The 114,241-nt window shown below is 64.1% G+C and carries 109 protein-coding genes, 1 tRNA gene and 1 pseudogene (2 of these 111 running past the window's edge); 54 read left to right on the top strand and 57 right to left on the bottom strand.

Going from position 1 to position 114,241, the window contains the following annotated elements; all coding sequences use genetic code 11:
- The 3 genes from A6F68_RS05600 to A6F68_RS05590 form a co-directional block, all read left to right on the top strand.
- Positions 1-132, top strand: the 3' end of a protein-coding gene (locus A6F68_RS05600) for a hypothetical protein (RefSeq protein ID WP_198152691.1). The gene continues 441 nt to the left of window position 1, outside the view; 132 of the gene's 573 nt are visible here — the last part of the coding sequence; its start codon lies beyond the left edge, outside the window; it ends in the stop codon at positions 130-132.
- A gap of 191 nt (positions 133-323) precedes the next feature.
- Positions 324-1,484, top strand: a complete 1,161-nt coding sequence (locus A6F68_RS14695) for a DNA cytosine methyltransferase (RefSeq protein WP_335673626.1) — start codon at positions 324-326, stop codon at positions 1,482-1,484.
- 8 nt (positions 1,485-1,492) lie between these two features.
- A complete protein-coding gene (locus A6F68_RS05590; protein WP_067677225.1) occupies positions 1,493-2,542 on the top strand; it encodes a DNA cytosine methyltransferase in 1,050 nt (349 codons plus the stop codon).
- A 5-nt stretch (positions 2,543-2,547) separates the two neighbouring features.
- Here A6F68_RS05590 and A6F68_RS05585 read toward each other — a convergent pair whose 3' ends face one another.
- A complete protein-coding gene (locus A6F68_RS05585; protein WP_067677223.1) occupies positions 2,548-4,005 on the bottom strand; it encodes a restriction endonuclease in 1,458 nt (485 codons plus the stop codon).
- Between the two features lie 93 nt (positions 4,006-4,098).
- On the bottom strand, positions 4,099-4,542 hold the full coding sequence (locus tag A6F68_RS15180) for a hypothetical protein (RefSeq protein WP_198152689.1): 444 nt from the start codon (positions 4,540-4,542) through the stop codon (positions 4,099-4,101).
- A gap of 586 nt (positions 4,543-5,128) precedes the next feature.
- On the opposite strand from A6F68_RS15180, the gene A6F68_RS05575 reads away from it, so the two are divergent.
- From A6F68_RS05575 to A6F68_RS05565, 3 genes are all read left to right on the top strand, one after another.
- Positions 5,129-5,689, top strand: a complete 561-nt coding sequence (locus A6F68_RS05575) for a hypothetical protein (RefSeq protein WP_198152688.1) — start codon at positions 5,129-5,131, stop codon at positions 5,687-5,689.
- A gap of 212 nt (positions 5,690-5,901) precedes the next feature.
- Positions 5,902-6,483 carry a recombinase family protein gene (locus tag A6F68_RS05570; RefSeq protein WP_067682130.1) on the top strand — a complete coding sequence of 194 codons (582 nt, stop codon included), beginning with the start codon at positions 5,902-5,904 and terminating at the stop codon, positions 6,481-6,483.
- 95 nt (positions 6,484-6,578) lie between these two features.
- Entirely contained in the window at positions 6,579-7,931 is a 1,353-nt protein-coding gene (locus tag A6F68_RS05565) for a hypothetical protein (RefSeq protein ID WP_157096667.1), read from the top strand.
- Between the two features lie 182 nt (positions 7,932-8,113).
- Here the strand turns inward: A6F68_RS05565 and A6F68_RS05560 are convergent, their stop codons facing one another.
- From A6F68_RS05560 to A6F68_RS05545, 4 genes are read right to left on the bottom strand one after another with little or no spacing between them, the layout of a single operon-like run.
- A complete protein-coding gene (locus A6F68_RS05560; RefSeq protein ID WP_067677219.1) occupies positions 8,114-10,219 on the bottom strand; it encodes an alpha-galactosidase in 2,106 nt (701 codons plus the stop codon).
- Positions 10,216-10,683, bottom strand: a complete 468-nt coding sequence (locus A6F68_RS05555) for a molybdenum cofactor biosynthesis protein MoaE (RefSeq protein ID WP_067677217.1) — start codon at positions 10,681-10,683, stop codon at positions 10,216-10,218. The genes A6F68_RS05560 and A6F68_RS05555 overlap by 4 nt, the downstream gene beginning before the upstream one ends.
- On the bottom strand, positions 10,680-10,955 hold the full coding sequence (locus A6F68_RS05550; RefSeq protein ID WP_067682127.1) for a MoaD/ThiS family protein: 276 nt from the start codon (positions 10,953-10,955) through the stop codon (positions 10,680-10,682). The genes A6F68_RS05555 and A6F68_RS05550 overlap by 4 nt, the downstream gene beginning before the upstream one ends.
- A complete protein-coding gene (locus tag A6F68_RS05545) occupies positions 10,939-12,846 on the bottom strand; it encodes a beta-galactosidase (RefSeq protein ID WP_084001700.1) in 1,908 nt (635 codons plus the stop codon). Before A6F68_RS05545 ends, A6F68_RS05550 begins: the two co-directional genes overlap by 17 nt.
- A gap of 71 nt (positions 12,847-12,917) precedes the next feature.
- On the opposite strand from A6F68_RS05545, the gene A6F68_RS05540 reads away from it, so the two are divergent.
- Positions 12,918-14,432: an SLC5 family protein gene (locus tag A6F68_RS05540; protein ID WP_067677215.1), complete on the top strand. Its 1,515-nt coding sequence runs from the start codon at positions 12,918-12,920 to the stop codon at positions 14,430-14,432.
- On the opposite strand, the gene A6F68_RS05535 is transcribed toward A6F68_RS05540, so the two are convergent.
- Entirely contained in the window at positions 14,429-14,776 is a 348-nt protein-coding gene (locus A6F68_RS05535) for a DUF6285 domain-containing protein (protein WP_067677212.1), read from the bottom strand. The two genes, A6F68_RS05540 and A6F68_RS05535, sit on opposite strands and share 4 nt — an antisense overlap.
- Positions 14,766-15,842: a phosphotransferase family protein gene (locus A6F68_RS05530; RefSeq protein ID WP_084001699.1), complete on the bottom strand. Its 1,077-nt coding sequence runs from the start codon at positions 15,840-15,842 to the stop codon at positions 14,766-14,768. Before A6F68_RS05530 ends, A6F68_RS05535 begins: the two co-directional genes overlap by 11 nt.
- A 59-nt stretch (positions 15,843-15,901) precedes the next feature.
- Here A6F68_RS05530 and A6F68_RS05525 point away from each other — a divergent pair, with 59 nt between their 5' ends.
- The 3 genes from A6F68_RS05525 to A6F68_RS05515 all read left to right on the top strand — a co-directional run bounded on the left by A6F68_RS05525 (position 15,902) and on the right by A6F68_RS05515 (position 19,990).
- Positions 15,902-17,188: an acyl-CoA dehydrogenase family protein gene (locus A6F68_RS05525; protein WP_067677210.1), complete on the top strand. Its 1,287-nt coding sequence runs from the start codon at positions 15,902-15,904 to the stop codon at positions 17,186-17,188.
- Entirely contained in the window at positions 17,185-19,191 is a 2,007-nt protein-coding gene (locus A6F68_RS05520) for a TonB-dependent receptor (protein ID WP_067677208.1), read from the top strand. Before A6F68_RS05525 ends, A6F68_RS05520 begins: the two co-directional genes overlap by 4 nt.
- Before the next feature lie 76 nt (positions 19,192-19,267).
- Positions 19,268-19,990, top strand: a complete 723-nt coding sequence (locus tag A6F68_RS05515) for a Crp/Fnr family transcriptional regulator (RefSeq protein ID WP_067677206.1) — start codon at positions 19,268-19,270, stop codon at positions 19,988-19,990.
- Between the two features lie 25 nt (positions 19,991-20,015).
- Here A6F68_RS05515 and A6F68_RS05510 read toward each other — a convergent pair whose 3' ends face one another.
- Positions 20,016-20,684: an OmpW/AlkL family protein gene (locus A6F68_RS05510; protein WP_067677204.1), complete on the bottom strand. Its 669-nt coding sequence runs from the start codon at positions 20,682-20,684 to the stop codon at positions 20,016-20,018.
- Positions 20,685-20,778: 94 nt separating this feature from the next.
- Here A6F68_RS05510 and A6F68_RS05505 point away from each other — a divergent pair, with 94 nt between their 5' ends.
- The 10 genes from A6F68_RS05505 (at position 20,779) to hemN (ending at position 30,953) form a co-directional block, all read left to right on the top strand.
- Positions 20,779-21,555 carry a helix-turn-helix domain-containing protein gene (locus A6F68_RS05505; RefSeq protein ID WP_067677202.1) on the top strand — a complete coding sequence of 259 codons (777 nt, stop codon included), beginning with the start codon at positions 20,779-20,781 and terminating at the stop codon, positions 21,553-21,555.
- Positions 21,556-21,632: 77 nt separating this feature from the next.
- Positions 21,633-23,300, top strand: coding sequence for a cytochrome-c oxidase, cbb3-type subunit I (gene ccoN, locus A6F68_RS05500; protein WP_067677200.1), 1,668 nt, complete (start codon positions 21,633-21,635; stop codon positions 23,298-23,300).
- A gap of 13 nt (positions 23,301-23,313) precedes the next feature.
- Positions 23,314-24,078 (top strand): cytochrome-c oxidase, cbb3-type subunit II, encoded by a 765-nt coding sequence (gene ccoO, locus A6F68_RS05495; protein WP_067677198.1) that lies wholly within the window; start codon positions 23,314-23,316, stop codon positions 24,076-24,078.
- The gene (locus A6F68_RS05490; RefSeq protein WP_067677196.1) at positions 24,075-24,239 is read left to right on the top strand and encodes a CcoQ/FixQ family Cbb3-type cytochrome c oxidase assembly chaperone; all 165 of its coding nucleotides are present in this window, start codon (positions 24,075-24,077) and stop codon (positions 24,237-24,239) included. Before ccoO ends, A6F68_RS05490 begins: the two co-directional genes overlap by 4 nt.
- Entirely contained in the window at positions 24,229-25,152 is a 924-nt protein-coding gene (gene ccoP, locus A6F68_RS05485; protein ID WP_067677195.1) for a cytochrome-c oxidase, cbb3-type subunit III, read from the top strand. Before A6F68_RS05490 ends, ccoP begins: the two co-directional genes overlap by 11 nt.
- Complete coding sequence (ccoG, locus tag A6F68_RS05480; protein ID WP_084001697.1) at positions 25,139-26,698, top strand: cytochrome c oxidase accessory protein CcoG; 1,560 nt, start codon at positions 25,139-25,141, stop codon at positions 26,696-26,698. The genes ccoP and ccoG overlap by 14 nt, the downstream gene beginning before the upstream one ends.
- A complete protein-coding gene (locus A6F68_RS05475) occupies positions 26,695-27,129 on the top strand; it encodes a FixH family protein (protein ID WP_067677191.1) in 435 nt (144 codons plus the stop codon). The genes ccoG and A6F68_RS05475 overlap by 4 nt, the downstream gene beginning before the upstream one ends.
- Positions 27,126-29,249: a heavy metal translocating P-type ATPase gene (locus A6F68_RS05470; RefSeq protein ID WP_067677189.1), complete on the top strand. Its 2,124-nt coding sequence runs from the start codon at positions 27,126-27,128 to the stop codon at positions 29,247-29,249. Before A6F68_RS05475 ends, A6F68_RS05470 begins: the two co-directional genes overlap by 4 nt.
- Positions 29,246-29,389 (top strand): cbb3-type cytochrome oxidase assembly protein CcoS, encoded by a 144-nt coding sequence (gene ccoS, locus A6F68_RS05465; RefSeq protein WP_067677187.1) that lies wholly within the window; start codon positions 29,246-29,248, stop codon positions 29,387-29,389. Before A6F68_RS05470 ends, ccoS begins: the two co-directional genes overlap by 4 nt.
- A 244-nt stretch (positions 29,390-29,633) precedes the next feature.
- The gene (hemN, locus tag A6F68_RS05460) at positions 29,634-30,953 is read left to right on the top strand and encodes an oxygen-independent coproporphyrinogen III oxidase (RefSeq protein ID WP_067677185.1); all 1,320 of its coding nucleotides are present in this window, start codon (positions 29,634-29,636) and stop codon (positions 30,951-30,953) included.
- Positions 30,954-30,984: 31 nt separating this feature from the next.
- Here the strand turns inward: hemN and A6F68_RS05455 are convergent, their stop codons facing one another.
- From A6F68_RS05455 to A6F68_RS05435, 5 genes are all read right to left on the bottom strand, one after another.
- Complete coding sequence (locus A6F68_RS05455) at positions 30,985-31,356, bottom strand: tRNA-binding protein (protein WP_067677181.1); 372 nt, start codon at positions 31,354-31,356, stop codon at positions 30,985-30,987.
- A gap of 70 nt (positions 31,357-31,426) precedes the next feature.
- Positions 31,427-32,461 (bottom strand): copper resistance protein B, encoded by a 1,035-nt coding sequence (locus tag A6F68_RS05450; RefSeq protein WP_067677179.1) that lies wholly within the window; start codon positions 32,459-32,461, stop codon positions 31,427-31,429.
- The gene (locus A6F68_RS05445; RefSeq protein ID WP_067677177.1) at positions 32,458-34,233 is read right to left on the bottom strand and encodes a copper resistance system multicopper oxidase; all 1,776 of its coding nucleotides are present in this window, start codon (positions 34,231-34,233) and stop codon (positions 32,458-32,460) included. The genes A6F68_RS05450 and A6F68_RS05445 overlap by 4 nt, the downstream gene beginning before the upstream one ends.
- An 84-nt stretch (positions 34,234-34,317) precedes the next feature.
- A complete protein-coding gene (cueR, locus tag A6F68_RS05440) occupies positions 34,318-34,803 on the bottom strand; it encodes a Cu(I)-responsive transcriptional regulator (protein WP_067677175.1) in 486 nt (161 codons plus the stop codon).
- A 48-nt stretch (positions 34,804-34,851) separates the two neighbouring features.
- Positions 34,852-37,428, bottom strand: coding sequence for a heavy metal translocating P-type ATPase (locus A6F68_RS05435; RefSeq protein ID WP_067677173.1), 2,577 nt, complete (start codon positions 37,426-37,428; stop codon positions 34,852-34,854).
- A gap of 230 nt (positions 37,429-37,658) precedes the next feature.
- Between A6F68_RS05435 and A6F68_RS05430 the strand changes: the two genes are divergently transcribed.
- Positions 37,659-39,704: a hypothetical protein gene (locus tag A6F68_RS05430; protein ID WP_157096665.1), complete on the top strand. Its 2,046-nt coding sequence runs from the start codon at positions 37,659-37,661 to the stop codon at positions 39,702-39,704.
- 247 nt (positions 39,705-39,951) lie between these two features.
- Positions 39,952-40,386: a hypothetical protein gene (locus A6F68_RS05425; RefSeq protein WP_067677169.1), complete on the top strand. Its 435-nt coding sequence runs from the start codon at positions 39,952-39,954 to the stop codon at positions 40,384-40,386.
- Here the strand turns inward: A6F68_RS05425 and A6F68_RS15175 are convergent.
- Positions 40,365-40,526, bottom strand: a complete 162-nt coding sequence (locus tag A6F68_RS15175) for a hypothetical protein (RefSeq protein WP_198152687.1) — start codon at positions 40,524-40,526, stop codon at positions 40,365-40,367. The two genes, A6F68_RS05425 and A6F68_RS15175, sit on opposite strands and share 22 nt — an antisense overlap.
- Before the next feature lie 94 nt (positions 40,527-40,620).
- On the opposite strand from A6F68_RS15175, the gene A6F68_RS05420 reads away from it, so the two are divergent.
- Complete coding sequence (locus tag A6F68_RS05420; protein WP_198152686.1) at positions 40,621-41,649, top strand: MFS transporter; 1,029 nt, start codon at positions 40,621-40,623, stop codon at positions 41,647-41,649.
- Between the two features lie 6 nt (positions 41,650-41,655).
- Positions 41,656-41,859, top strand: a complete 204-nt coding sequence (locus A6F68_RS05415; RefSeq protein WP_067677165.1) for a hypothetical protein — start codon at positions 41,656-41,658, stop codon at positions 41,857-41,859.
- Between the two features lie 22 nt (positions 41,860-41,881).
- On the opposite strand, the gene A6F68_RS05410 is transcribed toward A6F68_RS05415, so the two are convergent.
- Together A6F68_RS05410 and A6F68_RS05405 are read right to left on the bottom strand one after the other, a co-directional pair.
- Entirely contained in the window at positions 41,882-43,366 is a 1,485-nt protein-coding gene (locus A6F68_RS05410) for a sulfatase (RefSeq protein WP_232308204.1), read from the bottom strand.
- Between the two features lie 103 nt (positions 43,367-43,469).
- On the bottom strand, positions 43,470-43,766 hold the full coding sequence (locus tag A6F68_RS05405) for a hypothetical protein (RefSeq protein ID WP_067677161.1): 297 nt from the start codon (positions 43,764-43,766) through the stop codon (positions 43,470-43,472).
- Positions 43,767-44,046: 280 nt separating this feature from the next.
- Between A6F68_RS05405 and A6F68_RS15165 the strand changes: the two genes are divergently transcribed.
- The 3 genes from A6F68_RS15165 (at position 44,047) to A6F68_RS05390 (ending at position 46,710) form a co-directional block, all read left to right on the top strand.
- Positions 44,047-44,235, top strand: coding sequence for a hypothetical protein (locus A6F68_RS15165; RefSeq protein WP_067677159.1), 189 nt, complete (start codon positions 44,047-44,049; stop codon positions 44,233-44,235).
- On the top strand, positions 44,232-45,377 hold the full coding sequence (locus A6F68_RS05395; RefSeq protein ID WP_067677157.1) for a phosphoribosyltransferase-like protein: 1,146 nt from the start codon (positions 44,232-44,234) through the stop codon (positions 45,375-45,377). Before A6F68_RS15165 ends, A6F68_RS05395 begins: the two co-directional genes overlap by 4 nt.
- A 181-nt stretch (positions 45,378-45,558) precedes the next feature.
- Entirely contained in the window at positions 45,559-46,710 is a 1,152-nt protein-coding gene (locus A6F68_RS05390; RefSeq protein ID WP_084001695.1) for a reverse transcriptase family protein, read from the top strand.
- Positions 46,711-47,211: 501 nt separating this feature from the next.
- On the opposite strand, the gene A6F68_RS05380 is transcribed toward A6F68_RS05390, so the two are convergent.
- Complete coding sequence (locus A6F68_RS05380) at positions 47,212-47,706, bottom strand: Ros/MucR family transcriptional regulator (protein WP_418368999.1); 495 nt, start codon at positions 47,704-47,706, stop codon at positions 47,212-47,214.
- A gap of 235 nt (positions 47,707-47,941) precedes the next feature.
- Between A6F68_RS05380 and A6F68_RS14850 the strand changes: the two genes are divergently transcribed.
- The 3 genes from A6F68_RS14850 to A6F68_RS05365 are packed head-to-tail and all read left to right on the top strand — an operon-like array spanning position 47,942 to position 50,435.
- Positions 47,942-48,322 carry a DUF3489 domain-containing protein gene (locus A6F68_RS14850; protein WP_067677153.1) on the top strand — a complete coding sequence of 127 codons (381 nt, stop codon included), beginning with the start codon at positions 47,942-47,944 and terminating at the stop codon, positions 48,320-48,322.
- On the top strand, positions 48,319-48,750 hold the full coding sequence (locus A6F68_RS05370) for a DUF2924 domain-containing protein (RefSeq protein WP_067677151.1): 432 nt from the start codon (positions 48,319-48,321) through the stop codon (positions 48,748-48,750). The genes A6F68_RS14850 and A6F68_RS05370 overlap by 4 nt, the downstream gene beginning before the upstream one ends.
- Positions 48,747-50,435: a recombinase family protein gene (locus tag A6F68_RS05365; RefSeq protein ID WP_067677149.1), complete on the top strand. Its 1,689-nt coding sequence runs from the start codon at positions 48,747-48,749 to the stop codon at positions 50,433-50,435. The genes A6F68_RS05370 and A6F68_RS05365 overlap by 4 nt, the downstream gene beginning before the upstream one ends.
- A gap of 340 nt (positions 50,436-50,775) precedes the next feature.
- On the opposite strand, the gene A6F68_RS05360 is transcribed toward A6F68_RS05365, so the two are convergent.
- Genes A6F68_RS05360 through ligK form a run of 3 tightly spaced genes read right to left on the bottom strand, consistent with a single transcriptional unit; the run spans position 50,776 to position 53,379 of the window.
- Complete coding sequence (locus tag A6F68_RS05360; protein ID WP_067677147.1) at positions 50,776-51,654, bottom strand: amidohydrolase family protein; 879 nt, start codon at positions 51,652-51,654, stop codon at positions 50,776-50,778.
- Entirely contained in the window at positions 51,647-52,708 is a 1,062-nt protein-coding gene (locus A6F68_RS05355; protein ID WP_067677145.1) for a 4-oxalomesaconate tautomerase, read from the bottom strand. Before A6F68_RS05355 ends, A6F68_RS05360 begins: the two co-directional genes overlap by 8 nt.
- On the bottom strand, positions 52,708-53,379 hold the full coding sequence (gene ligK, locus A6F68_RS05350; RefSeq protein WP_067677142.1) for a 4-carboxy-4-hydroxy-2-oxoadipate aldolase/oxaloacetate decarboxylase: 672 nt from the start codon (positions 53,377-53,379) through the stop codon (positions 52,708-52,710). Before ligK ends, A6F68_RS05355 begins: the two co-directional genes overlap by 1 nt.
- Positions 53,380-53,466: 87 nt before the next feature.
- Between ligK and A6F68_RS05345 the strand changes: the two genes are divergently transcribed.
- From A6F68_RS05345 to A6F68_RS05320, 6 genes are all read left to right on the top strand, one after another.
- Positions 53,467-54,624, top strand: coding sequence for a LysR family transcriptional regulator (locus A6F68_RS05345; RefSeq protein WP_232308203.1), 1,158 nt, complete (start codon positions 53,467-53,469; stop codon positions 54,622-54,624).
- A gap of 82 nt (positions 54,625-54,706) precedes the next feature.
- The gene (locus A6F68_RS05340; protein WP_232308202.1) at positions 54,707-55,498 is read left to right on the top strand and encodes an NAD(P)-dependent oxidoreductase; all 792 of its coding nucleotides are present in this window, start codon (positions 54,707-54,709) and stop codon (positions 55,496-55,498) included.
- Positions 55,495-56,520, top strand: coding sequence for an amidohydrolase family protein (locus A6F68_RS05335; protein ID WP_067677139.1), 1,026 nt, complete (start codon positions 55,495-55,497; stop codon positions 56,518-56,520). Before A6F68_RS05340 ends, A6F68_RS05335 begins: the two co-directional genes overlap by 4 nt.
- A complete protein-coding gene (gene ligA / locus A6F68_RS05330; protein WP_067677137.1) occupies positions 56,517-56,918 on the top strand; it encodes a protocatechuate 4,5-dioxygenase subunit alpha in 402 nt (133 codons plus the stop codon). The genes A6F68_RS05335 and ligA overlap by 4 nt, the downstream gene beginning before the upstream one ends.
- Complete coding sequence (locus A6F68_RS05325; protein ID WP_067677135.1) at positions 56,918-57,829, top strand: class III extradiol dioxygenase subunit beta; 912 nt, start codon at positions 56,918-56,920, stop codon at positions 57,827-57,829. The genes ligA and A6F68_RS05325 overlap by 1 nt, the downstream gene beginning before the upstream one ends.
- 18 nt (positions 57,830-57,847) lie before the next feature.
- Positions 57,848-58,810, top strand: coding sequence for a Gfo/Idh/MocA family oxidoreductase (locus A6F68_RS05320; protein WP_067677133.1), 963 nt, complete (start codon positions 57,848-57,850; stop codon positions 58,808-58,810).
- Positions 58,811-58,842: 32 nt separating this feature from the next.
- Here the strand turns inward: A6F68_RS05320 and A6F68_RS05315 are convergent, their stop codons facing one another.
- The 13 genes from A6F68_RS05315 to A6F68_RS05255 form a co-directional block, all read right to left on the bottom strand.
- On the bottom strand, positions 58,843-59,556 hold the full coding sequence (locus A6F68_RS05315) for an alpha/beta fold hydrolase (protein ID WP_198152684.1): 714 nt from the start codon (positions 59,554-59,556) through the stop codon (positions 58,843-58,845).
- Between the two features lie 161 nt (positions 59,557-59,717).
- Entirely contained in the window at positions 59,718-60,611 is an 894-nt protein-coding gene (locus tag A6F68_RS05310) for a beta-keto acid cleavage family enzyme (RefSeq protein WP_067677129.1), read from the bottom strand.
- Entirely contained in the window at positions 60,608-61,255 is a 648-nt protein-coding gene (locus A6F68_RS05305) for a 3-oxoacid CoA-transferase subunit B (RefSeq protein ID WP_067677127.1), read from the bottom strand. Before A6F68_RS05305 ends, A6F68_RS05310 begins: the two co-directional genes overlap by 4 nt.
- Positions 61,255-61,962, bottom strand: a complete 708-nt coding sequence (locus A6F68_RS05300; protein ID WP_067677125.1) for a CoA transferase subunit A — start codon at positions 61,960-61,962, stop codon at positions 61,255-61,257. Before A6F68_RS05300 ends, A6F68_RS05305 begins: the two co-directional genes overlap by 1 nt.
- Positions 61,959-62,762 (bottom strand): dioxygenase family protein, encoded by an 804-nt coding sequence (locus A6F68_RS05295; protein WP_084001691.1) that lies wholly within the window; start codon positions 62,760-62,762, stop codon positions 61,959-61,961. Before A6F68_RS05295 ends, A6F68_RS05300 begins: the two co-directional genes overlap by 4 nt.
- A complete protein-coding gene (locus A6F68_RS05290) occupies positions 62,759-64,219 on the bottom strand; it encodes a sulfatase-like hydrolase/transferase (protein WP_074428282.1) in 1,461 nt (486 codons plus the stop codon). Before A6F68_RS05290 ends, A6F68_RS05295 begins: the two co-directional genes overlap by 4 nt.
- A 35-nt stretch (positions 64,220-64,254) precedes the next feature.
- Positions 64,255-64,884 carry a flavin reductase family protein gene (locus A6F68_RS05285; protein ID WP_067677120.1) on the bottom strand — a complete coding sequence of 210 codons (630 nt, stop codon included), beginning with the start codon at positions 64,882-64,884 and terminating at the stop codon, positions 64,255-64,257.
- Position 64,885: 1 nt separating this feature from the next.
- Positions 64,886-66,259 (bottom strand): MFS transporter, encoded by a 1,374-nt coding sequence (locus A6F68_RS05280; RefSeq protein WP_084001687.1) that lies wholly within the window; start codon positions 66,257-66,259, stop codon positions 64,886-64,888.
- A complete protein-coding gene (locus A6F68_RS05275; RefSeq protein WP_067677118.1) occupies positions 66,256-67,839 on the bottom strand; it encodes a CapA family protein in 1,584 nt (527 codons plus the stop codon). The genes A6F68_RS05280 and A6F68_RS05275 overlap by 4 nt, the downstream gene beginning before the upstream one ends.
- Positions 67,840-67,880: 41 nt before the next feature.
- Positions 67,881-70,463, bottom strand: a complete 2,583-nt coding sequence (locus tag A6F68_RS05270; protein ID WP_067677116.1) for a TonB-dependent receptor — start codon at positions 70,461-70,463, stop codon at positions 67,881-67,883.
- A gap of 112 nt (positions 70,464-70,575) precedes the next feature.
- Positions 70,576-72,789, bottom strand: a complete 2,214-nt coding sequence (locus tag A6F68_RS05265) for a TonB-dependent receptor domain-containing protein (protein ID WP_067677114.1) — start codon at positions 72,787-72,789, stop codon at positions 70,576-70,578.
- A gap of 132 nt (positions 72,790-72,921) precedes the next feature.
- On the bottom strand, positions 72,922-73,515 hold the full coding sequence (locus tag A6F68_RS05260; RefSeq protein WP_157096664.1) for a TonB-dependent receptor plug domain-containing protein: 594 nt from the start codon (positions 73,513-73,515) through the stop codon (positions 72,922-72,924).
- A gap of 312 nt (positions 73,516-73,827) precedes the next feature.
- Positions 73,828-74,589, bottom strand: a complete 762-nt coding sequence (locus tag A6F68_RS05255) for a TetR/AcrR family transcriptional regulator (RefSeq protein WP_067677110.1) — start codon at positions 74,587-74,589, stop codon at positions 73,828-73,830.
- A 141-nt stretch (positions 74,590-74,730) separates the two neighbouring features.
- On the opposite strand from A6F68_RS05255, the gene A6F68_RS15455 reads away from it, so the two are divergent.
- From A6F68_RS15455 to A6F68_RS05225, 7 genes and pseudogenes are all read left to right on the top strand, one after another.
- Positions 74,731-74,847 carry a transposase gene (locus A6F68_RS15455; protein ID WP_084001684.1) on the top strand — a complete coding sequence of 39 codons (117 nt, stop codon included), beginning with the start codon at positions 74,731-74,733 and terminating at the stop codon, positions 74,845-74,847.
- Between the two features lie 304 nt (positions 74,848-75,151).
- Positions 75,152-75,457 (top strand): annotated as a pseudogene (locus tag A6F68_RS15470) (IS3 family transposase); the annotation flags it as partial.
- 1,187 nt (positions 75,458-76,644) lie between these two features.
- Entirely contained in the window at positions 76,645-77,709 is a 1,065-nt protein-coding gene (locus tag A6F68_RS05245) for a helix-turn-helix domain-containing protein (protein WP_198152683.1), read from the top strand.
- A 104-nt stretch (positions 77,710-77,813) separates the two neighbouring features.
- Entirely contained in the window at positions 77,814-80,024 is a 2,211-nt protein-coding gene (locus A6F68_RS05240; protein WP_084001677.1) for a TonB-dependent receptor, read from the top strand.
- The gene (locus A6F68_RS05235) at positions 80,024-80,755 is read left to right on the top strand and encodes an alpha/beta fold hydrolase (protein ID WP_067677104.1); all 732 of its coding nucleotides are present in this window, start codon (positions 80,024-80,026) and stop codon (positions 80,753-80,755) included. Before A6F68_RS05240 ends, A6F68_RS05235 begins: the two co-directional genes overlap by 1 nt.
- 6 nt (positions 80,756-80,761) lie before the next feature.
- Complete coding sequence (locus tag A6F68_RS05230) at positions 80,762-82,198, top strand: amidase (RefSeq protein WP_067677101.1); 1,437 nt, start codon at positions 80,762-80,764, stop codon at positions 82,196-82,198.
- Positions 82,195-83,823, top strand: a complete 1,629-nt coding sequence (locus tag A6F68_RS05225) for an AMP-binding protein (RefSeq protein WP_067682107.1) — start codon at positions 82,195-82,197, stop codon at positions 83,821-83,823. The genes A6F68_RS05230 and A6F68_RS05225 overlap by 4 nt, the downstream gene beginning before the upstream one ends.
- A 188-nt stretch (positions 83,824-84,011) precedes the next feature.
- Here A6F68_RS05225 and A6F68_RS05220 read toward each other — a convergent pair whose 3' ends face one another.
- The 7 genes from A6F68_RS05220 to A6F68_RS05195 all read right to left on the bottom strand — a co-directional run bounded on the left by A6F68_RS05220 (position 84,012) and on the right by A6F68_RS05195 (position 90,656).
- Positions 84,012-85,172: a tyrosine-type recombinase/integrase gene (locus A6F68_RS05220; RefSeq protein ID WP_067677099.1), complete on the bottom strand. Its 1,161-nt coding sequence runs from the start codon at positions 85,170-85,172 to the stop codon at positions 84,012-84,014.
- Positions 85,173-85,188: 16 nt separating this feature from the next.
- On the bottom strand, positions 85,189-85,362 hold the full coding sequence (locus A6F68_RS14670; RefSeq protein WP_074428281.1) for a helix-turn-helix domain-containing protein: 174 nt from the start codon (positions 85,360-85,362) through the stop codon (positions 85,189-85,191).
- An 89-nt stretch (positions 85,363-85,451) separates the two neighbouring features.
- Positions 85,452-85,919: a hypothetical protein gene (locus A6F68_RS05215; RefSeq protein WP_067677097.1), complete on the bottom strand. Its 468-nt coding sequence runs from the start codon at positions 85,917-85,919 to the stop codon at positions 85,452-85,454.
- 105 nt (positions 85,920-86,024) lie between these two features.
- Positions 86,025-86,285, bottom strand: coding sequence for a hypothetical protein (locus A6F68_RS05210; protein ID WP_067677094.1), 261 nt, complete (start codon positions 86,283-86,285; stop codon positions 86,025-86,027).
- A gap of 378 nt (positions 86,286-86,663) precedes the next feature.
- Positions 86,664-88,631 (bottom strand): DNA primase family protein, encoded by a 1,968-nt coding sequence (locus A6F68_RS05205; protein ID WP_157096661.1) that lies wholly within the window; start codon positions 88,629-88,631, stop codon positions 86,664-86,666.
- Positions 88,632-88,756: 125 nt separating this feature from the next.
- Positions 88,757-89,338 carry a hypothetical protein gene (locus A6F68_RS05200; RefSeq protein WP_067677091.1) on the bottom strand — a complete coding sequence of 194 codons (582 nt, stop codon included), beginning with the start codon at positions 89,336-89,338 and terminating at the stop codon, positions 88,757-88,759.
- Between the two features lie 1,228 nt (positions 89,339-90,566).
- Positions 90,567-90,656 (bottom strand) — tRNA-Ser (locus A6F68_RS05195).
- A 157-nt stretch (positions 90,657-90,813) separates the two neighbouring features.
- Between A6F68_RS05195 and hspQ the strand changes: the two genes are divergently transcribed.
- The gene (gene hspQ / locus A6F68_RS05190; protein WP_067677089.1) at positions 90,814-91,194 is read left to right on the top strand and encodes a heat shock protein HspQ; all 381 of its coding nucleotides are present in this window, start codon (positions 90,814-90,816) and stop codon (positions 91,192-91,194) included.
- Here the strand turns inward: hspQ and A6F68_RS05185 are convergent.
- Positions 91,191-92,060: an ABC transporter permease gene (locus tag A6F68_RS05185; protein WP_067677087.1), complete on the bottom strand. Its 870-nt coding sequence runs from the start codon at positions 92,058-92,060 to the stop codon at positions 91,191-91,193. The genes hspQ and A6F68_RS05185 overlap by 4 nt on opposite strands.
- Before the next feature lie 88 nt (positions 92,061-92,148).
- Between A6F68_RS05185 and A6F68_RS05180 the strand changes: the two genes are divergently transcribed.
- The gene (locus A6F68_RS05180) at positions 92,149-92,832 is read left to right on the top strand and encodes a GcrA family cell cycle regulator (protein WP_067677085.1); all 684 of its coding nucleotides are present in this window, start codon (positions 92,149-92,151) and stop codon (positions 92,830-92,832) included.
- A gap of 64 nt (positions 92,833-92,896) precedes the next feature.
- A complete protein-coding gene (locus A6F68_RS05175) occupies positions 92,897-93,418 on the top strand; it encodes a DUF1993 domain-containing protein (protein ID WP_067677082.1) in 522 nt (173 codons plus the stop codon).
- On the opposite strand, the gene A6F68_RS05170 is transcribed toward A6F68_RS05175, so the two are convergent.
- From A6F68_RS05170 to A6F68_RS05135, 8 genes are all read right to left on the bottom strand, one after another.
- Positions 93,415-93,711 carry a protease inhibitor I42 family protein gene (locus A6F68_RS05170; protein WP_067677080.1) on the bottom strand — a complete coding sequence of 99 codons (297 nt, stop codon included), beginning with the start codon at positions 93,709-93,711 and terminating at the stop codon, positions 93,415-93,417. The two genes, A6F68_RS05175 and A6F68_RS05170, sit on opposite strands and share 4 nt — an antisense overlap.
- 28 nt (positions 93,712-93,739) lie before the next feature.
- Positions 93,740-95,428 (bottom strand): DUF8189 domain-containing protein, encoded by a 1,689-nt coding sequence (locus tag A6F68_RS05165; RefSeq protein WP_067677078.1) that lies wholly within the window; start codon positions 95,426-95,428, stop codon positions 93,740-93,742.
- 336 nt (positions 95,429-95,764) lie between these two features.
- Positions 95,765-96,475 carry a spermidine synthase gene (locus tag A6F68_RS05160; protein WP_067677076.1) on the bottom strand — a complete coding sequence of 237 codons (711 nt, stop codon included), beginning with the start codon at positions 96,473-96,475 and terminating at the stop codon, positions 95,765-95,767.
- 81 nt (positions 96,476-96,556) lie between these two features.
- Complete coding sequence (pnp, locus tag A6F68_RS05155) at positions 96,557-98,875, bottom strand: polyribonucleotide nucleotidyltransferase (protein WP_067677074.1); 2,319 nt, start codon at positions 98,873-98,875, stop codon at positions 96,557-96,559.
- Positions 98,876-99,048: 173 nt separating this feature from the next.
- Positions 99,049-99,318 carry a 30S ribosomal protein S15 gene (gene rpsO / locus A6F68_RS05150; protein WP_067677072.1) on the bottom strand — a complete coding sequence of 90 codons (270 nt, stop codon included), beginning with the start codon at positions 99,316-99,318 and terminating at the stop codon, positions 99,049-99,051.
- The gene (gene truB, locus A6F68_RS05145) at positions 99,315-100,268 is read right to left on the bottom strand and encodes a tRNA pseudouridine(55) synthase TruB (RefSeq protein ID WP_067682105.1); all 954 of its coding nucleotides are present in this window, start codon (positions 100,266-100,268) and stop codon (positions 99,315-99,317) included. Before truB ends, rpsO begins: the two co-directional genes overlap by 4 nt.
- Before the next feature lie 40 nt (positions 100,269-100,308).
- Complete coding sequence (locus tag A6F68_RS05140; protein ID WP_067677070.1) at positions 100,309-100,992, bottom strand: site-2 protease family protein; 684 nt, start codon at positions 100,990-100,992, stop codon at positions 100,309-100,311.
- Between the two features lie 8 nt (positions 100,993-101,000).
- Positions 101,001-101,582, bottom strand: coding sequence for a thymidine kinase (locus A6F68_RS05135; protein WP_067677068.1), 582 nt, complete (start codon positions 101,580-101,582; stop codon positions 101,001-101,003).
- A gap of 139 nt (positions 101,583-101,721) precedes the next feature.
- Between A6F68_RS05135 and A6F68_RS05130 the strand changes: the two genes are divergently transcribed.
- A complete protein-coding gene (locus tag A6F68_RS05130; protein WP_067677066.1) occupies positions 101,722-103,329 on the top strand; it encodes an AbgT family transporter in 1,608 nt (535 codons plus the stop codon).
- Between the two features lie 6 nt (positions 103,330-103,335).
- On the opposite strand, the gene rbfA is transcribed toward A6F68_RS05130, so the two are convergent.
- The 7 genes from rbfA to pspF all read right to left on the bottom strand — a co-directional run bounded on the left by rbfA (position 103,336) and on the right by pspF (position 111,535).
- Entirely contained in the window at positions 103,336-103,734 is a 399-nt protein-coding gene (rbfA, locus tag A6F68_RS05125) for a 30S ribosome-binding factor RbfA (protein ID WP_067677064.1), read from the bottom strand.
- Between the two features lie 200 nt (positions 103,735-103,934).
- Positions 103,935-106,445 carry a translation initiation factor IF-2 gene (gene infB, locus A6F68_RS05120; RefSeq protein ID WP_067677062.1) on the bottom strand — a complete coding sequence of 837 codons (2,511 nt, stop codon included), beginning with the start codon at positions 106,443-106,445 and terminating at the stop codon, positions 103,935-103,937.
- Between the two features lie 22 nt (positions 106,446-106,467).
- A complete protein-coding gene (locus A6F68_RS05115) occupies positions 106,468-107,187 on the bottom strand; it encodes a DUF448 domain-containing protein (protein ID WP_067677060.1) in 720 nt (239 codons plus the stop codon).
- Positions 107,168-108,808: a transcription termination factor NusA gene (nusA, locus tag A6F68_RS05110; protein WP_067677058.1), complete on the bottom strand. Its 1,641-nt coding sequence runs from the start codon at positions 108,806-108,808 to the stop codon at positions 107,168-107,170. The genes A6F68_RS05115 and nusA overlap by 20 nt, the downstream gene beginning before the upstream one ends.
- A gap of 6 nt (positions 108,809-108,814) precedes the next feature.
- Positions 108,815-109,384, bottom strand: coding sequence for a ribosome maturation protein RimP (rimP, locus tag A6F68_RS05105; RefSeq protein ID WP_067677056.1), 570 nt, complete (start codon positions 109,382-109,384; stop codon positions 108,815-108,817).
- A gap of 284 nt (positions 109,385-109,668) precedes the next feature.
- Positions 109,669-110,415: a hypothetical protein gene (locus A6F68_RS05100; RefSeq protein WP_067677054.1), complete on the bottom strand. Its 747-nt coding sequence runs from the start codon at positions 110,413-110,415 to the stop codon at positions 109,669-109,671.
- A gap of 100 nt (positions 110,416-110,515) precedes the next feature.
- Positions 110,516-111,535 carry a phage shock protein operon transcriptional activator gene (gene pspF, locus A6F68_RS05095; protein ID WP_067677052.1) on the bottom strand — a complete coding sequence of 340 codons (1,020 nt, stop codon included), beginning with the start codon at positions 111,533-111,535 and terminating at the stop codon, positions 110,516-110,518.
- Between the two features lie 110 nt (positions 111,536-111,645).
- On the opposite strand from pspF, the gene A6F68_RS05090 reads away from it, so the two are divergent.
- The 7 genes in view from A6F68_RS05090 to A6F68_RS05060 are tightly spaced (at most 27 nt apart) and all read left to right on the top strand, a layout consistent with a single transcriptional unit that may run on beyond the window.
- Positions 111,646-111,828, top strand: coding sequence for a hypothetical protein (locus A6F68_RS05090; protein ID WP_067677050.1), 183 nt, complete (start codon positions 111,646-111,648; stop codon positions 111,826-111,828).
- Positions 111,825-112,751, top strand: a complete 927-nt coding sequence (gene pspA / locus A6F68_RS05085; RefSeq protein WP_335673625.1) for a phage shock protein PspA — start codon at positions 111,825-111,827, stop codon at positions 112,749-112,751. The genes A6F68_RS05090 and pspA overlap by 4 nt, the downstream gene beginning before the upstream one ends.
- A gap of 27 nt (positions 112,752-112,778) precedes the next feature.
- Positions 112,779-113,057 carry an envelope stress response membrane protein PspB gene (gene pspB, locus A6F68_RS05080; protein WP_067682103.1) on the top strand — a complete coding sequence of 93 codons (279 nt, stop codon included), beginning with the start codon at positions 112,779-112,781 and terminating at the stop codon, positions 113,055-113,057.
- Positions 113,054-113,431 (top strand): envelope stress response membrane protein PspC, encoded by a 378-nt coding sequence (pspC, locus tag A6F68_RS05075; protein WP_067677048.1) that lies wholly within the window; start codon positions 113,054-113,056, stop codon positions 113,429-113,431. Before pspB ends, pspC begins: the two co-directional genes overlap by 4 nt.
- 27 nt (positions 113,432-113,458) lie before the next feature.
- The gene (locus A6F68_RS05070) at positions 113,459-113,773 is read left to right on the top strand and encodes a hypothetical protein (RefSeq protein ID WP_067677047.1); all 315 of its coding nucleotides are present in this window, start codon (positions 113,459-113,461) and stop codon (positions 113,771-113,773) included.
- A complete protein-coding gene (locus A6F68_RS05065; protein ID WP_067677045.1) occupies positions 113,773-114,102 on the top strand; it encodes a hypothetical protein in 330 nt (109 codons plus the stop codon). Before A6F68_RS05070 ends, A6F68_RS05065 begins: the two co-directional genes overlap by 1 nt.
- Positions 114,099-114,241, top strand: partial view of a hypothetical protein gene (locus A6F68_RS05060; protein WP_067677043.1) — the 5' portion only. 133 nt of this gene lie beyond the right edge of the window; 143 of the gene's 276 nt are visible here — the first part of the coding sequence; the start codon lies at positions 114,099-114,101; the stop codon falls past the right edge of the window. The genes A6F68_RS05065 and A6F68_RS05060 overlap by 4 nt, the downstream gene beginning before the upstream one ends.

Raw genomic sequence — 114,241 nt, 5'->3', positions numbered from 1 at the left:
GTGTCAGTGGAGCAGACCGAGTTCGCCCCTGTACGTCTTAATAGTCTGCGAGCAGATTGGGGTATGAAGCCCCGCTCCGGGCGATCGGGGGGCGCTCCAGCAACTGTGCGGCGAGTTGGGCTGGGAGAGTAGCGCGAAGGCACCACACAGCCCCAGATGCCCTCCAAGGAGATGTGAACCCTTGGGGGACCCAACCCCATCGAAGGTTGCAAAAGTTTGTGGACAGCGGCATGGAACAAATCCCGAACACTTTGCATGAATAGGCATGGTGCATCAGGGTCTCTCTCGGCGCACACATCGCGATCAAAAAAGGGCAGTACGAGATGTATCGAGATCACTCGGCCACCCCGGCCGAAACGATGCAAACCGCCATCAGGTCGAAGAGGCGTGGCTTGCCCGTCATTGACCTATTTGCGGGAGCGGGCGGCTTGAGCGTCGGTGCAGTTGCAGCCGGTTGCAATGTTCGCGCTTCGGTCGAACTCGATGCCATCGCTTGCCGAACCTTGCGGGCAAACGAGGGGTGTCACGGAGAAGTTCTCGAGGCGGACGTATCGCGGCTCACGGGGCCAGATTTACGATCAGCAGGAGGACTGAGCGCCAACGATCCATTGATCATCGTTGGCGGCGCGCCGTGCCAACCTTTTTCTAAGGCCGCCTATTGGACCGAGATTGGGGACGAGTCCCGTTATCGCAGGGCGCGAGCGCAAGGCATTGATATTTCTCGTCCGGCACCTCCGAGCGAGCCGCGCAAGGATGAACGGCGCACTCTCGTCGAAGAGTTCTGGAGGCTAATCTACGAAGCGGATGCCGATGGTTTCGTGTTCGAGAACGTCCCCAGCATCAAGCACCCGCGCAACCGTCCCGTGCTTGACGGCTTCAAGCGGGCCGCGAGCGAAGCAGGATACCTCGTCACCGAACTCACAGCGAACGCGGCTGATTATGGCGTCGCTCAAACAAGGGAGCGCGTCTTCCTGCTTGGCTCTCGTGTTCGGGCGGTTCGCGCCCCTGCTAGGACACATGACCATAAGGGCCTGGACGAAAAGCTCCGGCCAGCGATCACAGCGGGGGAGGCTCTGGAAGGGTTAGACCGACAAGAGTACTTCGAGCCGGAAGAAGTCGTGAAGGGGCGCTGGGCGGATCATCTCGCGACTGTACCCCCCGGCGGGAACTACAAGGCGCACACGGCTTGGGCTGGACACCCTAATCCCAGCTTCGTCACCGAAACGCGCTTCTGGAACTTTCTCTTGAAGCTGTCACCAGATCGGCCCTCATGGACACTGGCTGCTTCGCCGGGTCCTTGGACAGGCCCGTTCCATTGGAGCAGCCGCAGGCTTCGTACTACGGAAATGGCGGCCCTACAGGGCTTCCCGCGCGACTACCGCTTAGAAGGCAGCCGGCGGGATCGTGTGCGTCAGATGGGAAATGCAGTGCCTCCCCCGATGGCCGCTCAAATGGTTCGGGCAGTGCGCGAGGCGGTGGAGTAGTGTCAGTAATGCGAGCAATAAGCCTTTTCAGCGGTTGTGGCGGCTTAGATATCGGCTTGCACCGCGCCGGCTATCGCACGGTTCTCGCAACCGACCTTGAGCCAATATGCTCGCAGACATGGGCCGACAATTTCCCGACAGTGCCGTTCCTCACGAAGCGCATGGGCGACCTTACCCGCCAAGACATTGTCGAAGCACTTGGCGGGAGGCTCCAGAAGATCGACCTGCTCGCTGGAGGTCCGCCATGCCCGCCATTTTCCAAGAGCCGGTTTTATCGGAAGGACAAACCCCGCGCCTTAGACGATCCGAACGGCTGGGAAACGATAAACGGGTTCCTTAATGTCCTCGACTGGGTCCGGCCGCGCTCATTCCTACTGGAGAACGTGAAGGGCCTAACTTACGGCGTTCACTCCGAGGCCTTGGAGGCCATTGTCAGACGCGCCGAAAACTTGGGCTACACTGTCACCGTCGGGGTTCTAAACGCGGCAGATTTCGGTGTACCGCAGATCAGGGAGCGGTGCTTCGTTGTCGGGAGCCTTGATGGCAAAATCGAACTGCCAGTCCCCACACATTCCAAAGACGGTAGACAGGGGACCGATCGGTGGGTCAGCGCCGGAGAAGCTATCTCAGACTTGGACACCGATGAGGCTGCCTGCGATGCAGGACACTTCGCAGGAGGGCGACATCACGACCTTCTTCGGCTCGTTCCGCCGGGCGATAACTACCTTTTCTTCACAGAGAAGCGGGGCCACCCTGATCCAAAGTTCAAATGGCGCAGTCGTTACTGGTCGTTCCTGTTGAAGCTTAGCCCCGATATGCCGTCATGGACCATCCAAGCGCGACGCTCCAACAATATGGGGCCATTCCACTGGAGGAACCGGATATTGAGGATAGAGGAGATCAAGCGGCTTCAAACGTTCCCCGACGACTTTTTACTCGCCGGCACTATCGAGCAGCAGTGGCGTCAGATCGGCAACGCGGTACCGCCACTGCTTGCGCAGTTGGTTGCAGAGGCGATCTCTAGACCCGCGCAGGTTCGCCTCAAAACGGCTGCTTGACTGCGTCAGTCGGGTGTCTGGATTTGAGTTCGCTTCAAGTGCAACACGCCCACTGCGGCTTTGTTCAGAGCGTCCAATAAACCAGCACCGCGTGATAATTTGTACGCTTTGAGCATGGCGCCATCGATAAGCACACACTGCAATGCGGATGATCGTGCAATTCCGGCGGCAAATTGTTGGACGACCTTTCCGACCCTCCCAGTCGTTACCAGCACAACAACGTGGGCATTGAGCACCAGGGCCATCCCCACTTCCTTGGCGATTTGATCGACATCCAGCGCCTTGGTCGGTGTGTTCTTGCACTGGAACAACCATCGACTGAAATGGGCATTCGTACTCTCGGCGATCAGATCAACCTCTGCGCCATTGGTCTTGGACGATCTCACTCGAAATCCGACTGGTATCAGACCCAAGTCCGCGATGATGTTGAGGGCCAGCAACTCCAGCGCTTTGCCTTTTATCCCCTTATCCGATGATTTTAGATCGCTGAAAATGCGATCGAGCGGGGTGGCAAGAAGCCGCCGAAGATCAGCCGGCACGCTTCCAAGCTCCTCCACCGGTAGCTTGATAGAGATATCAATTAGCTGCTTGAGCGGCTGAACATCTCCCGAGTCACCACCTCGACCAGTCCCTGTGCCACGGGTGTCAAGCCAGCCCCCGATCTTCAATGGCGTGATGACCCGATCTCGCAACCTTCCTGTGGGGAAGATGCGCGCACCATAGCGAGCTTCTGCGATCTTCTTGATCTTTCGGACCGGGTGCCAGCCCCCTGCCATCCCTCCGGCGGCTTCCTTCAAAACTTCCAAGAAAACCCGTTGCTCTCTCGGAAGGCCGTGCCACTCAGTGAGGACTGTCGAACTCGCTCCAACGAGGGCAGTTAGCTTTGGCTCGTCAACATTCCAGTCTTTATCTATCACCCCCGACGCTTCTAGCCAAAGCCTCATCTTAGAAGCGTTGCCCTCGTTTTCGTTCACCTGAAATCCGCGCAGCGCCAACTCGTCGCGAATGCTCTCAACCGTCAAATCAAGCCCCCGCGCGCGGAGGGATGCAACGATGTCCAGCAATTCGGAGCCAAAGCAGTTCTCAAGGAGATGCTTCGAGAAAATGTCCGAAGCGTCAGAGGCCGACGGAGCCGATCGGATTGCTTCGCCCACGTCGGTTAAATCAGCCGTGACACGACTGCCGTTCCGCTGAATAAGGCCGCACTGAGCCATCCCGCGAAGTACGTTTGCGGCGCGGTTCTCGACCTGCTTTTGAGCCGCCTTCGACGCGATACGCGGGTATGTCTTGACTATCGACGCAACCGCTTTGCTCTTGTCGCCGTTCGCAGCGGCCACTTCTCTGACTATCCGTTGCACATCGCTGTGTTCGAGCGTCCCCGGCGAGAACTCTACCAAACGTGGCAGTTGTAATTTTGCGACGGGCTGCGTTTCACTCTCGTCGTCTGGGAAGAGATCAAGCACTCCAGACTTCTTCTTAGACAATGGCCACCTCCGGGCTGATTTGTGACGTTTCTAAGCGATCTCTACCCGTCCCAGCTTACTGGAGAGCGGCAGTCAATCCCACGCAACCTCGCAGGCAAGATACTCTCGAATGACCATGCGCACCCGCAGCCCACCATCTTGGGACACAAGAAAGCGGTAGCGTCCTTGCTGCACCTCAAGCCAGCCGCTCCCGAATACGTTCGTACCTTCCATCATCATTCGCATCATCGCGCGGCTGCCGACCTCCGGCCAGGGAACCAACGCGCCGTCGTCACCATGCTCGAAGTGATCGAGTTGCCCAGCAGTCAGGAGCATAATCGGCCGCCACCACACCGAACGTGGCTCGTCTGGACGTGGCTCGTTTAGCTCATGAGCGACGTGACATCTGCCCAGCTTCAACACTACGCTTTTGATGCGCTTCTCGTCGGCTTGATGGAATGTTCGACCGTGACGTTCCGAACGCGCCGATCGAAGATCACTTTGCAAGGATTTCCGCCGTCTCAGGAGCGCGGCCACCTTCGGCCGTTCGATAGCGGAGGGATCGGCGCACCCGGCTAACACGCACTCGATAAGGGCGGCAACGTACGCTTCGTCGGATGAAAAGCTCTGGTTGCAATCTAAGCAGGATGGTGACGTCGGGAGGTCACGAGGGAGAGGATCGTCCAAAAATATCAAAGGCGGCCCGTGATCTCTTGTCTCGTTTGGACCGCCGCAATGCACGCACCAGCCCTTGTTGCGATCATCTCCAAAGTTTTGGACCTTTCGCATGGCGATCACTTCCCTAGGACGACGTAACTCGGCAAGAGATCATGCCTCATCGATACTCGTTCATTCCGCAACAGGACGGTTCATGCCCTCACCCCAGTAAGGGGAAATTAATGGCCCGCTCGCGAGGATCGGCTAACTCGCCAGCGGCCTAGTTCATAAGCTTAAAGCACATCAGCGTGATTGTGTTGCATTGAAACGAAGTTGGTTCGATGCTCTGCGCGTGGATCAAAACTCGCTAATTACGTACGGGGCACTACTCGGCACCATCGCCACTGCGCTCGCAACGTTCGCGCTTTGGTACGTCACGCGGGTACTCGCCAGAGAAACGAGGAGGATGGCGGATGCATCCGCACAGCCACAAGTGGTTGCCACGATTGTTCCTAATATGTGGTCGACGATCCATCTAGACATCGAAGTTAGCAATACAGGGAATGCCACCGCTTTCGACGTTGAAGTGAGTTTCGATCCACCGCTTGAGAATGGAGAAGCTCGAATGGGCGAGACACCTATTCCGTTTCAGCGAATTAGTGTACTCAAGCCGGGCCAATCGCTTAGGAGCTACTTGAGCGATGTTGGCAACTACTTGGACAAGAGTTTTACGGTGTCGGCGAAATGGAAGCTGCACCCAGACGATGTTGAATACCAAACCCTAGGGTACTGGCTCAACATGGGTGACTATAAGGGGGTAAGTTACCTTGGTGCGCGAGACCCACTCACGCAGCTTGCAGACCAGGTCAAGAAGCTACGCGAGGACTGGCGGCGCGTGGCGAGCGGATCATCCAAGCTCAAGGCGGACGTCTACTCCAGTGCTGATCGGGAGCGAGAGCGCGCCGCACTTGAAGAGCGCTGGTCACGCGAGCGAGAGAGTCGGTCCAGCGGCGATGACGTCGCTTAGAGAGTGACCCTCGCGCTCACTTTCTCAGAATGGTGGCTCCTGTTGATGGAACTTCTGGAAGAGGACGCACAGTCCAGAGCATGTGCGGCGGCTCACAACTTGTAGCTTCTGGGGCATGGTATCAGCACGGAGATGCCTGCCCCAAAAGATAGAGATTGCCATTTTGATCCATGCCCCATAAGGTCGGCGTACCTTTTGGGTCAGGAGAAGACATGAGCCGTATCGCCTACTTCCGCGTCTCAACCGGCGGACAGACCATCGAGGCGCAGCGCCACGCCCTCGCGGGTCCATTTGATCGTGAGTTCAGCGACGAGGGGGTCAGCGGCTCAACGGCTGCCGCGTCCCGCCCCGGCTTCGCGAAGCTTCTCTCCTACGTCCGTGAGGGTGACACAGTGTGCGTCTACGCGCTGGACCGGCTGGGCCGCGACGCCTTAGACGTGCAGAGCACCGTGCGGCATTTGATCGAGCAAGGGGTGACCCTCGACGTCTGCGGCCTGGGCGCAATCGGAAGAGGAGTGGGCGAGCTAATCGTCGCGGTTCTCGCCCAGATCGCGGACATGGAACGGCAGCGGATCAAGGAGCGGTGTGAGGCGGGGCGATCAGCAGCGCGCGACGCTCTCGCGAAGACAGGCAAAACGCACCGGGGCAAGATGAGCCTCGGACGACCGTTGGCTGCCGAACCGGCAGTGGTGCGCAAGTGGCGGGAAGAGAACAACGCCACCATCCGCGAGACCATGGCGCAGTTCGGCATCTCGAAGAATACGGTGTCGAGGTATTGCGCAGCATCCACGTAGAGTTAGGGGACCAGCCGCCGCGGATATGCCCCACTCCTCTATAAGGTCCGAGTTCTAGTCCAGATGCCCACAGAAGTAGCAGGGAGCGCCGCCTGATGGACAGGGGTGCAGCCTTACCTCCCGCGCGAGAGAGAAATAGGTACGGAATACGTGCCTTCACAGAAAATCCACCGTCGAGCGCCGAAGCCCTCTTCGACCGCGTCGAGCTTCGCGTGCGCGGCACCATCGAGGTCATGCGTCAGGACGCGATCGACCGCTTCGCGGCGCGGATCGGCCTCGGGGAGGCCCTTCCCCCGATCTTCGGCCCTGCACAGCGGTACCGGGGAAGCTGGATTTCGAAGGCAGCATCCGGGTCCATGTTCTCCGGCAGCGAGATAGCGATCTCGCGGCAGCCCCCCAGCGCCGAGTTCGTGGTGAGGCTCGCGGTCAATCCCATACGGACCCTCGCCCACCTGCTCGACCGCTTCACCTTCGACGAGATCGAAGGCCTCCCTCTCGCGGAGTTCTTTGCTCCAACGGACGATCCGACTTCGGCCCTTCGAACGCTTGACGGGCAGGACAACATGGTTCCCGATTTTCGGGCCTTCGCCGGAAGCGTTCACGAGACCTTCGTGCAACGGGTTGCAACATTCCACCGCGTGTTCGAAGCCAATCTACGAACGCGGCTCATCTTGGAAATGTGCCCGCCGGAGCAGGGCTACGAATACGGTCGGCGCGACGCACAAAGCCCCTACAGCGCGTGGAATGAGGACGCCGAAATGCGCCTCGACTGGGGCGGTCTGACCGTCTCACAAGCCGAGGCCTGCTGGGAGCGCCATGATCCAGATGCTCTTGCGAAGGTTCACGCGCTGGCGGACGGTGTACTTAGCGCCGCGCGCTCGCCCGTCGTACGGACGCACCCGAGGACCATTGGGCCATCCGTCGAGCGAGACCTTGGCGCGCTCTCTGTTCGCATCCCGCTCACGCCGACCGGCCACATAGTCCTCGTGGTCTACGCCAAGGCAGCGGATCGCCTGCGGGTAGAGGTCCGTTATCTCAAAAATCTCCCTGACGTGGTCCGCGAGCATCTACCGCAAGCTCCACGTAGCCTCACAGATTGGTTCGATGCCATCCGATCTGACGCTGCACCTCGCGTTCGCTGGTCGGAACTGCACGGGCTTCTGCGCCCGCCCGAGGACGCGACCATCGAGGCGCTTTCAGAGCTTCTCCAGCACGTGGCTGACGTCACCGACAAGGCGAAGTCTAAGAGGCGAACCATCTTGCAAGGGTTGCTACTGCATGGGGCGATCACGGCGACTAACCGCGACGGCGAAGCCCCTTTCCAGATATTGGAGCGGCTCGCTGATCGCGGCGTGATCGAACATCTTCGGCTAACGGGAAGGGATGCAAAGACTGGTCGCCGGTACCGGCTGACCGATCGGTACAGGGGCTTGGCGGGCAGGATTTGACGCCAAGTGCCCCATTCAGGCGAAATCCGCTGCTACAAAAGGCGCTACAAAACCCCGGCGACTGCCTTTTCTAAGTGATTGATTTTGTTGGCTCACACGCGCGGGGTTGAGTATCCCTCCGTCTCCGCCACGGTACTTGGCTGAATCTCTCGCGCTTTGCTCGGGTCCGCAAATCGAGGCAATCATCCGGCAGCTTCGAGTTGGAAGATCGCCACGCTCTCGGCTCTCTGCGTGGGGATTGGCAGGCCGGCAGACGCCAGCCAGCTACCGGTGAATTCGACCGGCTCGCGTTGCATGCGGGTGAACAGTTCGGCCATCGGGAAGACGTGTCCACGCGGCTCCGCGACCTCCAGCAGCCGAACACGCCATCGCGAAGTCGAAGCTGCGAATGGAAGCTTGAGCGGTTGCGGCCTGCGATCCTGGGCCGGATCGGTCCTGATGCAGAAGAGCAGCTTGTGAACGTCGGTGCCCTGCGCCTGCCAGCGCAGGCTGTCGGGCCCTTCGCCAAGATCGGTACGGTTACCGTGCAGGATATGGCGCCACGCCTTGTAGAACGCGATCCAGCGCGCAAGCTCGGCGCGGTCCTTGTCTTCCAGCGTGTCCGGATCGAGCTCTACCCCGAAGTGCCCCATGCAGGCGACCGCTGCGCGAAATGCCATCGACTGGCTTCGCCCCGTGACATGCGCCGGGCTGGCGCCGACATGCGATCCCATCATCTCGGGCGGCAGGAAGGCCTGGAACCCGCGCTGGATGGAGACCCGGGCGACCGCGTCGATGTTGTCGCTTGTCCAGTACCGGTGGACATAGGGCGCCAATCCGGCGTCGCTGCGCCCACCACCGCCCGCGCAACCCTCGATCTCGACCGCGGGATGCGCTTTGCGGAGGCGCTCCAGCAGGTCGTAGGTGCCAAGCGTCTGCCCCGCCCCGCCGCCAGGAGCATGGTCGCGGTTGTGATCCCATTTGAGGTAGGAAACCGGGGCCTGCGACAGGATGCAGTCCAGCCGTTCGAACAGGTGATCGCGCGCCTCCGCGCGGCGCATGTCGACCACCAGCTGGTTGCGCGCGGTCGGCTGCGGGCGACGGGGTGAAGCCAGGGCCCAGTCGGAATGAGCGCGATAGAGGTCGCTGTCGGGACTGATCATTTCGGGTTCGACCCATAGGCCGAACTCCATGCCCATCGTCTCGACTTCGCGGGCGAGCGGGGCCAGTCCGTCAGGGTAGATTGCCGGGTCCGGTTCCCAGTCTCCCAGCCCCGAGGTGTCGTTGCGACGCCCCTTGAACCAGCCGTCGTCGAGCACGAACCGCTCGATGCCGATGTCCGCGCCGGCCTTCGTCAGCCGGCGAATCCGCGCCGCGTCATGGTTGAAATAGCAAGCTTCCCAACTGTTGAGATGCACCGGGCGCGGCCTCATAGCACCGTCGGGCCATTGCACCATGGCCCGCACGGCCGAGTGCTGCTGCTGCATCGCGCCGTTTCGCCCGCGCGGGGAAATTGCCAGGAAGGCAGGTGGGCTGCGGTGGGTCTCGCCGACGCCGATCACGATTTCTCCCGGCGCCAGCACGGCCTCGGCACCGAGCGTCCAGTATCCCTCGTCGTCCCGTTCGATGGCGATCGCGCTGTCGCCCGACCACGCCAGTTGCAGCGCGAAGGCCAGTCCCGAATGCCAGCTGCAGTCTCCGTCGAGCACGTAGACGCCCGGCGGGCCGCCGTGGCCGGAAATGCCCCGGCGCGACAGTCGCTCCCAGCGATGCTGCGGCATGGCCTCGCTGCATTCGACCAGTTCGGCGTTGTGCCGCCCTCGCCAGGATACGATCTCGCGGGCCGATGCGGGGAGCGGCACCTGAAGGCTGGCGATACGCTCAAGCGCCACCGGAGCCGCGCCGTGATTCGTGATCGAAGCCGTGAAGCGGAAGCAGCCGCCTGCGACAATCTCGATCTCGAGTTCGTGGTCGAGCCCGGCGACCGGGTCCTGCGCGCGGGCGACGATCCGCCGTGCATCACGGGAGACATCGAAGGTGCTCGGGGCGAAGATAAGCGCTTCGCCCGATGGGTCACGGACTTCCAGCATTGGAGGACCGAACCAGCCCAACCCCGCCGGGGGTACCTTCGCCAGGGAAACGTCCCGATCGAGCGAAAACGTGGCCCGGCCGCGCGTTTGCGCCAATGGGGGCAATTCACCGGCATCGACCCGCGCCCCGAGGTGCCGCCACAAGAGTCCGCGTTCCGGGTCCCGTTCGAGCACCAGGCTCGCTTCGTCGGTATGGAGGGCGAGCAGATCGGCAGTCATCTCTCGTCCGTCCAACGGCGCGCATCGGCATGGTCGGCATCGGTGGGTTCGATCCACCTGTCGCCATCCGCGCTTTCCTCGCGCTTCCAGAAAACCGCTTCGGTCTTGAGCCGGTCCATCAGGTAATCCGCCGCTTCGAACGCCGCCCGCCTGTGCGCCGAGGCGGTCGCCACGAAGACGATCGCTTCGCCCGGAAGTATGCGACCGGCCCGGTGGACCACAAGGCACCGTGTCACCTCGAACCGGTCCATGGCAGCCGCGGCAATGTCCTGCATCGAGCGCAGCGTCATGCCGCGATAGCTTTCGAGCACCAGGGCATCGACGCCGTTGCCGTCTTTCGATGTGCCGCGGGCATGCCCGCTGAAGCTGACGACTGCACCTTCACCACGCAAGCCGGCCGTGAACCGGGCGAGCAGGTCTGCCGGCGCGAACGGTTCGCCGGCGAGTTCGACTTCGACCGTCATCCGCCCGACACCGGCGGGAACAGTGCCACCGTGTCGCCCGGCATGACGCGCGCGCCCGGATCGACAACGGCCTCGTTCACGCAGGCCTTGATCCTCCCCGTCGCAAGTTCGGCGGCCAGCGCCGGATAGCAATCCGCCACGCGCGCCATGACGTCAGCGGCGGTACAGCCGGATGCCGGAATGGCGATCAGGACCTCGGAACCCGCGACTCCGGCAAGCTTGCCGCAAAGCTCCACGCAAAGCTGCGCCTCCTGCCTATCCGGGTCGGCCATCGCCATCCTCCACTTGCAGCGAGTTGGAGGGCCGCGCGTTCCATCCTGAGTGGAGGTAGTCCAGATCAAACTGGTATCGCGTCGTCGTGCGGCGGCGGGACCCTTCGGGCAGATGGTGGGCCGGAAGACCGGCGTTGCGCGCGGCGCGCTCGATGACCGTTTCGATGACCGAACCTTCGGGCCAAGTCGCGCAATAGCGTACGCGGCCATGGCGCCAGCACGCCACCCGGCCATCGGCGGCGACAAGCTCCGGCTCGGCGATACCTTCCAGCGTGTCATGCCAGCGGGCGATCGCCCAGGCATTGTCCTCTGCCGGGGTGACGAGACCAGGCCGCAGAGTTTCGCTGAGGACGACCTTGCCCCCCACCAGTTTTTCCAGCGGACCGGGCGCCAGTCCGGGCGGGATCGCGAAATCCGCGTCGCGACTGCCGGTGCGCGGGCCGATGACGACCTGCCCCTCAAATGTCGAAAGCTCGTTTGCAAGCGCGTCCGGAACGATCGGGAGGCACGGCACGACGGTAAGCTCGTAACCGGCCAGCGACGTCCCGGGCGCGATGATGTCGACGTTGAGCCCCAGCCTCCGCAGCGCCGAGTAACAGGCGAATACCGCCCACAAGGCCGAGCAGCCCTCCCCCTGTGGCTGAATCTGGGTGATCCATTCGCTGTCGTAAGAGAAAACCAGGGCGGCGTGCTTCACGGGAGCGCCGATGTCGCCAAGGGCGGCGATCTCGTCTGCGGCCTCGCGCGCCTCGGCCAGGGCCGGCGCCGGCGCGCCGTCGGTGCGCAGGAGGCCCGCGTGCATCTGCTCCTGCGCCTGGGGAAACTGCCGCCAGCGAAAATAGCTGACGAGTTCCGCCCCGTGCGCCATCGCCTCAAGGGTCCAGAGCCTGACCATGCCCGGTGCCGGCGCGGGATTGTGACGCGCCCAGTTGACCGGTCCCGGCTGCTGCTCGAGCACCCACCAGCGTCCGCCCCGTATGCATCCGCGATAGAGGTCGTGATGGAACGCGGCGATGTCGGGATGCCCCGTCCGCGCGTAGCGGCGCTTGTCCTCCTCGGAAAAGCGGAACATCTCGAGGAAGCCGAGCGGGTAGCTGTCCCAGCCGATGGCATCGAGGTCCGCGCCAAGGTCATGGTGATCGTAGCCGGTGTAGAACCCCATCGCGTTGTGAACCACGTCGCGACCCGGCGAGTGTTCGCGGATGATGTCCGCCTGCGCGCGGTTGAAGGTGATGACCTGGTCCGAGGAGAATCGTCGGAATGCTAGCCAGTGCGCCGGATTGGCCTCGGTCACGGTGAGGTTGGGCAGATCGACCTGACCGAACGAGCGATACGCCATCGACCAGAAGACATTGCCCCAGGCGTCGTTCAGCGCCTCGATCGTCCCATATCGTTCGGCCAGCCAGCGCCGGAAGGCGTCGCGCGCGGCGGCGGAAAAGCTCTGGACCGTGTCGTGGCAACCATACTCGTTGTCGGTCTGCCATGCGACGACGGCCGGATGCCCGCCGTATCGCTCCGCCATCGCGCGCACGATCCGCGCGCATTCCTTGCGATAGCCTTCGTGGCTGAAGCAGTAATGTCTGCGCGAGCCGAAGCCGCGCGGACGGCCCTCGCGGTCGAGCGCCACCATGTCTGGCATGCGATCGACGAGCCACTTGGGCGGCGTCGCGGTGGGTGTGCCGAGAATGACTCCGTGGCCCTCTGCAGCCAGCGCCTCGATCGCATCGTCCAGCCACGCCCAGTCGAACCGCCGCGGCGAAGGCTCCAACCGGCTCCAGGCGAATTCACCGATGCGCACCCGGCTGATGCCCGTTTCGGCCATAAGCCGTGCGTCCTCGCCCCAGCGCTCGGGCGGCCAGTGTTCCGGATAATAGCAGACGCCCAGTCTCATGCGCTATTGCACCTATCGTCAATTTCTCCGACGATGCTAGGCGAAAAAGAAACGGGTTGGGAGGAATTCGCATGCTGGATCAGGTGAGCGTTACGGGAAGCGGTGTTCAGGTCGCGGTCGCCGTCGCGCTGACCGTCCTGGTCGCGCTGGCGACCTGGCTCAAAGTCCGCAAGGCCAAGCACGACGGGTCCGAACAGGATGTCTACCTTGCCGGCAAGGGGCTGACCTGGGTCTTCGTCGCCGGATCGATCACGCTGACCAACCTGTCTACCGACCAGCTCGTGGGCATGAACGGCAACCAGATGCTCCTCCTCGCCTGGTGGGAGATCGCCGGGTTCGTAGGCCTGATGGCCTTGGCGTTCGTGTTCGTGCCGCTCTACTATCGCTACAACTGCACCACGGTGACCGAACTGCTCGAGCGGCGCTACGATGGGCGGCAGGTCCGGACGCTGATTTCAGCGCTGTTCATCACGGGCAACGTGCTGATTTATCTACCCGCCGCACTCTATTCGGGCGGGCTGTTCCTCCAGTCGCTTTTCGGGAGCAGTGTGCCGCTGATCGCATTCTCGGTCGGCCTCGCGCTGATCGGCGCGGCCTATACCGTGTTCGGCGGACTGCGCGCGGTCGCGGTCATGGACACCTATTCGGGCATCGGCATCCTGGGCCTGGCGCTCGTCATCGTCTTCCTCGCCCTTGCGGCAGTCGATTTCGACATCGTCAGCGGCGTTCCGGCCGACCGCCTCAGCATGGTCGGCAGCGCCGACAGCCCGATCCCCTTCCACACGCTGTTCACCGGGATGGCGTTCATCCAGATCTTCTACTGGTCGACCAACCAGAACATCACCCAGAAGGCGATGGCGGCGCCCACCGTGCGCGAGGCGCAGAAGGGTGTGTTCGCCGCAGCCGCGATCCGCATCCTGGTCGTGCCGCCGATCGTGGTGATCCCTGGGGTCGTCGCCTACAAGCTGTTCGGCGACATCGGGGATGCCGCCTATGGCCGGCTGGTGGCAGAGGTGTTGCCGACCTGGCTCTCTGGCGCATTCGCAGCAATGGTGGCCGCGGCGGTCATCACGACCTTTTCCGCAGTGCTCAACTCAACCGTCGCACTCTACTCGGTAGATTTCCACGAGCGCTTCGTGGGCAAGGTGCAGAACCACTGGAAGCTGGGTGCGGCGCTGTCCGCAATCGTGACCGTCGTCGCGATCGCGATGGTTCCGGTTTTCATGAATGCCGAGAGCATCATCAACCTTCTGCAGCAGCTGAACGGGCTCTCATCGATGCCGATCCTTTCGGCGTTCATCGCGGGGCTCCTGTTCCGCAACGTATCGGCCAAGGCGGCGGTGTTCGGTGTGCTCTGGGGCGTCGCGCTCTACGGGGCATTCAGCTTCTGGTGGCAGCCGCAGGGCCTGGTCGCGATGCATTACATCGACTTCATGGTGATCACCCTGGTCACCTCGGTGCTGGCCGCGCTGTCGTTCAACCGACTGGTATTGGGGCGCCGGGCCGAGTGGATCGGGCTGGCCTTGTTCAAGGGAGACGCTCCGGTCGCGGAAGGCACCGGAAGGCGAAGCGAGACAGCCGGCTAGCGTTCCGAAAGGGCGCGAAACCCTGGATAAGTGGGCTGGTCGACCTGGAGCTTGCCGATGGTGGTGAGGATCAGGTGTTCCAGAAGAGCGTCCGACGTCGGCATCCCTTCGCGGATGCGGCGTGCGAGCTCGGCATTCAGCGCGGCAAGATCACCGCCGTGTCCGAGGCGATCGGCCAGTCGTTCGCTCTCGGATGCGTCGAGCTCGGGCGCAAGCTCGCGCTCGCGCGCGGCAATGCCCAATGCGTTGGCGATGACCTTTTCGGCGAAGGTTGTCAGATCGCCCGATGCGCGGGCCTTGCGCGCTTCCTCCTCGATCAGCGCGGCGGCGGGATCATCGAGCACGCGCGGCCTCCCACGCGGGATGGTCCGGCGCAAGCATGCGCATCAGGTCGAATTCCGTCTCGGACGCGCGGCGGGCTATCACCGCCCCTTCGACGCTGCGCGCGCCGTCCATGAACGCGCGCGCCGCGCCGGCGCACATCGTGCCCCAGTTCATCGTCTGGAATACCTCCCACCACCGCAGTTCATCGGGATCGACCGGGGCGCCGCCCGCTTCCGCATAACCGGCAAGCAGGTCTTCGCGCGTGCCGAACCCGCCGACCGGCAGGTCGGGCCGCTGGAACCGCCAACTCGGCACGCAGATCCAGGCCAGGTCGTAGGCCGCCAGGCCTAGGTGCGCGAGTTCCCAGTCGAGCACCGCGACAAGGCCCTGCGGCCCGACCACCAGATTGCCCGTCCGGAAATCGCCGTGGAGCAGGACGTGCGGACGATCGTCCGGCACGCGATCGCGCAACCAGCGCAGTGCGAATTCGAACACGGGGCGCGCCTGACCGGTCGTCCGGTGGCGCGCCTCGAGGGAATCGAGCGCCTCGCGCGGGCCTTGCGAGCGCAGGCCGAGCGTTTCGTGCCCCGTTGCAGCGTGCAGCCGCGCCAGCACTTCGCCGCACCGGCGCGCGAGTCCGCGCCGTGCATCCTTCAGTTCCGGCAGCTTGAGCACTCGGGTGCCGACAGTCTCCCCAACGACCCGGGCCATCGCGTAGCCGTCGCCTGCGGGGGAGCTTTCGGGCAGCTCGAACGCGACCGCAGGCACCGGCACCCCCGCTTTTTCCGCCAGCCGGACCAGGGCTGCCTCGGCAGCCACGCTGGTCAGTCCCTGGGTCGATCGCGCCCGACCGGGCGGCTGGCGCCGCAAAACGAGCGGGAGCGCCGAACCGTCCCGCATTGCGAGATCGAACCGCCACATCTCCTTGCTCGCCCCGCCGCCGAGCCGCGCGAGTCCCTCGACCCCTTCGGCCGGGAGGCCGGTGTCCCGAGCCGCAGTCAGGAGGGATTCGGCAAGCGCATGCGTATCGACCGGCGTCAGTCCGGCGCTTCCGAGTGCGGCAGGTGGCGGTTGCTGCGCCGACATCGTCCAACACCTTGCGCAAATCGCCCGCGCGGTCCACCCGTCGCGCCGAGGAGAGCGCAATGGATTTCACCATTCCCCGCGAAATCGAGGACTACTACAGCGAACTCGAGCGCTTTATCGAGGCGGAGATCGAACCGCTCGTGGCGGCCGACGACAACGTGCGCTTCTTCGATCACCGGCGCGAGCATGCGCGCACCGACTGGGATCGCGGCGGGCTTCCTCGGCACGAATGGGAGAACCTGCTGCGCGCCGCGCGCAGGGCGGCCGACAAGGCCGGGCATTGGCGGTTTTCTGCCCCGAAGAAATACGGAGGCAAGGACGGGTCCAACCTTGCCATGGCGGTGATCCGCGATCGCTTCGCCCAGCGCGGACTCGGCCTCCACAACGACCTGCAGAACGAGCATTCGATCGTCGGCAACTTTCCTTTCGTGGCGATGTTCGAGACGTTCGGCACGGAAGCGCAAAAGGAGGAGTTCATCCTCGGCGGTTTCGAGGGGACTCGCCGCGTCGCGTTCGGCCTGACCGAACCGAACCACGGTTCCGACGCGACCTGGATGGAGACGCGCGCGGTCCGCGAAACCCGCGACGGGGTCGAGGGCTGGCGGATCGACGGCGAGAAGATGTGGATCACCGGGATGCACGTCGCGACCCATTGCGCAACTTTCGCGCGCACCAGCGGCGAGCCCGGCGACGCGCGCGGGATCACCTGCTTCCTTGTCCCCAATCCTACGCCCGGCCTCGAGATCGAGGAGTGGATGTGGACCTTCAACATGCCGACCGACCACCCGCGCCTGAGCTTGACGGACGTGTGGGTGCCGGACAGCGCAATTCTCGGCGCCGAAGGGCGCGGCCTCGCCCTGGCGCAGAGCTTCGTTCACCAGAACCGCATCCGGCAGGCCGCATCGAGCCTGGGTGCGGCACAGTTCTGCGTCGAGGAGAGCGTGGCGTATGCCCGCCAGCGCAAGCCGTTCGGCGAGGAACTCGCGCGCAACCAGGCGATCCAGTTTCCGCTCGTCGAACTCGCCACCCAGTGCGAGATGCTGCGGCTGCTGATCTACAAGACCGCGTGGGAAATGGACCGGATGCCGCACGAGGAGATCGAGCGGTCGATTTCCGACAAGGTCAGCATGTGCAATTACTGGGCGAACCGGCTGGTGTGCGAGGCGGCCGACCGCGCGATGCAGGTCCACGGCGGTATCGGCTACTCGCGCCACAAGCCCTTCGAACATATCTACCGCCACCACCGCCGCTACCGCATCACCGAGGGCGCCGAGGAAATCCAGATGCGCAAGGTTGCGGCCTATCTGTTCGGCTATCTCGGCCCCCGAAAAGGGAAATTCGATTGATTTTCAGGCGCCAGCTTACCGTTCTTCCGTTTCTTGCCATCGCTGCTCCCCTCGCCGCACAGGACGCGGACGAGGCGGAGATCGTCGTGACCGGTCAGGGCCTGCCCGATACGCCCGCGACGCCCGCCTATGGCACGCAGGTGATCGATCGCGAGGCGTTGACGACGGTCCCATCCGGCCGGATCGAGGATGCCCTGGCATCGATTGCCGGGTTCCAGCAGTTCCGCCGCTCTGACAGCCGCTCGGCCAACCCGAGCGCTCAGGGCGCAACGCTGCGCGCGCTCGGCGGCAATGCATCGAGCCGTGCGCTCGTCCTGCTCGATGGCGTGCCGCTGTCCGACCCCTTCTTCGGCTATATCCCGTTCAGCGCCATCGCGCCCGAGCGGCTGGCCAGCGCCCGCGTGACGCGCGGCGGCGGCTCGGGTCCGTTTGGCGCGGGCGCGTTGGCAGGCACGATCGAACTCGCGAGCGCGGGCGCCACCACGCTGGGGCCGTTGTCCGGTCAGGCGCTCGCGAACGATCGCGGCGAAAGCGAGACGAGCCTGACGATCGCTCCCCGGCTGGGAGCGGGTTTCGCGGTGCTCTCCGGCCGATGGGACCGGGGCCAGGGCTTCTGGACCACGCCCGCGGCCCAACGCGTGCCTGCCAGCGTGCGTGCCGCATACGATGCATGGTCGGTGGAAGGGCGCGCGGTTGCGCCCCTATCCCCCCGCATCGAGCTTCAGGCGCGGATGAGCGCATGGGACGACCAGCGTACATTGCGCTTTGCGGGCGCCGACAGTTCGACGGAAGGCCAGGACGCCTCGCTTCGGATAGTCGGACGCGGCGATTGGCAGTTCGATGCGCTCGGATACGTTCAGTCGCGCAATTTCACCAATGTCGTCGTCAGCTCGACGCGATTCGTGCCTACGCTGGACCAGCGCAACACGCCTTCGACCGGGATCGGGGGCAAGATCGAGGTGCGTCCGCCTGCAGGACCCGAAACGGTCCTCAGGCTCGGGATCGATTATCGAAGGTCCGACGGCACTCTGTTCGAGAACGCGATATCGACCGTGACGGGCGAGGTTACCGAGAGGCGCACCGCGGGCGGGACCAACAGCAACTTCGGTCTCTTCGCCGAGACAGACCGCAGCATTGGGCCGCTCGTGCTGACCGGCGGGCTACGAGCGGACCGCTTCACGATCCGCGACGGGTTCTACCGGGCTCGCGCCGCGAACGGCGCAACAGTCGCCGACAATGCGTTTCCCGACCGGTCGGGTTGGGATGTCTCGGTGCGAGCGGGCGCGGTCCTTGCGGCGGGCGGCGGGGTGCGGCTGCGCGCGGCAGCCTACACGGGCCTGCGCCTTCCCACGCTTAACGAACTCTATCGCCCCTTCGTGGTGTTCCCGGTGACGACCCAGGCCAACGCCGCCTTGCGGAACGAACGGCTGGAAGGGTTCGAGGCCGGGATGGATTTCGCGCCTTCACCCACCATCGAACTGTCGCTGACCGCGTTCGACAACCAGGTCGAGAACGCGATCGCCAACGTCACCGTTGGCACCAACTTGCGCCAGCGCCAGAACATCGATGCGATCCGCGCACGCGGGATCGAGGCCGGGACGAGGCTTTCGCTCGGGGCCTTCCGCCTGCAGGGCTCGCTTGCCCTGACCGACGCCGAAGCGCGCGGGAGCGGCGCGGCAGCGGCACTCGACGGCAAGCGCCCTGCCCAGACCCCGCGGGTGGCCGGGTCGGCTACGCTTGGCTGGCAGCCCCGCGACGGTTGGATGGTGTCCGCCACGCTCCGCCATGTCGGCGCGCAATTCGAGGACGACCTGGAAACCGACCGGCTTCCCGCGGCGACGACGCTCGACGCCTATGCCGAAATCCCCCTGACCGGCCCGCTGGCGCTTGTCCTGCGCGGCGAGAATCTGACAGACGAGACGATCGTAACCCGCAACCAGGCGGGTTCGATCGACCTCGGGGTCCCGCGCACGGTATGGGCGGGCCTGAAGTGGAGGCTCTAGCCAGCAGGCGGGACATTCCTGCTCATCCCACCGGACCCGGCTTGGCGCGCGCCGTCCCGTCGCCTAGACGCACCGGATGGATAGCACGGAGAGCGAGCCGCCAGTCAATTTCTGCCAGGCTTGCGCGGTGCGCAACCGGGCGATCTGCGCCGATCTTCTTCCCGACGAAATCGATCTTCTCAACCGGATCGGTCGACGCCGGCGGCTGACGGCTGGCGAGCAGCTGCTGTGGGAAGGCGACGACGCGATACTCGTCGCCAACGTCATCGAGGGCGTGATGAAGCTCTCGACCCAGACCGCCGACGGGCGCGAGCAGATTCTCGGTCTCGCCTATCCATCCGACTTTCTGGGTCGCCCGTTCGGGCAGTCGACACCGTACGGGGTGGAAGCGCTCAGCGACGCGCAGGTCTGCGTATTCCAGCGCGCCGATTTCGACCGCTTCGCGCGCGAGCATCCGCGCCTCGAGCACAAATTGCTCGAGCGGACGCTGACCGAGCTCGACCGGACGCGCAAATGGATGCTGCTGCTCGGGCGCATGAACGCCGAACAGAAACTGGCCGCGTTCCTGCTCGAGCTGTCCGAGCGCCTGGCCCCGGCAACCTGCAGCATCGAGGCGGGGCCTTCCGACGAACTCGAATTGCCCCTTTCGCGACAGCAGATCGCCGACGTGTTGGGCCTGACGATCGAGACCGTCAGCCGCCAGTTCAGCCGCATGAAGAGCGAAGGCCTGATCGATCTGCCCTCGCGCCGCGAAGTGGCGATCCTCCAGCGCGAACGGCTGGAGGATCGCGCCGCCTGACCGCAATCCGAAGGGCAGGCGGATATCAGAAGCGCCAGGCGAGGCCTGCGCTCAGCACCCATGGATCAAGCTTGTGCCGGGTCTGAATTACGACCGTCTGTCCGGCGTACCAGCGCGCGGTCGTGTCGATGAAGTAGCGCTTGGCATCGAGCGTGAAGCCGAGCCCGCGATCGTTCACTGCCAGATCGACCCCGGCCTGCAGCGCCAGACCCAGTTCGTCGCTGAGGCTCTGCCTGGTGACACCGAGCGGCACGGTCGCCGCGCCCGGTTTGCTGTCGACCCATAGGAAATACGTCGGCCCTGCGCCGACATAGGGCTTCGCCGCGCCGAGAGGGAAATGGTACTTGAGCGTGACCGTTGCGGGGATGACCTTCGCGTCGGCGACGAGCTCCGCCCCCGGAAGGCCGGTAGTGGCATCGACGTCGTGCTGCGTGAGGCAGCAGATCGTCTCGACCGAGAGCGCATCGTTCAGGAAGTATTCGATCGCAATCGTCGGCACGAGGTTGTCGTTGCTCTTCGTCTGGAGCGTGGCGGGGAGCCCGACCGCATCGGTCTCAACCCGGGTGATCTTGCCGTCGGTGAGCACGGCGGAGCCCAGCACCTTGATCTGAAATGGGCCCTGCGAATCGCTGGCAGAAGCGGGAACGGCGACCGTCGCAAACAGCGCGGCACCGAGGGCGGGTATCATTCTCATGGATGTCTTGTCCGGCGGAGCAGTGGCCGCACCGTGCGACCAAGGCTTTTGCTTCGCGCCGGCTCGCTAGCCGAGCGAACGAAGCCGCTCGTTGATGCAAGTCAACGATTGTCGCGCGCTTCCCCTGCACAAGGGCGGAATGATCCACCACGACTTCGATACCCAAGTGCTGGGCGAGGTGGATCCGCTCGCCCACTTCGAGGAATGTATCCTTCGGTTCGCTCGTTCCCCGGATCTGGCCTGCCGACTTCATGCCATCGCCCGCACCGCGACCGTGAGGCCGGACGAGGTGGCCCCGCTCGACGAGGCCCACGACCAGTTCGCCTTCGTCGACCTCGGCGCTACCAAGCTCGTCGCCCATGCGTCCGCCGGCCGCGAACAAGTCCTGGCCTTTCATTTCGCGGGAGATCTCGTCTGGGTGCCGGCGCGCGCGACCCATCGATATACGCTCTGCCCGCTCATAGAGACGCGCCTCGTTCTGTTCCCTGCGAAGCAATTCATCGAGCTCGTCGGCGGCAGCGCGGCGGTCATGGCAACCCTGCTCGAACGCACGCTGCTGGCGCTCCATCGCTGCAGGGAGAAGTCCATCTCGCTCGGTCGCAAGACCGCGCAGGAGCGGATCGCCGGTTTCCTCGTGGCGATGGCCGAACGCGTCGGCACCGAGGGCAACGCGGGGATCGAAGTCGTCCTGCCCATGTCGCGCCGCGACATCGGCGATAGCCTGGGCCTGACGATCGAAACCGTCAGCCGCCAGTTCAGCGATCTGCGTGCCGAACGGCTGATCGAGACCTCGGGCCGCTCGGTCGTCCGGATCAGGGAGCCGGCGGCACTCGAGGCGCGCGCAGGGCATCTTCGCGTCCCGTCCGACTAATTTTCCAAATTTGCGCTGGATCAAGGATTGGCCGCGCCCCGGTTCATAGACCCGGCGCGAAACGGACGGAGATTTCCATGCAAGCCGAAGCAGCGCTGGGTCGGATCGGCCTGTGGTTCGCGGTCATGCTGCTCGCGATCGTAGCCTATGTGTCCGCGGCCGACAGCGGCTTCGCAGTCCATGCGGCGCTCGTGGGCCTCGTCGCCCTCGCACTCATCGTGGCTTCCGCGGGGCGCTTTGACCCCGTGGGAGGCGCGCGCGGGTTCTTCCGTATGCCCGAGGGCGAAAGCCGGTACGACGACGATCCGATCCGTTGGGCCACTCTGGCGACGCTGTTCTGGGGTCTGGCGGGCCTTCTTGCCGGACTGTTCATCGCCGCCCAGCTCGCCTGGCCGCAGCTCAATTTCGAGCCCTGGTTCAATTTCGGCCGCCTGCGACCGCTCCACACCAGCGCGGTCATCTTCGCCTTTGGCGGCAATGCGCTGATCGCGACGAGTTTCTACGTGGTCCAGCGCACCTGCCGCGCGCGGCTGGCCTTGCCCGGCCTCGCCCGCTTCGTATTCTGGGGCTACCAGATGTTCATCGTGCTGGCGGCGACCGGCTACCTTCTCGGCATCAGCCAGGGCAAGGAATACGCCGAGCCGCAATGGTACGTCGACTGGTGGCTGACGATCGTCTGGGTCGCCTACCTCGCGGTTTTCGTCGGTACGATCCTGAAGCGACACGAACCCCACATCTACGTCGCCAACTGGTTCTTCCTCGCGTTCATCGTCACCGTGGCGCTGCTCCACGTGATCCAGAACCTCGACATGCCGGTGAGCCTGTTCGGTTCGCAGGCCTATCCTCTGTTCGGAGGCGTGCAGGGGGCGCTGGTGCAGTGGTGGTACGGGCACAACGCGGTCGGCTTCTTCCTGACCGCAGGCTTTCTCGCGATGATGTACTACTTCGTGCCGAAGCAGGCCGAGCGGCCGGTCTATTCGTACCGGCTGTCGATCATCCACTTCTGGTCGCTGATCTTCCTCTACATCTGGGCCGGCCCGCACCACCTGCTCTACACCGCTCTGCCCGACTGGGCGCAGACGCTGGGCATGGTCTTCTCGATCATGCTGTGGATGCCGAGCTGGGGCGGCATGATCAACGGGCTGATGACCCTGAACGGCGCGTGGGACAAGGTCCGCACCGATCCGATCATCCGCATGATGGTGATGGCGCTCGCGTTCTACGGAATGAGCACCTTCGAAGGGCCGATGCTCTCGATCAAGTTCTTCAATTCGCTGTCGCACTACACCGACTGGACCATCGGCCACGTGCATTCGGGCGCGCTGGGCTGGAACGGGATGATCACCTTCGCCTGCATGTACTACCTCGTGCCGCGGCTGTGGAAGCGGCAGCGCATGTACAGCCTGCGGATGATCAACTGGCACTTCTGGCTCGCGACACTGGGGATCGTCTTCTACGCCGCGAGCATGTGGGTGGCGGGGATCACCCAAGGGCTGATGTGGCGCGAGTACGGTGCCGACGGCTACCTCGTGAACAGCTTCGTAGACACGGTGGCGGCAATTCACCCGATGTACCTGATGCGGGCATTCGGCGGCCTCCTCTACCTGGCGGGCTTCGCCATCATGCTGTGGAACGTCGCGCAGACGCTGGCGGGCAAGGTCCGGACCGAAGCACCGATGACCGAGACGCCGCACGATCCGGCGGCCGATCGCCCGATCCCGCCCACCGCCGTCCCCGCCGAATAAGGGCAGACCAGACATGAGCACACCCGACGTCGAAGCGACCCTGTCCGGTCACAAGCGGCTCGAACGCAACGTCACTCTGCTGGGGGTGGCGACCCTGATGGTCGTCGCCATCGGCGGCCTGGTCGAGATCGCGCCCTTGTTCTGGATCGACAACACGCTCGAGAAGGTCGAGGGCATGCGCCCCTACACCCCGCTCGAACAGGCCGGTCGCGACATCTATGTGCGCGAAGGGTGCCACACCTGCCACAGCCAGATGATCCGTCCGTTCCGCGACGAGGTAGAGCGCTACGGCCACTACAGTCTCGCCGCGGAAAGCATGTACGACCACCCCTTCCAGTGGGGTTCGAAACGGACCGGGCCGGATCTGGCGCGCGTCGGAGGACGCTATTCGGATGCCTGGCACGTCCAGCATCTGGTCGATCCGCAAAGCGTCGTCCCGGAAAGCATCATGCCGTCCTATGGCTTCCTGGCTAAGGCCGATATCGCGGTCGACGATCCCGCGGCGAACCTGCGCGCGCTGTCGCGTGTTGGCGTCCCTTATACCGACAAGGACATCGCGAGCGCAGCACAGGACCTCCGGGCCCAGGCCGATCCCGAAGCCGATACGGCGGACCTGCTCCAACGCTATCCCAAGGCGCAGGCACGCGATTTCGACGGCGATCCTACGCGCGTGACCGAGATGGATGCGCTGGTCGCGTACCTTCAGATGCTCGGCACGCTGGTCGACGTGAACAGCGCCGCGGCGCAGGAAAAGCTGGCGACGGAGAAGGGCCGGTGAGCGAGTACGACACCCTGCGCCACCTGGCCGACACGGTCGGTCTCGTCGTCATGACGATCGTGTTCGTCGGGCTGTGTGCCTGGCCCTTCCTCCCCGGAAAGAAGCACACGAACGAACGCATGGCGAATTCCATCTTCGAAGGCGACGACAATGGCGAATGAGCGGCCAGACGCGAAAAGGATCGACGAGCCGACCGGGACCGAGTTCGTCGGTCACGAGTGGGACGGGATCGAGGAACTCGATACGCCCATGCCGCGGTGGTGGTTGTGGACGTTCTACCTCACGATCGCCTGGGCGCTCGTCTACGTCGTCCTCTACCCTGCCCTGCCCCTTCTGTCGAAAGGCACCGAAGGCGTACTCGGCTGGACGAGCCGCGGGCAGCTGGCGCAGCAGATGAGCCTTGCCGATCAAGGGAGGCGCTCGGTCGGCGAGGCATTGGCCGCGACCGACATCGCCAAGCTCGAAGGCAAACCGGACCTCCTGCGACAGGCGGTCGCGGGCGGGAAGGCGGCCTTCCGGGTGCACTGCACGCAATGCCACGGCTCCGGCGCCGCGGGCAGCCAGACTCTGGGCTACCCAAATCTCAACGATGACGACTGGCTGTGGGGGGGCGATCTCGCCACCATCGAATACACGATCACCCACGGCATCCGGCAACCCGGCGAGGACAAGCGGCAGGGGGCGATGCCGCCGTTCGAGGGCGTGTTCGACACCGGCCAGCTGACAGCGATCTCCAATCACGTCCTGTCGCTCAGCGGCAAGGCCCGGTCGAACGCGCTCGGCGCCAGCCTATTCGCCGATAACTGCACCGTTTGTCACGGCGCGAACGGAGAGGGTGACCGTACGCAGGGTGCCCCGCGCCTGAACGACGCGATCTGGCTATATGGCGGGACGCGAGAAGACGTGGCGAAGCAGATCCTGCGGCCGCGCATGGGTGCCATGCCGGCGTTCAAGGACAAGCTCGACCCCGTGACGATCAAGATGCTGGCCGCCTACGTCCATTCGCTGGGCGGCGGTGAGGCGACGATAGCGGAGCCCGCCCCACCGGCGGCGAAGGCCGATGGTGAGCAGTGACAAGGACGGCCTGATCGAGGACGGGGTCGCCAAGACCAACGAACCCGTCTCGAGCGCGGTGGCCGACCCGGCTGCGACGACCCGGCGGCACGAACCGCACGAACCACCGCGCGCCCACCTGTCAGACAAGCTCTACGAAGCAAAGGCGACCGTCCACAACCGGCGGATCGATGGGCCCTTCCGTCGCTTCAAGTGGCTCGTGATGGCGGTCACGCTGGCGATCTACTACGGTACTCCGTGGATCCGCTGGGATCGGGGACCCTACGCGCCCGACCAGGCGGTGCTGGTCGATCTGGCGCACCGCCGGTTCTACATGTTCGGCATCGAGATCTGGCCGCAGGAGTTCTACTTCGTTGCCGGGCTCCTCATCATGGCCGGGATCGGGCTGTTCCTGGTGACCAGTGCGGTCGGCCGAGCGTGGTGCGGCTACGCCTGCCCGCAAACGGTGTGGACCGACCTGTTCCAGCATGTCGACCGCTTCGTCGACGGCGACCGCTTCGCCCGACAGAAGCTCGACGCCGCGCCGTGGACCTGGGGCAAGGTGTTCCGACGGGCCTTCAAATGGTCGATCTACCTGTTCATCGGCTTCTGGACCGGCGGCGCATGGATCATGTATTTCGCCGACGCGCCGACCCTGGTGCAGGACTTCTGGCGGGGAGAGGCGGCGCCTGTCGCCTACATCACGGTCGCGATCCTCACGCTGACCACAGTGACGCTCGGCGGCTTCATGCGCGAGCAGGTGTGCATCTACATGTGTCCGTGGCCGCGCATCCAGACGGCGATGATGGACGAAAAGTCGCTGCTGGTGACCTACAAGGACTGGCGCGGGGAGCCGCGCGGCAGCGTGAAGAAAGCGGAGAAGAACCCCGCCCAATTCGGCGATTGCATCGATTGCACGATGTGCGTGCAGGTCTGCCCGACGGGCATCGACATCCGGGAGGGACCGCAGATTGGCTGCATCACCTGCGCGCTGTGCATCGACGCCTGTGACCGGGTAATGGCGGATATCGGCCGACCGCGCGGGCTGATCGACTATGCCACGCTGGAGGACTGCAAGGCGGAAGCCGCCGGCGCGCCACCCCGCTCCGCCTGGAAGGCGTTGCTGCGCCCGCGCACGATCGCCTACACCCTTATCTGGGGTTCGATTGGGCTCGCTATGCTGTTCGCGCTCGGCGTGAGGGACCGCACAGGGCTGTCGGTCGCGCCCGATCGCAACCCGCCCTTCATGCTGCTGAGCGACGGTTCGATCCGCAACGCCTACACCTTGCGCCTGCGGAACATGGCGACCCAGCCGCGGCGAATGACCATCGCCATCGATGGCCTGCCCGGAGCGGCCATGTGGACCGACACCACGAGCCGTACCGACGCCGCGAGGACGCTGGCGGTGACCGTTCCGGCAGACAGCACGGCAACCCTGCGCGCCTATGTCGCCGCACCGCCCGCCTCGGGTGCCAGCGAATTTGCCTTCACCCTCGATGCCCGGGGTCCCGATCCCGAACGGCAACGGACGACCACCCGCTTCGAAGCGCCAGGAGAAAATCGATGATCCGTCCCCTCGATGGTCGCCACGTCAGCGCGATCCTAGTCGCCGGCTTCGCGGTCGTGATCGCGGTCAACCTGACCGCCGCCGTTGCTGCCAAGCGGACGTTCGGCGGGATCGTCGTCGAAAACTCCTATGTCGCCAGCCAGGATTTCAATCGCTGGCTCGCCGAGGCCGAGCGCGAACGGGCACTCGGCTGGAAGGTGACACCGCGCCGCCGCGAAGACGGGCGCATTGCCCTTGAGATGGAGGGCATACCGACGGGTGCCGGGATAACCGCACATGCGCGGCATCCGCTCGGACACTTGCCCGACCGATCGCTGGCGTTCGATCCAGCCGGTATTTCGCGAGAACCGTTGCCCCGGGGTCGCTGGACGCTGCGCTTCACGATCACCGCCGACGGCAAGTCAGCGCGGATGGAAAGCAGCATCCCATGAACGCCCCGCTCGACCATGCCCGGCTTGCCGCAGCGCCCGAGGCAGACAGCCGTTTCAGCGTGCCCGGCATCAAGTGCGCGGGCTGCATCGGCAAGATCGAACGGGAGATGGGTGCGCTTGAGGGCGTGTCCGGTGTCCGGGTCAACCTTTCGGCCAAGCGGGTCGCGGTTCGCCACGATCCCGCTCTGGGCGAGGATGCGCTGATCGCGGCATTAGGCCGCCTCGGGTTCGAGGCACAAACGGTGGCTGAAAGCCCGGTCGCAGAGGACGATCGCGAGGCGCGGTCGCTCATGCGCGCGCTCGCGGTGGCGGGCTTCGGCATGATGAACATCATGCTGCTTTCGGTCAGCGTATGGTCGGGCGCCGAGGGGGCAACGCGCGACCTGTTCCACCTGCTGTCGGCGATGATCGCGCTTCCGGTCATCGCCTATGCCGGACGCCCGTTCTTTGCCAGCGCGGCGCGGGCCCTACGCCACGGCCGCACGAACATGGACGTGCCGATCTCGATCGGCGTCGTTCTGGCGACCGGGCTGAGCCTTTACGAAGCGCTGACCGGAGGCGAGCACGCCTATTTCGACGGCGCGACCATGCTCCTGTTCTTCCTGCTCGCCGGACGCGCGCTCGACGCGTCGATGCGCGGCCGGACGCGAGCCGGGATCGGCGCGCTGCTGTCGCGTATGGGCAAGAGCGCGATGGTCGTGCAGGAGGACGGTTGCACGCGCCGCGTCGCCGCTCGGGATATCGAGCCCGGAAGCTTGATGCTGGTTGCAGCGGGCGAAGCACTCGCTGCCGATGGTGTGGTCGAAAGCGGCGCGAGCGCGGTCGACAACGCGATGCTGACCGGAGAAAGCGCGCCCGAGCCGGTCGGACCCGGCACGCCGGTCCACGCGGGAGCGGTCAACATCACCCAGCCTCTGCGCGTGCGCGTCACCGCGACAGCGCAGGACACGGTGCTGGCCGAGATCGCACGGCTGATGGACGAAGCCGGGCAGTCGCGCAGCCATTACGTCCGCATCGCCGACCGCGCGTCCCGGCTCTACGCCCCGCTGGTGCACACGATCGCGGCGCTGAGTTTCGCCGGATGGATGTGGGCCGGGGCGGGATGGCACGAATCGCTGGTCGTCGCGATCGCCGTGCTCATCATCACCTGCCCTTGCGCGATGGGCCTTGCAGTGCCTGCCGCGCAGGTCGTTGCCGCCGGAGCGCTGATGCGGCGCGGGCTGCTGATCAAGGATGGCAGCGCGCTCGAGCGGCTGGCCGAAGTGGACTGCGCGCTGTTCGACAAGACCGGCACGCTGACGCTGGGTGAGCCCGTGCCCGATCTCCGGGCGCTCGATGCCAGGGCCCGCGCTGTCGCGCTCGCACTTGCGCAACACAGCCGCCATCCCCTGTCGCGCGGGCTCGAAAAGGCACTCGCCGCGTCGGGCGTGGTTCCGGCAGCGCTGACGGCGGTGGTCGAGCATCCGGGTGAAGGGATTTTTGCTTCTTGGTCCGGTGAGCCGGTCGCGCTCCAACGCAGCGGTTCGCCGGCGAACGGGTTGGCGACACAGCTGCTCATCGGCGAAGAGCGCTGGCAGATACCGTTTTCCGACGACTTGCGCGGCGATGCGGCAGCGACGCTTGCCGACCTGTGGCGGCAGGGGATCGAGAGCAGCATCCTATCGGGAGACAGGACAGAGGCGGTCGCTCCTGTCGCCCGCCGACTGGCTCTTTTCGCGCGGGGGCACGCCACGCCGCAGGACAAGCTTGCCGAATTGACGCGCCTCCGGGTCTCGGGTCGCCGCCCGCTGATGGTCGGCGACGGTCTGAACGACGGGCCTGCACTCGCCGCGGCGCATGCGTCCATCGCACCCGGGACCGCCAGCGACATCAGCCAGCAGGCAGCCGACGCGGTCTTCACCGGCAATGGCCTGATGCCGGTCGCGCTCGCGGTGCGCGTCGCGCGGCAGACGATGCGGGTGGTGCGGCAGAACTTCGCCTTTGCCATCGGCTACAACCTGCTCGCTGTGCCGCTGGCGGTGGCCGGGCTCGTCACCCCGCTCGTCGCCGCGGTGGCAATGTCGGTCAGTTCGCTGGTCGTGGTCGCCAATTCGCTGCGCCTTGCAAGGGCAGCGCGGTGAGCGGTCTCGCATTCCTCATCCCGGTCGCGCTGGGCCTTGGCCTGCTTGGCCTTGCCGCGTTCTTCTGGTCGATGCGCGACGGCCAGTACGACGACATGGACGGCGCCGCGAACCGCATCCTGATCGAGGACGACGAATGAGGCTTGCGATCCTCGCCCTTGCCTCCCTTGTACCGGCCATGTTCGGCACCCCTCCCGACCCCAAGCCCGCGACCCTCGTTTCAGGACTGTGCAGCGGGGGTTCCCTAGAGATTCCGCTTCCCGCGCGGGACCCGTTGGAAACGCCTCCGTGCGCCCAGAAGGGCTGTCACGCGGGCTGCTCGCGCAAGCGCGGGTTGATGTAGCGCAAGGACCGGTCGCCCCGGCCACGCCAGAACCCGTCCGCATGTGGCCCTATCATCCCGAACTGCTGGCAACGCCGGTCCCGCGCTACACCAGCTTTCCCACCGCCGCCGAGTTCGGCGACATCGATCCTGCGCTTCATCGCATGGCGATCGAGGACGCGCGCGGGGACATCTCGCTCTACGTCCACATACCGTTCTGCGAGAAGATCTGCTTCTACTGCGGCTGCAATACCGCGGCGGCGGGCCGGCGGCAGCGGCTCGATTCCTACCTTTCGGCGCTCGACCGGGAGGTCGGCACGATCGCTGCACTGCTCCCGCGGGCCGCGCGCGTGCGGCGGGTCTCGTTCGGCGGCGGGAGCCCCAATGCCCTCGATCCCGTGGACTTCATCCGCCTCGTCGACCGGCTGACCGTCGCCTTCCGGCTGACAGACCCGGTCTACTCGATCGAGCTCGATCCCCGGAGCATGACAGTGGACTGGATGCGCGCGATCCGCGCTGTCGGCATCGAGCGCGCGAGCCTCGGCGTGCAAACATTTGCCCATCATTGCCAGGAAGCCATCGGCCGGGTGCAGGGGGCAGGCACCGTCTCGCGCACCGTCGACTGGCTGCGCACAGCGGGCGTTACCTCGCTCAATTTCGATCTCATGTACGGCCTGCCTTACCAGAGCCGGGACGACCTGACCGACACGCTGGAACGCGCCCAATCGCTAGGTGCAGACCGGATCGCGCTGTTCGGTTACGCCCACGTTCCCCACGTCGTACCGCGTCAGCGCGCTATCGACGCGCTTGCCCTGCCCGGCACCGACGAGCGCTTCGCCATGGCAGCGCTCGGCTACGAGCACCTGTGCACACACGGCTATGTCCCTGTCGGCTTCGACCACTTCGCCCGCCCGGGTGGCGATCCGCTTGCCCATGCCGCACTCGACGGGTCCCTGCGCCGCAATTTCCAGGGATTCACCGACGATCAGGCGCCCAACCTCATCGGGCTTGGAGCATCGGCCATAAGCCAGTTCCTCCACCTGCTGGCGCAGAACGAGAAGAACAGCGGGCGCTATCGCATGATCGCCTCGCAAGGGTTGCCGGCCGCCAATCGCGGAATTGCGCGCAGCGAGTCCGAGCGGCAGCGGGGCGAAGTGATCGAGCAACTCCTATGCCGTGGCCGGGCGCGGCTTACCCGCGAACTCGGGGCCGAAGTCGCTGCTCAGCTTTGCCCGTTCACGATCCGCGGCCTCGCGACATTCGAAGGCGATTGGCTATCGGTGACGCCCGACGGTTTGCCGTATGCCCGCACGATCGCCGCGCTGTTCGACCCGTATCGCAAGATACACCAACAGCAGAAAAGGTTCAGTTCGGCGATCTGAGGGTTGTGGCTCTACGCGCGACCGCTGCCTCTCAGAACAGTCGTCCGCCGATGGGAACGTCGCTGTCGGGGGCGAAAAGCACGACGGCGCCGTTCGCATCCGGAAACCCGAGAACGAGCACTTCGCTGAGGAACTTTCCGATCTGTCGCGGGGGGAAATTGACGACCGCCGCCACTAATCGGCCGACCAGCTGCTCGCAATCGTAGTGTTCCGTGATCTGCGCCGACGAGCGCTTGATCCCGACGCCGGGACCAAAGTCCACCGACAGCTTGAACGCCGGCTTCCTCGCCTCTGGAAATGGCTTGGCTTCGACGATTCGGCCGACCCGTATGTCGACACGAAGGAAATCGTCGAAGGCGATTGGAGGGGCGGGCGGCGCATTGCGATCGTGCGTCAGATGCATGAGGTTCCCCCTCTTCGATTGCCTGTCGTTACGAACTTCCGAAACCCGCGTCGGTCGACGCAAGCCTGGTTCAAAACCACGCCCTCAAACCGACCAGGAACTTCCAGCCCGCCGCATCTTCGCCGGCCGCACGGGCGATATCGGCCGTCTCACCGAGTTTCGCTTCGTACTCGACACCGACATACGGGGCGAACTCCCTGACGATCTCGTAGCGCAGGCGCAAACCGGTCTCCAACTTGGTCAGCCCGGCCCCCACCTTACGCTCTGGGATGTCCTGCGCCGAAATCTCCAGCTCTGCGCGCGGCTGCAGGATCAGGCGCTGGGTGATCTTCTGGTCGTACTCGGCCTCGACCCTCGCGGTGAAATCGCCGCGGTCGGACAGGAAGGCCGCGGCATCAAGATGCCACATGTAGGGAGCGAGGCCTTGGACCCCCACGACGAAGTGGCTGCGGGTCTCAGGCTCCACATCCAGCCGCACACCGGTCTGCAGATCGAAGAACGGCCCGATCGCATGACCCCAGAGCGCCTGCAATTCGGCATCCTCGACAGCGCCGCCGAACTCTCCCTCGCCTTCCGACTTGAAGACGAACTTGTCGATGTCGCCGCCGTACCAGCCCTGCACGTCCCAGAGGTATGCATCGTGCCCCTTTGCGACGCGCGCCTCGAGCCGCTCCACCATGATGACGCCGGTCTTCATGTCTCCGTGTGTGGCGTGGTTCCGGGCGCGTGAACGGGCCATGGCCTCTGCCCCGAATATGGCATCGGCAGCATGCTGCGGCCCGGCGAATGCCTCTTGTGGCGGCGGGCCGGCGGGGAGATCGCCGACCTGATGTGACGAATGGTCCATCTTCGAATGATCCATCGTCGAATGGTCCATCTTCGAATGGTCCATCGTCGAATGGTCCATCTTCGAATGGTCCATCTTCGAATGGTCCATCTCCGAATGGTCCATCGTCGAATGGTCCATCGTCGTTTGAACCGTTTGCTGCGCTGAGCTCTCTTCATGCCCGGTATGCCCCGCGTGACCGGAATGGTCCTGCGCGGCGAGAGGGGTTGCGGCCAGCACCAGCGGCGCCGCAAGGATCAGGCCGACCGTGGTCTTCATGCGCCCTCTCCCGCCTTCGGGAAGGGTCGCACAGTCACCGTCTGCATCATCCCGGCATGCATGTGGTAGAGCAGGTGGCAGTGGAAGGCCCAGTCCCCCGGCTCGTTCGCCGTGAGGTCGAAAGTCGCCGTTCCGCCCGGTTGCACCACGACCGTGTGCTTGAGCGGCTGGTTCATCATTCCCGCGCCGTTCACGAGTTCGAAGAAGTGACCGTGCAGGTGGATCGGGTGCGCCATCATGGTGTCGTTCACCAGCTTGACCCGCACCCGTTCATCGAAGGCGAAGCGGATCGGATCGTCGGTTACGGCGGAAAACTTCTTGCCGTCGAACGACCACATGTAACGCTCCATATTGCCGGTCAGGTGGATTTCCAGCTGGCGCGTGGGCATGCGATGCGGATTGGGCCGTTTGGCCTTGAGATCGGTGTAGCGCAGGACCCGGTGGTCGACCTTGTCGAGTCCGAGGCCGGGGAAATCCATCCGGTCGACGGGCATCGGTGAGACCATGTCGAGGCCGGGGCCGACCTTCACGTCCGGCGGCAGTTTAGAGGTGTCGCGCATGGAGTGGTCCATCGAAGCGTGGTCCATCGCCCCTGTCGCCTCGTCGGCACCGTGATCCATGCCAGCGTGGCCGCCATGGCCTCCATCACCGCCGTGGCTGCCGTGACCGCCTTCCATCGAGCCCATGCCCATGTCGGCCATGGTCAGCGTCACCGGCTCGCGCAGGGGCGGCGGGGTCGCGCGGTGGCCCTTGTGCGAAGTGATCGATGCCACGCCCATGCCCGATCGGTCCATCGCTTCCGCGACGAGCGCGTGGCTGCCGGCAGGCGGCGTCACGATGACGTCGTAGGTCTCGGCGGTGCCGATCTGGAACTCGTCGACCTCGAACTCCTCCACGTCCTTTCCGTCGGCAGCAATGACGGTCATCGGCACGCCGGGAATACGGACGTTGAAGAAGGTCATGGCCGACCCGTTGATGACACGCAGCCGGATTCGCTCGCCCGGATTGAACAGATACTCCAGTCCGTCCAGCGGCCCGTGACCATTGATGAGGAACGTATAAGTCGCGCCGGTCACGTCCGAGATGTCGCGCGGATTCATCCGCATCGCGCCCCACATCAGCCGGTCCTTGAGGGGCATGTCCCCCTCGGTCGCAGTCTGCATCTGGTTGTTGTAGTAATGCTCTCCGACCTTGAGCTTCCGTGCGATCTCGTGCGGATGAACCGGCGTGAACTCGCTCAACAGAACGACGAAGTCGCGGTCGTAGCGCGGGTCTGGCGTGGCGCTCTCGATGATGATCGGGCCGTAATGTCCTTCCTGTTCCTGCAGGCCGGAATGGCTGTGCCACCAATAGGTGCCGCTTTGACGGATCGGAAATTCGTAGGTGAACGTCTGCCCCGGCTTGATGCCCGGGAAGCTCACACCCGGCACCCCGTCAAACTGGAACGGTAGCAGCAGGCCATGCCAGTGGATGGAGGTGTCTTCGGCGAGATTGTTGGTCACGTCGATGCGGACCTTCTGCCCTTCACGCAGGCGTACAAGCGGCCCGGGCACCGTCCCATTCACGGCGATTGCATGGCCGCTTCGCCCACCCACCGCGAAATGATGGCTGTCGACTGAAAGGGCGATGCGCTCCCCGCTGACTTCGCCGAAGCCCTGGCGCGCGTGGCTAAGGGATTCGCCGCGCGCCCAAGCGGGCATGGGTACGGATGCCACAGCGGCCAGGCCGAAAGAACCGGCGATCAGGCGGCGGCGGGTCAGGGCAGTCTGCATGGCAATATTCCAACTCGCATTCATTTTGGTGATGCCGTCTCCCGGATTGCGGAAGGCCGGGCATGGATATGTCTCGGAGCGCTATCAGTGCTTCGAACTGCCGGATTGTGCTCCACCGCCGGGGCCCGAACCGATGCCGAACCGCGGCAACTTGCGGTTCCCGGCTTTGCCCTCGGCTGCGTCCTTGTGCGCCAATCCCTCGATGATCGGACATTCCGGTCGCTCGTCGCCATGGCAGTTCCGGGCGAGCGCTTCGAGCGTGCCGATCATTTGCCCAAGCTCGAGCTGCTTCGCCTTCAGACGCTCGACATGACCGAGAGCGAGGGCCTTTACCTCGCTGCTGGCGCGTTCGCGGTCAGACCACAGCGCAAGGAGTTCGCCGATCTGTTCGACGGTAAAGCCAAGGTCCCGGGCGTGCCGGATGAACTGCAGCCGATGCACATCGTCGCGATCGTAGTCGCGGTATCCGCTGTCGCGCCGGGCAGCCTTAGGTATCAGTCCGGTCTGCTCGTAGTAGCGGATCATCTTCGCGCTGACGCCGGACGCCTCGGAAGCCTGTCCAATGTTCATTGCTCTGCTCCTGAAGATTGCATCGTTTCCATCGACATCGGTTCAACATCAGACCTTCAAGGGGGCGTGGACTGGCATATGGGGCCGAGCACCGGTCGCTGAAAGAGCCGGGCCACTTGTAAGGTCCATCACGCTCTTGAAGCGCTTGAGGCGCAGGGCATTCGACAGAACGAAAACGCTCGACAATGCCATGGCGCCGGCCGCGAACACGGGAGAAAGCAGGACACCAGTGGCGGGATAGAGAACGCCCGCGGCCACCGGAATCAGCGCGGCGTTGTAGGCAAACGCCCAGAAGAGGTTTTCCTTGATGTTCCGGATCGTGGCCCGGGACAAGGCGATGGCGTTCACCACACCGCGCAGATCGCCCGACATCAGGACGACATCGGCAGTCTCGATCGCGACGTCGGTTCCCGTCCCAATCGCAATCCCGACATCGGCTTCCGCCAAGGCGGGCGCATCGTTGATGCCATCGCCCACGAATGCTGCGGCGCGACCGTCCTTGCGGAGCGACTTGAGCGCCTCGACCTTGCCTTCGGGCAGCACTTCGGCGACGACCTCGTCGATCCCCAACTGGCGGGCGACAGCCTCCGCTGTAGCCCGGTTGTCGCCGGTGATCATCGCCACCTTGAGGCCCAGCGAATGCAGGGCATCGATGGCGGCCGGGGTTGTCTCGCGTATCGGGTCGGCGACCGCAATGATGGCCGCGAGATGGCCGTCGACTGCTGCATAAAGCGGCGTCTTCCCTTCGCTGCCAAGCCGCCACGCGTCGACGCCCAGCGGTCCGAAGTCGATGCCCAGCTTGGCCATGTACCGGTCTGCTCCCACGTGCACTGTACGGCCGCCGACATCCGCCTTGATGCCGAAACCAGGGGAAGCTTCGAAGTTGTCGGTTGGCGGGATTTGAAGCCCCCGCTCCTTTGCGGCGGTGAGGATGGCTTCCGCGATCGGGTGCTCGGAATGGGCCTCGACTGCGGCGACCAGCGACAGGACCTCGTCACTGTCGAAGCCGAGCGCGGTTTCCAGATCGGTCAGGACGGGACGACCGATCGTCAGCGTTCCGGTCTTGTCCAGCGCGACGATCTCGACGGAACGCAGCGCCTGCAAGGCCTCGCCTTTCCGGAAAAGCACTCCGAGTTCGGCCGCACGTCCGGTCCCCACCATTATCGAGGTCGGCGTCGCAAGGCCCATTGCGCACGGGCACGCGATGATCAGGACGGCAACCGCGTTGACCAGCGCGAAGCTAAGGGCAGGGTCGGGGCCGAAGATCAGCCAGATAACGAACGTCAGCGCAGCGACGAACATGACGGCCGGGACGAACCACGCGGTGACCTTGTCGACCATCGCCTGGATAGGAAGCTTCGCTCCCTGGGCCTGCTCCACCATCCTGATGATCTGGGACAGCATGGTCTCGGATCCGACACCGGTCGCACGGAATGAGAAAGACCCCGACTTGTTGATGGTGCCGCCGACGACGCTGGCTCCTTCGCGCTTTTCGACAGGGACAGGCTCGCCGGTGATCATGCTTTCATCGACGTACGAATTGCCCTCCGTAACTTCGCCGTCGACGGGGATCTTCTCTCCGGGACGCACGACGACGGTATCGCCGGCAAGGACGTCTGCGATCGGCACTTCCACAGTCTCACCGTCACGCACGACACGTGCGGTACGGGGCTGCAGGCGGACGAGCCGCTTGATGGCTTCCGATGTCCGGCCCTTCGCCTTCGCCTCGAGAAAGCGCCCGAGCAGGATGAGTGCAACGATCACGGCAGCCGCTTCGAAGTACACGTTGACCGTGCCTGCCGGCAGCAAGGATGGAGCGAAAGTCGCGACGACCGAATAGGCCCAGGCCGCGCCTGTCCCGACGGTGACGAGCGAGTTCATGTCCGGTGTCCCGCGCAGGATTGCCGGAATTCCCTTTCGGAAGAAACGCAGGCCGGGGCCGAAGAGAACCGCCGTCGTGAGGACGAACTGGATGACCCAGCTCGCCTGCCGGCCGATCGTCGAATGGATCAGGTGATGGAACGAGGGAACCAGATGCGATCCCATCTCGAGAACGAAGACGGGCAGTGCCAGGAGCACCGCAACGATCAGGGCCAATCGAAGGCTGGCGAATTCGCGTTCGTTGGCGGCTCGCTCCCGGTCCTCGCTGCCTGCGTGGGTCTCGATGCGTTTCGGTTCGTAACCGGCCTCGCGTATGGCGCTCTCGATCGCTTCGAGGCTGGCCAACCCGTCAAGGTAGCGAAAACTCGCCCTTTCGGTGGCGAGATTGACGTTTGCCCGGACTATTCCCGGAACCCCCAGAATGGCCTTTTCGACGTGCCCGACACACGATGCACAGGTCATACCTTTGACGATGAGTTCGCCATCGACCTCGCGCACCGCATACCCTGCCCCGCGAACGGCCTGCACGAGTGCTTCGGGTTCGGTCGGACCCGCCAGCGTAACGTTCGCCCGTTCGGTCGCGAGGTTTACCGACACATTTTCGACGGAAGGGATTGCCGCGATCGCTTTCTCGACATGCGAGACGCATGACGCGCAGGTCATGCCCTCGACAGTCAAACTCAGTGTGACGGGATCACCCGCGTTCTGGCTCAGGTTGCGAATCGCTGAAGTCGCATGCGCCATTGAATTTACTCCATAATCTCAAATCGTGGAGTGATTCTGCACCTTCCAACAATGGTAAGGTCAAGCGGTAAGCGAATGGCTTACCATCGCGCAAGGCTCGTACCCCAAAGCTGCGCGCCATCGGCGACGTTGAACGCAGATTGCAAACTCGACCCCGCGATGCAATCATCCCCTGTCGGGGGTACAAAGTGTCGGCGCAGACGGACGCAAAGGTCACGCAGGGGGCCCTGTTGAGGGCATCTATCTTCGGCGAGCTGCGCTTTGAATCTGCCGATGGCGAAGTGATTTCGCTCAACAACCGCCGTGCGAACCTGCTTCTGGCGATTTTGTGCATCGAACCGGGTCACGCGATGGACCGGGATGCGCTCGCACGACTGCTGTGGGCCAATCGCTTCGCTCCGCAGGCCAAGGCCAGCCTTCGCCAATGCCTGCTGGAGCTAAAGCGCAAGCTCGATGACTACGGCCTCGACGGCCTAGTCGTCTCACGTGCCAGAATTGCCATCGATCCAGCTGTTCTGAGCTGTGACCTCGATGATTTGGAGGCCGCGTTCTCCGCAGGGGACAACGAGGCTGCGATCGCGCATCTGCTCGCGATCGGCAACCGTCCGCTCATCCAGGGTGCTACGCTCAATCCGCGCTTCGACAAGTGGCTGGGCGAACGCCGCGAGCATATCGATGCCCGCCTACGTTCCGCAATTGCCGAAGCCATCCGGACCTCGCCCAAGCCCATCGGCGATCGTCTGCTCGAGGCAGCGCGCACCCGGTTCCCGACGTATCGCACGTTCAACGGGGTAGACCATCAGGTCTCGCTTGCAGTCCTGCCGTTTCCGCAACTCGACACTGTCGGAGGAGATTTCTTTCTCGCAGAAGGAATTGTCGATGAACTTTCGACGCGGCTTGCAGGAATAGAGGGTATCACCCTCGCAGGTCGGACATCCATCGCAGTCGTTTCCGAAAAGGGGCGAACGCTCACTGAGATCGCATCCGAGCTGAACGTCTCGCACCTGATTGAAGGCGAGGTCCGACGAGGGCCCAAGGGTATCCAGGTCAGGCTCGCCCTTATCAGCGGGCAGTCAGGCAACGAGGTCTGGTCGGACCAGCTTTATGGTTCGATCGAAGATTTCTTCGAATCCCGCAAGGTGATCGGCGCCAATGTCATTGCGGCCATCTGCCGTGCACTGGGCCTGCCGACATCGCCCGCTCCCTCGCGAAAGATGACCCACGACCGCGAGGCTTACGCGCTCTTTCTCCAAGGTCGCTCGATGGTCCAAAGGATCTCGGGCGAAGAGGCTTTCGACAAGGCAATAGAGTTCTTTGAGCGAGCTTTGGCCATCGATCCGGAGTTCGCCGAATGCTGGACCGCACTTGCCAATGCGCACATCATGAAGGCGGCGCTCACTCCCAGCCTGACCCGCTTGGAACAGTCCGCAAAAGGCGCCGATTGCGCAAAGCGTGCGCTCGAGCTCGACCCCGGTCAAGGCCATGCCTTGTCCATCCTCGGAATCCACGACTGGGCCCTGTTCAATCCGGCTCGCAGTCTTGAGCGTGCATTCGAGGCCTATGCCCGCGACCCGAACGACGCGGATGTATCCTCGCGACTAGGCTCGTGCCTGCTCTATCTGGGCAAGGCGCGCGATGCCCTGCCCTATGTCGAAGCGTCGGTGGAGCGCGATCCGGTCTACGCGCGGAATTACGCCATGCTCGCATCCGCCTATCTCAGCCTTGGGGAATTCGAAAAGGCGCGCGTCGCCGGCAAACGCATGACGGACCTGGGTTTCCCCGGGATGTGGCTTGCACTCGCCCAGTTCGCCTTGGGCGATTGCGACGCCGCCGTGCAGACCCATTACGAGACGCGGTTCCTCCTCGGCACCGTCATCATGCGACCGCCCGGCATGCCGCCGATGGACGATGCCGCGCGGGACGCCTATTTCGACATCGCAGCGCGGGGAATTTTCAGCGGCAGGCAAGCCGACCGTTCGGCCTATTGCCAGCTGATAGACGCCCTGCACGCCACCATGCCCGATCCCTACGATTCCTCGATTTCATTCCCGGCAATCTGGATGGGACATTCCGAACTCGTGATGAAAATCTACTCAAAGCGCATCCATCCAGCCAATATATTCGGCCTTATGAGCTTGTGGATCGACATCGAACCGATCAACCACACCATCCGCCACCCTGGCTTCATCGATTTTGCCGAGGGCATCGGAATGGTCGAGGCGTGGGAACGGTTCGGTTGGCCCGACTTGATGCCCGCCGATCCGCGCAAGGCATAAGCGCGCCTCAGGGTCGGGCATTTTGACGCTTTATTGACGGCTGCACGGATTGACCGGCAACCCGGTCGTGGCCCATCAAAGGCCAAGCGAATTCATTGCCAAATCAGATTTTTCTTCGGCTCACCGGGCACATCGTCCGGGAGCAAAGGCAGCGCCTTATCCGCTCTGCCACTGGGTCGCGCACCGAGATCATGGACGCCCCGAGCGGGCGGAAATGCCGCGACTTTTTGGACGGGGAGAAATTACGATGAAGAAGATCGCATCACTGGTGATTGCCAGCATGGCCTTTCTGGCAGTGCCTGCGTCGGCCCAGCAATCCAGCTATACCCAAGGGACGGTGTGGGAAGCCTCGCGCGTCGACGTGAAGGACGGCCAGTTCGAGAACTACATGGATTACCTCGCCGGCCAGTGGAAGAAGGTCCAGGAATTCGCGAAGGCGGAAGGCATGGTGGTGGACTACCACGTCCTTTCCACCAACAATCCCCGCCCGGGAGAGCCGGACCTGGTGCTTGTGGTGGAGTACAAGGATTACGTAAAGACCGCCGAGTCGGAAGCCTTCCGCAAGAAGGTCAACGCAATGCTCGCGCAGTCAGATCGCAGCGCGGACACCGCCTTCGCTAACCGTCAGTCCATGCGCGAGATGATGGGTTCGACACAGTATCAGGAGCTGGTCCTGAAATAGGCCAGAGCCTGGTTCCGGCGGGTGGCTTCTGCGACCCGGCCATCCGCCGGATTTTTCTGCCAGGTTGCGGTCGATGCGCCAACATAGGCAGCACCACCGCTTTGCCCCCGCCGCGCCTCCGGCAATTCGGAAAACTCCATGCAGCAACCTTTTGCCACGCTTCCCGCCCAGCCGGTTGCGTTTGCCAGGCTTCCGGCCCTCTCGGAGAGCCGGCTTGCACGCTTCTCTGCGATTTTGATCCTTTATTTTCTCCAGGGTGTGCCACTGGCCCTGTCCCTTGTCGCCTTGCCCGGATGGTTGGCCGAGCAGGGTGCCACTCCCCTCCAGGTAGGCGCGTTCGTGGGAACAGCGATGCTGCCGTGGTCGACCAAGCTGTTCAATGGCATGATAATGGACCGGTATGCGTTCAAGCCGATGGGACGCAGGCGTGGTTGGATCCTGCTGGCACAGTTTCTGATGGTCGTCATGCTGGTGATCATGGCGATTCTCGCTCCCACGGCGAACGACATCGCGATGCTCGCCGCTTTGTGTTTCATCCTCAACCTGTGCGTCACCTTCAGCGACTGCGCAGTCGACGGGATGGCGGTCGACATCGTGCCCGAAGGCGAACGAACGGCCGTCAACAGTATGATGTTCGCCAGCCAGGCGCTCGGCGTCGCCGTGTGCAGCTATCTGGCCGGACAACTGCTTCAGTCTGGCGATGTAACCGTCACCGCCTTGGTCCTTGCGACGATGGTCGCGGGTGCCTCTCTGTTTGTCAGCCTGTTCCGCGAGCGCCCGGGAGAACGACTGCTTCCTTGGACCCACGGTCGTGCCTCGCGCGAGTGCGAAGAACGCCAGCAAGGTGCCTGGGGACCAATTCTCAAGGGCATGTTCCGCTCGCTTCTGGTGCCGCGCACTATCCTGTTTCTGCTCGGTACGGGCTGCGCCTGCGCAATGCTGGCTTTTGTCGATGCGGTGAACCCCACCCTCGCCGTCCAGCAGCTGGGTTGGACGACGGAGCGCTATGCGAGTTACAATGCACTCATCAACCTCGTTGCCGCAGGCTTTGGGCTGTTCGTGCCGGTGCTGCTGGTGCGCCGGTTCGGCCTGCGTTGGTCGATGATCGGGTTCTTCGTGGCGATCGCAGCGTTGGCAGCTTGCGCCGGGACGACCGTAAGCACATGGCAGGGTGACACCGCCTTCATGGGCCTTACTGCCGCGCTCTATATCATGTCGATCATGCTCTCGATCCTGCTGATCGTCTGGGCGATGCAGATCTGAAATCCGTTGGTTGCGGCAAGCCAGTTCGCACTGTTCATGGCAGTGCCCAACCTGTCGCGGTCTCTCATGGCCGGCAATTCGGGGTGGCTGGTGGAAGGCGGCGGCTATGCCATTACCTATTTTGCCGTATCAGCCATCATCCTGACCGGGTTGGCGCTGTGCCTGATGGCCGGCGTCGGGAACCACGAGACGAAAACTGCCATCGCCTGATCAGGCCAGTCCCAACGCGTCTTCAGTCTCGACAGACGACCAGTCCCGCATATTCGTCACCGTTTGCCGTCTCGCCGCCGGCGCGGATCGCTTTCGGCAGCCCAGTCCGCCATTTCATGCAATTGCGATCGGGGTCGTACTTACGGGGCAACGGTCGACTTTCGGCGAGGGCCGATGGCAGCTTCGCCCGCAGCGCAGTGACGACCGCCGCATGCTTCGGGTCACTTGCCAGGTTGCGCTGCTCGCGCGGGTCGGCGTGGTGATCGAACAGCTGCGCCCCCAACCTGCCGCCTTCCCACTCCGTGTATCGCCAGCGTTCGGTACGCACGCTGCGCCCGCCGATGACCTGTGAGAGCGCCGCCTTGTCCCACCTAGCCCGCGGGCTGTGCAATAGAGGGACCAGACTCCGACCCTCGTTTCGGCGATAGGGCGGCAAACCCGCAAGTTCAGTCAGCGTGGGATAGATGTCGAGCATCTCCACCGTTCGCGGCGACCGGGCGTTCCTCGCCTTCAGTCCAGGCACCCGGAAGATAAGCGGCACACGCGTCGCTTCTTCCCAGAGGGTGTTCTTCATCCACTGGCCGTGCTCGCCGAGATGATACCCATGGTCGCTCGTGAAAACGACGATCGTGTCGTCCGCCAGCCCCAGCCTGTCGAGTTCATCGAGCAGGTGCCCGACCTGCGCATCGACGAAACTGGTCGATGCATGATAGGCGTGAACCATCTGTCGCTGCTCGGCAGAGGTCATCCCGAAATTGTCGGGCAACCACGCCTTCGTGTAATCGGGCGGAGAGTCCGTATCGATCCGCGCCACATCGATTTTTCGAGGGTCGTACATCGCGAAGTATTTCGCCGGCGCGATCATCGGCACATGCGGACGGTAGAAACCCACCGCGATGAAGAACGGTACGTCGCGATGTTCGCGCATCATGGCGATCGCCTCGCTGGCGACTAGGCCGTCGGTCTGCGCCTCGTCCGCGCCATCGTCGGCAAGCCAGGTCATCGCCGAACCGAACGCGATGCCGGGCGTCATGACCCTCAGTCTGCCATTCTCGGCATCCTTGTCGCGGCCGCGCGGATTGACGACCTTGTCCCACGAAGGCGGGTCATCGGGACCGCTCGTGCCGATGTCGCCTGGCACCCCCTGGTGGTAGATCTTGCCCACCCGGCCGGCAAAGTAGCCGTTGTTCCGGAAATACTGCGGCAGTGTCTGGATATCCGGCAAGGCGGTGCGGAAGTTGGCGTTGAGATTGGTGACCCTCGTAGTGTCGGGACGCATTCCCGTCAGGAACGAGGCACGGCTCGGAGCGCACAGTGGAAATTGCGCATAAGCCCGCTCGAAGGTCACTCCTTCCCGTGCGAGGCGGTCGATATTCGGGCTTTGGACGCGATGTCCATAGGCTCCGAGCCGCGGTGCGAGATCGTCCGCGATGATGAACAGGACGTTCGGCTTGCTCGAAGCCGGCGCCACCGCGATCATCAGCGAAAGAGCAACGGCGGCCAACATGCGCATGGGTAACGGCCAGGGAGACTGATAATTCGAGCGTCCGATGCCCCCTCGGTCGCAACAAGTACCTTTTGCACGCGTCTCGCGCCAGGCTGAAAGTCGCCTAGGTTGGCCCACCCGTTCGCAACAAGCGGGCCAAATTCCCAGACAACCTCAATGCCAGCGTTGGCTGATCGGCGCGCTTGTTATACCGCCTAAGCGCCACCTTCATATCGCGCGTTTCCGCGCTGACTTTCCCTAGCGCTTCTAGTAATTTCCGTATCGAATAGAACCCGATGAAAATCTCCCGCTCGATCCGCGCGAACTCAGCTTCGCTGACGTTTTCCGTGTCCATATATTTGCGGATGGCTTTGGCCCCAGCCAGCAACGGTTTCTTCCAGTAGTGGCTCTCGGTAATCATCGCCGAAAACGTAGCATGAGGTCATGGCGGAGTCAGCGATCTGCTGGCCCGGATAGTGATCTGAAGCGGCCGCAATAGGGTCGCGAGTTGCCCTTCGTCCGGACCTGAACGAATGGCAGCTTCCGGACGCCGACTAGCTTTCGCTGACGGCCAACATTGGGCGCTTTGCTGCTAGGCGGCATAGCGCTGGGCGAATGGCAAGTTGTGTCTGAAGCCGACGTGTAACGTTCACCCGTCGACATCCCATTGTAGGTGTCAGGCGCGACGATATGATGTTCGTATGTGGCAACTGTCTTTCCTTGCTTTGGAGTCCTCGGCTTCCGTTGGACAACAGCACATTGCTTTCCGTGCCGAGGCCTTCGGGGCGCACCACAACCCCAAGCTGCTCTTGCTCGAAGAGTTCGGTATCAGCTGGCAGCGCGCCGATGATCATGCGGCGATCTATCGTAATCCGGACTGTGCGGCGTGACTGTCCCGCGCTCGGAACATCCACGCGTCGCGGCTTGGCTTGAGAATTTCGCGGTCCCGCGACGCGATACCGCGCGTTTACTCATCGACGCGCTCGACTTGATCAGCGAGACCGATCTGCGCCGCGAATTGATCGCTGCGACGTTGTCCTTGTTGCCGGACCTGGCTGGGCCAGTCGCCGCATTCCCTGCACGTGAGGTATCGCCCGGAGAATCCGCGCACGCGGAAGGACGGGCGGGTCGCTATCAGCTCCTCGAGCCCGGACTACCCGGCAGCGAGGCGGTGCTCGCCAGCATCCTGACCGGCGTGCTGCGCGAGGGCGGTAGCTCAGCGGGGCTGCTTGGTGGCCATGATCTTGAGAGTCTGCGCGAGCACAAGGTCCGCACGATTCTGTTGCTCGACGATTTCAGCGGATCGGGCAGCCAGCTGATCAAGTTTCATAAGGCACTCCGGCGTCACAAGACGATCCGCAGCTGGACCTCTTACCATCTGATCGAGTTTCATGTCCTCGCTTATGCCGCCACAGACAAGACGGCGCGGCTACTGCGCCGGTCCTTCGGAGATGACAAGGTCCATATCCTTCGCGCTTGCCCGACCTTCGAAGGTGCCGGCTGGACTCCCGAGCAACGCGCCGAAGTCGAGGTGTTGTGCCGAGATTCGGCGGGGCGCCGTAACAAGAACTGGGCCTTGGGCTTTCGCGACAGTCGCGCGCTCATCGTTTTCGAGCACACCGCGCCCAACAACCTCCCTTTTATCCTGTGGAAGGTCGCGACCGGTTGGAACAGCCTGTTCGAATATAAGGGGGTGCCCAACGACCTGCTGCGGCTGTTTACAATGCGGCCCGACCCGCCGCGCGAGCCACTGATCGGGAGCGCCGGTGCCGCCCGGCTCAGCCAAACCATCGATCTGCTCGCCCGGCGCGTCTATGACGCCGGCAATATCGCCGAAGTGCTGCGCGTCAGCATTGCCGAGGCCGAACGCTTGCTACGCCTTGCTCATAGCCTTGGGTTGACCAATGCCCGCCACCGACTGACCGACGCCGGCCGCGCCGAGCTCAAACGCTGGCGCGCCGCCCATCCGGTTCGAGTATTGCCTAATCGCGACGAACCCTATTATCCTAAGCAACTGAGGGCGGAGCGCTGAGCATCCAGCTTCCCCCGGCCGTAAAGGCCGGACCAAGTCGCGGGGTTCCCGCGGCGGGCTGGCGCGTTGCGCTTCGCCTGGGAAACGGAGTCGCTGAGATCGACCTTAGTGAAGCGAACTTCCGCTCTTACGATGTCTGGGCTCGTCCGCTCCACTATGGCCTCCTTACGGGTCAAAGTGAATGATCAGCGCTTCGCCCCACCAATATCGCGCCGATGGTCGCGCGCGCGGCCGACCCGAGCCGGTGCTCGATGCCGCACTCGCTCAGGCCGCTGGCCCCGAACTCCAGGGTGCCCCGGCGATTCTGACGCTGATGCATCTCGCCAAGCGTATGGACGTCAGCTACAAATTCCTACGCTCGGTGATCGCCAGCAAGGAAGGCACACACTACCGCGACTTCCATATCAGCAAACGCGATGGCGGCGGCCGGCGCATCGCAGTGCCTTCGCCCGAGCTGATGGCGGTCCAGCGCTGGATCGTCCGCGAGATATTGCGCGACCGGCCCGTGCACCGCGCCAGCTTCGCTTATGCGCGCGGCTGCTCGATCTACGCCTGTGCGCGGCGGCACGCCAGCGCCGGCTGGCTGCTCAAGCTCGACATCCACGACTTCTTCGAAAGCATACCCGAGAAGGCGGTCTACCGCGTGTTTCGCGAGATCGGCTATGCGCGCCTAGTCTCCTTCGAGCTGGCGCGGCTTTGCACCCGCCCCTGGGTAGCGCCGCCGCGCGGCAAGCGCGCTGAGCGCACCGTCGCCAATCCCAGCCGTCGCGGCATCGAAATCTATCGCCGCGAGCTGACCGGCTATTTGCCACAGGGCGCGCCGACTAGCCCAATGCTCTCCAACCTCGTCTTCCGCGTCCTCGACGAACACCTAAGCCAGCTCGCCACCCGCCATGGGCTCATCTACACGCGCTATTCTGACGATCTGACCTTTTCGGGACCGGCCAGCGGGTTCAGCCGCGACCGCGCGACCGAGATCATCAGCGAAGTGCGCGATCTGCTCGCGACGCGTCGGTTCCGGCTGCACGAGCGCAAGATCACCATCGTGCCGCCCGGCGGTCGCAAGGTCGTGCTCGACCTACTGGTTGATCGCGCGGCGCCGCGGCTGTCGCGCGAGCTGCGCGGCCGTCTCGAGGACCATGTCCGCGGCATCGAGAAATTCGGGATCGCGCCGCACGCCGCGGCGCGCGGCTTTGCCTCGGCGACCGGCATGATCAATCATATCGCCGGGCTACTCCGCTTCGCCGGCCATATCCAACCCGCATTCGCCGATCCCCTGCGCGCACGTTTCGCCGCTGCGCTGGCCCGATGGCGCTGGTCACCGGTCGACTGAATCGCTTTGCATTTTGGCGAGGATGGCGGGCGGGTTGATGATGGGGTTCGCTCGGCATCGATGATCGGCAGATCCGATGCGCGTCAGCCTCTCACTTCACCGAGGGCACAAAGTGTGCTTTCCGCCCAATTGCGGATATGTTCAGCCGATAAGTTGAAGGGCCGTTTTCGGTCTTGGCCATGTTGGTGCTGAACGACCTCTATTGGGACGCAAAGCAGTCTTTCCTGCAAGCTGCATATCGACTTGCGTGACCTTCCGAGCATAGTCGGCCCATGGCCAGGCAGAACGGTCCTATTGACGCCAAGCTCATAGAACGCCTGTGCCTCGAGGCGGGCCGGCTAATGGAAGACACCAGTGTCGACCTGGCGCTTGCGATGCCCGGTCACCCCCGTGACCGACGAGCTTACCTCCAACGCCTGCGGCAAACCGCTGACGACATGGCAGACCTCCTTGCCGCGGCGGAGGTACTACACCGCCGCGGCAAGGAGCAGAGCAGCTAGATCAAGCGGTCTTCGGCTTCCTGCCCCCACGAGGTGAAGCCGTGGCGGCCTTCTTGCGCGGGCCGACCTTCTCGCCCGGCTTCCGGCCGAGACCGATCTTCTTCGCCATGTCGCGACGAACCTGCGAATAGCTCTCTGAGACCATCGGGTAATCCGCCTTGAGGTTGTAGCGCTCCCGGTACTGCTCGGGGGTCAGACCGTGGGTCGACAGATGACGGCGAAGAGTCTTGTAGGGCTTGCCATCGATCATCGAGACGATGTGATCCTTCGAGGCCAGCGACTTGCGAACAGACACCGCCGGGATAAACTCTTCGGCCGCAAATTCTTCTTCAGCAGCGGCACCCGAACCGATGCCGGCAATCGCCGAATGTATCTTCTGGAGGAACGCCCGGACATCGTCAGCCAAAGCGGTGGTGTTGGGATTGGAGAGCCAGGCAATCGTCAGATCGGTGGCGAGTTCCAAGGGGCTGGGCTGAGTATTCTCTTCGGCCAAGATTGTGTTCCTTTGCTTGTGGCGAAGCCGGACATCTAGCGGCGCCAGCTTCAGCGTCAATTGTCGAGAATATTCGCGTTCGCTCGCACATTCCATTCGACTTCGTTCGTAATGGAAGCATTGCTGTCGTTACTGAATCGCGGCCGAGTTGAACGACCGCCGCCCCGAAGCCCAGCGCGGTCGGGGCCCTGGGTGGTGGGAGCAGCGATGATCGCCGCTCCAGACGGAGAACCACGCAATGAACACGACTACCCACACCGAGGCACCAGGTGCGGCGGCCGAGACAGGCGCGCCCGCCGATGCCAAGCAACCGCGCAAGCGCCGCATGGCACGCGAACCGAAGGCAGACGCCGCGGCCACCGCAGGAGCGAGCGGCATCAGGGCCGCACAGAACACCGATAAACCCGGCAAGCCGCACGGATCGAGCAAGATCGCCGCGGTGATCGCCCTGCTCGAGCGTCCCGAAGGCGCCACGCTCGCCGAGATGGTCGAGGCCACCGGGTGGTTGCCGCACACCACGCGCGCGTCACTGACCGGCCTAAAGAAGAAGGGGCACACGATCACCAAGGACAAGCGGGATGAGGTGACCTGCTATCGTATCGCGAAGGCAGGCGAATGAGCCGCCAACGCGACAAGCTCGACGCTGACCTGGCTGCGCTGGCGACAATGTCGCCGGCGCAGCTGCGCGAACGCTGGGCCGAGGTATCGAGGAAGCCCCTCCCTCGCCTGAGCCCGGCGATGCTGCGGTTGGCCTTGGCCTACGAACTGCAAGCCAAGGTGCTGGGCGGCCTGTCGCGAGCAGTGCAGCAGCGGCTCGATCAGGCCGCCACCGCCAAGTCCCATACCCGCAGCGCCTCGCCGGGCATGCGGCTGGTCCGCGAGTGGCAGGGCAAGGTCCACATCGTCACCATCGGGGAGGACGGCGAAGTGGAGTGGAACGGCCAGACCTGGCGCTCGCTGAGCGAGGTCGCCCGCGCGATCACCGGTACCCGCTGGTCGGGGCCCGCCTTCTTCGGCCTCAAGCAGCGGAAGGGGAAAGCGGCATGAACAAGGTCCGCTGCGCCATCTACACCCGCAAGTCGAGCGAGGAAGGTCTCGAACAGGACTTCAACTCCCTTCACGCCCAGCGCGAGGCGTGTGCGGCCTACGTCATGAGCCAGGCCAGCGAAGGTTGGGCCCTGATTCCCGACGAATACGACGATGGTGGCATATCGGGCGGAACGCTCGAGCGCCCCGGCCTCAGGCGCCTCCTTGCCGACATCGCGGCCCAGAAGATCGACATCGTCGTGGTCTACAAGGTCGACAGGTTGACCCGCTCACTGCTCGACTTCTCCAAGCTGGTCGAAGCGTTCGACAAGGCCGAGGTCAGCTTCGTGTCGGTCACCCAGTCGTTCAACACGACCACCAGCATGGGGCGCCTGACGCTCAACATGCTGCTCTCGTTCGCCCAGTTCGAGCGGGAGGTCACCGCGGAGCGCATCCGCGACAAGATCGCCGCCTCCAAGGCCCGCGGCATGTGGATGGGCGGGGTTCCACCGATAGGCTACCGGCCCGACGGTCGCAGCCTCGCAATCGTCGACGACCATGCATCGATCATCCGGCGCATCTTCGAGCGGTACCTGTCGCTGGGCAGCGTACGGCTGCTCGCGGAGGAGTTCGTGAGCGAAGGCATCGAGGTCCCGGCTCGCACGACAGGTAGCGGTCGACATATCGGCGGAAGACCGTTCTCGCGCGGACAGATCTACCATGTGCTCGTGAACCCCGTTTACGTCGGCGAGATCCACCATCGCGGCAAGGTCTACCTCGCCAACCACACGCCGATCATCGACCGGGAGACGTGGGAGCAGGTGCAGCTGAGCCTCAAAGAGAACACGCAGGGGTCGCGCTCGGCGCGGAAGGTCCAGTCGCCCAGTATGCTTGCCAGGAAGCTCGTCGATGCCGAGGGCCAGCCTTTGATCGCCACCCACGCATGCAAGCCCGCCAGGAGCGGATCGAAAGACGCCAAGGTTCGCTACCGCTACTACGTCAGCAAGGTCCTCCATCACGATCCCGATGTGGACAGCGCTGAAGGGATGCGCATACCCGCCCGGGAGATCGAGGCCGCGGTGTCCAACCGGGTGGCCGAGGCGCTCGACGATCCGCTGACGCTTCTGTCGCAGGCAGGTATTGCGCTCGAGGCCGACGTCGCCCGCCCCGCTCTCACCAATGCCGGGAAGCTCGCGACCGCGGTAAGGCGCAGGGAGCAGTCCTTGATGCGCAGGCTCGTGACCCGCGTCACGGTGTCCCCGGCGAGTCTCGAGATAGCGATCTCGACAAGTGTGCTCGCGCGGGACCTGCGGCTCATGGAAGCTGCGCCGACCGAAGATACCGTGACCCTCTCCTCCCATGTGCGATTGAGCAAGACAGGAACCGCAATCCGCATGGTGCAGGACAATGGCAGGGCATCAACCGCGGGCACACCCGATCCGAGCCTGCTCAAGGTACTCGGCCAGGCGCGCCGCTGGTCTGCAGCGATAGCGACCGGTGAGACCGACCTCCCTACCATCGCTCGCACCGAGAAGATCAGCGATTCCCTGGTGTCGCGAGTGGTCAGGCTCAGCTTCCTCGCACCGCAGATTGTGGAAGCCATCCTTGATGGCACCCAGCCCGAGCGGCTGACCGCAACAACACTCGACGGTCTGGACCTGCCGCTCGATTGCCAGGCGCAGGTCGATCTACTTCTGACCGCCTGAGATCCCAGCGACTGACATGACAACGATCGCGGCGCTTCGGCGCCGCTATCCTTTTCTGGTGCAGCGCAACAGGGAAGCGCGGATTTGGCTACTCCGCAGTGGCCGATAGGGGCACAGAGAAAACGCCTCCAATTGCCCTAATTTCTCCCTCGATCATGCTCTCTGCACTGCGGAGCGACCGCCGGAGGGGCGCAGAACTGCGCGCTTTTGGCCGCATAATAACATTCTGTATCAGATACTTAGACTTGCTGGCGGAGAGGGTGTCCGCCATCTTCTGCAAATAAGAGGTTATAATACAGAGTCCTAGAGACTTAACCGATCGGGCCCCCTAATTCTAACCCTAGGCGTTGGCATCTGCCCAGTACAGCTTGCCGGGATTGTCCACGAGCAGCTTAAGTTGCACCTCAACCGTCGGCGCGATCCTCGGGATCATGTCGACGATATGCCCGTCGTCGGGCGGACAGTCGTGCATGTTGGGGTGCGGCCAGTCGGTGCCCCAGATGCAGCGGTCCGGATAGTCGGCCACAAGTGGCGCGACTGCATCGGCGAAGGCGCTCCACGGGTCGCCGGTCGGGTCGAGCCGGTCCGGACAAGTCGGTTTGAACCAGATGTCCTCACGGCCTTCGAGCAGGCGGCGGAATGCCTTCGCGTCCGGTCCCTCCGGTCCTTGCGTCACGTCCGGGCGCCCCATGTGATCGACCACCAGCGGCACCGGTATCGCATCCATGAACGGCCGAAGATCTTCTAGAAAGTCGGCCTCGAAATAGATCACCACGTGCCAGCCTTTCGGCAGCCGGCGGCTGACTTCGAGAAACTTGTCCTTCGGCGCATCGTCGACAAGCCGCTTGAGGAAGTTGAACCGGATGCCGCGAATTCCGCCCTCGTGCAGGGCTTCCAGTTCGCGTTCGGAAATCGCCGGATCGACCACGGCAACGCCCCTCGCCTTCCCTTCCGACTTCGCGATGGCGTCGAGCGTCGCGGAGTTGTCGGTTCCGTGGCAGCTCGCCTGGACGATCACGTTTCGCGAGAACCCGAGATGATCGCGCAGCGCAAACAGTTGCTCCGGTCCCGCGTCTTCGGGAAGGTACTTGGCCTTTGGGCTGAACGGAAACTGCGCCATTGGGCCGAACACGTGGCAGTGCGCATCGACCGCGCCGGGAGGCGGGACGAAGCGCGGCTTCGACGGGTTCGTATGCCAGGAGACGATGCGATCAGACATAGGCGGTCCCGTCCATCAGCTTGCGGGCGGTGCGCAGGAGGGCGGCGCTGACGACTTGCCCTTTCGCGTCGGTTTCGAGAACGCAGCTCATCTCGCCCGACGGGTGCTCGACGCTCAGGGTCTTCCGCATACCCTCGGGAACATTGGCGACCTCGGCAGCGGATGACCCTTCGATAATACAGGCGGTCGCGGTGGTGACTGCTCCGAGGACACCAATGCTCGCATGCGCTCGGTGCGGGATGAACACCCGCGCCGAAATCGCTCCTCCGTGTCGCGGAGGCGCAACGAGCGTCATCTTCGGCACGGACTTCGAACTTACATCGCCGAGGTTCATCAATGGCCCCGCTGCGAGCCGTGTGGCCTCGATCTTCTCCCGAATGAGCGCGAAGGCTTCGCCCTCGAGCTCCTCACGGGTCTCGTAACCGGTCGCGCCAACTTCCTCTGCCTTGAACACCACGCACGGCATCCCGTTATCGATCAACGTGCAGGCGACGCCATTGATCACGTCCACGGCATTGCCGGTGGGCAGCAGCGCGCCGCAGCTCGATCCGGCGGTATCGCGAAATTCGACGGAAATTGGCGCGTGCGTGCCAGGAACGCCGTCGATCGCGGCATCGCCGACGTAGGTGACCGCACCGTCGGGGGTCCTGACGGTCTCGAACGCGACTTGTCCGGTGTTCTCCATGTAAATCGCCACGCGGGTCTCGTCGCCGGTCGGGGCGACCAGCCCCCGCTCGATCGCAAACGGACCGACACCGGCCAAGATATTGCCACAATTCTGCTGGTCCGAGACGAGCGCCTGGTCGACGAAGACTTGCAGAAAAAGGTAATCGACGTCGATACCCTCTCGCGCGGACTTGCGGACCACCGCGACCTTGCTGGTCAGCGGATCGGCCCCGCCCATTCCGTCGATTTGCCGCGGGTCTGGGCTGCCCATGACGCGTAGCAGGAAGGCGTCGCGCTCCGCGAGATCGGTTGGAAGGTCGTCGGCGAGGAAATAGCCGCCCTTGGACGTCCCGCCGCGCATCCACATCACCGGCGCGCTGGTTTGCATCAGACGTACTTCAATCCATCGGCCTCGAGCCGCTCGCGCATCTTGTACATATCGAGGCCAAGCACGCCGCTGGCGAGCTTTTCACGCTTCTCGCCCTCGTTCGCTTCGCGGGCGCGCGCCTTCTCGAGCACCGCCACCGCATCCGAGCGGCGTACGACGCACACTCCGTCATCGTCGGCGACGATCACGTCGCCAGGCTCGACCGCCGCTCCGGCGCAGACCACCGGTACGTTCACGCTGCCCAGCGTGTTCTTCACCGTACCTTGCGCGAACACCGCCTTCGACCAGACGGGAAAGCCCATCTCGGTCAGGTCGCGGACATCGCGCACGCCGGCATCGATCACCAGACCGCGGCACCCACGCGCCATCGCGCTCGTTGCCAGCAGGTCACCGAAATAGCCGTCCTCGCACGGACTGGTCGGCGCGAGCAGGAGGATGTCGCTTTCCCGCAACTGTTCGATCGCGACATGGACCATCCAGTTGTCGCCCGGCGGAGAGCTGATCGTCACTGCGCTGCCTGCGATCCGCGCGCCGGCGTAGATCGGCCGCATGTAGCTCGCCAGCAATCCGGTCCGATCTTGCGCCTCGTGCACGGTCGCCACGCCGCATTCGGCAAGGCCGTCGATGATCGCGCGATCGGCTCGTGCGATGTTCTGCACAACGACGCCCACATCGGTTCTCCTTCGCGTCCGCTGTGCTCTTCCCCCGCCCCGCTCTCCAGTGCGAAGTTTGGCAGCGACATAACAAAATGCTAATTCATGGTTGTGAAGATGCCCATTCCCAGCATCCGCCAACTCAGCACCTTCACGGCGGTCTTCGAGCATGGCTCGATAACGCGGGCGGCCGAAGCCGTGCACCTCACGCAATCTGCCCTGACGCAGGCCTTGGCGCGACTGGAGCGGGACTTGGGATGCCGCCTGTTCGACCGCCAGCCAGAAGGGATGCGGCCGACAGAGCCTGCACGATTTCTCGCCCCGCGCGTCAACGACGCGATCGAAAAGATCGGTTCGCGTCGCGTGACGGCAGCCCAGATGCGGGCATTCCTCGCAGTGGCGAGCGCGGGGAGCTACTCCGGAGCGGCGGAGGCGACAGGACTGGCCCCTGCTTCGCTGCACCGCGCGGTTGCCGACCTTTCGCTGGCGCTCGGCGAGCGGCTCGTCGAGCGGCGCGGCCGTTATCTCTCGTTGACCCGGAAAGGCGCAAGCCGGGCGCGCAAGTTCCGGCTCGCCCTTGCCGAGCTTCGCAGCGGCTACGCAGAAGTGGCCGACTGGCTGGGCAAGGCAAAGGGGCGCATTGTGATCGGTGCCATGCCGTTATCGCGTGCCCGGTGGCTGCCGGCGGCGATCGTCCGTCATGTCGAGGAGTTTCCCTTCGCTGAAGTCTCGGTGATCGAGGGCAGCCACGACGAACTGGTAGGACCGCTCCGCGACGGCGATATCGATGTCATGCTCGGCGCCTTGCGGACGGTCGGCGCACACGACGATCTCACGCATGAAGATGCGTTTGAGGATCACCCGAAAATCGTCATGCGAAACGCTCATCCCTTGGCAAACACTTCAAAAATTTCGACCGCCAGTATGCGACAATACCCTTGGGTCCTCCCATCCGCTTCGACACCGCTGCGACAATTCTGGAACGAACTGGTCGGAAGCGACGATGCCGAATTGCCGCACGTGTCGATCGAGTGCGGTTCGGTCCTGACGATCCGCGAAATCCTGTTGCGGACTGACAGCCTTACGCTTCTGTCGCCCGACCAGGTGAGGGTCGAGATCGATGCCGGGCAGCTGCGCGCTGCTGCGCCGCCTATAAGAGTTTCGCGAACCATCGGGATTACCACCCGTCGGGGCTGGCTCCCTACGCGTCAACAGCAGGCATTTGTCGAAACGCTCCGCCGGTTGGCAATTGAGCATTCGTAAAAAGTAATCTCGAGATCACGCTATTCATTGGCGGCCCCTCCAGAGATAAGGCATTCCCATCGGCGTGACGCAACGTCTCGCCTTGATCGGTTTCGGCGAAGCCGGGATGACTTTCGCGACAGCCTCGGGTTGGGGCGCCGCGGCGACGGCGTTCGACATCGATCCGGCCCGTCGCCCGCTGATGAAGCAAGCTGGCGTTTTGCCGTCAATGGACGCGGGGAAGGCTCTCGGTGGGTCTAGTATCGTTCTGTCCCTAGTGACCGCCGGAAGCGCGCTCAACGCAGCGAAGCAGTGCGCTAATTTTTTGGAGAAGGGTGCACTCTGGATCGACATGAACTCGGTTGCCCCCGATACTAAGCGCACGGCCGCTGCCATCATCGAAGCCGCAAGTGGCAGTTACGTCGATGCAGCAGTGCTGGCTCCGGTCGATCCGGCCCGAATGAAGGTTCCGATCCTTCTGTCAGGTCCGGCGGAAGAATACGCGCGAATTGCGCTGACCGCTCTCGGGTTCGTTAACCTGCGGCCAGTGGGGCCAGCAATCGGCCAAGCCTCGGCGATCAAGATGATCCGGTCTGTCATGGTCAAGGGGGTCGAAGCGCTCACCGGCGAAATGATGGCCGCGGCGAATGCGGCCGGGGTGACCGCTGAGGTCCTCAGTTCACTCGATGCAAGTGAGCAGTCGCGGCCGTGGGCGGAACGCGCCGAATACAATCTCGAGCGGATGGCGACTCACGGGCTACGCCGGGCAGAAGAGATGGAGGAGGCAGTCAAAACGCTCCGATCGCTCGGCGTCGAGCCCACAATGACCATTGGCACGGTGCGCCGCCAGCGCGATGCCGCCAAGGGACATGCCACAGCGAGGGACGCCGCATGAGCCTCATCATCGACTGCCACGGCCATTACACCGTCCTGCCCAAGGCGCACGACGACTGGCGCGAGGCGCAGAAGGCCGCGTTCAAGACCGGTGAACCTGCCCCGCCCTATCCCGACATCTCCGACGAAGAGATCCGCCGGACGATCGAGGACAACCAGCTCAAGCTGGTGAAGGAGCGCGGCGCGGACCTCACGATCTTCTCACCCCGCGCGTCCGCGATGGCGCACCACGTCGGCGACCAGGCGGTCAGCGCCGAGTGGGCGCGGCGTTGTAACGACCTCATCTATCGGGTGACGCAGTTGTTCCCTGAGACGTTCGTTGGCGTCTGCATGCTACCGCAGAGCCCGCAGGTCGATCTCACCGAAAGCGTCACGGAGCTGCGCCGCTGCGTCGAGGAACTCGGCTTCATCGGTTGCAACCTCAACCCTGATCCCGGTGGCGGGCACTTCGAGCATCCGCCGCTGACCGACGAGTACTGGTTCCCGATCTACGAGGAGATGGTCCGGCTCGACGTGCCGGCGATGATCCACGTGTCGGGCAGCTGCAATCCGGCGATGCACGCCACCGGCGGGTTCTACATCGCGGCCGACACCGTTGCCTTCATGCAGCTGTTGCAAGGCGACCTGTTCTCCCGCTTCCCAACTTTGCGCCTCATCATCCCGCACGGCGGTGGCGGCGTACCCTATCACTGGGGGCGTTACCGGGGGCTGGCCGATATGCTCAAGCAGCCCAGCCTCGACACGCACCTGATGAACAACGTGTTCTTCGACACCTGCGTTTATCACCAGCCCGGGATCGACCTGTTGGCCGAGGTGATTGAAACCAAGAACATCCTGTTCGGGAGCGAGATGGTCGGCGCAGTGCGCGGAATCGATCCACAGACCGGGTACTACTTCGACGACACCAAGCGCTACATCGACGCGCTCGACATCAGCGACGAGCAGCGTCACGCAATCTTCGAGGGAAACGCGCGGCGCGTGTTCCCGCGTCTCGATGCGCTGCTGAATGATCGCGGCCTGTGACCGACATCCACGATTACCTTGCCGAGTTCGACGACATTCCCGGAACCCGGGTCTACACCGCGAAGCGCGCACGACAGGGCTACCAGCTCAACCAGTTCGCCATGAGCCTGATGCAGGCCGAGAACCGCGAGCGCTTCCATGCCGACGAACGAGTCTACCTCGACGCATGGCCGATGAGCGCGGAACAGAAGCAGGCCGTGCTCGACCGGGACTACAACAGGCTGCTCGACCTCGGCGGCAACATCTATTTCCTCGCCAAGGTCTTCGCGAGCGACGGCCTGAGCTTCGTTCATGCGGTCAGCACGATGACCGGGATGAGCGTCGAGGAATACCAGGCTATGATGATGGATGGCGGTCGATCGCCCGACGGTGTCCGCTCGATCGGGGACAAGTGCTGATGGCGCGGATCACCCACGGCATCGCTTCCAGCCATATACCCGTGCTCGGCTTCGCGGCCGACCACGGGAAGACACAAGACCCGATCTTCAAACCGGCATTCGACGGCTACCGATGGACCCGCGAGTGGATCGCGAACGAGGGCAAGCCCGATGTCGTCGTACTGGTCTACAACGACCATGCATCCGCTTTCGACATGAACGTGATCCCGACGTTCGCGATCGGCTGCGCCGAAAGTTTCAGGGTTTGCGACGAAGGCTACGGCCCGCGACCGGTCCCCAGTGTCGTCGGCCATCCCGACCTCGCTTGGCACATCGCGCAGAGCCTGATCCTCGACGATTTCGATATGACCATCTTCAACAAGATGGACGTCGACCACGGACTGACCGTTCCGCTGACGATGATGTTCGGCGAGGACTGCAAGGAATGGCCGACGACGGTCGTCCCGCTGGCGGTCAACGTTGTCACCTATCCGCCACCCTCGGGCAATCGCTGCTGGCTGCTCGGCGAGGCGATCGCACGGGCAGTGAACAGTTACGAGGAAGACCTCAACGTCCATGTCTGGGGCACTGGCGGGATGAGCCACCAGCTTCAGGGTCCGCGCGCCGGCCTCATCAACCGCGAGTGGGACAACATGTTTCTCGACAAGCTCGTCGGTGACACGCAGGACCTGCGGCACATCCCGCACATCGAATACCTTCGCGAAACCGGCAGCGAAGGGATCGAAATGGTCATGTGGCTCATCATGCGCGGCGCCCTTGGCCGCGAGACAAGGTGTCTCCACCGCCATTACCACGTGCCGGTCAGCAATACCGCCTTGGGCCACATCGTGCTCGAACCGGTCGACGGCACGGTGCCCCAGTCACCCACCTTCGAGGCGGACGGCGCTGTAACGACGTCGATCGATCAATAATCGAATGGGAGTTTGCAAATGGTCCGCATTGCCCTCGTTGGCGCCGGCGCATTCGGCGAGAAACATCTGGTGGGGCTCAGAAACGTGCCGGACGCAGAAGTCGTCACCGTCGTCAGCGCGTCGGAGGAGGAATCGCGCAAGCTCGCCGAGCCCCACGGTGTTTCCGATGTGTCCGACAATTATGCAGCGACGCTCGCAAGGAACGATATCGACGCAGTGATCCTGACTACGCCCACGCCGCTGCACGCACGCCAGGCCATCATGGCGATGGACGCAGGCAAGCACGTGGAGGTCGAAATTCCGGTCGCGGACAGTTGGGCGGATGCGCAAGCGGTGATGGCAAAGCAGCAGGAAACCGGCCTCGTCTGCATGGTCGGCCACACCCGCCGATTCAATCCGAGCCACCAGTTCGTGAAGAAACTGATCGATGCAGGCGAATTCACGATCCAGGCGATGGATATCGAGACGTTCTTTTTCCGTCGCAGAAACATGAACGCCAAGGGCGAACCGCGTAGTTGGACCGACCACCTGCTGTGGCACCACAGCGCGCACTCGATCGACATCTTTCAGTATATGACCGGCAGCAAAGTAATCGCCAGCAACGTGTTGCAGGGGCCCAAGCATCGCGAACTTGGCATCGCGATGGACATGTCGATCCAGCTTAAGACCGAGGCGGGCCAAATCCTGACCCTTGCGCTGTCGTTCAATAACGACGGGCCCCTGGGCACCTTCTTTCGCTATATCGGCGACACGGGGACATACATCGCGCGTTACGATGATCTTGTCACTGGGCGCGAGGAACCGGTCGATCTGTCGGGTCTCGCCAGCTCCAGCAATGGCATCGAGTTGCAGGACCGCGAATTCGTCGCGGCGATCAAGCAAGGTCGCGAGCCTAACAGTTCGGTGGGTCAAGTATTCGAGTGCTATCGGGTGCTGGGCGAACTGGCAGCCAGTCTAGAGACCCAAGACGGATGGAGTTGATCGTTTCGCCATGCCGTTCGCTATGCAAACGGTCAGCTCGTAGACTCAAAGAACGACACGAGTGCCGCGGAAAGGTCCTCAGGACATTCCAGGGGCGGAAGGTGGCCACATGCCAATGTCAGACCGCTCGCGTTGGGAAGGGATGCGAGCAGGTTGCGGGCGTGCGGCTCGAACGGGGTGGAAACATCCAGCGATCCATCGACGACCAGAGTGGGACATCGAACATCTCGCAACCGTTCGCTAAGGCACATACGCTCGATGGCCCGGGCCGCTGCGATATACCCGACTGGGTCGATCGCCTTTAGGTCTTCGCGCAACGCCTTCGCAACGGACGGGTTCTCGGCACGAAACCGTTCGGAGAGGAATCTCTCGATCGCCCCGTCCGCGATCGCCGCCATCCCGCCCTCGATCACGAGATCGATCCGTTCGGACCACATTCTTGCGTCCATAGTCGCAGAGGTACAGATCGCCGCCAGCCTGCTTACGCGTTGCGGTTGGTCAGCAGCGATTTGCAGGGCTATCATTCCGCCAAGGGATACGCCGGCCATGAATGCGTTCGGTGTTTCGGCATCGTCGAGCACGGTAAGGACGTCAGCCGCCAAGTCGGCGATGGATGAATCAGTGCCATCCGCCGATGAGCGACCATGCCCGCGGACATCGGTGCGAATGACGAAAAAGTTCTCTACTAAGTGGGGGAGGCAGCTTTGCCATAGCGAGTGGTCGGTTCCGATCGAGTTGAGGAGCAAGAGCGGCGGAGCGCCCCGATCTCCATCGCTCGTCCAAAAGAGTTCGGCTCTACGTCGCTTTATAATGGGCATTCTTGGACCTCCGATCTTGGTGACGAGAGGTCTGCAACAAGCTCTGCCGCATTGTCGGCGGACCCGAACTCAAATATCCTCGCAGGGTTTCAGCAGGCCGACTTGAGGCCGAGAATCGCTCTGGCTTCGGCTGCTGTCGCCTCCCTTCTACCCTCGTCCCGAACAATCGAGACAGCCTTGTCGACAAGAGCCGCGTTCGACGGGGCGAGAACCCCGCGCTCGAGATACAGGTTGTCTTCGAGGCCGACACGCACGTGACCACCCTGACGCACGCCTTCGCGCACGGTCGGAAACTGGCTGGAACCCAAACCGAACACGCTCCATGTCGCATCGTCTGGCAGGAGCGAGACCATGAACGCCATGGCTTCACTTGTCGCAGGCATGCACCAAGACACGCCCAGACACAGCTGGAAATGTGGAGGAGATCGCAGCAAACCGCGTTCGATCAGATGGCGAGCGAAGAGGATATGTCCCGCTTCGAAAACCTCGATCTCCGGCTTGACACCGGCCTCACTTATCGCCTGAGACATCGAGCGCAGGTGCGGTGCCGTATTCATGAAAACCCGATCGCCGAAATTGGCTGTCCCGACGTCGAGGCTGCAGACTTCCGGTTTCATGTCGAGAACATGCTGAATTCGAGGAAGCGGCAGCATGATGTTGCTGCCTTCTCCAGCCACTCCGGGATCGTCCGTTCCCGGATTGAAGAAGCCGCCAAAGCCGGTCGAGATGTTGACGATCACATCGCGGCCGCTGTCGTGAATCCGAGATGCCACTTCCCAATAAAGGCTCGGATCGCCCGAAGCCTTGCCGGACTCGGGGTCGCGAACGTGAATGTGGACCATGGCCGCTCCCGCATCGGCGGCTTCGATTGCCGAATGTGCTATTTCGGCAGGGGTTACCGGAACTGCGAAATTCCTTTCGCGCGTCGGAGCGGAGCCCGTGACGGCGCAGGTGATCACGACCGGGCCCGGTTGCGCGCTCACTCGACAATCTCCTGGTCCAGTCGAACCGGCGCCCCGGTCTTGGCCGTCACTTCATCGAGCGGAACACCGGGGGCTAGTTCGACGAGGCGAAGGCCTGTCTCATCACACGCGAGGACAGCGAGATCGGTAATTATCAGATCGACCACATTCTTTCCGGTCAGCGGAAGAGTGCATCGCTCCAGTATCTTGGGTTGTCCGTCTTTCGTCACGTGCTCTGTAATGACGACGATCTTCTTCACGCCCGCTACCAAGTCCATCGCGCCCCCCATGCCTTTCACCATTCGCCCGGGTATGGTCCAGTTGGCGAGATCTCCGGTTGCCGACACCTCCATAGCGCCGAGAATCGCGAGATCGATGTGGCCTCCACGGATCATCGAAAAGCTCTCGGCCGAGGAAAAGAAACTCGACGTCGGAAGTGCGGTGATGGTCTGCTTCCCGGCGTTGATGAGGTCCGGGTCGGCTTCCCCCTCGTAGGGAAAGGGTCCCATGCCCAGCATCCCGTTCTCGCTCTGGAGCGTGATATCCAGCCCTTCGGCTATGAAGTTTGCGACGAGTGTCGGAATACCGATGCCGAGATTGACGTAGTCGCCTTTCTTCAGTTCCCGCGCCGCGCGCTGGGCCATCTGGTTCCTGTCCCATCCCATCAACCGGTCTCCCGCTGGCGCGTGGTCAGTTTCTCGATCCGCTTTTCGTTGATCGTCGAACGGACCACGCGATCCACGTAAATGCCAGGAGTGTGGATTTGGTCCGGATCGAGGCCACCCTCTTCCACGATGATCTCAGCTTCCGCCACGGTGCGGCGCCCCGCTGCTGCCATTTCGGGATTGAAGTTGCGTGCCGTCTTACGGAAAACGAGGTTGCCTGCCGGATCCGCCTTCCATGCCTTCACGATCGACAGGTCCGCGCGCAGCCATGTCTCTCGCAGATATTCGACGCCGTCGATCCGCTCAGCGGGCTTACCCACCGCCACTTGGGTGCCAACGCCGGTGGCAGTGTAGAATGCCGGGATTCCCGCGCCGCCAGCCCTTATCCGTTCGGCCAAGGTACCCTGAGGATTCAATTCCAGTTCAAGCTCGCCCGAAAGGTACTGACTCTCGAACAGCTTGTTTTCTCCGACGTACGAACTGATCATCTTCGCCACCTGCCGGGTTTCTAGAAGCATCCAGAGCCCGAAGCCGTCGGCGCCCGCGTTGTTCGAGATCACAGTCAGCCCGGTGACCCCGGCTGCACGGATCTCTGGTATGAGACTTTCGGGGTTGCCTGAAAGACCGAAGCCCCCCGACATGATCGTCATGCCGTCGAAAAGCAGGCCGTCCAATGCCGCGGCCGGACTGTCGAAGACCTTGTTCATGTGCTGGCCGTTGAGGGCAGCCCCACGGTCAGCGTACCGCGATAGCCCGCCAAGGTGGGAGTGACCTTTAGGAAACTGCCGTTTGCTCCGCCCGAGCGTTCGATCACCGAATCATTGTAGTTGGTATAGGGCGATGGCGGCCGCCGATTGTACGGCGGCAGCAGCGCGACTCGTCGGTTCACGGAATCGGGCAAGTACATCTGGAATACGAATACGCTCTTTCCTCCGGTCCATACCTTGCCGTGAATGTGCGGTGCGCGCGGCGTGTACCATCCCGGCACGATCGTGGTGAAACGCGCGAAACCCTGCTCATCGGTGCACTGGCATCCGCGCAAGAATGTCTCCTCGTCACTCGGTGGGACCTTGGCGCCGGGCACGGGCCAAACGAGCGGATCGTTCTTGGCGAAGCGACTATAGAGTCCGACGGCGTCACAGTGCCAGATTTCCAGCTCCGCCCCGGACACCGGACGGCAGGTGTCAGCCGAAACGATGCGAAGCCCGAGCTCGAGCATCACGCCCTCGCGGCCCTCGCGGATGTCGGACCGGCGGGGCAGCCGACGATCGCCGTAAAAGGGCCCTTCGATCGCCTCGGCCGTGGCGATGCACTGGTTGCCTTCCTCGAAGCTGTAGCTGGTGGCTCGCTCGGGGTGATTGACGATTCCCACCCAGCGTTCCTGGAGCAGGGACAGACCGCGTCCCGCAGCGGGTTCCTGCCCCGTCGCACGCCCGCTCCACGCAATTGCGCCCCCAGCGCCCAGCACTCCTGCCAGTACTGACCGCCGCTTCCAATCATCCGTCATTGCTTGACCCCTTCCGGCCGGAATACGGCCCCTGCCCTCAGCTCATCCACTTTGCCGCGCAGCCGAGCCACGATCTCTTTTTCGAAGGGAGAGGTTCCGTCCGCCAACAGGTCTGATCGCTCGTATGGGTCGCGGGACAGGTCGAAGAGATGTTCACTCTCGAGGTTGACAAGCAGCTTGTAGCGCGCGTCGCGGATCGTGAAGCCACCTTCCTCAGGGCCCTGACCGGTCGAGAACTCGTCGGCGAATACGAAGCTGCGAAGCGAAGGCCGCCGCGGATCAACGAAATAGGGATGGAGACTAACCGAGTCTTCGCCCGCGCCGGCGGGTATCCGATGTCCCGTCAACGCCGCCAGAGTGGCGAACAGGTCGGTCGTGTTGACCAACGCGCTGCTGCGCGCACCTGCAGGTATGCCGGGACCGGCGAAGATCAACGGTACCCGCAGTCCGCCCTCGTATAGCGTGAACTTGGCGCCATCGGCCCGGAACGGCGCACCGATGGCCTCGCGCGTGGTGCCGTTGTCGCCCAGGAAGACGACGATCGTGTTGTCGCGCTGTTCCGGGTCCATCCCGGCAAGAAGGCGTCCGACGCGGCGATCCAGTTCCGTGATCATGCCGTCGACCAACCGCGCCGGATCGGATGTCCTTTCGGGCTGAGCCGCATCTGGCGCGGCATGCATCGGAAAGTGCGCGAGGTTGAAGGCCAGCCACAGAAACCACGGCCGCTGCCCATCCTGTCGGCCCAGCCATGCCAGAGCGTCGTCGACCTTGCGGTCGGGCGTGTAACCGGTGCGCTGTTCGAGCCGTCCATCGACATTCTCGATCCAGGAGAAGTAGCTTTCGGGCTCGTTCTTCATCAGCACCGAAAAGTGCTGGAAGCCCGTCAGACGGGGATGCTCCAGCCATCCGTTATGCAAGTCGGCGAGATGCCACTTGCCGATTGCGGCCGTGGCGTGGGTAGGGCCGAGAATTGCCGGCAGCGCGACCGACCCCGCTGGCAGGCCGCGGCGGTCGTTCGCCCTTGGCGCGGCAAAATTGCGGTAAGGCGTTACGCTCCGGCGCACGCTCGCCAGATCCTCGTGCAACTCCCGCGGGGCGCTGACGGGGACAGGCGGTTCGGTCGGGTAGGGTCCGTCGTTCCCTTCGCCTCCGACGCCGCTGCCTACCCCGGTGCGGAAGCCGTACCGCCCCGACAGGATCGTTGCCCGCGTTGGCGAACAAAGGGGCTGTGACCAGACGTGATCGAAGATCATCCCCTTCCGGGCGAGCGCGTCAATGTTGGGAGTTGGGGGCGGATTCGTGCCAATGTCGAAAGTGGAAATTTTCTCCACCCCGACATCGTCGGCAATCAACACGAGAATGTTGGGTGGGCGATCGGGACTTGGCGAGGAGACAGTCTCGGGTTCCCGAGTGACGCACCCGCCGACCAGGCAAGCGGCAAGAAGCCAGGTCGACATGCGGACCGTTTTCCAGGAGCATTGCAGACCTGTCATCAGTATTTGACCAGAAGATCGTCGGGACGCGCGATAGAGAATACCTCTGCCACCGAGGCGTAGTCGAGGTAACCCATCCGGGCGAGCGGTCGAAGCTTACCGACGTCTACCAGGCCGTCAGTCATAACGGACTCGGCAATATGCACGCCGACGACCTCGCCGATGACCATGACATTGGAGCTGTTCGCCAAGGTTGTCGGTAACTCGACATGTTTGACGACGCGGCATTCCAGGCTGATCGGCGATTCGCCGACCCGCGGAGGAGCAACCATCCGCGATGGTGCCTTCGTCAGCCCTGCAAAGTCGAATTCATCGCAATCCCGACTTACGTGCGCAGAGCTTTGCACAACCTGTTCCCGAAGTTCGAACGTCGCGACCGAATGGACGAATTCGCCGGTTGCGATCGCGTTGCGGGCGCTGTCCTTCACCGAACCCTCGGCATGCGGCCCGTTGTTGCAGAACGCCACCATGGGCGGGAGCATGCCGACAATGTTGAAGTGGCTAAACGGAGCCAGGTTGGCGACACCATCGGTCGAGAGCGTCGAAATCCAGCCGATCGGGCGCGGTACGATGCAGGCCTGGAGCGGATTGTGCGGCAGGCCGTGGCCATTCCTCGGCTTGTAGAACATCTCACCCGGCCTCGCCCGTCTGGCCCCGAGTCGCCCCGACCTTCAGCGCTGCCATCGCACCCACCAGCAGCGGGAGCGCGAACAGGAAGTAATAAGTTCCGCGGTCCCACTCGAGCCCGATCAGCAGCCCGGCGAGCGAGGGGCCGACGATGGACCCCATCCGCCCGATGCCGATCGCCCAGCCCACCCCGGTCGTGCGCACTTCGGTGGGATAGACCCGGGTGGCGAGCGCGTAGAGCCCGATCAGCGAACCGAAGCTGAAGAACCCCATCGCAAAGGTCAGCGCGAACAGGATGGTCAGCGAAACGTCCGCCGACACCAGCGCGAAGCCGATCATGAACAGGGCAGCGACCACGAAATACAGCGCGATCAGCCGCTCAAGCCGGAACTGCTTCGCCAGGAAGCCTAGCAGGAGCATCCCGCACCCGCCGCCCGCATTGAGGATGACCCCGCCGACGATCGCCTTTTGCTCCGATAGGCCGGACAACACCAGGATCTGCGGGGTCCAGCCGATCAGGAAGTAGACGACCAGCAGGCTGGTGAAGAACGCCGCCCACAGGTAAAACGTTCGGCGCGCGAGATCGCCCGAGACGATGGTACGTACCCCCGCCCTGGCCGTGCCGGGAGCATGCTGGCGCGGCAGCGCGGTCAGAGGTGCGCGGCCCATCCGCGTCAGCTGTCGGTTCACCTTGTCGAGCGCGCCAGGCGGTTGCCGGTCGAGCAGGAAGTCGAGCGATTCGGGCAGGCGCAGGAACACCAGCAAAATCAGCAGCGCGGTTCCCGCGCCGCCAGCCAGGTAGACCGGCCGCCAGTCACCGGTGACCGACAGGATCCACGCAGCCAGCAGTCCGCCCACCGTTGCGCCGACCGGATACCCCAAGTGCAGGAAAGTGACTGCCAGGTCGCGACGCTGGTCGGTCGAATACTCCGCCACCATCGTCGTCAGGCTGGCGAAGAGAATGCCGATCCCAAGTCCGGTCACCACCCTGAGCGCCACCAGCCACCCGAGTGACGCTGCTCCCGAACTAAGCAGCATGCCGGCAGTGATGATCGCCAGCCCGAGCAGGACCGTGGGCCTCCGCCCGACGCGGTCAGCCATCGGCGCGAGAAACAGCGAGCCCGCGGTCATCCCGAACAGGCTGGCGCTGATGAACAGACCGAGCCGTTCGGGCGCGACCTGCCATTCGGCCCCGATCGCAGGCGCCGTGTAAGAAGCCACCACCACGTCGAACCCATCGAACATGTTGATCAGCTGGCACAGGAGGATAGCGCCGATCTGGTACCAGCTCATTTTCCCTTCGGCGAGCAGGCGCGGACGGTCGCCTTGGAGCGCCTGTTCCGTTTCCGGCGCCCGGCTTTCATCGATCGTCTTCATGATCCCCCCACTTCGATGATTCCGATACCGTTGCTTATCCGCATGTCGGTGCCCAGTTCGGCCGAAGCCTTCCGCACGTGTTCGAGAATCCGGCTTGCGACTTCTCCGGTCGCGTAGTGCGGAATGCCGATATCGTGGAACGGCCCATCGAAGCGCATGTCGACCGGGTGGATCCGGATTTCGACCAGCTTGCCTGCACGATAGCGCGACACGGCGACGATGCTTTCGAAGTAGTCGCGCCCGTGGTTGGTCGGGTACGTCCCTCCCGACACCTCAGCCTTGGTCACGGTGTCGCGCTGACCGTCTTCGTAGCCGGGCAATCGCGATGTGTTTGCCCACAGCGCATCCTCCCATGTTTGCGGCAAGAACGGCTGGCGAATGAAGTTGCCGAGCTGGTAGAAGATCGGACGGCCTCGGTAGATCTCGATCCCTCTAAGTTCGCCCTCGCCGTGCGAATAGAAGGCGTCGGCGCCGTTATCGATTGCGGCCCGCGCCAACGTGACAAGAAAGTCGGGCGGGCGAACCGATTCCTGACCAGCATCCTTGGCATCTGGCGGCACATCCCATTGGTGCGCGTGGATCGTCGCAACCACAAAGTCGGAATTGAACTTTGCGTCACGCACTTCGCGCGTGAACCGATCGAGTTCCCCTGCCTTGATCGCGTAAGAGAACTTCGGCTGCTCGCCGACGACATAGCTGTTGTTGTAAAGTGTGAGACGGCCCCCGGTCTCGCGAAACGTCGCATTCTTTCCGCTGCGGATCGCAAAAACATCGGGAAACATCCACGGCGAAGCGTCGTATGCGCGCACGAGAGCGTCATAGGATTCGCGTGTGATGGTGACAGTGCGGTCGACATGCATCGCGTTTGCTCCGGGCGAACCACCCGAGACATCGCCAGCCGGACGCGCGTCAAGCCACGAATTCGTGGTGATGCCCACAATGGCAATGCGTCCCTTCGGCGTTTCGAGATAGCCTGCTCGGCTCGCCAGGGCCTGATTGTCGCCCGCCCCTGCACCGACGATACCGACGCGGTCGAGCTCTGCTGTGGTGGTGTGCATGCTCTCCACGCCAAAAGTGGTCGTGTGGTTGTTTGCGCGGTTGACCAGGTCGATCCCGATTTCCTTGAGATCATCGGCAATGAACGGCGCCGCAAGCGCCATGAAGTAGTGCGGGCGATCCTGCCGCCCTCCCGCCTCGACCGGGTCCATGATCGACATTTCGAGATTGCCGAACCCAACGTCGGCGGTCCGGATTACGTCGTAGATGCGCTGTACCGCCGGGTCCGCCAGCTTGGCGGTCGGCCGCGCGGCAACCATGTCGCCCACCGCGGCGATCGTGAAATCGCCGCGGATGGTGAGTTGCAAATCGCGCTGCGGGTCGACGATCACGCGATCATAACGCCCGTCGGCGTTATGCAGCTTGGCCGCCTCCCGCGCGGCGGGGGTCGCGAGCGGATCGAACGGATCCGTGCCGCCCGGGGCCGCCCCGGCAGGGTGATCCACCAGGTGGCCAGGCGCGCCGACCAGAAGTACCGCGAGAAATATCCGGCCAGCGGCCCCGATCGAGATGTTCGGCGTCATGCGTTCGACCCCCTTTGCAAAGCCTCCTGGCATTGCGCAGCTCAGAAGTCGTAGCGCAGGGTCGCGTACATTTCACGCGGTGCGCCCACGTTGCACGATGCCCCGACGCTCAACGCAATGTAAGTGATGTTCGAGCAGTACTTTTTGTTGAGCAGGTTTCGGGCGCCGAGTGTGACCCCGAATCCCTTGTCCTCGGGCCGGAACGAGAGGCTGGCGTTGACGATCCCTATGGCCGGCGTGATGATCTGCGAGCCGTCTTTGGGATCGTTCTTGCCGCGGTAGTTATAGCCGAGCCGCGCAAGAATCTCGCCGCCCAGTCCGTCGATGAATCGCGAATAAGTGACCCCAGCGTTGGCGGTCACGTTCGGCGTCAACAGCGGGTTGCTGTTGATGTCGATTGTATAAGCTTCGGACAGGACGTTCCCGGGGTCGCAGGTCCCGTCGCCGCGGGCGATGCAATCGAACTTGGCGTCGAGCAGGCCAAGCGCACCGTCAAGCCGCAGGTTGGGCGACACACGCAGAATTCCCTCGACCTCGAACCCCTTGATCGTCGCGTCGCCGGTGTTGATGGTCGAACTGCCGACCAGCCCGATCTGGTTCTGGGGGGTGCCCGGCCCCTGCCGGTCGGTGAACTTGTTCAGGAACGCCGATGCGGCAAGGTAGAGCTTTCGATCGAGGAAATTGCCCTTGATGCCGACTTCGAAGTTCTTGACGTATTCGGTATCGAAGCCGGGGAGACCACCCTGCTGCTGCGCCGCGGCAAGCACCGTGGCTGCCGGGGCGAGGTAGCGCGCAGCGAATCCGCCCTCGCGGAACCCTTCGGAGAACGTCCCGTAGACGATTGCGTCGTTCGCAATGTCATAGGACAGCGAGACCAGCGGTGACCACACGCTGACCTTGTATTCGGGCGTCGCGCAGTTGTAGGTCGCGCTCGTCGGGTCGGGGTCGCACGGCCGCAACGCGGTGATCGGTGACGGTGGAATGTAGTCGTATTGCTTCTTCGAATCGGTGTAGCGCAGCCCGGCGGTCAGGTGGAGCCGGTCGGTCACGTCGAGCGTGAACTGGCCGAACCCGGCCACCGAAGTGTTATCGATGTAACGGTCGTCGTAGGTGAACAGACGTCCGTTGACGACTCCGGGCGAGAAGACCGCGACGGGCTGCGTGGGCGGAAGGAATGTCACTGCGCGCAGCTGGTTGACTTTCTGGCGCCCCTTTTCTTTGAAGTAATAGGCGCCCAGCGTCACGTTCAGCCGGTCGTCGAAGAACGCGTTGTTGTACTGCAGTTCGTAGGAATCTTGCTGCTGGGTGAAGATTTCGTTCTGGTTGACGAAGACGACGAACGGTACCGGCGTACTCGAATTGAAGAACCTGCTGTCGACCTCGCGGTGCGCTGCGATGAACTTGAATCCACCGATCGCGGTGTTCAGTTCGGCAACCCCAGAAACGCCCCAGACTTCGGTGTAGTTGTCGGGGATCACGTAGTTGCCGCTGCCATTGATCCACGTCCGGTAGGTATCGTAGAAGCCACCCACCGTGCCGTCGTCGATATAGCGCTGCGATATGCACCCCGCGATGGCCGGGTTTGCCGCCGCACCAGAAGAGATCGCGAGGAGCGTCGCGTCCAGCCTTGCGACCCCGGCCCCGGCCAGTCCATAGCAATTGAGGTTCGCCTGTACGCTCCCAAAAGTGCTGGTGCGGGTCAGCGCAGTGTCGAGCGGCGCCCGCAGATCGCCGAGCTGGCCGGACAGGCCCACTGTCGGTGTCGGCGATTCCTTCGACTTGCTCCAATCGCCAGAAATACTGACTTTCAGCCTGTCGAAAGGTTCAAACTGCAGTTTACCCATGATGCCGGTGATATCTTCGCTGCCGAGCCGGAAGCCCTCGTAAATCGACGTTGCAGCGTTGTCGGGATGCGAATGGACTGTGACATAGCCGTCCTGCTCGTTGTGGAAGGCCGATAGTCGCAATCCGGCCGAGCTGGAGAAAGGAATATTGACCGATCCCTTGAGTGTCAGGCGATCGTCTTCCCCCAAAGTCGCTTCGATGCTTCCGCCGAAATCGGGATCGACGTCTTTGGTATAGAAGCTGATCGCGCCGCCCTCGGTGTTCCGTCCAAAGAGCGTTCCCTGCGGCCCGCGAAGGACTTCGATCCGCTTGAAGTCCGAGAGCTCGAGCAGGCTGCCGATCGATCGGGCAATGTAGACTCCGTCCACGTAGACGCCCACGGCTGGATCCGCCGTCACGACGAAATCCGCTTGGCCGAGGCCGCGGATAAAGATGCTCGGTGCAGAACTCGAACCCGAGACCTCGCTGCTCACCTGAATGTCGACGTTCGGGGCCGCGCCCGACAAGTCGGTGATGTCCTGCGCCCCTCGAACTTCGGTGAACTCGTCGCCGTCGAAGGCCGAGACGGAAATCGGCACATCGGTCAGTTGCTCTTCGCGGCGCCGGGCGGACACGATGATTTCGCCATCGGAGGCGAAGCGCCCCTGCCCGTCGGCGGCCGCGGCCTCTTCGCTTGGCGGGGAGGCAGTCCCGGTGTCCTGCGCCTGCGCGGGCACTGCCAACAGCGCGGTTGCAACGGCAACGGTGGCGGCGGTCGATGCGAGGAACGTTCTGCTCATCGTCTTGCTCTCCCCATGGCTGGTGCGAGTCAGCGTGCTCGCTCGAATTGCGGCGTGATTAGATAGTGTCACTGTCTTAGTCAAGTGACTAATTCAAGGCAAGGCGCATCCTTCAGCGTCGGAGGCGCACACCGAAGGAAAAGAACCGTCCGCGCACGTCATCGCCCACAGCATAGCCATCGCGCAGCCCTGCGCGGATGCCATTGCCGATCAGTGCACCATTTGGCGGCTGCGCATTGAACAGGTTCTGGATATTCGCAAAAACCTCGGACCGGCCTTGGCCCGCGTCGATCCGCCACGCGAGATTGAGCGCTGTAGTGCCGAAAGACGCAAGCCGGTTGCTCCCGGGGGCGAAGACCCCTTCGTTGGAGATCTTCATCGCGTTACGCCACTTCTGCATGATGTCGATCCGAAGTTTCTCGCCGGGTTCGAAGCTCAGGAACCCGGTCAATCGCACGGTCGGCGTGGCCTGGAACGACAGCGGACCAAACGCGGCTCCGGCCTGATCGCGATCGGCTACGTTGGGCTGACGAAAATAGAGGTGGGGCTGATAGGCCGCAAGCAGGCGAAGACTGGCCGGAATGCCGAACGGCCTGCCGCGCACTGCCATTTCAAGATCGACCCCCCAAGTCTTGATCTCCGAAATATTTTTAAGATAGTTGTATACGGTGGTCCACGCATTCGCTGGCGACGGATCGGTGAAGCTGCCTAGGCGCTCTTGCAACGCGCAATAGGGAGAGCTGCCGCCACTTTGGTAACAGGCCTGCTGGAACTGGGTCGAAGCGCTGTTCACCGAGAAGATCGCGTCGCTGATGGTCAGTTCGTAGGCGTCCACGGCAAGGCTAAAGCCGGGACTGGCCTGCCAGACAATGCCACCAGTCAGCGTCCGGCCGATTTCGGCCTTGAGTGCGGGGTTGCCACCACTCACCGAAGGAATGGTCGGGCTGGCACCGGTCAGCAGGTCGGTGCTGACGATGTTGAACGTGTTCCGCTCACCATAGAGTTCATACGGGGTAGGAGCGCGGATATCGCGCGAGATCGTTCCGCGCATCCGCAGCCGGTCGTTAAGCGCCCAGTCGAGTCCGCCCTTCCACGTCACATAGCCCCCGCTGACATCGTAATGCGTAAAGCGGACGGCGCCGTTAAGGTTAAATTCGCGCGCGATCGCAGATTCGCGCAGGATCGGCACGGTCACCTCGGCCGCGGCTTCCCACACTGTCTGCGCGATCCTGGGCTGCGACGGGAGCGTCAGGAAATAGCGCGACTGCGTCGCGCTGCAGTTCAGGCTTATCGCTGTGCAATCGATCAGCATGTCCGCGGTCGAGTCGGATTCGGAACGGAACGCAAGCTTGCGCCATTCACCCGACAGCGCCGCCTGGACCGGCCCGGCCCAAGTGCTGAACGGGCTGCCCGCCAGGCTCCCCGAAACACTGTCCATCCGGGTGGTGGCGCGGTAGCGCGTCGTGGCGAAGACATAGTCCAATGCGCTCGCGCTTTCCGAAGCAGGGCCGAACGGATTGTATGCGACGCAGTTTCCGTACCGTGCGGGATCGGTGATCGCGGCCTGGCAGACGATCTGGTCGGTCGTACCGGGTTTGATCACCGCATCGAGCGCCGCGGCGAGCCGCTGCTGGTCGACGTTGTTGTTGACGGTGGATTCGAGCACCGAACGGCCATGCACGTAGTCGAGCTGCCAGCGCGCCGCTCCCAGCGTGCCTTTCAGGCCCGCAGTGAGCATCAGCTGGTCGGAATCGGCCAGCGTAAGCTGGCGGCGATCTTCGCCTTCGCTGACGGTCTTGCGCAGCCGGAAGGTCGCGCCGCCCGGGGCGAGCAGCGCCTTCTGCGCGCTCGACAGGAAGGGATTGTTCGAACGCAGGATCACGTTGTCGAGCCGCAGGTATTCCGCGAACACCGCATTGGTCTTGAAGGTGTTGGACGCCTGGAGATACGCGTCGATGCTATCGGTCAGCGCATAGTCGAACCGACCGAAGACCTGATGGGATTCAAGCGCGTGAAGCAGCGAGGAATCGTAGGTTCCTCCTTCGCCGCCCACCTCCAGCGCCGTCGTCCCGGTCGGCGTGCCGGCAATGAACGGGGTCAGGCTGCCGTCAGGCCGGAAAACGCGCCCAGTGGCCGGACCGGTGGTCACGATCCCGCCCGCCGGATATCCTTTCTGCCTTAGGTTCCGCTGGAGCACCGACGAATTGGCATCCGTCGCGCTGCCGGTCACTCCGACGAGGTAGAGATACGGCCTCTCGGTGCGACGGGCGATGCCGTCATCATCGTGGTACTGATAACTGGCGAGCAGGTGGCCGCGTTCGCCCACGTTGATCCCGATCGCCCCGCCCGCGTCGACGCGGCCCGCGTCGCCGAACTGAGAGATGCCGGCGCTCGCTTCGAACTTTAGGCCGTTGAATTTGCGATCGACGATGTAGTTGACGACCCCCGAAACCGCATCCTAACCGTAGACCGCCGACACCCCCCCGGTGACGATGTCCACCCTCGAGATCAACATCTGCGGGATGACATCGACGTCGACCGTGCCGCTGAACAACGTCGGCGGCAGGCGTAGCCCGTCCATCAGCACCAGCGTCCGCGTCACGCCGACGTTGCGCAGGTTCAACTGATTGGCCGCGCTGTTCCCGGCGGACACGCTGCCGGACGTACCCGGATTGCTCCCGGACCCGCGCGATCCGACGAAAACCGGCAGCACGCTCAGCGCCTCGGCGAGGTTGGCCCCCGGCTGGGTGGCAAGCAGGTCCTCGGTGCGCGCGACGGTGACGGGTGACGGACTTTCGTTTCCGTTTGCGATCGTGCGCGATCCGGTCACTGTGATGCCGGCGTCGGGTGCGGCGCTCGCGGTATCGGGTGGGTCGCCCATGGCGGTCGTCTCTTCTTCGCCGGCTGCGGGCAAACGCTGGCTGGTGCTTTCCAGGTTCAGTGCGAGCCGGGCATAGGACATGGTTGAAAGCGTTTGAGTATGGGCAGCTGCGGGAACGCTCGCGGCAGCAAGGACCACTGTCGAGACGCCCGAAAGTACCAGGCCGATCATCAAACTCTCCCTCCATCTTACGACGTTGGGACCCGCTCTAGAGAGAGCGACTAAGTGCGTTGCGTGTCTTAGTCAAGTGTATAATTTCCGGGACACGGATATGGGTTCGGCAGCGTTTACGCAGCGGCTCGTGCGGACGACCGTCGATCGTCCGTCAGAAGTTCAAAAGAGCTTTCAGCTAGATGCTCGGCAGCGCGAGGGCGATCAGTCTGCACTGATACGAAACTCTGGTCGACATGGAGGAAGTGTGCAGGAGCTAGAGAGAGTTCGTGCGGTCAGGTCGAGACGTTTCGATAATCGCGAAGGAATCCCTCAGTTCTCCATCATCGCGACCAGAAACGACCGCATGTGAGCCATCGCCTCTTCGGGATCGTCGAGCACGATCGCGCCGCCCGAGATGCGTTCGATACGGTTGGGATGCTGCGTGAAGTTCAGAAAGAGTCCTGTCAGTGCCGTGTATCGCCAGTAGAGCGTCTCTCTGTCCGAGCCGGGCAGTGCCAGTGAAAATGCATCTATGAATCTGGCGTGAAGGTCTTCAAACGCGCGGTGAGCGATCGACTGTATGCGGGAATCATGGTTCTGGGCGACGTGCCCAATTATCCTGGTGTAGCGAAGCTCGACTGCCCGCTTGCTCATGGCGGCCCGCAGACCGGGCAGCATCCAAGCCTCGACAATCTGAGCAACTGTCGGCCGGTCGCCAACCATTGCGCGTTTGAGCGCGGAGAAGCGAAGATCATTAAACCATTCGAGCCTCCGCTCCACCAACGCCTCGATAAGACCTTCGCGATTGCCGAAATGGTACATCGGCAATGCGTGGTTGACCCTGGCATGACGCGCGATTTCGCGAAGCGATACGTTGAGCCCAAATTCGGCCATCAGTTCTTCGGCTGAATCGAGCAGCGCACTTTTGGACGATCCTGCAACGTCGCCAGTGAGATCTCCCTTCGCGCCGAGGGCCGCCTTTCGCCAGCGATAGAAAGTGGGGCGAGAAACTCCCGCTCGATGACATGCTGCCTCGACGGTGGAACCGGCCCCGATTGCCTCCTCGATCAGCTTGAAGGTGCGTTCATCCATAGCCTCAGGCGCTAGAGATGGCGGGCGAAACTGTCGAGTCGCACCCAAGATCGCGCTTCATTCCGCGGGCTGGTGTGGTCTGAGCCCCTGGATTTCCTCCAATGATAAGTAGGGTCCGGCCTTCGACTAGGTGACGGTCGGATGAAGCGGAGCAGGTTCAGCGAGGGGCAGATCATCGCTGTGTTGAAAAACCAAGAGGCTGGGATGTCGACAGCGGATGTGTGCCACCGTCACGGGATCAGTTCGGCAATTTTGTAAAAACAGAGGTCGAAATAAGGGGGGCTGGAGGCGTCTAATGCCCGCCGGTTACTGTAGCCGGAGCAAGAGGACGATTGGCTCAAACGGCCGCTGGCGCATTCGATGCTCGACAACGCCATGCTCCAGGAGACCAGCGCAAGACAATCTAGCGCCTGGTGCTAGGCGGCAGGCGATGGCTCATCTCCAGGACGTCATCGAGGTGAACCAGCGCCGGGCCTGCGCGGTGCTGGGCGCTGACCGGACCATGGTGCGCCATATCAGTCGTCGGCCCGACAATGTGAAGGCGCGCGAGCGCATCAGGGGACTGGCCAGTCAGGGGCGGCGGTTCGGCTATCGGCGGTTGCACTGGCTGCTGAGCCGGGAAAGATGGACCATGAACCACAAGAAGTTCCGGCTGCTCTCTCGCGAGGAGCGGTTACAGGTGCGCCGCCGTGGTGGTCGCAAGCGGGCCTAGGGCACTCGAGCACCGATGACTGCCCCGCATGGCCCGAACCAGCGCTGGAGCGTCGACTTCATATCGGATAACTTCGCCCGCGGACGAAGGTTCAGGATCTTCGCCACTGGTTCTTGCAAGGGCGAATGGCTACGCGACACTTACGGCGCAGGAGTCAGCGACGCGCTAGCGTGCCACCCGCAGCGGCGCTTCGAGTTCATCCATCGCACGCACCAGCCGGTGCCGCGCACGATCACTGCGAAGGCGATTAGGGCGGCGGCGGCCTGATTATCGAAGCGGGGCGCGATTTCTCGCAGCCTTTCGCACTGTATTTCACGGACGCGCTGGCGCTTAAACTCGCCGCATAGTGCTTGGGGTTGCATTGACACCACACTGCCCGCGTTGTCGCCCAAACTGCGCAGCTGGCTCGTCGCGCACAATGGCGATGTCTAAAGCTTCGAATTTGGCAATGGCACCTTCGTTTGCGCCGTGCTGTTCGCTGCCAGTGCCACATATGGCGGCCAAATTACTGCTCGGTCCAGATGGTTCGACCCTCGGGCCGCTACGGCATCACTCCGCCCGCGCTCGCCCGCGGCGTCGACAAGCGGCAGGACCTGTTACAAGGCATTTGGGGCCAGTTCGCCCATTATCCCGAACCTCCCGATGCGTGTGCTGAGGGGCGGTGCAGCCGGACGGCACCCGTTGCTCGACGGCGCGCGGCTGAGGCGCGTATTGAACGATGCCACTATAGTTTTTCTGTTGATTGCGCGCATGTTTCGGCGATCGCTCGATATTCACTGGCTGACCGAAGCCTGCTAGGGGACGCGCGCCGCGGTGCGCGCCGATGGCGCGCGGCAGCGTACAGAGATTAGGTACTTTTGATCTTGCCGAGGCGCAGCCCGAGCCGGACAGCCGAAATGCGCCGATGCGTGCATTGGCGCCAACGTGGGTCGAGGACCGAACGCACCACCTCGCCTCGCCGCTCGCCATGACGCACGACCTGCGTGCCCGCACACCGTAGTAGACTGACGCCGACCATGAAATCGTTTGCGACAGCGCCGCCATCGCGTCGCTGGCGCTATAAAGCCCGGAAAATCGAGGTGGATGCGCGACGGGCATGCTGCCCGGAGATGCAGCAGCCGCGTGGGATGACTACGTCACGCTCTATGCCACGTGTCGCGTGCAGCTACTGGTGTGGAACAGTGACGGGCCTGTCGATTTGCGCGCTTCTTCGGGGGACGCCGCGCGCGACACCGTGATGGCGGGCTACCGGCCTCGGCCTGCGCGCCAGAAAACTCTTGATGCCGATCGCGCAGCGTGGATAGATGGGGCGCCCCGATCGGCGGATGGTGGAGCGCAGCGAAATGGCACGATCGCATGACCGCACGGGCAGCCCCGCGCATCTGCCGTACCGTCCGGTTTCGCTGCGCGACAACGCAACCGAGCTGCGCTCGCTGTTTGCGCCGAACGCGATCGGCAGTGCGATTGACCGGATCGTGCTCGACGATACCGACGGCGAAGGATTCCTCGAATTCATCGAGCTGGGTCCCGATTTTACCCTTATCGTCAGCAGGTGCCGGTGGGAGGCCGAGCGGATGCTCGCCTATCGCGGCGAAGGCTGGGTGCGGATGAACTTCTGTCTCGATGCCGCGGCAGTATTCGATTTCGGCGACAACGGCGCATTCGCGCTCAACGGTGCCGAGTGCCGGATCTTCCACCAGCCGCGCGGGCTCGATTGCCAACATTTCATCACGCGGCACAGCCAATCGATCTGCGTGACGCTGTCGGTCAAGCGTGGTTACCTGGCGCGCGAACTCAAGCTCGACGCCACCGACCTCAGCGAAGGCTTCGCCGGTTTTGTGGCTGGCGAACACGACTCGTTCTTCTTCGAACGCTTCGCACTCACCCCTGAGATGGCGCGCACGGTACGTGATATGGTGCAATGCCCCTACGCGCACCAGCTGCGCTTTCTCTACCAGACCAGCAAGGCGCACGAGCTGCTGTGCCAGGCGTGGGACACGGCGCAGCGGCACGACACGGTCGACGTGCTGCCGTTCCGCTTCACCGACGAGCACCGCCGCCGCGTGGTGGAGGTGCACGACATCCTCGACCAGACGCTCGATCCGGCGCCCTCGGCGGTGCATCTCGCGCGGCGGGTCGGGCTCAACCGCAATCAGCTCGCCTACGGCTTTCGCAAGCTCTACCGCACGTCGGTCTACGAATATCACCTCACGCGCCGGCTCGACGCGGCGTGGGACCTGCTGGTGACGGGCGAGATGACGATCGCCGAAGTGGCCTATCACGTCGGTTACCAGCACCAGGCGAGCTTCACCTGCGCTTTCCGCGCGCGCTTCGGCATGGCACCGAAGGAAGTGCGCCGCGGGATGCGGCAGACGGTGGCCGAGGCGGCCGAACCCGCCAGAAGGTGACAATCGGCACAAACTGCGTGCGCCTATCCTAAGACCTGCTCCGTAGCGCCCCCTATCGCTGAGCGCCGTCCCATTGAAGGGACGGTCATTGGGGGATCGAACAGGTGCGGACGAACATTGCACGGCGCGCGCGCGGCGCGGCATTCGTGGCAGAGCTTTCGCTGGCGGCGCTCGTCGCAGTCTCGCCCGGGCTGTGCGCCCCCGCCCTGGCGCAGGACGCGGCCGCCGAACCGGACGCAGCGACGTCGACCGACATCATCGTCACGGCGCGGCGGCGCGACGAGCGGCTGATAGACGTGCCCGTCTCAGTCGCAGCAGTGACCGGCGAGACGCTCGAGAAGATCGGCGCGGACAACGTGGTGAACCTGCTTGGCAGCGTTCCGGGCCTGTACTTCTCCTCGTCGGTGGTCACGCCCACGCGCGACACGACCTACCTCGTCATCCGTGGCGTCGGCGCGAACTCGGGCGGCGAACCGTCTGCCGCGACCTTCGTCGACGGGGTCTACGCCCCCAGCCTGGGGTTCGACACCGGGTTCGTCGATCTTGAGCGGATCGAGCTGCTGCGCGGCCCCCAGGGCGCGCTGTTCGGGCGCAACACCGAGGCCGGCGCGCTCAACATCGTCACCCGCCGCCCCGGCTCGCAGCTGCGCGCCAAGGCCGCGATCGAGGCCGATACCTTCGAGACGATCAAGGTCCTGGCTGCGGTATCGGGGCCGGTTGGCGGCGAATGGTCAGCGGGTCTCAGCGGCGAAGGGATGTCAACCGGCGGGTTCCTGACCAACCGGACGATCGGCGCGGCACCGGGCGCGGCGCTGGGCGGCAAGACCTTCGGGGTCGCCGCCGACAACTACACCAAGACGGCGCTGCGCGGCGGGCTGCGCTACAAGGACGCGGCGACCGAGCTCTATCTCACCACCGACTGGTCGCGCAGCAAGGGCAATGCCGGCTATCCGGGCGTGCCGCGCGACTGCGGCTGCTACGACACCTTCAACGAATTCCAGCTCGACAACGTGGGTGAAGGCTGGGGTGCGGCGCTCAACATCGATCATGACCTCGGCGGCGCGCGGCTGTCGTCGATCACCGGCTGGCGCGAACTGCGCAATCGCGGCCCGTTCGATTTCGACGGCGGGCCGGACTTTACCGGAAACTTTTACGACCTACGCACGCGGCAAAAGATCTACTCGCAGGAGTTCAAGCTAGCCTCGACCGGCTCCGGGCCGCTCGGCTGGACCACCGGGGTCTACCTGTTCGGCGAGAAGAATCGCCAGGACCGCGATTTCTACCTGCCCGATCTCGACACCTTTTTCGCCGGGATCGATGTGCGTTCGCAGATCATCGACAACGATCGCAAGGGCTTCGCCATCTACGGCCAGGGCATCTACGACCTGACAGACCGGCTCGAGCTCGCGCTCGGGCTGCGCTACTCGCGCGAGACGGTCGACAACCGCGCCGATGTCGATTTCACCATCCCGCTGATCGGTTTCAGCCCCAAGTTCCTCGACACGCCGTCGTCGACCTTCGACGGGGTCAGCAAGTCCGCGTCGCTGTCGTACAAGCTGACCGACAACCTGCTCGCCTATGCGAGCTACGCCGAAGGGTTCAAGGCGGGCGGCTACCAAAAGACCACCGCGACGCTCGAATCGAACCTGCCGTTCGACAGCGAGCGCAGCGCGAACTACGAGATCGGGCTCAAGGGCAACCTGATCGAACAGCTGCTGATGGTCGAGCTGTCGGCCTACCGCGTCAACCTGACACAGCAGCAGCTGCAGACCGTGATTCTTGTCAACGGCACGATCCCGGTCTCTGCGATCGACAATGCGGGCAAGAGCCACACCCAGGGTTTCGAGGCACGCGCGGTGCTGCGCCCGAGTGAACGCTTCACGCTCGACGCCAACGTTGGCCACGTCCAGACGCGCTACGATCGCTACGTGAACGAGGACGGGATCGATCGCGCGGGCGATGCCTTCCCCTTCGTTCCCGCGTGGACCTACAGCGTGGCGGCGGATTACAACGCCCCGCTCAGCAGCTCGCTGAACCTTGTTGCGCGCGCCGAATACCGGCACATCGGCGCCTATTACACGGGCACCGGCACCTCGGTCGATCCGTTCTTCGACATTCCCGCCAACGACCGCGTGAACATCAGCGCCGGGATCGAGAACGATCGCTGGTCGGCACGGGTGTTCGTGGACAACGTGCTCGACAGCTACGACGTGTCCTACGTCTGGAACGCCTATTTCTTCGCTGGCAACGCGCGCAATTTTGATCAGGTGCTGCCCCCGCGGCGTGCGGGCGTGCGGATCAGCGTCAACTACTGATGGCGGGGCAGCATTTCGTCCTCGTCCACGGTTCGTGGCACGACGGCGGCGCATGGGACGCGGTGAGCGACGCGCTGCGCGCCGCGGGCCATGCCGCCAACGCGCCGACGCTGCCCGGACACGGCCCGGCGGCAGACCGCGACGTGGGCTTTGCAGACTATGTCGCGGCGGTGGTCGCGGCGGTGCGCAGGTGCGGCGCGGCACGCGTGGTGCTCGTCGGACACAGCCTGGGCGGCGCGGTCGTCGCCGCAGCGGCCGAACAGGTGGCGGACGCGCTCGAACGGCTGGTGTTCGTCGCACCGATCGTTCCCGCCGATGGCGAGCGGCTGATCGACGTGATCCCGCCCGAGAGCGCGAAGATCTTCGCGGCGATGGCGGCCGCATCGCCCGACAACAGCCTCGAGATGCCGTGGCCGGTGTGGCGCGAGCGGTTCGTCGGCGAGGCTGACCTGACGCTGGCCGAAGAGACATTCGCGCGCCTCTGCCCTGAACCGTTCCGTCCGGTGAGCGAGCCGGTGGCCATGCCCGGGTTCGCCGCGCTCGAGGTTCCGCGCAGTTATGTCGATTGCCGCACCGACGTCGCCTTTCCGCCGGGCGAATGGCACTTCTTCCCGCGCTTCTTCGACCGGCTCGGACTGTGCCGCCTGATCGCGGTCGAAGCGGGCCACGAGGCCATGTTCACGGCGCCCGCCGCGCTGGCGCGCGCGCTGATCGACGCCGCGCGGGCCTAGGCGGCGATGGAACCACACGCCTATGCGGCGCACGACGCGACCGCGCTCGCGGCGCTGGTGGCGGCGGGCGAAACCACTCCGCGCGCGCTCGCCGATGCGGCGATCGCACGGATCGCCGCGCTCAACCTGCGGATCAACGCGGTGGTCGAAACGCTCTACGAGACGATTGACGACCAGATCGCCGCGCTCGACCCGGCGGCGCCCTTCGCGGGGGTGCCGTATCTGGTCAAGGACCTACACACGCTCGTGCGCGGGAGCCGGCTGACGCAAGGATCGACGTTCCTCGCCGACCACGTCTCGGCTGCCGACAGCGACCTCGTGGCGCGGCTGCGGCGCGCCGGGTTCGTCATCATCGGGCGCACCAACACCCCCGAGTTCGGCCTGAACGCGGCGACCGAACCGCGCCTCCACGGCGCCACGCGCAACCCGTACGACACCGCGCTGTCGCCCGGCGGATCGAGCGGCGGGGCCGCCGCGGCGGTCGCCAGCGGCATGGTCCCGGCGGCGCACGCCACCGACAGCGGCGGATCGACCCGCATTCCCGCCGCGGCGTGTGGGCTGGTCGGCCTCAAACCCAGCCGCGGACGCACCTTCGCCGGGCTCGACCACGGCGAAGGGTGGAGCGACATCTTCCACGCGCATGCGGTCACCCGCAGCGTGCGCGACAGTGCCGCGATCCTCGATGCCACCGCGAACACCGCCGCGCCCGCGCCATATCGCGCCGCCCCGACGGGCAGCTTCGCGGCGGCCGCAGACACCGCAATGCCGGGCCTGCGGATCGGGGTGATGCGCGCGCCGCCATCGAAACTGCCGGTCTCGGCCGAGTACCTCGCCGCGCTCGACACGGTGGCCTGGCAGTGCCGTGCCCTGGGCCACCGCACGCACGAGATCGCGATCGAGATCGACGTCCCCCGCTATGCTGCAGCATTCACGCTGGTGCTGTCGTCGAGCGTGGCGGCCACGGTCGCGGCGCACGAGGACGCGACCGGACGGAGCGCGAGCGCCGCGGACTTCGAAACATCGGTGTGGAACGCGATCACGCTCGGCCGGACGCATAGCGCCGCGGACCTCAACCGCGCGGTTGCCGATCTGCACCTGGTGGCGGGCGACGCGCTCAGCCAGATCGGCGATTGCGACGTGGTGCTCTCGCCCACCGTGGCGCGCGCACCGCTGCCGCTCGGATCGCTCGACACGCGCGCGGACGATTTTGGCGCCTTTCTGGCCAGCGTGTTCGCCTATGCGCCGTTCACCTCGCTGTGGAACGGAGCGGGCGCGCCCGCGATCAGCCTGCCGCTGGCGTGGTCGGCCAGCGGGCTGCCGCTGGGGATGCAGTTCGTCGCGCATCCCGGGCGCGAGGACGTGCTGTTCGCGCTGGCGGGCGAGCTCGAGCGCACCATCGGGTGGCGCGCGCGGCAGGACTGCCTGATCGCGGCGCTCCAGTGAACGTCGCCTCGCCCGATCCCGCACTCAGCCACGTCGTCGGCGCAGGATCGCCGGCGCTGCTCGAATGCACGATCGGCGAACAGTTCGACCGCACCGCCGCGCGGTGGGGGGACCGCGACGCGCTGGTCGTGGCGCACCAGCAGGTGCGCTGGAGCTGGGCGGAGCTCAAGCGGCGGGTCGATGCGCTGGCCGCGGCGCTGCTGGCGCGGGGGCTCGAACCCGGCGACCGGATCGGGATCTGGGCGCCCAACTGCGCCGAATGGACGCTGACCCAGTTCGCCGCGGCGCGTGCCGGGCTGGTGCTGGTGACGATCAACCCGGCCTATCGGCTGAGCGAGCTCGAACACGCGCTCGCCAAGGTCGGCTGCCGCGCGATCGTCACCGCGCCGGGGCATCGCGACAGCGATTTCATCGCCATGCTCGACGAACTCGCGCCGCGCCTGCCGCTGCTGGGGGTGCGGATCCACACCGGCGTCGAGGAGCGCGCTGGTTTCCTGCGGCTGGCGGACCTTGCGGCGAGCGCAACCCCGCCCGCATCGCCGGTGCTCTCCAACCGCGACCCGATCAACATCCAGTTCACCAGCGGCACCACCGGCAGCCCGAAGGGTGCGACGCTCACACATCGGAACATCCTCAACAACGCGCGCCAGGTCGCGCACCGCATCGCGCTGGGCGCGGACGACCGGATCTGCATTCCGGTGCCGCTCTATCACTGCTTCGGGATGGTGATGGGCAACCTTGCCGCGGCGTGCACTGGCGCGGCGATGGTTTATCCGGCCGAATCGTTCGATCCCGCGCAAACGCTGGCAGCAGTCGCCGACGAGCGCTGCACCGCGCTCTACGGCGTGCCGACAATGTTCATCGCGATGCTCGAACACCCGCAATTCGTCGGCTTCGATCTCTCGTCGCTGCGCACCGGAATCATGGCGGGATCGCCCTGCCCCGAGGTAACGATGCGCGCGGTGATGGAGCGGATGCACATGCGCGAGGTGACGATCGCCTATGGCATGACCGAAACCAGCCCGGTGAGCTTCCAGAGCGACATCGACGATCCGCTGGCCGAGCGCGTCGGCACCGTCGGCCGCGTGCAACCGCACCTCGAGGTGCGGATCGTCGATCCTGACGGCCACACCTGCCCGCGCGGCGTGGCGGGCGAGCTGTGCACGCGCGGCTATGCGGTGATGCAGGGCTACTGGGGCGATGCCGACGCGACGCGCGCCGCGATCGACGCCGACGGCTGGATGCACAGCGGCGACCTCGCCACGATCGACGCGCGGGGGTACTGCCGGATTACCGGGCGGATCAAGGACATGATCATCCGCGGCGGCGAGAACATCTATCCGCGCGAGATCGAGGAGTTCCTGCTACGCCATCCGGCCATCGCCGACGCGCAGGTATTCGGCATTCCCGACGATCGCTACGGCGAGCAGGTCTGCGCGTGGATCATTCCGCGCAGCGGCCATGCGCTGACCGCCGAAGACATTACCGGTTTTTGTAGCGGCAAAATCGCGCATTTTAAGATCCCGCACACGGTTCGTTTCGTGGTAGAGTTCCCCATGACGGTGACCGGTAAGGTCCAGAAGTACCTGATGCGCGAAACGACGCAAGCCGAAGCGCGGTCCTGAACTACTGCCCACCGTCTCGGTTGCCCAATGAAGAGACTGGTAGCGGAGGAGGGACTCGAAGCGCCGACACGCGGATTATGATTCCGCTGTTCGAGTGCCCCCCCAATCGCACTTTCGTGTGGTCCGCTTTCGGGCGCATTGGCGTCTGACCTGGACGGCTGAAATTGGGGCGCAAAGCGGACTAGAAATCAACTGGCTAAGAAAGTGGCCCACTCCTCCATCATGCTCCCACGCTGATCGAGTGCATCGCCGCGCCTGTAGGCGCGTTCGACCTCACTGCCGACCTGGTGGGCCAAGGCATGTTCCGCGATCTCGCGCGGGAAGGTGGTCGTCTCGCCGGCCCAGTCGCGAAACGATGAGCGGAACCCGTGCACGGTGACGTCGTCGCACTTCAGTCGCCGCAGCAGCATTGCCATCGCCATGTTCGACATCGGCTTCTTGGGCGAGCTTCCGGGGAAGACCAGGCCCTCGCCAGGGTTCAGGTTTTTAAGAAGCTCGACCGCCCGCTTGCTTAGCGGCACCCGGTGTTCCTTGCCAGCCTTCATTCGCTCTGCCGGCACAGTCCACAGACCTTTGTCGAGATCGAACTCGGACCAGTCGGCGTCGATGATCTCCGAGGTACGCGCTGCGGTCAGGATCAGGAGCTCAAGCGCCTTGGCGGAATTACCCGGCAGCTTGCGCAACCGCTTAACGAACGCGGGCACCTGGTCGTACGGCATCGCCGAGTGGTGCTGCTTCGGGCCCTTCCTTCGCTTTGGCAGGAGCAACGCGAGATTGCCGCGCCACGAAGCGGGGTTTTCCCCGTTGCGCAATCCGCGCACCTTAGCTGCATCGAGCACGGCCTCGACCCGTCCCCGGACCCGGCTCGCCGTCTCTGCCTTCGTCGTCCAGATCGGTCGGAGGATCGCAAGAACATCATCGACGCAGATCGCATCGACCGGCTTGTCCCAGATTGGCTTGGCGTAAGTCTTGAGGGTGCTGCGCCACTGGGCGCGGTGCTTCTCGTTCTTCCAGCCAGCTTCGAGCAGTTCGATCAGGTCGAGGGCGACCGTTCCGAACGTCGTATCGCCAACATCATTTGCTGATCGCCATTGCTGCTTGGGGTCGCTACCCTGCGCGCGCAGCGTGGCAGCTTCCTGGCACTTCTCCCGGGCCTGGCTCAGGCTCACGGCTGGGAAGGGGCCTAGCCCGAGCTCGGTCCGCTTCTTGTTGCGATAATAAATGAGCACCCAGGCCTTCGCCCCTGTCTTCGAGACCGAAAGATAAAGGCCGTTCCCGTCGAGGTGCAGGCCAGGCTTCGAGAGGCCCTTGATCTTGAGCGGGTTCAATTTGTTGATTTCACGCGCCATGTCGTGATCCTTAAGATCAGGCAGCCAAGCGTCGCTCGAGGAGGGCCTCGAGGTCGCATCGGCGGATCAGCGTTCGTGTCCCGATCTTGACCGGCGTGAGCTCGCCAGCCTTGATCAGTTCGTACAGCGTGGTCCGGCCGATGCCCGACGCCTCGACCGCCTCGTTGATGGTGTAGGAAAGCTTGCTCACGTATTTTCCTCTGGTTACTTGTCATCCGCGGCTAACGCCCGAAGGAACAAGCAACCAGCTGATTTGACATGCATATCCTGGCTATAGAGTCAGATTTCTGCCTGCCGGGCAGCATCTCTCTCGACAAAGGCGCGCACCATCATCCGAAGGTCCCACGGAAGAAGGGGACCCGGCTCAAAAGATTGCCAGCGCGGTGCGAGGGGCCTGCCGTCGCGGTAGCCGAGGATGCCGATACCAGGCCTCGGCATCCTCGTGATCATCTGGTATTCGATTTCACAATCGCCGAGTACGCCGTCGAGCAACGCTTGGATGGAACCGTCTTGGACGAGCGTGGCGGAATATACTGCCCGGCAATCGATCGTGTGGGTCTGGCCCATGATCCCGACCTGTATCTCGAACGGCACGGTGCCGTAGTAGACCTCGTCCTCAGTATCGGGATCGACGAGCTCTGGATACGATGCCGGCACCTCTCCTTCGACACCAGCCGATGGGTCGAGGTCGAAGAACTTGAGGAGCCGGTTATCGACTTCGTCACGCTCGAGGACCTGGCGGATCATCTGGTTACGGATTTGCTTCGGGGTCACGGATAATCTCCTGGACGCGCGTGTGCGAACCGGCCTCCGCGCAGGCGGAGGCGGTTCGTCAGGCGAGGGGTTGGGGGGTCAGGCTCCGAGGAGCTCGCGCTGGGCCAGGACCAGGCCCTCGAGATCTTCGAGGATCAAGCGGCGCTCCTCGCTCTCCTTGTCAAGGCCGTGCATTTTTGCTTCCCACAGCATGTTCAGCTTCGCAGCGACCGCCGCGAGGTGAGGTGCCGGTGTGTCGAGGAGGTCATCGTGGATCGCCGCGATCTGGCGCTCGATCTGGTCCACCTCGTGAGGCGGGACCTGGTCCAGGCGCTGGTTCAGGGCGGCGAGGGTGTTCATGGAAGTTGCCCATGCAGCAGCAGGGGCGGTAGTGGGCGTGTCAGCCATCGAGTCGTCTCCAAGTGACGGTTGGTGGTTAGGGCCCGGGCGCGGTTGCAGCCGCGTTCGGGTCCGCTTGAGCATGTAAGAGTCCGGGATTCTGAGGACAAGCACGAAGCGTGCTATATCCATGCTATGCGAGGATTTTTTTCGTTGGAGGGGCGCCTACGTGTCATCGACCCCGTCCTTTGGAGATCTTCTGAAATACTTGGCCCCAGAATAGCTCGAGTTGCTGTATATCCATGATATGCTTCTTTTTTCACGTTTGGTCTCTTCAAGAGATAGATAGCTAGGAGATAGACCAAGTCGGCGTAGAAATGGCGTAGCGAAATATCGGCCTCATGATCGAGGGTTTCCCTTCTTCCCCTCGACATTCAACAGGCCGTAGACCAAGAAGTCGCCCAGATCGTCACGCTGAACAATTAGATCGAGGTCTTCGAGCTTTTGCATGAATTGCTCGAAGCTAAGCGACCGGAGACGACCCATCTCGCGAGAGTGGTGGTTATAGCTTTCGAAGAGCTCTCGGCACCCTACCGTCCCATCTCCCCTTGTGTAGTTCCGATCGTCCTCAAGAAACGAGTGTACCGCGTTGTTGATACGCCGCATCTGGTCGCCCCGGTAACTGTGGCATCGCGGCAGCGTATAGCCCCTTTGATCGAGCAAACGGCGAAGGCCATCGAGAGCCCAAGCGGCGATCGCGTGGCGCTCTTCCGAGACGATGATCTCGGCGAGGTTCTCGATAATGTGTTCCTTTGTGACCGGATGGTTGAAGTCGAGTATCAGCCAGCGACGAATGAAGCCCCGCGATGTGTCGCGGCTTCTGGGAAGATAGTTCGATGCGAACCAGTGCGCGGCGATTGGCTTGAACACAATGCCGTCCTTGCCTTTGAAGCTGTCGCGCACCGGCGAACCCTCGACCACCTCTTTGAAGATGTTGCCGGTAATCAGGCCATTCTCGGGTAACTCTCCGCAGATGTTCACGGACTTGCCAATCAAATCGATGAGATGGAATGGCACACCCCAATACTGGGGGCCGAGTTCAGCCAGCGCATCTGGGGGCAACAGTGCGCGCAAAATCTTGAGCAACACGGTCTTCCCGGTGCCCGCCCGACCGAATAAAAGGAACGCGCGCTGGTAGTCGGGCGCGATACCGTAGAGCGTCGCGGCAAAGGCTTCTTGGAGCGCAAGAACGCGCTGACCGAAGTCGGCTTCTGCCCCCCAGCAGGAGTGGAGGAACTCGAGGAAGCGGTTGCAGCATTTTGCGTTCTCAGGATCGTATTCGAACGGCAAGGTGAAGGTGGCGCCGAACTTCGGATCGTGGTCCGCTATGACAAGGTCGGCACCGACGAAGCCGTTAGCGAAGTTCAACCCGAGCGTGTCGAAAGTGCGCAAGGGGCCTTTACACATCTTTTCAAGGACCTCGACGATCGCCTTGTAGTCGCTGTTTCGACGCACGAGCATCGAACTCTTCACGTTCGTTGCGACGTGCATGTAGATCGCGTGCTCGTCGAGGCGAGCAAAACGACTGCCGTTCCACTGCCAGAACTGGCCGAGATGGAACCGGATTTCGCCCCCAACTTCCAACTCGCGCAAGACCTGCCTCGCGATGATCGCGTGGTCCGTCGGCTCCTGCTTCTTGAGGTCAGCCCTTAGCCGATTGAGTCCGTCGATCAGGTCCCTCTTCTTAAAATCGAGGACGCCGTCGTGACGCCTGATGTAGCTGAAGATCGCGTCCCTGTGGGTGTCACTAAGGTTTGGGTCTCGAGACAGAAGACGGAGCAGTTCGTGCACCGCGTCGGCGAAGTAATCGCCACCGTGGGGGTCAACGGCGATTTTCTCATCCAGCCACGCCTTCGCGCGGTCGAAAGACCAGGGCTTATCTTCAACGACTTGCGCTATTGCCTCTTGAAGAGCAGGCGGCAAATCTTGCATTTCAAGCTCATCGAGCAGCCGAGGGTCGGCAACTTCTCCTTGAGCCACCAATGAGGCGATCTCCTCAACGAGGAGTTGCGGGCCGACCTGTGGATCAGGGGCTCCCCCGGATACAATGTGTGGGTAGCCTTCGATCCACTCAGCGATTTTCCCGATGGCTTCCGTGATGGACAGGCGCCGTTCGGGGTTTTGAGCGAGGACTGCGACGGCCATCCGGTGAGCGAGCACCCGCAACTGCAAATCGCGCTCTCCCGATGGGACCACATCTCTGGTCGGCATTCGCGCACGGCGCGAGAGGCTCTCTCTTTCGGAAGGTTGCGAAGTTTCCAGGCAGGGATTGTCAGGCCGAGGGGTGTTTAAAGCTGAAATGGTCACGCTAGATTCCTTCGATTTGGGGAGAAGCTCCACCGATCGCCGAGGATCACCCGGCGAAGAGCAGCAGCGGTGGGTGGAAAGGTGACCCCGAGCGCAAACCGGTGCGGGGCTGAGAAATGTGAGTGCTAGTTGAGAGTCCAGTCGCTCGGCAGTTCCAGGACAACCTCATCGTCCACATGCACGAAGCGCGCAGAACGCGGGGCCAGAAACTCGACCCTGTCGACCTCGATCACCGGTCCCTCACACAGGAGGAAGTCGCTGGTCGACCAGCCGGCCAGCGGGCAAAGGCCAGAAAAAGCCCAGTCGAACGCCGGCACGGCGAGTGTGACGCCATTGGTTACGTCGATGAACTCCTCCGCCTCGAGGTCGAAGACCCAGCGCCGCGGCAGGGCCATCCACCTGGTCGGGTTAGCCTGCCCCCACTTCCAGGCGTCGGCGAGCATCGCCGGCACTTCTTCCTGCTCCATTCCCGCCTCGCGCGATGCGGCAGCAAGGTGCAACGAGAGGGCGGACCAGTCGCTGCCAGACGCCGCGACATCGGCAGCAAGGGCGGCGGCACTCGTTCGGAAGCGCCATTTCAGGGACCGAGAGGACGGATCGCCGAAGCGGTCCATCGCGCTCGACAAAGTGTTGTCGATGATCCAGTCCTCGAAGAAGTCCGCGGTCAGTTTGATGTATCCATCAGGGTGGAAGTTGATGCTCTGCACAGTGAACTCCAGCAGGTGGTTTCGTCTTTGTGACGGCCACCCCTTGGCGTTTTCGACTTAGACACGGAACCCGAAACGGAACGCATATCCATGATATGCATGACGAATCTTCGGCAGAAGTCGACGATGAGCCGTCACGCTCCGATCCGCAAAACCCGGAGGCTGTCTGTAGCGCCAGTGCCGGCGACGAAGGCTTCGATCAGCATCATGACCTGGCTGATCGCTGCGCGGAGCTACCACATCGATACCCTGGCGTCGGCAGCCGAGGGTGCGATCGTCCAATCCGGGACTTGCTCGTCAACGACTCGAAAGCGAGCGACTTTTTGCTGGCACCGCAACGTCTCGATCGCCGCCGCTCCCGCCATGAACCACAACAAGGCGCAGGTGCATCCGGCTCGACGACCGAGCGAGTGCGCAAGTCTCCGATCTGCGGATCTACTTCGTCGATCCACCGCGGTGGAGCGCAGCAAGGCCGATCTTGTCCTGTCGCGGTTGTCGGGGGATTGCGTCTCCGGTCGCCTAAACCTGCTGGGGCTTCGGGTTGTGTCACAATGAAGGATTTGCGCCCCTCCGACCTCGCCGCGGCGGCACTTGCTCGACAGCTGTTCGCAAGCGAGAAAGGACGTGCGACGACAGGGCCTACTCGGTACAACAACGATCGACGAGAAACGCTGCCGCCGATTGCCTGCCGTATCCTAGTTGAGTGTCATTGCATTGGCTCGTCGGGAGTAGATTCAGAGGTTCAGACTTACGAAACAGATGCGGCACAAATCAGCCCGCCCTTTGCCCCGGCCAGAACCCGAACCAAGGCCAGTGTCCGGATCGGGGACGGTTTATGGAAGTGGGTGGGGCCACATCGCTTGGCACCAAGCCAACTTCGGGTGCGAAGAGGGCTACCTCTATTCGCCGAGTTAGGCGAAATCGCAGTCGCTTCGAGCTTCATGATGTTGAACAACTTGGATCGCACCGAAGTGCCGGATCAAGGGCTCGACTCGGCCAGCAAGGGTACCACCCTCTTCCGATGGGGGTATGGGGTGTGCGGGGCCTCACTCTGCTGAATTCGCCGCAAACAAAATAGCGACATTTTTGGGAAGTCGACCCTAAGTCTGTCCCTAAGGTCTTCACCGGATTGGGGCGTACCCGCTGATACACGCACGGACGCATGTTTCCGTAACTTGCTGTTTTAAAACGGAGGAACGAACATAGGCGAACGGTAGCGACTAGCTGCTGGCGGAGAGGGTGGGATTCGAACCCACGGTACGGTTACCCGCACACCGCATTTCGAGTGCGGCGCATTCGACCACTCTGCCACCTCTCCGCGAGGTCCTGCGTGTGGAACCTGACGGTCCCGGCCGAAACGAGCGCGCCGCCTAGCCGAGCGGAATGCGCTTGCCAAGACCCGATCATGCGCCGCGCGGTGGACGAGGGGGAAGCACCGCTTGTTTCGCATCTGCGAAGGTCTATATTCCTCCATGATGGACCGCGCGCATTTCTTTTCGGCCACTGCAGGCCGCACGATCGAAGCGCCGCGCCACGCAAGGGCGCGGTTCGCGATCGGCGAGGTGGTCCGCCACCGGGTGTTCGATTTTCGCGGCGTGGTCTTCGACATCGACCCGGTCTTCGCCAACAGCGACGAATGGTACGAAGCGATCCCTGCTGCGGTGCGTCCGCACAAGGACCAGCCCTTCTACCACCTGCTCGCCGAAAACGGCGATTCGTCGTACGTCGCCTACGTCAGCCAGCAGAACCTTCTCGGCGACGCCGAGAACGGACCGGTCGACCATCCGCAAGTGCCGGAACTGTTCGATGACTTTGCCGACGGTCGCTACAAGCTGCGCCGCGGACTGACGCACTAGCTTTTCAGCTTCCACCCGCTCCACAGCAGCGCATAGGTTGCCCCGCCGAGCACGAGGTTGAACACCCCCAGCCCCACCGCGCTCCAGAGGACAGCCAGGTTGGTGCTGCCGATGTCGCTCTGGCCGAGAAAGCCGAAGCGGAAGCCGCTGATCACGTAGAAGAACGGATTGGCGCGGCTGATCGCCTGAAACAGCGGACTGAGGTTGTCGATCACGTAGAACGTGCCCGACAGCAGGCTGAGCGGCGCGACGACGAAGTTGGTGACCGCAGCCGCGTGGTCGAATTTCTCGGCCCACACCGAGGTCATCAGGCCCATCAGCGCCAGCATGACCGCGCCCATCAGCCCGAACCACAGCACCGCCCAGGGATGCGCCATCGCGAGGCTGACCCCGGGATAGAGCAACATGGCAAGGCCCACCGTAGTCCCGACCATGGCCGCGCGCGTCACCGCGGCGGCGACGATGCCGGTCATCAGTTCGCCGTAGGACAGCGGAGGCATCAGCAGGTCGATGATCGTCCCCTGGATCTTGCCCGAAAGAAAGCTGAAGCTCGAGTTCGCGAAGGCATTCTGCATCATGCCCATCACGATGAGGCCCGGCGCGACGAACGTGGCGAACGAGACCCCCAGCACTTCGCGGCCTTCGCGGCCCAGTGCGACGGTGAAGATGACCAGAAAAAGGAGCGTGGTGACCGCCGGAGCCCATACCGTCTGTGTCTGCACCTTGAGAAACCGGCGAACCTCCTTAATATAGAGGCTCCACAATCCGATCCGGTTGATGCCCTGGATCACCGGCTCTCCCCGCGGCCTGAACGGCTGCGCGGATGGTGCGGCGGTCTCGACGAGGGGCTGGACTTGATCGGCCATGGCGCGGCGACTAGGGCCAAGCGGCTCCGGTGACAAGCGGTCCGACTCGCTTGGCGGCGCCGGCAACGACAGGAATTGATCCCCCACGATGAGCTGGACAGACGAACGCATCGCGACGCTGAAGAAGATGTGGGAAGGCGGTTCGACCGCCAGCCAGATCGCCGACGAACTGGGCGGAGTCAGCCGCAATGCAGTGATCGGCAAGGCGCACCGGCTTGGCCTCAAGGCACGCCCTTCCCCGGTCAAGCCGAACGAGGACAAGCCCGAGGCGAAGAAGGCCGCTGCTCCCATCGCCAAGGCGCCCGTCAAGAAGGCCGCAGCGCCTGTGGCGCCGCCGCGCCCTGCCCCGGCACCGACTGCGCCCGCAGCGGAAGCGCGCCCAGCCCCGCGGTCCGACATTCCCAGCCAGCCGCTGCCCAATCCGACGCCCGATCTGCCCAAGATCGTCTCGGTCGGACCCGGCGGCTTCCTGCGCCAGGGCCCTGGCGACCAGCAGGCGCCGATACCGCCCGCGCCGCCGCGCCGCCTCGTGCCCGCCAAGCCGAGCCCGGAAATCGCTGACAAGACGAGCCTGCTCGACCTGTCGGACAAGGTTTGCCGCTGGCCCATGGGCCATCCCGGCGAGCCCGACTTTCATTTCTGCGGACAGGCGGTGAACCCCGGTTTCCCCTATTGCGTCGAGCATTGCGGGCGCGCCTACCAGGCGCAGCTGCCGCGCGGCGCGCGCCGCCCTCCTCCGCCGCTTCCGTTCGGCGGACCGCGGGTCCGTTAGACCAGATTACCATGGGGCCCGGCAGTCGCGAGATTGCCGGGCCTTTTGTTCAAGGGAGAGACCGATGCCGCTTTCGCTTCACGCCGCCTACGTGCCCAGCGCGCTGCAGATGCTGGGCACTGCCCGCCACCTCGTCGATACCGCCGAGAAGTGGTGCGGTGAGAGCGGGTGCCCCGAGGCCGACCTGATCGGCACGCGCATCATCGAAGACATGCTGCCGTTCTCGTATCAGGTAAAGTGCGTCGCGGAGCACACCCAGGGCTCCATCGAAGGCATTCGCAAGGGCGTATATTCGCCCGACCTCAATCCCCCGCCGGACAGCTTCGAGGCCCTGCGCACGAAGCTGGCGAGCGCGGTCGAGGCGATGAAAGCGCTGACCGAGGACGAAATGGAAGGCTTCATGGGCCAGCCGATGCGCTTCGAGTTCCGCGGCAACGGCATGGAATTCAAGGCGGAGGATTTCCTGCTGAGCTTCAGCCAGCCCAACTTCTATTTCCACTGCGCGACCGCTTACGACATCCTCCGGATGAAGGGCGTGCCAGTCGGCAAGCGCGACTTCATGGGCCGGGTGCGCATCGCCAGCTAGGCAACGTCGATCGAGATCGTCCGGCGCTCGGCGGGTTCTCCCGCGCCCCAGGGCCTGCGCCGTTCGGCCACGATGACGTAGTGTCCCGCCGCTGTCGCCCGCAGCGGGACATGGAACACCGCCCCCTCTCCGATCCCGCCGGCAACCGCTGCTTGTTGCGGCTCTCCTGCAAGCTCGAGCCCGGGCGGAAGGTCGGGGATCGACCAGACGTATCCGCCGACCCCCTGCCTTTCCAGATCGAGCGATTCCACGCTTCCAACAGCCATCACCAGGGCAGAGGCGGTTTCGAGCATCGCGAGATCCCTTTGCGCCGTTACCGTATCAGGCGTACCATTTGTGATACATGTGGCTGTCTGTGCCCATGACGAACGTATCGAGGCGCTTGGCCGCCCACGACGACACTCCCACGCCCGAACTGAGCACTCCGCCGAGGTCCTCGTAACCGTTCCACTTCGTTCCGTCCCACCACTTGTGGAACATATGGAAGTTCGTGCCCGGCACGAACACGTCGATGCGGTTCGGACCCCAGCTTTCGGCGGCGGGCGCGTCGGTAAGGATCCCGCCGAGTGCCTCCCAGTTGCTCCAGCGGCTGCCGTCCCACCACTTGTGATGCAGCTGGCAATCGAGCCCGCGTACGAAGCAGTCGAGGCGGTTCGCACCCCACGAGCAGACAGCCGGAGCCGACGAGAGCTGGCCGCCGAGATTCTCCCACCCGTTCCAGCGCGCGCCGTCCCACCACAGGTGCCACATGCAATTGTCTCCGCCGCGCGCGAACACGTCGATGCGGTTGGGTCCCCATGAGACGGCGGCAGGCTCAGAGGTCAGGAAGCCGCCCAGGCTTCCCCAGCCCGACCAGCCACCCTGGAACCACTTGTGATAGAGCTTGTGATCGGTGCCGATGCCGAAGATGTCGAGCCGTCCGCTCGCCCAGCTCGCAGCAGCCGGAGCACCGTGGATGAGTCCGCCCAAGCTTTCCCACCCCCGCCAGCCGGCGCCGTCCCACCAGCGGTGCCAGACCGCCGAGTCGAGTCCCCGGGCGAAGACGTCGATCCGATCCTTCGCCCACGAAACCGCCTGCGGGCGCGACGTGATGATGCCGCCGAGATCCTCCCAGCCAGACCACTTGCCGCCGGGTATCTTGACTCCGGTCGCCCAGTGGAAGGGATAGGTGGTGTCAATCCCGCACTGGCCGTAGGCGATCCGGAAATAGCCGCCATCGCCCCATCCGGCGCCCCAGCTATTCTTGCAAATCCAGCAGCGATCGACCTCCGAATAGCCGATCACGAGCACACAGTGCAGGCCCGCGAGCGCTCCGCTGACGTGGCTGTACACGCCCGAACTGTAGGCGAAGAAATCGTTGTAGACCTCGATCACCGCCGAGCATGGCCCGACATTGGTCAAGTGGTTCTTGCGATCGGTCGCACTCGAAAGCGCGCCGAAATTGGTGATCTTGACCGCCTTGTCGTCTCGGTTGGCGACGTTCTTGCAGACCGGAGCCCCGCCGGAGCCGGTGAAGGCTGAAGAGTAGGGAAAACTCGCCTCGTCGACGATCCCCCGGTTCTTGATCTCGCCGAGCGCGTTGTTCGGCCACCATCCGCTACAGTTGGCTCCGTGGCTCGAACAGAAGTGCAGGTCCGCTTCGGACAGATCGAGCTTCTGCCCCTTTTCGATCGAAGCCATCGATTCCGTGAGGGCAGTCGTGCAAAAGCTCACGCAGGATCCGCAGCCGCCTTGGTCCTTCACCGAGGTCACGTGGTTGCCGTTGCGATTGCGCCAATCCACCGCAGGCGCAAAGCCGGGCGCGCCAGGCGCTTCCGGTGCGTTCGCACGCGCCGCGGGGGGCTTGGCTGCGGCGACTTCCCTGGCCAGTTCGGCCTGGTCGACGACGACGCCCAGCATCCGCTTGCGCGCGGCGTCGCTCAACTGCGTGATCGTGTTCGCGCGGGCCTGCCATCGGGCCTGCTTTTCGACGATCTTGGTCTGGACTGCGGCGATATCGACTTTGGCCATGACTGGTTCCTTCCCTCGAAACCGGGCGAACGCCGGCGCGCCCAGAACAGGTCGCGTCCAGGGGCGGTCCGGATCTCCGGCGAACCATCGCGAGCGCGAAATGCGCACGCGACTTGATCTACACCCGGGCTGTTCCGGATGCAGGGCGATGGCGACCGATGTGTTGTGCAATTGCTCGAATATAAAAGTCTTCGAGTCTGCAAATGATACTATCGAATTCGAAGTATCTCAATAGGAATCTATTTTTCCTCGGCGGTTTTACATGTTATTTAGCAAATACTTTACCATTTTCGACCGTCATCATCGACCTTCGATCTTTGAAAAAGGGGTGCTCGGTTAGCTCGCGTTAGAGGCCGATAGGTTCGATGACCCCGAGCGGGCGAACCAGATAGTGTGGCGCGGTCCCTTGTTGTTCGGTCGCGCGCGCACGGTGCGCTCGTCGACCGCGAACCCGGCATCCTTCAGGCGCCGGGCAAACTTGGGGTCGGGCGCGGCCGACCAGACCGCCAGCACGCCGCCGGGGTTCAGTGCGTCGCGCGCGCGGGCAAGTCCGGTGCGGGTATAGAGCCGCTCGTTTCCTGTCCGCACGATCCCGTCGGGACCGTTGTCGACGTCGAGCAGTATTGCATCCCAGCGCGGCAAGGTTCCGTCGACCGCGTCATCGATCAGGGCGGCTACGTCGCACAGCTCGATCGTCGCCCGCGGATCGTCGAGGCTGTCGCCGGTGAGGTGCGCCAACGGGCCCTTCGCCCATTCGACGATCTCGGGCACGATCTCGGCGACCGTGACGCGGCCCTTCGGACCCAGCTTTCCCAATGCCGCGCGCAGTGTGAAACCCATTCCGTAACCGCCGATCAGCAAGCGCGGCGCGTCGGTGGACAGCTCGGCGATGGTCAACTCGGCGAGTTGCTCTTCGGAGAACCGCATGCGTGTGCCCATCAGCTCGTCCCTGCCGAGCATCACGACGTGGTCGGTGCCGTGGCGCACAAGCGTCAGCGTGTCGCCGCCGGGAATGCGGGCCGTGGCAAGGGTTTCGCGCGGGATCATGCGCGCGCCCTCGCAGCATGGCGCGCAAAAGGAAAGGGCCGCCGGATCGCTCCGACGGCCCCTTGACCTCGACAGACCGGATCAGTCCTTCAGGAAGTCCGGAATGTGGCTCTCGCCGCCGCCTTCGCGGGGACGATCGTCGCGTTCCCGGCGGGGGCCGCGATCGCCACCGTCACGGCGCGGACCGCGATCGCCGCGGCCACCACGGTCGCCGCCGCCGCGCGGTCCGCGACGGTCGCCGCCACGGTCACCACGGTCCGGGCGGGGTTCGCGCGGGGGACGGGTGTCCTCCAGCTCCTCGCCGGTTTCCTGGTCGACCACGCGCATCGACAGGCGAACCTTGCCGCGCGGATCGATCTCGAGGACCTTGACCTTCACTTCCTGGCCTTCCGACACGACGTCGGTCGGCTTCTCGACCCGCTCGTTCCGCATCTCGGAGACGTGGACGAGACCGTCCTTGCCGCCCATGAAGTTCACGAACGCGCCGAAGTCGACGATGTTGACGACCTTGCCGTTGTAGATCTTGCCGACCTCGGCCTCTTCCACGATCCCGGCGATCCACTTGCGTGCCGCCTCGATCTGGCTGAGATCCGACGAGCTGATCTTGATGATCCCTTCGTCGTCGATGTCGACCTTCGCGCCCGTCTCGGCGACGATCTCGCGGATCACCTTGCCCCCGGTGCCGATGACGTCGCGGATCTTCGACTTGTCGATCTGCATGGTCTCGATGCGCGGTGCGTGCGCCGAAAGCTCGGTGCGCGCGGCGCCGAGGGCCTTCTGCATCTCACCCAGGATGTGCGTGCGCCCGGCCTTGGCCTGCTCGAGCGCCTTGCCCATGATCTCCTGCGTGATGCCGGCGACCTTTATGTCCATCTGCATCGTGGTGATGCCAGCCTCGGTGCCTGCAACCTTGAAGTCCATGTCGCCGAGGTGGTCCTCGTCGCCCAGGATGTCGGAAAGGACCGCGAAGTCCTCGCCTTCCAGGATCAGGCCCATCGCGATGCCGCTGACCGGGCGTTCGATCGGAACGCCGGCGTCCATCATGCTAAGGCAGCCGCCGCAGACGGTCGCCATCGAGCTCGAGCCGTTCGACTCGGTGATGTCCGACAGGACGCGGATCGTGTACGGGAACTCGTCGTGGCTCGGCAGCACATTGTGCAGCGCGCGCCAGGCAAGCTTGCCGTGGCCGGTGTCGCGACGCGACGGAGCGCCGAAGCGACCGACTTCACCGACCGAGTACGGCGGGAAGTTGTAGTGCAGCATAAAGCGCTCGTAGGTCAGGCCCTCGAGCCCGTCGATCATCTGCTCGGATTCCTTGGTTCCGAGCGTGGTCGAGCAGAGCGCCTGCGTCTCGCCGCGGGTGAACAGCGACGAACCGTGCGCACGCGGCAGCACGCCGACCATCGCCTCGATCGGGCGAACCTGGTCGAGCTTGCGGCCGTCGATGCGGGTGCCGTCCTTCAGGATCGCGCCGCGCACGATGTCGGCCTCGATCTTCTTGGTCAGCTTGATCGCGGTCATGCGCGCCTGGCCGTCGAACTCGTCCGAGGCGTAGTGCGCCTTGACCTTGTCGCGGGCGGCATTGAGCATGTCGGAGCGATCGGACTTGCTGGTGGTCTTGTAGGCCGCAGCGATGTCGTCGCCGATCATCGCCTTGATGGCCGACTTCATGTCGGCGTTGCCGTCCTGCGAGGCGACTTCCCACGGATCCTTGGCGGCCTGCTCGGCCAGATCGATGATCGCCTTCACGACGGGACGGATGCTGTCGTGCGCGAAAGCAACCGCACCGAGCATTTCCTGCTCGGTCAGTTCCTTGGCTTCCGATTCCACCATCATCACCGCGTCGTGCGTGGCGGCGACGACGAGGTCGAGGCGACCGCCGTCGGTCAGCGCGGTCGTCTGCTTCGGATTGAGGATGTACTCGCCATCCTTGAAGCCGACGCGGCACGCGCCGATCGGGCCCATGAAGGGAACGCCCGAAATGGTCAGCGCGGCCGAAGCGGCGATCATCGCCAGCACGTCGGGCTCGCACTCGCCGTCATAGCTGAAGACCTGCGCGATGACGTTGATCTCGTTGTAGAACCCTTCCGGGAACAGCGGACGGACCGGACGGTCGATCAGGCGGCTGGTCAGCGTTTCCTTTTCGGTCGCCCCGCGCTCGCGCTTGAAGAAGCCGCCCGGGATGCGCCCGGCCGACGAGAACTTTTCCTGGTAGTGGACGGTCAGCGGGAAGAAGTCCTGCCCTTCCTTGACGCTCTTGGCGGCGGTGACCGCGCAAAGCACTACGGTTTCGCCGTACGTGGCGAGGACCGCGCCGTCTGCCTGACGGGCAATGCGGCCGGTTTCCAGAGTGAGGGTCTTGCCGCCCCACTCCAGCGATACAGTCTTGGTGTCGAACATTGATTTTCCTTTTGACCCGCGTGCCACATTGCATCGCGGGGCCTGCAGTGCCGGGTATGCCGTCCCGGTCCGGTGCGGGGCATTTCTCTCGCCCCATTGGTCCGCTCCGGCGCCGGATTGCGCAGGAGCCGGATAAACGAAGCGGCCCGCTTAGGGGCCGCTTCGAGAAACGTTTACTTGCGAAGTCCGAGCTTCGCGATCAGCGCATTGTACCGCTCGACGTCCTTCTTCTTGAGGTACGCGAGCAGGCTGCGGCGCTTGTTGACCATCATCAGCAAGCCGCGGCGCGAATGGTTGTCCTTGTGGTGATCCTTGAAGTGCTCGGTGAGGTTGCGGATGCGCTCGGTGAGGATCGCGACCTGCACTTCGGGGGAACCGGTATCGCTCTTGGCTTGGGCGTTGTCCTTGATGATTTCCTGCTTCTTCTCGGCAGTAACGGTCATGTATCTTCTTTCTTCGCGGTATCGGGGAGGTTGAAGCCCCTGACCACTTTCGCGGTCGACCCGTCGGATTCCATCAGCGCCACCGGCACGCCGGCATGGACACCGAGGAAAAGGCCAACGGGTAGGGCCTGTCCGGACACGACCCGGCCCTGTCGGGCCGCCTGCGCGCTAGTCCAGTCGAGTATGTGGGCCGGGATACCGTCCAGCCCCGCCTCGAGCGGCAGGAGGTGGTCTTCAAGGCGCGCGCCCTTACCGATTTCGTTCAGCAAGTCCAGCGAAATCGCCTGGGATTCGGTGAACGGGCCAGCCTTCGTGCGCCTGAGATAGGTAACGTGCCCCACCGTTCCAAGCGCGCGTGCGATGTCCCGTGCCAGGGAACGGATGTACGTACCCTTGCTCACGTGGGCGACGAGGGTGATGCTGTCCGCCAGTTCAAGCGGCGCGGCAGGGTCGTAAGGGTCCGATCGTCCCGTGGTCGTCGCAAACGCCGAATCGACGGGCATGGCAGTCCTGTCGTTCGCCAGGGCGAGCGAGTGGATCGTCACTGCCCGTGCCGCAAGCTCGACCTCCTCGCCTGCCCGTGCCCGGTCGTAGGCCCGGCGCCCGTCCACCTTGAGCGCCGAAAAGGCGGGCGGCACCTGCTCGATGGCGCCGGTGAAGTGCGGCAGGATCGCAGCCACGGCCGCGATCGGAGGCCGGCGGTCGGACCGGGCGACGACCTCGCCCTCGGTATCGAGCGTGTCGGTCTCCTCGCCGAACGCGATGGTGAATTCGTAGACCTTGCTGGCATCGAGCATCCGTCCGGCCAGCTTTGTCGCCTCTCCAAGCGCGATCGGCAGTACGCCCTCGGCCAGCGGGTCGAGCGTGCCGCCGTGACCGATCTTGACCTTCCCGTACTCCGCCTCGCGCAGCACCCGCTTGACGGCCGCAACGGCCTGGGTCGATCCCATTGCGCGCGGCTTGTCGAGGATCAGCCAGCCATTCGGGCCGTCAGGCACCGGCGATCGCCGCCGCGAGCGCCATGAACTGGCCGCGCACCCATTCCACCGGCGGGCCGACGGTCTTCTCGATCAGGCCCGCTTCCGGAAACGCCCAGGTCGCCGCGATCAGCGCGATGAACAGCAACATGCCGAGGTTGCGCAGCTTCGCATACTGCGCGGCCATCGAACGCGGCAGCATGCCTTCCACGATATGCGAGCCGTCGAACGGCGGGATCGGCAAGAGGTTGAACAGGGCGAGGAAGACGTTGATCAGGATGAACAGCTGCAGCCCGCCGAACACGTATTCGCTCACGCCCGCAGGCGGCGCGACGAGCGTTCCGGCATAGAGCCCGAGCGCGACCGCGCCCAAAGTCGCCAGCAGAAGGTTCATCCCCGGCCCCGCCGCCGCGACGAGCATCATGCCGACCCGCGGATTGTCGAGCCGGCGGAAATTGACCGGCACCGGTTTTGCCCAGCCGAACACCGGCCCGCCAAACAGCGCCAGCGCACCCGGGACGAGCAGCGTCCCGATGGGATCGACATGGCGGATCGGATTGAGGCTCAGGCGGCGCTGCTCCTTCGCGGTCGGATCGCCGAGCGCCAGCGCGGCCCAGCCGTGCGCCACCTCGTGAAACACGATCGCAATGATCAGACAGGGAATGAGGAGCAGCGCGAGCTGGAGCGTTTCGGACATGTTGCCCCTTATCTAGTGTGGCCCAGCGCCTCGCTGAAGTGCTTGCGACAAAGAGCGACGTAACGGTCGTTCCCGCCGACCTCGGTCTGGGCGCCTTCCTTGACGGCGGCACCGCTTGCGTCGACCCGCAGGTTCATCGTGGCCTTGCGACCGCAGTGGCACACGCCCTTCAGTTCGACGAGCTTGTCGGCAATCCCGAGCAGCGCGGCGGAGCCGGGGAACAGTTCGCCCTGGAAATCGGTCCTGAGACCATAGCACACCACCGGCAGCCCCGCCTCGTCAGCCAGCCGCGCGCATTGCCAGACCTGCTGCCTGGTAAGGAACTGCGCTTCGTCGATCAGCACGCAATCGATCGGCTCGGCACGATGCGCAGCCGTGACGGCGGTCCACAGGTCGGTGTCCGGCGCATAGCGATGCGCGTCCGCCTCCAGCCCGATGCGGCTCTTCACCCTGCCTTCGCTGCGGGTGTCGAGCTGGGCGGTCCAGAGCATCGTGCGCATGCCCCGCTCGCGATAGTTGAAGTCGGCCTGCAGCAGGGTCGACGACTTCCCCGCGTTCATGCTCGCATAGTAGAAATAGAGTTTGGCCATCGCCCGCGTGCGCTATCGCTTCCGCATCGTCGGCGCGAGGCGTGCGGACAGGTCATCAACAGGAAGCTGCGCGATCGGGCGGGACAGGGAGCACTCGCCTTGCTAGCCGTGCTCCGGGACCGACGTTGGGAGAAGGCCGGTGAGCGATACGGTGGCGGCGCCTGCGCAGAAGGGTGTACTGGGGTGGATCGAGCGGAGCGGCAACAAGCTGCCCGATCCGGTTTTCCTGTTCTTCTGGCTGATCGGCGGCCTGGTGGCGATCTCGATCGTCGGCAGCCTGCTCGGCTGGTCGGCGCTTCACCCGACCGAAATCGACGAAGCCACCGGCTCCGCGCGGGTGATCGAGGCGACGAGCCTGCTGTCGGCGGACAACATCCGCAAGCTCTGGGTCGAGATGCCCGCCACTTTCACCCACTTCCACCCATTGGGCTACGTACTCGTGGTGATGCTCGGCGCAGGTGTGGCCGAACGCGCAGGCCTGTTCGGCACGGCGATGCGCGCGGGCGTGCGCAACGCGCCGGCTGTCCTGCTGACGCCGATCGTTGCCTTCGTCGGCATGATGGGCAACCTCGCCGCTGACGCCGCCTACGTCGTGCTCATTCCGCTGGCAGGGATCATTTTCCACGCGGCCGGACGCCACCCGGTCGCCGGGATCGCGGCCGCGTTCGCAGGGGTCTCGGGCGGGTTCTCCGCCAACCTCCTGCCAGGCCAGCTCGACGCGCTGCTGTTCGGCATAACCGAGGCTTCGGTGGAGACCGTGTTCGGCGATTTCACCGCCAACATCGCGGGCAACTGGTACTTCATTGCCGCCATGACCGTCGTGTTCCTCCCTGCGATCTGGTACGTCACCGATCGGCTGATCGAGCCCAGGCTGGGCCAGTGGAGCCCTGCCATGGCGGGGCGCGCAGACACGCAGGAACAGACCGATCGGGCGCTGACCGATGACGAGCGCAAGGGGCTGCGCAACGCCGGGCTCGCCTGCCTTGCCGTGGTCGCGCTGTGGGCCTTCTTCGTCTTCGGACCCGACACCCCGCTGATCGACGAGACCGCCACCCCGGAAGCGCGGCTGACGCCGTTTTACCAGAGCCTCGTTGCGGCGTTCTTCATCCTCTTCCTCCTCGCCGGCTGGGCATACGGCAGGGCGGCGGGCACGATCGACGACCATCGCGGCCTGGTAAAGATGATGGCCGGGTCGATGGAAGACCTCGCCTATTACCTCGTACTCGCCTTTGCCGCGGCGCATTTCGTCGCGATGTTCGCCTGGTCGAACCTCGGCACGATCCTCGCCGTACACGGAGCGGAGTTCCTGGGGTCGAGCGGGCTTCCGGCCTGGGCGCTGCTGGGCGGCATCGTCCTCATCACCGCCCTGCTCAACCTGTTCGTCGGATCGGCAAGCGCGAAGTGGGCGCTGCTTGCGCCCGTCATGGTGCCGATGCTGATGCTGCTCGGCATCTCACCGGAAATGGCGACCGCAGCCTATCGCGTGGGCGACGGCGCGACCAACATCATCACCCCGCTGATGGTCTACTTCCCGCTGATCCTGATATTCTGCCAGCGCTGGCAGAAGGACTTCGGCCTCGGCAGCCTGGCGGCGACGATGCTGCCCTATTCGATCGGGTTGCTGCTCGCAGGGCTCGCGATGACGATCGGCTGGGTCGTGCTTGACCTGCCGCTGGGTCCGGGCGCCGGGGTGTTCATCGATGCCCCGGCCACGGTCGCCCCGACCGCGCCCGCTACCGCCGGATAGAGCGCGCTAGTCCTCGTCCTCGAGGTCGCGGACGACCTTGGGGTCGTTGAGCAGCCGTTCGATCCGCTCGGCCTCGTCGAAGCTCTCGTCGGGCTTGAATTGCAGCTTCGGCGCGAACTTGAGTCCCAGGCGCTTGGCGACTTCGCGCTGGAAGAACGCGGTGTTGGTGCGCAGCGCCTTCAGCACGATCGCCTCGTCCTCGCCGAGCAGGGGCTTCACGTAGGCGTTGGCGTTCCTGAGGTCGGGCGTCATCCGAACCTCGGTGACCGAAACCGAATGCGCGGTCAGCACGTCGTCGTGCACCTCCCCGCGGGCGAGAAGCTCGCTGAGGATGTGCCGCACCCGCTCGCCCACCTTGAGTACGCGAACCGACTGCTGTTCGGGGGTGGATGCGTTGCGGGCCATCAGGACAATATCATCACGGGGAGAAGGAAGAGCAAGGCAACTGCGGGTAAGCACCCGGCCGTGAGGCCGCTGTCCACATAACGCCAGTTGCGCGACCACCACGATTTCCGCCGTAGTGGCCGCTCAGCCGGACGCTCCTTGGACATGCGGCCCTTGGCCATCGATCCCCCTCGCCGAAAGTATCGCTTCCGACGATACCATCACAGCGTCCGCTCGCGCTCCTCGACCTCGAACACCTCGAGCTGGTCACCCGGCTTGATGTCGTTGGTGTCGGCCAGCACGACGCCGCACTCGAGGCCTGCACGGACCTCGTCGACGTCGTCCTTGAAGCGGCGCAGCGACTGGATGGTCGTTGCCGAGACGATGACGTCCTCGCGCGTGAGCCGGGCGAACAGGCCCTTGCGGATCGCACCCTCGACCACCAGCAGGCCGGCGGCCTTGTCGCGCTTGCCCGCTGGGAACACCTGCTTGACCTCGGCACGGCCGAGCACGTTCTCGATCTTGAGCGGGCCGAGCACGCCGGCCATCTCCTTCGCGACATCGTCGGTCAGGTGATAGATGACGTCGTAATACATCATCCGCACCTTGTCGCGCGACACCAGTTCGCGGGCCTTGGGATTGGGGCGCACGCCGAAGCCGATGATCGGCGCGTTGGATGCATTGGCCAGCACGACGTCGCTTTCGGTAATTGCACCGACGCCCGCGTGCAGCACGCGCACCTTGATCTCGTCGTTCGAGATGTTGTGCAGCGCGTTGACGATGGCCTCCGCCGAACCCTTCACGTCGGCCTTCACCACCACCGGCCATTCGACGACGTCGCTCTTGAGATTCGAGAACATCGTGTCGAAGTTGGTGGGAGCGAGCGCAGTGCGCTTTTCGGTCGCCTTGGCCTGACGGAACGCGGCGACCTCGCGAGCGCGCTGTTCGTTCTCCACCACCGTCAGCTGGTCGCCCGCATCCGGAACGCCGCCGAGGCCCAGGACCTCGACCGGCACCGCGGGGCCAGCTTCCTTGACCTGCTGGCCCTTGTCGTTGACCAGCGCGCGCACACGGCCGCTCTCGGTGCCGACGACGAAGGTGTCGCCGCGCTTGAGCGTGCCGCGGGTGACGAGCACCGTCGCGACCGGGCCGCGGCCCTTGTCGAGCTGCGCCTCGACCACGACCGCCTCGGCGTCGCGGTCGGGATTGGCCTTCAGCTCGAGCAGTTCGGCCTGAAGCAAAATTTTCTCGACCAGTTCGTCGAGCCCGGCCTTCGTCTTGGCCGACACCTCGACGTCCTGCACGTCGCCCGACATGCCTTCGACGATGACCTCGTGCTCGAGCAGGCGCTCGCGGATCTTCTGCGCGTTGTACTCGTCGCGGTCGGACTTGGTGATCGCGACGATCATCGGCACGCCCGCGGCCTTCGTGTGATTGATAGCCTCGATCGTCTGCGGCATGATCCCGTCGTCGCCCGCGACCACCAGGATCACGATGTCCGTGACGTTGGCGCCGCGCATGCGCATCTCGGTGAACGCGGCGTGGCCGGGCGTGTCGAGGAAAGTGACCTTGTCGCCGCCCTTCGTCTGGATCTGGTAGGCGCCGATGTGCTGGGTGATTCCTCCGGCCTCGCCCTTGACCACGTCGGTCCCACGCAGCGCATCGAGCAGGCTCGTCTTGCCGTGGTCGACGTGGCCCATGATCGTGACCACCGGCGGACGCGGCTTGAGGGTGTCTTCCGGGTCCTGGTCCTCGGCCGAAACGATGTCGACGTCGCTTTCGGACACGCGCTGGATGTTGTGGCCGAATTCCTCGACCAGCAGTTCGGCGGTGTCCTGGTCGATCGACTGGTTGACCGTGACCATCATGCCCATGTTGAACAGCGCCTTCACCAGGTCGGCGCCCTTCTCGGCCATGCGGTTGGCAAGTTCCTGCACCGTGATCGCTTCGGGCACGACGACGTCGCGCACCTGCTTCTCGCGCTTCTGCGCGGGGCCACCGTGGAGACGGCGTTCCTTCTCGCGCGCCCGCTTGAGCGCTGCGAGGCTGCGGGCACGGCGGCCTTCGTCCTCGTTGAGAGCGCGGGTGACGGTCAGCTTGCCCGAGCGACGGTCGCCGCCCCCGCCCCGTTCGGGGCTGGGCGCACCGCGCTTTTCTTCCTTCTTCTTCGGCTCAGGCTTCTTGATTTCGGGCCGGGCTACGGGCGTGAAGCGGCGCGCGGCCGGTGCCGGGGTCGCACTGCCCTGGTCGGTCGCTTCGGAAGCGTCGGCCTCTTGCGCTTCAGGCTCGGCCGCAGGCGGCGGCGGCGGCGGCGGAGCCTTGGCGGCTTCGGCCTCTGCCTCGCGATTGGCTTCCGCGCGACGCTTCTCTTCTTCGAGCGCAGCGGCGCGTTCGGCCGCTTCGCGCTCGGTCTGCTCGGCGAGCGCGGCGAGGCGCGCCTCTTCGGCCTCGCGCTGGAGGCGGGCGACGCGCTCCTGCGGGGTCTCGCTCGGAGGCGCGGCCTTCTTCTTGGGCGCAGCCGCAGCGGGCGGCGGAGGAGGAGGGGGCGGCGGCGGAGGCGGGGGCGGCGGCGGCGCTTCGCCCGGCTTCAAAAGCTTGCGACGCTGCTTCACCTCGACCACGACCTTGTTAGTGCGGCCGTGGCTGAAAGTCTGCTTGACCTCGCCGGCGTCGACCGAGCGCTTGAGGCCAAGCGGCTTGCGTTCGCGCGGGGTGTCGGTGGTGTCGCTCATAAAACTCAGTCCAGTCCTTCGATCAATCGTCCAGCGCGGCAGGCGTGCGCCTGTCGCCTTCGGGAGCGGCTTCTTCACCGCCGAGGAAATGCATCAGGCGCCCGAGCGCGAGAGACACCCGCGCGGCAGCGGCCGGGTCGGCCAGCGCCATGTGGACGACGTTGTCGCGGCCCATTGCCACAGACAAAGCCGCGCGGTCCAGTGGCAAGGTCGTGCCGGTAGCGCCCGACCCTTCGATATCGTTGCCCACGCGCCACGCCTGGTCGAGCTTGCGGCTGCCGTCGGCGCTCGCGTCGCTCGCGTGGAGCAGCAGTTCGACCGCTCCCCCGCGTGCATGTTCGGCGATCCGGTCCGACCCCAATATGAGGTGCCCAGCGCGCAATTCGAGTCCCAGCCGGTCGAGCAACGCCCTGCGAAGGCCATCCTCGATACGGTCAGCAAGGTCGTCGGGCACGGTCAGCGCCGCACCCTTGAACGCGCGCGCCAGTGCGCCCTTCAGCTTACCCTTGGCCATTGCGGCCTCGAGATCGGCCCGCGAAACACCCAGCCACGCGCCGCGGCCAGGTGCTTTCGCGTGGATGTCGGGCAGGACCTGGCCGTCGGGCGAGATCGCCAACCGCACGAGCTGCGCGCGCGCGCCATGGTCCCCGGAGAGGATGCACTTGCGCTCCGGCTCCGCCTTGCGGGGCCGCGGCGCATCAGCGATGTCGGGCGTCAGGCGCTCATTGTTCGGAGTCCGCATGCGCGGCCTCCTCGGTTGCAGGCTCTTCGTCCTCGAACCAGTGCGCACGCGCGGCCATGATGATCTCGTTGCCCTGCTCTTCGCTCAGGCCGTACTCGCCGAGCACCCCGCCCTTGTCCTCGGGCTTCGGGCGGTCGCTGCGGAGGCGCGGGCCGTCGGTCGGCGCCTGGCGGCGGCGCGGAGCCTCGCGCTTCTTGGCGATGAGTTCGTCGGTCGCAAGGTCGGCGAGGTCGTCGAGCGTCTTGATCCCGGCCTTGCCGAGCGTGACGAGCATCGCTTCGGTGAGGTGCGGGATTTCCGCCAGCGCGTCTTCCACGCCGAGGCCCTGACGCTCGGCGCGATAGGCCGCTTCCTGCCGGTCGAGCGCTTCCTTGGCGCGGCTCTGGAGTTCCTCGGCAAGCTCCTCGTCGAAGCCCTCGATCGTGGCGAGTTCTTCAAGCTCGACGTAGGCGACTTCCTCGAGCTCGGCGAAGCCTTCGGCCACGAGAAGCTGCGACAGCGTCTCGTCGACGTCGAGCTCTTCCTCGAACATCTTGGAGCGCTCCGCGAATTCACGGCTGCGCTTCTCCGAGGCTTCCTCTTCAGTCATGATGTCGATCTGGTGGCCGGTGAGCTGGCTGGCGAGCCGCACGTTCTGGCCACGGCGGCCGATCGCGAGGCTGAGCTGGTCGTCGGGCACCACGACCTCGATCCGGCCGTCCTCCTCGTCGAGCACGACGCGGCTGACAGTGGCGGGCTGGAGCGCGTTCACGACGAAAGTCGCGGTATCCTCGCTCCACGGAATGATGTCGATCTTCTCGCCCTGCAGTTCCTGCACGACGGCCTGCACGCGGCTGCCCTTCATGCCGACGCAGGCGCCGACCGGGTCGATCGAGCTGTCGCGGCTGATCACGCCGATCTTGGCGCGGCTGCCCGGGTCGCGCGCGGCGGCCTGGATGGTGATGATGCCGTCGTAGATTTCAGGCACTTCCTGCGCGAACAGCTTCTTCATGAAGTCCGGGTGCGCGCGGGACAGGAAGATCTGCGGGCCGCGGTTGTTGCGCTCCACCTTGGTGATGAGCGCACGCACGCGCTCACCCGGGCGAGCGGCTTCGCGCGGGATCTGCTGGTCGCGGCGGATCACGCCCTCGGCACGGCCGAGGTTGACGATGACGTGGCCGAATTCGACCGACTTGATGACGCCGGTGATGACTTCGCCGGCGCGGTCTTTGAATTCCTCGAACTGGCGCTCGCGCTCGGCATCGCGGACCTTCTGGAAGATCACCTGCTTGGCGCTCTGCGCGTCGATGCGGCCAAGGTCGACCGGGGGCAGCGGGTCGACGATGTAGTCACCCACCTTGGCGTCGGCCTGCAGCTTAGCGGCCTGCTCCAGGTTCACCTGCTTGAAGTAGTCGTCGACCTCTTCCACGACTTCGACGACGCGCCACAGGCGCAGGTCGCCGGTCATCGGATCGAGCTTCGCGCGGATGTCGTTCTCGTTGCCGTAGCGTGCGCGGGCGGCCTTCTGGATCGCCTCTTCCATCGCCTCGATGACGATCGCCTTGTCGATCATCTTTTCCGAGGCGACCGAGTTGGCGATCGCGAGCAGTTCTGCCTTGTTGGCGGAAATCGAACTGGCCATGGGGTCTTACTCTTCCTCTGCTTCGAGTATCTCTTCCTCGGCACCAGTGGTGTCGAGCGGTCTGGTCGCGGCGATCAGCGCGTCGGTGAGGACGAGTTGCGCCGAATGAATCTGGTCGCGCGGCACGGTCACGTCCCCCGCCTTGCGGTCGGTGATGGTGACCTGCTCGCCGTCGATGCCCTTGAGGTCGCCCTTGAGCACGCGCTGGCCCCCAAACTGGTCAACGTAACCCTTGTCCATGACGATCCGCGCCTCGTGCCCCGCCCAGTTCGCGAAATCCTTCGCGCGGGTGAGCGGACGGTCGATGCCTGGGCTCGACACCTCGAGGTGGTAGGCCCCCTCGATCAGCACCTCCCCCGCTTCCTCGCGCGCGTCCATCATGTCGCTGATGCGGCGCGAGAGCGCGGCACACTGGTCGATGATCAGCTGTCCCGTTGCTGGGTCCTCGGCCATGACCTGCAGCGCCTCGCCGCCGTCGCCGGCTTCCGACGGCATCATCTTGACCCGCACGAGATCGAGCCCGAGCGCTTGCGCTTCGGGTTCGATCAGTTCGGTCAGGCGGGCGATGTCGGCCACTCGGTCTCCAGTTTCGGTCGGCAAAGGAGTTCGGTGCCGACCCCTTGCGGCGCCAGCCCTTCAATCTCGCGATGTCGGGATGACCGGCCAGATAGGCGCGTGGCCAATCAAACGCAATAGCTGGCATTCCGTTCGCGTGTGATCGCGGAGCCATCGCGAACGCCCTGGCCGGATCGCCGGGCGAAGCACCCGGCAGCGTCATTGCAGTCAACGTGGTCTCGCGGCGCTTCATGCGTGCCCGCGCAGGATATTCGGTGAGGACGGGGTTATGCCCGCCGCCCCACCTATACGCCTGTATACGCTCGCGTGATTTCCCGGGAAAGTGTGGGGAGAAAGTGGGCGTGACTGTGCGTAACGATGGGATCCATGTCTGTGCGCTTGATGCTGGTGATCAGCACCATGACCTCGGGCGGCCCTGAATAGATCTTGGGATTCGCCGCCTTGTAGAGCGGCCCTTTCTTGTCCCGTGCGGCATTCTTCAGTCCGATCGCCTGGCTTGCCGCGAAACTTCCTATCTCCAAGCCGTCCTTGATATACCCGGCCACCTCGCTGAGAGCGACATGTCCCTGGGCAAAGCCAGTCGCCCCTATGACGAACCGTTGCAACTCGCGCTGAAAGGGGGAGGAATTGGAATTGAATGGGAAGACGTAAACATAATACGGGACATGGACCTTGTCGTCGACGGTCGCCTCGCGGGTGATCTGGTCCATCCCGCCACCGTACTCCGATTCAACGAAATCCTCGATCGCCATCCCGGGCCGGATGCCGCAGACGATGCGTATATTCGCCAGCTTCCCCATCTGCGACAAGACGGCGTTCAGCACTGCGCCTGTCTTGTAGCCGCCGCCCGTGAGAGTGCCTTTCCCATGGAAGACGATGTCCTTGATCATCACGTTGTGGTCGCCGGCGGGAAGCGGGCCGGACTTGGTGCGGCCAGCAATGTAGTTGTTCGTGCCGCTGCCGCGGGCCACACCGGGGAGCGCACCCGCCTGCTCCGATTTCACCCAGCCATACTTGACTGCAATTGACATCCCGTCCTCCTGGGCTGCAGAATCACAGCACACTCAAAAGGCTATTTTTCAGGAGCTTATGCCGCTGAACGACGGGGCGTCAACATTCATTTTGCTGCGGTCAATCAACCTCTGCAAGCCCGTGTTTCTTGATGCAGTGCCTCAGCTGGTCGTATGTGAGCCCCAGCGCTTTCGCTGTCTGGCGCTGGTTCCAGCGGTGGCGTCCGAGCGCGTGTTCGACGATCGAGCGTTCATGGGCGTCGACTGCGGCGCGCAGGTCCTCGATAGAGTCGTAATCGGCGGCAGTAGGAATGGATGGCGTCGTCGAGGGATCGGACGCGGTGGGCGCAGGCGAAGCAGCCGGCTTCCACGGGCTTTCGAATGGATCGAACACCACGTGTGCGATGGGCTGTTCGGGATCGCCCCAGCGATAGACCGCACGTTCGATGACGTTTCGTAGCTCGCGCACGTTGCCGGGCCAGAGATAGTCGTGAAGTTGTTCGCGCACATGGTCGGCAAAACCGGGCCACTTCTCCCAGCGAAGCTCGCTCGCCATGCGGCGGCCGAAGAACTCTGCTAGGACCGTGACGTCGCCCTCGCGCACGCGCAGCGGCGGCAGGGTGATCACCTCGAAGCTCAGCCGGTCGAGGAGGTCCGCGCGGAAGCGGCCCTGCTCGGCGAGCCGCGGCAAATCCTCGTTGGTCGCCGCGACTATCCGCACGTCCACCCGGATCGGGCGGTTAGAGCCGATCCGGGCCACCTCGCCGTATTCGACCGCGCGCAACAGGCGTTCCTGCGCCTGCATCGAAAGCGTGGCGAGTTCGTCGAGGAATAGCGTCCCGCCGTTCGCTTCCTCGAAGCGACCCGCCCGGGCCCTGGTTGCGCCCGTGAACGCACCGGCCTCGTGCCCGAAGAGTTCCGCTTCGATCAGCGTTTCGGGAAGCGCGGCGCAATTCATCGTGACGAGCGGCTCTTCCCACCTGTTGGACAGGCGATGGAGTCGCTCCGCGATCAGTTCCTTGCCGGTCCCGCGCTCTCCGATCACGAGTACCGGGCGGTCCATCGGCGCGGCCTGGCTCGCGCGATCGACCGCATCGAGAAAGGCGTCCGATTGCCCTATGAATTGGCTTTCCCGTTCCATGCCCACGAAATAGCGGAAATTCCCAACTCTCGGCAACGGAAACCATCATGCCGTTCGTCGAAATCTTGCATCCATCCGTAAATCCGGGTTGGCACGACCCTTGCTGAGAGGTGAACATCATTCACCGGGAGGTTTTTCTCATGTTCGACCGCCGCTTTCTGCAGACCCCTCTCGGCCTCGCCGCCATGGCGAGCGTTGCCGCGATGGCGCTGTTCGTTGCGCTGAGCGCGCAGATCCAGGCGACGCCGGCCTACGCGTCCAGCGGTCCTGTCTTCACCACGGAACTGGCATGAACAAGCCGACCTCCTCGGACGGCATTGGTAACGACCCCCTAGGGCCGGAGCCCGGCGACACCCCCCTGCGCGGAAATCAGTCCTCCCGCGCCGCCGACGCTCCGGCCCGTCCCCACCCGTTCGCGCGCAGCTCCCGGCTCGACGAGGAAGTCGAGCGCCTGCGTCGCAGCCCTACGCCCACCCAGTCCGCCGAACAGCGCGACATCGCCAACTACGGAGTTGCCTTCATGGGTATTTTCAGCCGCACCCGGGACATCATCGCGGCCAATTTCAACGACATGCTCGACAAGGCGGACGACCCGACGAAGATGATCCGCATGATCATCCTCGAGATGGAGGAAACCCTGGTGGAGGTGCGCGCGTCGGCCGCGCGGACCATCGCCGACCAGAAGGAGATGCACCGGCATACGGTCAAGCTCGAGCGGCTCCAGGCCGACTGGGCGGAGAAGGCGCAGCTTGCGCTCAGCAAGGACCGCGAGGACCTCGCCCGTGCCGCGCTCGTCGAGAAGAAGAAGGCCGCCGACATGGCCGAGCAGCTCAAGCAGGAAATTGCGGTGCTCGACGACGCCTTGCGCGCCTACGAGCAGGACATCGAGAAGCTGCAGGTGCGCCTGCGCGAGGCGCGCAGCCGCCAGACGGCGATCGCCGCCCGCCTCGAGAGCGCCGAGAACCGCGTCAAGCTGCGCAGCCTGATGACCAACGAGCGGACCGACGAGGCGCTCGCCCGCTTCGACCAGCTCGAGCGCCGGGTCGACTATGCCGAGGGCCGCGCAGACGCGCTTTCGATCGCCGACGGTACCGGCAAGCCGACGCTCGCGGACGAGATCGCCGCGCTGGCCGGAAAGGACCAGATCGACGACGAGCTCGCCGAGATGAAGCGGGCACTGGGCATGGACACTGAAAACAACACCAAGGAGGACTGATCAGTGGACGTCGATTTTGCGATCGGAATGATAGCGATCTTCATCGGATTGCCATGGATCATCCTGCACTACATCACCCGGTGGAAGACCGCCGCCACGATCACCACGGATGACGAGGCTTTGCTCGAGGAGCTTTATGGCCTCGCCAAACGGCTCGACGAGCGGATGAATACCGTGGAGCGCCTGGTCGCCAGCGACCATGACGATTTCCGGCCGGCCCGCCTTACCCACGACCGCGAGATCGACGAGGCGCCGCTGCGCGAACTCGACCGCCTGCTGGCCGAAAAGAAGGGAGCTTCGAAGTGAACAGCCCACGCACCACGCTCTACCGCGACAAGCAGAACGCCAAGCTGATGGGCGTCTGCTCGGGGATCGCCGACTACACAGGCGTCAACGTGATGTGGGTCCGGCTGGTCTTCCTGCTGCTGCTCATCACCGTCGCGCCGATCCTGTTGCCGATGTATTTCATCGCCGGATTACTTCTCAACAAGAAGCCGCCGCACCTCTACGTCGACCAGGAAGAGACGAAGTACTGGCAGCGCGTGCGCCAGAGCCCGAAGCGGACCGCCCGCGAAATCCGCGGCAAGTTCCGCGAGATAGACCGCCGCCTGGCCGACGTGGAAACCTATTACGTCACCAGCAATCCGCGCCTCAACGCCGAGATCGAACGGCTGCGCTGACACCGAAGCTCAAGGGGAGTTCAACCAATGGACGCAGGTGCGATCGGTGCCCTGATACCGATCTTTGCCCTGTCGATCCCGATCATCGCGATCTGGACACGGCACAAGACGAAGATCGCCGAGATGCAGGTACACACCACCGCCGACGCGACGGCAGAACGGGCCGCTCAGTATGCCAGCCAGGTGCAGGCGCTCGAAGAGCGGGTCCGCGTGCTCGAACGCATCGTGACCGACAAGGGATACGATGTCGCCAGGCAGATCGAGGCCCTGCGCGACCAGCGCCGGGTCGACGAGAGCGACAGCGGCGTCTCGATCGAGAGCCTGCGCAAGGAGCGGGTGTGATGGAGAAGCTCGCGATCCTGGAAGTGCTCGCACCGATGCTCGCCGTCGGCGTGGTCGCGATGAGCATCGGCTGGGTGGCCACCACGTGGCTGCGGGTGAAGAACGGCTATCCGCTCGACGGCGCCTGGGGCCAGGCGGTCTATCCGAAGACCGACAGCGAGGCGAAGGAGCGGATCAAGCTGCTTTCGCAGGAGAACGCCCAGCTGCGCGCCGAGATCGGATCGATGAAGGACCGCCTCGCAACCGTCGAGCGGATCGTCACGGACAGCGGCTATCACCTGACTCACGACATCGAACGGCTGCGTGACCGGGCGGAGAAAGTGCAATGAGTTTCTGGACCGCATTCGTCGTGACGGTCGCGATCATCGCATTCACCGCGATGCGCATCGTTCGCTACAACACCGAAGGCAGCCGCAGGACGCTGGCCCGTCCTCCCTCGGACGACGGAGACAAGGTCGCGCTGCGTCG

The organism is Tsuneonella dongtanensis (assembly GCF_001698205.1).
GTDB classification, from domain to species: domain Bacteria; phylum Pseudomonadota; class Alphaproteobacteria; order Sphingomonadales; family Sphingomonadaceae; genus Tsuneonella; species Tsuneonella dongtanensis.
The sequence above is the reverse complement of the archived record's forward strand: the minus strand, read 5'-3'. Positions and strand labels throughout refer to the sequence as shown.

Bases quoted from the DNA above. Each gene is read 5' to 3' on its own strand.
- ccoN (WP_067677200.1), top strand. From the start codon at position 21,633: ATGCAAGCCGAAGCAGCGCTGGGTCGGATCGGCCTGTGGTTCGCGGTC.
- A6F68_RS05295 (WP_084001691.1), bottom strand. From the start codon at position 62,762: ATGACGGATGATTGGAAGCGGCGGTCAGTACTGGCAGGAGTGCTGGGC.
- A6F68_RS05210 (WP_067677094.1), bottom strand. From the start codon at position 86,285: ATGAACACCCTCGCCGCCCTGAACCAGCGCCTGGACCAGGTCCCGCCT.
- A6F68_RS05455 (WP_067677181.1), bottom strand. From the start codon at position 31,356: ATGCATCTGACGCACGATCGCAATGCGCCGCCCGCCCCTCCAATCGCC.
- truB (WP_067682105.1), bottom strand. From the start codon at position 100,268: ATGGGATCGACCCAGGCCGTTGCGGCCGTCAAGCGGGTGCTGCGCGAG.
- A6F68_RS14850 (WP_067677153.1), top strand. From the start codon at position 47,942: ATGAACACGACTACCCACACCGAGGCACCAGGTGCGGCGGCCGAGACA.
- A6F68_RS05575 (WP_198152688.1), top strand. From the start codon at position 5,129: ATGGCGGATGCATCCGCACAGCCACAAGTGGTTGCCACGATTGTTCCT.
- A6F68_RS05550 (WP_067682127.1), bottom strand. From the start codon at position 10,955: ATGGCCGACCCGGATAGGCAGGAGGCGCAGCTTTGCGTGGAGCTTTGC.
- A6F68_RS05390 (WP_084001695.1), top strand. From the start codon at position 45,559: ATGATCAGCGCTTCGCCCCACCAATATCGCGCCGATGGTCGCGCGCGC.
- A6F68_RS05245 (WP_198152683.1), top strand. From the start codon at position 76,645: ATGGCACGATCGCATGACCGCACGGGCAGCCCCGCGCATCTGCCGTAC.
- A6F68_RS05475 (WP_067677191.1), top strand. From the start codon at position 26,695: ATGATCCGTCCCCTCGATGGTCGCCACGTCAGCGCGATCCTAGTCGCC.
- A6F68_RS05370 (WP_067677151.1), top strand. From the start codon at position 48,319: ATGAGCCGCCAACGCGACAAGCTCGACGCTGACCTGGCTGCGCTGGCG.
- A6F68_RS05305 (WP_067677127.1), bottom strand. From the start codon at position 61,255: ATGGGATGGGACAGGAACCAGATGGCCCAGCGCGCGGCGCGGGAACTG.
- A6F68_RS05290 (WP_074428282.1), bottom strand. From the start codon at position 64,219: ATGTCGACCTGGCTTCTTGCCGCTTGCCTGGTCGGCGGGTGCGTCACT.
- A6F68_RS05525 (WP_067677210.1), top strand. From the start codon at position 15,902: ATGGATTTCACCATTCCCCGCGAAATCGAGGACTACTACAGCGAACTC.
- A6F68_RS14695 (WP_335673626.1), top strand. From the start codon at position 324: ATGTATCGAGATCACTCGGCCACCCCGGCCGAAACGATGCAAACCGCC.
- A6F68_RS05185 (WP_067677087.1), bottom strand. From the start codon at position 92,060: ATGGCCGATCAAGTCCAGCCCCTCGTCGAGACCGCCGCACCATCCGCG.
- A6F68_RS05560 (WP_067677219.1), bottom strand. From the start codon at position 10,219: ATGACTGCCGATCTGCTCGCCCTCCATACCGACGAAGCGAGCCTGGTG.
- A6F68_RS05505 (WP_067677202.1), top strand. From the start codon at position 20,779: ATGCAAGTCAACGATTGTCGCGCGCTTCCCCTGCACAAGGGCGGAATG.
- pnp (WP_067677074.1), bottom strand. From the start codon at position 98,875: ATGTTCGACACCAAGACTGTATCGCTGGAGTGGGGCGGCAAGACCCTC.
- A6F68_RS05530 (WP_084001699.1), bottom strand. From the start codon at position 15,842: ATGTCGGCGCAGCAACCGCCACCTGCCGCACTCGGAAGCGCCGGACTG.
- A6F68_RS05070 (WP_067677047.1), top strand. From the start codon at position 113,459: ATGGACGCAGGTGCGATCGGTGCCCTGATACCGATCTTTGCCCTGTCG.
- A6F68_RS05515 (WP_067677206.1), top strand. From the start codon at position 19,268: ATGGATAGCACGGAGAGCGAGCCGCCAGTCAATTTCTGCCAGGCTTGC.
- hemN (WP_067677185.1), top strand. From the start codon at position 29,634: ATGTGGCCCTATCATCCCGAACTGCTGGCAACGCCGGTCCCGCGCTAC.
- A6F68_RS05555 (WP_067677217.1), bottom strand. From the start codon at position 10,683: ATGACGGTCGAAGTCGAACTCGCCGGCGAACCGTTCGCGCCGGCAGAC.
- A6F68_RS15455 (WP_084001684.1), top strand. From the start codon at position 74,731: ATGAAGCGGAGCAGGTTCAGCGAGGGGCAGATCATCGCTGTGTTGAAA.
- cueR (WP_067677175.1), bottom strand. From the start codon at position 34,803: ATGAACATTGGACAGGCTTCCGAGGCGTCCGGCGTCAGCGCGAAGATG.
- ccoP (WP_067677195.1), top strand. From the start codon at position 24,229: ATGGCGAATGAGCGGCCAGACGCGAAAAGGATCGACGAGCCGACCGGG.
- A6F68_RS05220 (WP_067677099.1), bottom strand. From the start codon at position 85,172: ATGGCGCGTGAAATCAACAAATTGAACCCGCTCAAGATCAAGGGCCTC.
- A6F68_RS05170 (WP_067677080.1), bottom strand. From the start codon at position 93,711: ATGCTCGAAACCGCCTCTGCCCTGGTGATGGCTGTTGGAAGCGTGGAA.
- A6F68_RS05285 (WP_067677120.1), bottom strand. From the start codon at position 64,884: ATGTTCTACAAGCCGAGGAATGGCCACGGCCTGCCGCACAATCCGCTC.
- A6F68_RS05545 (WP_084001700.1), bottom strand. From the start codon at position 12,846: ATGAGACTGGGCGTCTGCTATTATCCGGAACACTGGCCGCCCGAGCGC.
- A6F68_RS05540 (WP_067677215.1), top strand. From the start codon at position 12,918: ATGCTGGATCAGGTGAGCGTTACGGGAAGCGGTGTTCAGGTCGCGGTC.
- A6F68_RS05565 (WP_157096667.1), top strand. From the start codon at position 6,579: ATGGACAGGGGTGCAGCCTTACCTCCCGCGCGAGAGAGAAATAGGTAC.
- A6F68_RS05360 (WP_067677147.1), bottom strand. From the start codon at position 51,654: ATGTCTGATCGCATCGTCTCCTGGCATACGAACCCGTCGAAGCCGCGC.
- A6F68_RS05510 (WP_067677204.1), bottom strand. From the start codon at position 20,684: ATGAGAATGATACCCGCCCTCGGTGCCGCGCTGTTTGCGACGGTCGCC.
- rpsO (WP_067677072.1), bottom strand. From the start codon at position 99,318: ATGACCGTTACTGCCGAGAAGAAGCAGGAAATCATCAAGGACAACGCC.
- rbfA (WP_067677064.1), bottom strand. From the start codon at position 103,734: ATGGCCCGCAACGCATCCACCCCCGAACAGCAGTCGGTTCGCGTACTC.
- A6F68_RS05065 (WP_067677045.1), top strand. From the start codon at position 113,773: ATGGAGAAGCTCGCGATCCTGGAAGTGCTCGCACCGATGCTCGCCGTC.
- A6F68_RS05230 (WP_067677101.1), top strand. From the start codon at position 80,762: ATGGAACCACACGCCTATGCGGCGCACGACGCGACCGCGCTCGCGGCG.
- A6F68_RS05255 (WP_067677110.1), bottom strand. From the start codon at position 74,589: ATGGATGAACGCACCTTCAAGCTGATCGAGGAGGCAATCGGGGCCGGT.
- A6F68_RS05435 (WP_067677173.1), bottom strand. From the start codon at position 37,428: ATGGCGCATGCGACTTCAGCGATTCGCAACCTGAGCCAGAACGCGGGT.
- A6F68_RS05410 (WP_232308204.1), bottom strand. From the start codon at position 43,366: ATGTTGGCCGCCGTTGCTCTTTCGCTGATGATCGCGGTGGCGCCGGCT.
- A6F68_RS05260 (WP_157096664.1), bottom strand. From the start codon at position 73,515: ATGATCGGCCTGGTACTTTCGGGCGTCTCGACAGTGGTCCTTGCTGCC.
- A6F68_RS05355 (WP_067677145.1), bottom strand. From the start codon at position 52,708: ATGCAAACCAGCGCGCCGGTGATGTGGATGCGCGGCGGGACGTCCAAG.
- pspF (WP_067677052.1), bottom strand. From the start codon at position 111,535: ATGGAACGGGAAAGCCAATTCATAGGGCAATCGGACGCCTTTCTCGAT.
- A6F68_RS05215 (WP_067677097.1), bottom strand. From the start codon at position 85,919: ATGATCCGCCAGGTCCTCGAGCGTGACGAAGTCGATAACCGGCTCCTC.
- ccoG (WP_084001697.1), top strand. From the start codon at position 25,139: ATGGTGAGCAGTGACAAGGACGGCCTGATCGAGGACGGGGTCGCCAAG.
- A6F68_RS05165 (WP_067677078.1), bottom strand. From the start codon at position 95,428: ATGGCCAAAGTCGATATCGCCGCAGTCCAGACCAAGATCGTCGAAAAG.
- A6F68_RS05160 (WP_067677076.1), bottom strand. From the start codon at position 96,475: ATGATCCCGCGCGAAACCCTTGCCACGGCCCGCATTCCCGGCGGCGAC.
- hspQ (WP_067677089.1), top strand. From the start codon at position 90,814: ATGGACCGCGCGCATTTCTTTTCGGCCACTGCAGGCCGCACGATCGAA.
- A6F68_RS05135 (WP_067677068.1), bottom strand. From the start codon at position 101,582: ATGGCCAAACTCTATTTCTACTATGCGAGCATGAACGCGGGGAAGTCG.
- A6F68_RS05450 (WP_067677179.1), bottom strand. From the start codon at position 32,461: ATGAAGACCACGGTCGGCCTGATCCTTGCGGCGCCGCTGGTGCTGGCC.
- A6F68_RS05140 (WP_067677070.1), bottom strand. From the start codon at position 100,992: ATGTCCGAAACGCTCCAGCTCGCGCTGCTCCTCATTCCCTGTCTGATC.
- A6F68_RS05445 (WP_067677177.1), bottom strand. From the start codon at position 34,233: ATGCAGACTGCCCTGACCCGCCGCCGCCTGATCGCCGGTTCTTTCGGC.
- A6F68_RS05365 (WP_067677149.1), top strand. From the start codon at position 48,747: ATGAACAAGGTCCGCTGCGCCATCTACACCCGCAAGTCGAGCGAGGAA.
- A6F68_RS05470 (WP_067677189.1), top strand. From the start codon at position 27,126: ATGAACGCCCCGCTCGACCATGCCCGGCTTGCCGCAGCGCCCGAGGCA.
- pspB (WP_067682103.1), top strand. From the start codon at position 112,779: ATGATAGCGATCTTCATCGGATTGCCATGGATCATCCTGCACTACATC.
- A6F68_RS05300 (WP_067677125.1), bottom strand. From the start codon at position 61,962: ATGAACAAGGTCTTCGACAGTCCGGCCGCGGCATTGGACGGCCTGCTT.
- A6F68_RS05280 (WP_084001687.1), bottom strand. From the start codon at position 66,259: ATGAAGACGATCGATGAAAGCCGGGCGCCGGAAACGGAACAGGCGCTC.
- infB (WP_067677062.1), bottom strand. From the start codon at position 106,445: ATGAGCGACACCACCGACACCCCGCGCGAACGCAAGCCGCTTGGCCTC.
- ccoO (WP_067677198.1), top strand. From the start codon at position 23,314: ATGAGCACACCCGACGTCGAAGCGACCCTGTCCGGTCACAAGCGGCTC.
- A6F68_RS05325 (WP_067677135.1), top strand. From the start codon at position 56,918: ATGGCGCGGATCACCCACGGCATCGCTTCCAGCCATATACCCGTGCTC.
- A6F68_RS05405 (WP_067677161.1), bottom strand. From the start codon at position 43,766: ATGATTACCGAGAGCCACTACTGGAAGAAACCGTTGCTGGCTGGGGCC.
- pspA (WP_335673625.1), top strand. From the start codon at position 111,825: ATGAACAAGCCGACCTCCTCGGACGGCATTGGTAACGACCCCCTAGGG.
- A6F68_RS05100 (WP_067677054.1), bottom strand. From the start codon at position 110,415: ATGTCAATTGCAGTCAAGTATGGCTGGGTGAAATCGGAGCAGGCGGGT.
- A6F68_RS15175 (WP_198152687.1), bottom strand. From the start codon at position 40,526: ATGGAGTTTTCCGAATTGCCGGAGGCGCGGCGGGGGCAAAGCGGTGGT.
- A6F68_RS05345 (WP_232308203.1), top strand. From the start codon at position 53,467: ATGGTTGTGAAGATGCCCATTCCCAGCATCCGCCAACTCAGCACCTTC.
- A6F68_RS05180 (WP_067677085.1), top strand. From the start codon at position 92,149: ATGAGCTGGACAGACGAACGCATCGCGACGCTGAAGAAGATGTGGGAA.
- A6F68_RS05320 (WP_067677133.1), top strand. From the start codon at position 57,848: ATGGTCCGCATTGCCCTCGTTGGCGCCGGCGCATTCGGCGAGAAACAT.
- A6F68_RS05115 (WP_067677060.1), bottom strand. From the start codon at position 107,187: ATGCGGACTCCGAACAATGAGCGCCTGACGCCCGACATCGCTGATGCG.
- A6F68_RS05275 (WP_067677118.1), bottom strand. From the start codon at position 67,839: ATGACGCCGAACATCTCGATCGGGGCCGCTGGCCGGATATTTCTCGCG.
- A6F68_RS05335 (WP_067677139.1), top strand. From the start codon at position 55,495: ATGAGCCTCATCATCGACTGCCACGGCCATTACACCGTCCTGCCCAAG.
- A6F68_RS05270 (WP_067677116.1), bottom strand. From the start codon at position 70,463: ATGAGCAGAACGTTCCTCGCATCGACCGCCGCCACCGTTGCCGTTGCA.
- A6F68_RS15165 (WP_067677159.1), top strand. From the start codon at position 44,047: ATGTGGCAACTGTCTTTCCTTGCTTTGGAGTCCTCGGCTTCCGTTGGA.
- A6F68_RS05570 (WP_067682130.1), top strand. From the start codon at position 5,902: ATGAGCCGTATCGCCTACTTCCGCGTCTCAACCGGCGGACAGACCATC.
- A6F68_RS05175 (WP_067677082.1), top strand. From the start codon at position 92,897: ATGCCGCTTTCGCTTCACGCCGCCTACGTGCCCAGCGCGCTGCAGATG.
- A6F68_RS05590 (WP_067677225.1), top strand. From the start codon at position 1,493: ATGCGAGCAATAAGCCTTTTCAGCGGTTGTGGCGGCTTAGATATCGGC.
- A6F68_RS05235 (WP_067677104.1), top strand. From the start codon at position 80,024: ATGGCGGGGCAGCATTTCGTCCTCGTCCACGGTTCGTGGCACGACGGC.
- A6F68_RS05425 (WP_067677169.1), top strand. From the start codon at position 39,952: ATGAAGAAGATCGCATCACTGGTGATTGCCAGCATGGCCTTTCTGGCA.
- nusA (WP_067677058.1), bottom strand. From the start codon at position 108,808: ATGGCCAGTTCGATTTCCGCCAACAAGGCAGAACTGCTCGCGATCGCC.